Here is a 111,053-nt window from a genome sequence, read left to right as displayed (position 1 = left end):
ACCGTCGTGCCGCTGACGCTGCGGGCGGGGGAGTCGGTCGACCTCACCGTCACGATGCGCACGGGCGACGGGCAGACGGACGACCCCGTGCTCACGAGCACGCCCGGCATCCGTGCCGAGCCGAACGACGTCCGCGTGCGCTCGGCCTGCGGCTGACGCCGACCGCGCCGTCGCACGTCGCGGCGACGGTCAGCCGATCTGGCGCTCGTCGGCGAGCCGGTCGTCGGGGTACTTGCGCAGGTAGGCGTCCATGCGGTCGTTGCGCAGGGCGTCGAACAGCTCCGCGCACTTGGCCTGGTCGAGCACGACGACGTCGCCGTACGTCGGGTCCAGCTCGGTCCCGGCGACGGGTGCGGTCAGGAAGGTGACGTCGTCGGAGCGGACTCCGCGCAGCGACAGCGCGAGCGCACGCATGTCGCCCGGGTCCCAGTCGGCGTCGACCGTGAGGTTCTTCGTGACGGCGGTGAGGGTGCGGGTGAGCTTGATCGGGTTGCTGAGCGTGTCGCGCGCCAGCATCTTCTTCATCAGCGAGCGCAGGAAGTTCTGCTGCCGGGCGATGCGGTCGAAGTCGCCGCGGACGAGGCCGTAGCGGGTGCGCACGTAGGCGAGCGCCTTCTTGCCCTCGAGGGTCTGCTGGCCCGCCTGCCACTGCACCTCCTGCTTCGGGTCGTAGAAGGCGCGCGGGATGAACACGGGCACGCCGCCGACCGCCGACGAGAGCGACTCGAAGCCGTCCCAGTCGATGATCGCCAGGTGCCGCATGCGCAGGTTCGTGAGGTTCTCGACGGTCGAGATCGCCCCGTCGGGCCCGTACTCGGAGAACGCGTCGTTGATCTTCTGCTTCGAGCGCACCGCGCCGGTCTGGTCGTGGATGTCGGTGAACGTGTCGCGCGGGATCGAGACGAGGTAGACCTTGCGCCGGTCCGACGTGATGTGGGCGATCATCAGCGTGTCGCTGCGGTACTTGCCCGCCGGCCAGCGCGACGCCGCAGCGTCCTCCGCGAGGGTGGTGTCGCGCGCTCCCGGCTCCTCCTTGCCCTTGTCCGAGCCGAGCAGCAGGATGTTCAGCGCCCTGCCACGGTCGGGGTCGGGTCGGTCCTTCTCCTTGAGCTGGGTGTCGACACGGCCGACGTTGTCGAGCTGGGAGTTGAGGTAGTAGGCGTAGCCGCTGGCGGTGCCGAGCACGACCACGAGCACGCCGACCACGCCGACCAGCAGCCTGCGGTGGCGACGGTGCCAGGGTGTCCCGCCCATGCGGCGCTTGCCCGCGACGGCACGACGCTCACGCTTGAGGCGTCGCGACATGGACACGTCCGTTCGGTGGGGGGCGGGGCGCCGGCCGCACCGCACCACGGTCGACCACGCGTGATCCTACGCGGCCCACCTGAAAGGACGGTCAGAACGCCGGACCCGCAGCGACCGCGACAGCGTCGTTCACAGCTCCAGCAGGATCGTGACGGGTCCGTCGTTGACCGACGCGACCTGCATGTCGGCGCCGAAGCGCCCGGTGGGCACGTCGGTGCCCAGGGCGCGCAGCGCGGCGCAGAACTCCTCGTACAGCGGCTCGGCGACGGCGCCGGGGGCGGCTGCCGTCCAGCTCGGACGGCGACCCTTGCGGGCGTCGCCGTAGAGCGTGAACTGGCTGACCACCAGCACCGAGCCGCCGGTGTCGGCGACCGACCGCTCCTCGCGCAGCACCCGCAGCCCGTGCACCTTGCGCGCCAGCGACTCGGCCTTCTGCACGGTGTCGTCGTGGGTGACCCCGAGCAGGACGAGGAGGTGGCCCCCGTCCTCCTCTCCGCCGCCCACGGACCCGACGACCTCGCCCTCGACGACGACGGACGCCTGGGTCACCCGCTGCACCACTGCACGCACGGCGGCAGGCTAGCGCGCCGTCGATACGATGGGCAGCATGGCCTTCGAGATCCCGGCAGACCTGCACCCCGACGTGGCCCCGCTCGCATGGCTGCTCGGCACGTGGCACGGCAACGGGCGGGGTGAGTACCCGACGATCGAGCCCTACGCGTTCGAGCAGGACGTCGTGTTCGCGCACGACACGCGGCCGTTCCTGCACTACTTCAGCCGCTCCTGGACGACCGACGAGGAGGGCAACCGCACCGGTCCCGGCGACCTCGAGACCGGTTTCCTGCGGCCCGCCGGACTGGTCGAGGGCGGCAAGGGCATCAACGTCGAGCTCGTGCTCGCCCACCCCACCGGCTACGCCGAGGTCTGGTACGGCGTGGCGGAGGGCCCGCGGATCACGCTGGCCACCGACATCGTCGCGCGGACCGCGACCGCCGTCGAGTACACCGCCGGGCAGCGCATGTACGGCCTCGTCGAGGGTGCGCTCATGTACGCCGTCGACAAGGCGGCCGAGGGCCAGAGCATGCAGTCGCACCTGTGGGGGAAGCTCGCCCGTGTCTGAGCACCTGGTTCCTCCCGCCGGCGACGCCGACGCCGTCGCGCCGGGCCGGCGCAGCCCGCTGCTCGGCCTCGACGGTGCCGTCGAGGCCGACGCGCCCGACTCCGGCGTCGCCGCCCACTACGGCGAGCTGACCGTCGAGCAGCGCCGGCTCGAGCGTGGCGAGGGCTTCGTCGACCTGTCGCACCGCGACGTGCTGACGGTCACCGGCCCCGACCGGCTCACGTGGCTGCACTCGCTGACCACCCAGCACCTCGAGTCGCTCCCGCCGGGCGTGCGCACGGAGGTGCTCGTGCTCACGCCGCAGGGCCGCATCGAGCACGCCTTCGAGGGCGTCGACGACGGCACCACCTTCTGGGCCCACACGGAGCCCGGGGCCGGCGCCGCTCTCGTGACGTTCCTCGACCGGATGCGCTTCATGATGCGCGTCGAGGTCGCCGACGTGAGCGACGCCCACGCGGTCCTCGGCCGGGTCGAGCCCGGCAGCGACGGGGCGCCCGGTCGAGCGGTCTGGGCGATCGAGCCGCGCGCCGACGTCGCGTCGTGGCCGGAGCGTCACGGCCGCCCCGCAGGGACGTGGGCGTGGGAGGCGCTGCGCATCGCGTCCGGCACCCCGCGTCTCGGCCTCGACACCGACGACCGGACCATCCCGAACGAGGTGGGTCTGCTCGAGCGCGCCGTGCACCTCGACAAGGGCTGCTACCGCGGGCAGGAGACGGTGGCGCGCGTGCACAACCTCGGCCGTCCCCCGCGCCGGCTCACGCTGCTGCACCTCGACGGCTCCGCCGACCGGCTGCCGGCTCCCGGCTCACCGGTCGAGCGCGCGGACGCACCCGGCCAGGCGGTCGGTGTGCTCGGCTCGCGCGGCCTGCACCACGAGCTCGGCCCGATCGGGCTCGCGCTGCTGAAGCGCTCGGTGCCCACCGACGCGACGCTGGTCGTCGACGGGGTCGCCGCCGCGCAGGAGCTCGTCGTCGACCCCGAGGTGGGTCTGCACGTGCGCCCCCGGTCCGGTGGCTGAGGTGGGTGCGCGGCCCGAGCCGGCCCGCTGGAGCATCCTCACCGTCTGCACGGCCAACGTCTGCCGCTCGCCGCTGATGGAGCTGCTGCTGCGCGAGCGGCTGGACCCCGCGCGGTTCGAGATCGCGAGCGCCGGCGTGATGGGCTGGCGCGACGCTCCCGTCGACAGCATGGTGCGTCTCGAGCTGGCCCGCCTGGGCGTCGACGGGTCGGACTTCCGGTCGCGACCCCTGCACCCCGCGCACGTGAAGGCGGCCGACGTCGTGCTCACCGCCACGAAGGAGCACCGCGCCTCCGTGCTCGAGCTCGACCCCGGTGCGCTGCGGAAGACGTTCACCCTGCTCGAGCTCGCCGCCCTCGTCGAGGACCGGACGGCCGACAGCCTGCCCGAGCTCGTGGCCGACGCCGCCCGGCGGCGCAGCACCGCGCCCAGCCTGCTCGACGTGCCCGACCCGTTCCGCCGCGCGCCGGAGGTGCACCGCAGCACCGCCGACCTGATCGACGACGCGACCGAGCGGCTCGCGCGGACCTTCGGCACCCTGGCCTGAGCGACTCCGGGACGGCGAGCGGTCAGCGACCGCGGCGCGGGCGACGTCGCGACGACTGCGTCGCGTACTCGTACCCGTAGCCGAAGCGTCCTGCGGCGCGGCGTGGCGACATCGAGAGCACCGTGCCGAAGAGCGTCGCGCCCACCGTTTGCAGCCGCTCGACGGCAGCGCGCACCTGGTCGTGGCCGGTGCGGCCGTGGCGCACGACGAGCAGGGCGCCGTCGGACAACAGGGCCAGGATCGTCGCGTCGGTGACGGGCAGCAGTGGAGGTGCGTCGATGAGCACGATGTCGTAGGCGCGGCGCAGGTCGGCGACCAGCTGCTCCATGGCGCCGGTCTGCACGATCTCCGCCGGGTTCGGCGGCCGGGCGCCGCTCGTGAGCACGTCGAGGCCGGGGATCTCGGTCTCCTGCATCGCCTCGTCGAGCTCGACCCGGCCGACGAGGACCGTGGTCAGGCCGACCGTGCTCTCGAGCCCGAACTGCTCGGCGAGCTGAGGACGGCGCAGGTCGCCCTCCACGAGCGCGACCCGCAGGCCCGACTGTGCGAGCGCGATGGCCAGGTTGCAGGCCGTCGACGTCTTGCCCTCGGCCTCCACCGCGCTCGTGACGGTGATGACGGTGCGGTCGTGGTCGACGTCGACGAACTGCAGGTTCGTGCGCAGGATGCGGATGGACTCCGCGCGCGGGTGCTGCGGCGACAGCGAGGTGAGGAGCGGCGCGTCCTGGACGCTGCGGTCGTAGGCGATGGCGCCGAGCAGGGGCGCCTCGGTGGTCGCCTCGAGCTCGTCCGCCGACGCGACCCCGCGGTCGGCGAGCTGGCGCCAGCGCGCGACGCCGAGGCCGAGCAGCAGCCCGACGAGCAGACCGCCGAGGAGGTAGGGCCAGCGTCGGGGCGAGACGGGACCGGTCGAGCCGGTGCCGGGGTCGATGACCAGACCCGTGACCTGCTGGTTCGGGCGCAGCGCCTGCTGGCTGTCCTCGAGCCAGGCGGTGAACGCCTCGGCGATCGCGCCTGCCCGCTCGCGCGCCACGTCGAGGCTGTCGTCGCGGACCGTCACGCGCAGGACGTCGCTGTCGCCGACCACGCCGGAACGCACGGAGTCGGCGGGCAGCGACGACTCGTCGAGCGCCCGTGCGGCGCGGTCGAGGAGGTAGGGCTGGGAGAGCAGGCGGCCGTAGGACTCGACCGTGCGAGCGGTGACGGCGCGGGCCGAGCCGTCGACGCTCGCCGGCGGGGAGGAGACGAGGACCTCGGCCGAGGCCTCGTAGCGCGGTGTGAGGCCCGACACGACGAGCTGCCCCGCCAGCGCGCCCAGCAGCCCCAGCAGCACCACGAGGAGCCAGCGTGATCCGAGCGTTCGACGGGGGGTCGGGCTCGGCATCGGGCACCGTCTCCTTCGGTCTCGGGCCACACGGGGGAGGGAGGCCGGGCTCGCCGAGGTTGGTCTCGGGGCCGTCGGTACGGAAGACTAGCGGTTGCACCCTGCGTCACGACGGGGTTCCCCCGTCTCGCAGTCAGCACCAGGAGCTTCATGACCGACGACCGTCCCGCGTCCGACCTGTCCGACCAGACCCCCGAGCAGGAGGCGTCGACCGTCCCGGAGGCGGCCGCACCCGGCGCCCGGTTCGCCGCGCTGGGCCTGGGCGACGAGCTGGTGGAGGTGCTCGGCGGGCTCGGCTACGAGGCACCGACGCCCATCCAGGAGGCGGCGGTGCCGGCCCTCCTCGCCGGCCGCGACGTCGTCGGTCTCGCGCAGACGGGCACCGGCAAGACGGCTGCGTTCGCGCTGCCGATCCTCGAGAAGATCGACCCCGACCGCGCCTCCACGCAGGCGCTCGTGCTCGCGCCCACCCGCGAGCTGGCCCTGCAGGTCTGCGAGGCGATGACGTCGTACACGCCGCGGTCGCGTCGCATCCGCGTGCTCCCCGTCTACGGCGGGCAGGGCTACGGCGCCCAGCTGGCCGGGCTCGAGCGCGGTGCCCACGTCGTCGTCGGCACGCCGGGTCGCGTCATGGACCACCTCGACCGCGGCAGCCTCGACCTCTCCGGGCTCGACCACCTCGTGCTCGACGAGGCCGACGAGATGCTCGCGATGGGGTTCGCGGAGGACGTCGAGCGGATCCTCGCCGACACCCCCGAGTACAAGCAGGTCGCGCTGTTCTCGGCCACGATGCCGCCGGCCATCCGCCGCCTCGCGAAGCGCTACCTGCACGACCCCGCCGACATCGCGACGCCGCAGGCCCGCTCGTCGACGAGCACGGTGCGTCAGCGCTGGATCCCCGTCTCGCACCACGCGAAGCTCGACGCGCTCACGCGTCTGCTCGAGGTGGAGAGCGGCGACGCCATGATCATCTTCGTCCGCACGAAGTCGGCCACCGAGGAGCTCGCGGAGCGACTGCGCTCGCGCGGGTTCTCCGCGGCCGCCATCAACGGCGACCTCGTCCAGGCGCAGCGCGAGCGGACCGTGACGGCGCTGAAGAACGGCTCGCTCGACATCCTCGTCGCCACCGACGTGGCCGCGCGCGGTCTCGACGTCGACCGCATCACCCACGTCGTCAACTACGACATCCCCCACGACCCCGAGGCGTACGTGCACCGGGTCGGCCGCACGGGCCGTGCCGGGCGCAGCGGCGAGGCGATCCTGTTCGTCACCCCGCGCGAGCGTCGGCTCCTGTCGGCGATCGAGAAGGTGTCGGGACGCCCGGTCGAGGAGACCGGCGTGCCCAGCGTCGACGAGGTCAACGCGCGCCGTACCGCCAAGTTCGCGCAGGCGATCACCGACAGCATGGGCTCCGCCCAGTTCCACGCCTTCCGGGGCCTCGTGGAGGACTACGTGCGCGAGCACGACGTCGAGATGCTCGACGTGGCCGCGGCGCTCGCGGTGATGAGCACGGACGACAAGGAGTTCTTCCTGCGTCCGGACCCGCCGAAGAAGGAGCGGCGTGAGCGCCCGGAGCGGCAGGACCGGCCGGCGCGCGACGCCGGTGACCGCCCTGCGCGCCCGTCGAAGGACGGCTGGGCGCCGTACCGGATCGCCGTCGGCAAGCGGCACAAGGTGACGCCGTCGATGATCGTCGGCGCGCTCGCCAACGAGGGCGGTCTGCGTCGCGCCGACTTCGGCAAGATCACCCTCGGCATCGACCACGCCGTCGTCGAGCTCCCGCAGGACCTGCCCCCGGCGGTGTTCGAGGCGCTCGCCGACACGCGGATCTCCGGACGTCGCATCGACCTGCAGGCCGACCGTGGCGCCCGGGGTGGACGCTCCTCGCGCGACGACCGGCCGACCGCGCACCGCAAGGGCTCGGGCGCACCGGGCGGCAAGGGCAAGGGCGGTCAGCGCGGCAGCTGGTCGAAGGACGGCGAGTCGCCCCGCAAGCCCCGCCACCCCAAGGGTCACTGACGGCCGTCGGCCGAGGAGAGGACGAGATGCGACGACTGGACAACCCCGACCGCGACTACGACTGGGGCTCTCCTGACGCCATCCCGCGCTTCCTCGGCCGCACGCCCGACGGTGCTCCGGTGGCCGAGATCTGGATGGGCACCCACCCGCTGAACCCCTCGACGGTGCAGGGCGCCGACGGTCCGGTCTCGCTGCGAGAGGTGGCCGGCGAGCTGCCGTTCATGCTCAAGATCCTGGCCGCCGACCGACCGCTGTCGATCCAGGTGCACCCGAACGCCGTCCTCGCGCAGGAGGGGTTCGAGGCCGAGGAGGCCGCCGGCGTGCCGCTGGACGCCCCGCACCGCGTGTACAAGGACCCGCACCCGAAGCCGGAGATGGTGTACGCGTTGACCGCGTTCGACACGCTCGTCGGCTTCCGTCCGACGGCCGAGATCCTGCGCGTGCTCGCCGCGATCGACGTGCCGCGCGTGCACCAGCTCGTCGAGAACCTGCGTCGTCAGCCCGGGTTCCTCGGCATCGTGCGCATCGTCGAGGACCTGCTCACGGACCGTCCGTCCCCCGAGGAGGTGGCGGCGGTCGTGGCCGCCTGCCGCGCGGGTGTGGACCGCGGCATCGACATCAAGCGCGCGTACGCGACGGCCGTGCTCGTCGACGAGCACCACCCGGGCGACGTCGGCGTCGTCATGTCGCTGCTGCTCAACCGCTTGACGCTGCAGCCCGGCGAGGCCGCCTACCTCGGCGCCGGCATCATCCACGCCCACCTCAGCGGCCTGTGCGTCGAGGTCATGGTGTCCTCCGACAACGTGCTGCGCGGCGGACTGACGGGCAAGCACCTCGACCCGCAGGGTCTCGTCCGCTGCCTCGACCGCGGCATGTCGCGACTGGCGCGCGTCGACGCCGACCAGTTCGGCTTCTCCACCGACGTCTACAGCCCGGGCCTGCACGAGTTCGCCCTCTCGGTGACGCAGTGCTCGTCGGCCGAGCCCGACGGCGCCCGCCTCCCCGACGACGGCCGTCGCATCGTCGTCTGCCTCGGCGGCGAGGTCGAGGTCGTGAACGAGGCCGGCGAGCGCGAGCACCTCGCCCGCGGCGAGGCGGTGTTCGCCGACGAGTCCGACGGTGTCCTTCACGCCGTCGGCACCGGCGAGGTCGCGCAGGCCTACACCCCCGCCCCCGACCTGCCGCCCACCGAGCTCACCGACCTCGTCTGACGGCTGGGGTCTCGTCCTCCGGTGCGGTGGGTGAGCGGTAGGTGACACGCGCTACTGGGGCCTGATGACGCGTGCTACCTACCGCTGCACCCTCTGGCGCGGTAGGTGGGATGCGGAATGTGGGTGAGCGGTAGGTGACACGCGCTACTGGGTGCTGATGACGCGTGCTACCTACCGCCAGGGGGGAGCATCCCGCGTCCTGCGCAGGCCGCAGCCGGCGGACCCGGGCCGGCGCGGTCGCCAGCCGCCCGGTCCAGGCCCTTTCGAAGACCACCCCCAGCGCCAGCCGAGGCAGCGCACCAGCAAGCCGAGGCCCCTGCGGCAGCGCAGCAGCAAGCCGAGCCCCCGCGGCAGCGGACCGACAGGACCGGACGACGACGCCCCGCCGACCGTCAGACCAGGTCGGTCCGGCCCGACGCGGCGAGGGCGGCGGGGACCTCCTTGACGCGCTGCGCGTGTTCGACGGTGGTGACGAGGAGGGCGTCGTCGGTCTGCACGACGACGGCACCGGGGATGCCGACGACGGCGACGGTGACGCCACCGGTGGTGCGGACGAGGCCGTCGGCGTCGACCCAGACGACGCCGGTGTCGCCGCTGACGCCCAGCTCGTGGAGGGCGGCGAAGTCGCCGATGTCGTCCCAGCCGAAGCGGCCGGGCACGGTCGCGATGCCGCCGGTGAGCGACACCGGCTCCGCGACGGCGTGGTCGATGGCGATGCGGGTGAGCGACGGCCAGACGGCCTCGAGCACGGTCTGCGCATCCGGGCCGTCCCAGGCTGCGGCGATGCGCTGCAGACCCGCGTGCAGGGTCGGCTGGAGCCGGGCGAGGTGGCCGAGGAGGACGTCGGCGCGGGTGACGAACATGCCCGCGTTCCAGCTGAAGGTGCCGGCCCGCAGGTAGGCGCGCGCGGTCTCCTCGTCGGGCTTCTCGACGAAGCGCACGACGGTCCGCGCGCTCGGCGCGCCGTCGACCGCGAGCGGCGCGCCCGACTCGACGTACCCGAACGCCGTGGAGGGGGAGCGGGGCGAGATGCCGATGGTGGTCACGGCCCCCGTGCGCGCGGTCCGGACGGCCTGCGCGACGGCGTCGGCGAAGCGGTCCTCGCCGGTGATGACGTGGTCGGCGGCGAACGACGCGACGACGGCCTCGGGGTGCCGGGCGAGCACGACGGCGGTCGCGAGCCCGATGGCCGGCATCGAGTCGCGCGGCGACGGCTCGACGAAGACGCTGGTCAGCCCGGGCAGCTGCGCGCGCACGGCGTCGGCGTGCCGCGGCCCGGTGACGACGTGCACCCGCTCGGGCGGTACGAGCTTCGTCACGCGGTCCCACGTCTGCTGCAGCAAGGTGCGGCCCGAGCCGGTCAGGTCGAGCAGGAACTTCGGGCGGCCGGCACGCGACAGCGGCCACAGCCGGGTGCCCGCGCCGCCGGCCGGGATGATGACGTGCAGGTCGTCGAGGTCCGAGGGTGCAGTACTCATCAGTGGGGGCTCATCGTGGGGGCTCGCGATCGTCGGTCGGCAGGGGCGGCGCGTCACCGTGATGACGCGGCGAGTCTAGCGGCGCGCGACGCCGTCCCGGGGCGCTTCGGCGTCGCGGGATGGACCTAGGCTGGGGCGATGGACGTCGTCGCCGAGGTCGTGCGGTCAGGGCTCGTGGAGAGCCGTCATCGGGGGATGGCCGTGCGGGTCGACCCGGACGGGCAGACCGTGTGGTCGATCGGCGACCCCGGCACCGTCGTGTTCCCCCGGTCGACGAACAAACCGTTCCAGGCCGCTGGTCTCGTGCGGGAGGGTCTCGACCTGGAGCCGCGACTGCTGGCCCTGGCCGCCGCGAGCCACTCCGCCGAGCCGTTCCACCTCGAGGGCGTCCGCGAGATCCTGGCGCGCGGCGACCTCGACGAGTCGGCGCTGCAGACCCCGCCGTCCTACCCGGTCGACCCGCACGAGCACGCCGCCGTGCTGCGGGCCGGGGAGGGCCGCCTGCCGATCCGGATGGACTGCTCGGGCAAGCACGCGGCGATGCTGCTGACCTGCGTCCAGCGCGGTTGGTCCACCCACGACTACCTCGACCCCGACCACCCGGTGCAGCGGGCCATCACGGCCACGTTCACCGAGCTCGTCGGTCCGCCCGACGTGGTCGGCGTCGACGGCTGCGGCGCGCCCCTGCTGGCGACGTCGCTCGAGCGGCTGGCCCGCGGGGTCGGCCGGCTCATGAGGGCCGAGCCGGGCAGCGCCGAGCGCCGGGTGGCCGACGCGATGGTCGCGCACCCCGAGCAGGTCAGCGGCACGCGACGCCCCGACCTCGCCCTGGCGCGGGCCGTGCCGGGCTCGCTCGTGAAGTCCGGCGCCGAGAGCGTCGTCGTCGCGGGCCTCGCCGACGGTTCCGCTCTCGCGGTGAAGATCGAGGACGGCGGCGAGCGGCCGCTGTTCGTCGTGCTGCACCGCGCCTTGGAGCTGGCGGGGGTCGATGCCGACCTGCTCCGCGAGCGTCCGGTCGTCCTGGGCGGTGGACGTCCCGTCGGCGAGGTGCGCCCCGTCCTCTGACCTGACCGGACCGTGGGCGACGGCGTGTGAGACGTCTCGCATGCAACCCTGCTTGCAGATGCTTGCATTTGCAAGCAGACTGGAGACATGGCCAAGCTGCACGTGGGAGGAGCCGTCGAGACCCTCGGCGACTACCTGCGCGAGCAGCGACGCCAGGCACAGATGTCCCTGCGACAGCTGGCGGAGAAGTCCGAGGTCTCGAACCCGTACCTCAGCCAGATCGAGCGGGGCGTGCGCCGACCCTCGGCGGAGGTCCTCCAGCAGATCGCGAAGGCACTGCGCATCTCGGCCGAGTCGCTCTACGTACGAGCGGGGCTCATCGACGTCGACGAGTCCGGCGCGCGCATGGTCGAGGACGCCATCGCCCTCGACCCGCGCCTGACCGAGCGGCAGAAGACGGCACTGCTGGACATCTACCGCTCGTTCGTCGGCGCCGACGTGGCGACCGACGAGACGCTGGCCGAGACGGTCACCGAAGCCAACTCCGACACTTCATCCGAGGAGACACCCCCATGAGCATCACCGACCAGATCAACGCCCAGGTCAAGACTCTCGTCGACGAGGTCAAGAACCTCACCGAGACCCTCCGCAAGGTCGAGCTCGACGACCTCCGCTCGCAGGCCACCGGCCTCGTCGGCTCCGCCCGCGCCGAGGTCCAGGAGGGCTACGCCGAGCTCGTGCAGAAGGGCGAGGAGTTCGTCGCCCAGGCGCGCGCCCTGAAGCTCGAGGACGTCCAGAAGCGCGGCGAGAAGCTGCTCGACGCGCTGCGCAAGGACGCCAAGAAGAACATCAAGGAGGCCCGCAAGGCCGCCGAGGACGTCGCCGAGGACGTGCAGAAGCGCGCCGAGGACATCGTCGCCGACGCCCAGGCCACGGTCGCCAAGGTGACGAAGAAGGCCCCGACCACCAAGGAGCAGGCCAAGAAGGCTCCGGCCAAGACGTCGGCCGCCGCACGCTCCACCGCCACGAAGGCCACCGAGACCGCCAAGAAGGCGCCCGCGAAGACGACCTCGACCGCGAGCACCGCCAAGAAGACCGCCGCCAAGAAGACGTCGACGGCCAAGAAGACCACCGCCGCGAAGACGTCGGCCGCGAAGAAGACGACCCCGGCGAAGAAGACCTCGACCGCGGCCAAGAAGACCAGCTCGACGGCCAAGAAGACCACGTCGACGCCGGCGAAGAAGACGTCGACGGCCGCCAAGAAGACCACGTCGACGGCCAAGAAGGCGCCCGCGAAGAAGGCGCCCGCCAAGAAGACGACGGCCAGCAGCACCGGCTCCAGCGACAGCAGCACGCAGTCCTGATCGGCCACCAGCACCACCCGCGACGGCGGGCTCCCGGCGACGGGGGCCCGCCGTTCGGCGTCTGGCGGTAGGGTCCAGACGTGTTCGAGGTCCAGTCCAGCCTGATGCTCCTGCTGTCGCTCGTGCTGTTCGCCGTCAAGGCGTTCGCGCTCGTCGACTGCGTGCTGCGCGACGCCGGACGCTTCAGCGTCGCCGACTCCCTGCCCAAGAACACCTGGCTCGTGATCCTGGGCCTCGCCGTCGTCGCGCACGCCGTCTTCTGGGCGCCGCTCTCGCTGCTCAACCTCGCCGGGACGGTCGCTGCGCTCGTCTACCTCGCGCAGCTGCGCGGCAGCCACGTCTGACGCCTGGCGTCACCAGCCCGTCGGGGCGTGACGCCCGCCACGAGGCGCGGCGCAGGTTCGCCATCGCGCGTCGTCCTCGGTATGGTCGAAAGGTTTTCCCACGCACCTACCCGTGCGGGGCGACCGGACGAACGTACGACGACCGAGCTGACGACGACTTCACCGAGGGAAGAGGTGGTGCCTCATGAGTACCCGCACCGAGCACGAGCATGCGCCGCAGGCGCGATGGCGGACCAGGATCGACCCCGTGGTCTTCGGGGTGACGGGCGCGGTCGCGATCGCCTTCGTCGTGTGGGGCCTGGTGAGCACCGACGGGCTCAAGGCGGCCTCCGACGCCTCCCGCTCCTGGGTGATCGTCAACACCGGCTGGTTCTTCGTGCTGGTCGCGTCGTTCTTCGTCCTCTTCGTGCTGTGGCTCGCCGCCTCGAAGTACGGCCGGGTCCCGCTCGGCGAGGACGACGAGAAGCCGGAGTTCCGCACGGTCTCCTGGATCGCCATGATGTTCAGCGCCGGCATGGGCATCGGCCTGATGTTCTGGGGCGTCGCCGAGCCGTTGTCGCACTTCGCTTCGCCGCCGCCGGGCACCGGTGAGCCGCAGAGCGAGGAGGCGCTGCAGAGCGCCATGGCCTCGACGATGTTCCACTGGGGCCTGCACCCCTGGGCCATCTACGCGGTGGTGGGCATCGCCATCGCCTACGGCACCTTCCGCAAGGGCCGCTCGCAGCTCATCTCCTCGGCGTTCCGCCCGCTGATCGGGCGCCGTGCCGAGGGTCCCGCCGGGCGCGTCATCGACATCCTGGCCATCTTCGCGACCCTCTTCGGCTCCGCCGCGAGCCTCGGCCTCGGCGCCCTGCAGATCGGCGCCGGCCTGCAGTTCAACGGCTGGATCGACCAGCCCGGCAAGATCGCCCTCGTCGCCATCATCGCCGTGCTGACGGTGCTGTTCATCCTGTCGGCCGTCTCCGGCATCGAGCGCGGCATCCAGTGGCTGTCCAACACCAACATGGTGCTGGCGCTCGCCCTCGCCGTGTTCGTGTTCGTCGTCGGACCGACGCTGTTCATCCTCAACATGCTGCCGACCACGTTGGGCGACTACGCCTCCCAGATGACGGAGATGGCGTCGCGCACGGCCGCCAGCGGCGACCAGGCGATGGAGGCCTGGCTGTCGAGCTGGACGATCTTCTACTGGGCCTGGTGGGTCTCGTGGACGCCGTTCGTCGGCATGTTCATCGCCCGCATCAGCCGCGGCCGCACGATCCGCGAGTTCGTGACCGGCGTGCTCCTCGTGCCCACGCTCGTGAGCCTCGTCTGGTTCGCCGTCTTCGGCGGGTCCGCCATCTTCGAGCAGCGCGCCAGCGGCGGCCTCATCGGCTCCGACGGCTCCGTCGCCTCGGACTTCGCGCTCTTCCAGCTGCTGGAGAAGTACCCCGCGGCGGGCATCACGTCGGTGCTCGTCATGGTCCTCGTCGGAATCTTCTTCGTCTCCGGCGCCGACGCCGCCTCGATCGTCATGGGCACGCTCAGCGAGCGCGGCGCCACGGAGCCGAGCCGCGTCTCGGTCATCTTCTGGGGTGCGCTGACGGGTGCCGTGGCCGCGATCATGCTCGTGATCGGCGGGTCCGACGCGTTGACCGGCCTGCAGAACATCACCATCGTCGCGTCGGTGCCGTTCGTGTTCGTCATGGTCGCGCTCTGCGTCTCGCTGTGGAAGGACCTGCAGAGCGACCCCGTCGTCGTGCGGCACCGCCTCGGCCAGGAGGCGGTCGAGGGCGCGGTGGTCGTCGGCGTCGAGGAGCACGACGGCGACTTCGCGCTCGTCGTCGAGCCGACCGACAGCAGTGCCGAGCCGGCCTCGGACGAGAAGCAGCAGTGACCGCGTGACGACGTCCCGGACCGACGGGTCCGGGACGTCGACGCCGAGCCCGGGCGGGCTGGTAGACCTCAGGCGCCGAAGGTCGGCGGCGCCTGGTCGAGACGTCCGGGGTGCAGCCAGCGGGTGATGATGACCCGCAGGGTGCTCAGGGCGTCGTCGGCACGACGCTCTCCGGCGTCCTGCACGTCGGCGTGCGTCCGCAGCAGCGCGGCGAGCCAGAGGCCCGCCTCGCCGGGGTCGAGCTCGCGGTCGGCGGTGCCGTCGCGCATGGCCCCGAGGAGCAGCTCGGTGAGCTCGGACTGCACCTCGGCGTCGACGGGGGCGCGCGTGTCGACGATCTCGTCGACGCGGTCCAGCAGGGCGTCCCAGGCGCTCATGGGAGCAGCCTAGTGGGCTCCGCGCAGCGGATCGGACCCCGTCGTGCGCGTCGCACCTAGAACATCTGTTCGAACCAGCCTATCCTGCTGGGGTGTGGTTCCAGGGTTCGCTGCTCGACGTCGGCGACGAGGCGGTCGTCGGCTCGTTGGGTGCTGCGGTGCAGCGTCGCGAGCTGACGCACGGTGCCTGGGTCGACGTCCGTCCCGGCTGGGTGCAGGGCGCCGACCCGCTGTTCCTCTCCTTGCAGACGGAGGTGCGCTGGCGGGCCGAGCGTCGCCAGATGTACGACGAGACGGTCGACGTCCCGCGTCTGCTCGCGCACTTCGGCGCCGCCGACACCCTCCCGCACCCGGCGCTCGACGCCGCCCGCGCCGCCCTGAACGCGCACTACGCTGACGAGCTCGGCGAGGAGTTCGTCACCGCCGGCCTCTGCTACTACCGCGACGGCCGCGACAGCGTCGCCTGGCACGGCGACCGCATCGGTCGAGGTCGGGCCGAGGACACCATGGTCGCCATCCTGTCCCTCGGTGCGCCCCGCCGCCTCAGCCTGCGCCCCGTCGACCACGGCGCCGGCGACACCATCGGCTTCGTCGTCGGCCACGGCGACCTCCTCGTCATGGGCGGCTCCTGCCAACGGACCTGGGAGCACGCCGTCCTCAAGACCGCCAAGCCCGTCGGTCCCCGCATCAGCGTCCAGTTCAGGCCGCGGGGGGTGTTGTAGAGGCTGGGGGCTGCGTGGCTGCGGCTGCGCTGCTCTGGGGGGTCTGGACCTGCTGGTGCGCTGGCGTAGGGGATCTGGGCTAGGTGGTGCGCTGCCTCAACTGGCGCTGGGTGTGGGCTCCGCAAGGGCCTCGACCGGGCGGCTGGCGACCGCGCTGGTCTGGGATCTCGGGCTGTGGGTTGCGCTCGGGGTGGACGCAGGATTCTGCGTTCGTGTGCGGAAGGCCAAGGAGTCTGCGTTTGCTACGGGATCCCGTCGTGAACGCAGAAGTGTTCGGGCTCGGGCGCGTGGATGAAGAATCGTGGGTGCCCTTTGCGTTGGGGGGACGCGAGATTCTTCCTTCTCGTGGCACGGTCCACGAGAAGGGAGAAGCACTGCCACGTCTGACCCCCTCGGCGGCGGATCTGCCACCTGTACAGCGCTCAGAAGGTGGCAGACCCGCCGCCGACGGCGATTCGGTGGCAGACCTACCGTTCGACTCTCAAGACCAACCCACAGCCCGAGACCTCAGACCAGCGCGCCACCCAACCGCCCGGTCGAGGCGCTTTCGAAGAGCAGGTCCAGGAGAAGCCGCGCCGGCGCAGCCCCACCCGAGCGAGAACCCGCACCGACGCAGCCGCAGGCCGAGTCGAAGCCGCCCCCTCGCACCCGCAAGGACCCCCAACGCCACGAGCCCCCGACCACACGGTCGGGGGCTCGTCGCGACGGGCTCAGCGGGCGCGGCGCTGGAGGCGTTCGAGGTCGAGGATGACGACGGAGCGGGGCTCGAGGCGCAGCCAGCCGCGGGACGCGAAGTCGGCGAGCGCCTTGTTGACGGTCTCGCGGGAGGCGCCGACGAGCTGGGCCAGCTCCTCCTGGGTGAGGTCGTGGTTGACGTGCACGCCGTCCTCGGCCTTCCGCCCGAAGCGGCTCGCGAGGTCCAGGAGGGCCTTGGCGACGCGACCGGGAACGTCGGAGAACACCAGGTCGCCGACGACCTCGTTGGTGCGACGCAGGCGACCGGCGAGCTGGTTGAGCAGCGCCAGGGCGACCTCGGCGTGGCTGGACAGCACCGGCGTGAGGGCCTCGTGGCTCAGGCTCTGGACGGTGACGTCGGTGACCGACGTCGCGGTGGCCGAGCGGGGTCCGGGGTCGAAGAACGACAGCTCGCCGAACATCTGGCCGGGGCCGAGGATGGCGAGCAGGTTCTCGCGACCGTCGGGCGCCGTGCGTCCGAGCTTGATCTTGCCCTCGGTGACGACGTACAGCTGGTTGCCGTCGTCACCCTCGTTGAAGAGGACCTCGCCACGCTTCAGGCTCAGCGGGGACATCGAGGCCTCGAGGGCTCCTGCGGCGTCGTCGTCGAGACCAGAGAAGAGCGGCGCTTGGCGCAGCACGTCGTCGTTCACGGGCATCCTTTTCGGCTGTTGATTCGGTCACAGTCTGTCCTACCAGGAGCTCGAACGCCACACGCCGGGCCGGTGTCGGCGCCGCCACGTACCCTGACGGCGTGCCACCTGCCGCCCCCGAGGCTCCCGTGAAGCCGCCGACGAGTCTCGTGCGCCGGGCGCGCAAGATCCACCGGGTGCTCGCCGAGACCTATCCGGAGGCCGGCTGCGAGCTCGACTTCCGCACTCCCTTCGAGCTGCTCGTGGCCACCGTACTCTCCGCCCAGACCACCGATCGACGGGTCAACGCCGTCACCCCCGCCCTGTTCGCCGCCTACCCCGACGCCGCGGCGCTCGCGGCGGCCGATCGCACGGCCGTCGAGGAGATCATCCGCTCCACCGGCTTCTACCGGGCGAAGACCGACAGCGTGCTCGGTCTGTCCGCCGCGCTCGTCGAGCGGTACGACGGCGAGGTGCCGGCCCGGCTGCGCGACCTCGTCACGCTGCCGGGCGTCGGCCGCAAGACGGCCAACGTGGTGCTGGGCAACGCCTTCGACGTGCCCGGCCTCACCGTCGACACGCACTTCGCCCGGCTCGTGCGCCGCTTCGAGTGGGTCGACGACGACGTCGCGAAGGACCCGGTCAAGACCGAGCACGCGGTCGGGGCGCTGTTCCCGCGACGCGACTGGACGATGCTCAGCCACCGGCTGATCTGGCACGGCCGACGCCGCTGCCACGCGCGCAAGCCCGCCTGCGGTGCGTGCCCGGTGGCGCACTGGTGCCCGGCGTACGGCACCGGCCCCACCGATCCCGTCGAGGCGGCGCGGCTCGTCACCACGCAGGGTCGCGCATGAGACGCCTCGCCGTCGCGGTCGCCGTGCTCGCGCTGCTCCTGGCCGGCTGCTCCGACGTCGACACGAGCAGCGGCAAGCCGACGTTCGGCGGCGGCTCGCTCGACGGCGGCGACCCGCAGTCGGCGTCGGTCCGCAGCGGCGTGCAGGACGCCGGCGTGCGTCCGTGCAGCGACCTCCCGCTCGCCGACGCGGGCGCCGAGGGCGACGGTGCGCTGCCGGCGCTCGAGCTGCCGTGCCTGGGCGGCGACGGCAGCGTCGACCTCTCCCGGCTGCGGGGTCCCGCGGTCGTCAACTTCTGGGCGAGCAACTGCAAGCCGTGCCGCGAGGAGCTGCCCCTGCTCGCACGGCTCGACCGCGACACCGGCGACCGGCTGACGGTCGTCGGCCTCGACGTGCGCGACGCCGACCCCGACGCCGCGGTCGCGCTCGCCCGACGCTCGCGCGTCACCTACCCGCAGCTGTCCGACCCGACGTTCCGCACCCGCGGTGCCTTCCGGGTGCTCGGCCTGCCGCAGACGGTCTTCGTCGACGCGCAGGGCAGGATGGTCGCCACCGAGCGGGTGCCGTACACCTCCTACGCCGACCTGACCGGTGCCGTCCGCCGACACCTGGAGGTGCAGCCGTGAGTCCTGAGTCCTCCGCCGGCTCGCCGACGTCCGGTGGCGTGGCCGACGGCCTGCCCGAGTGGCTGCGCCCGCTCGCCGAGCTGGCCGGCTCCGTGCAGGCCGAGCAGCTCGCGCCGCGCTTCCCGCACCCGCCGGCCGACGCCCGTCCGGCCGCGGTCCTCATCTGCTTCGCCGACGGCCCCGACGGGCCCGAGCTGCTGCTCACCGAGCGGGCCCCGACGCTGCGCAACCACGCCGGCCAGATCTCGTTCCCGGGCGGCGCGTGCGACCCCGGCGACGTCGACGCGGCAGCCACGGCGCTGCGCGAGGCCGACGAGGAGGTCGGGCTCGACCCGGCCGAGGTGACGGTGTTCGGCACCCTGCCGACGCTCTGGCTGCCGCCCAGCAACTTCGCGGTCACCCCCGTGCTCGGCTACTGGCGCAGGCCCCGACAGCTGGCCGCCGTCTCGACGGCCGAGGTGGGACGCGTCCTGCACCACCCGCTGCACCTGCTGGTCGACCCCGAGCGGCGGTTCAGCGTCGAGCACCCGTCCGGGTGGCGCGGGCCGGCCTTCGAGATCGGCACCGAGATGCCGCTGTGGGGCTTCACGGCCGGCATCATCTCCCGTCTGTTCGAGCGGCTCGGCTGGGCCCAGCCCTGGGACGAGTCGGTCGTCCACCCGCTGCCCACCCCACCCCAGGAGCGCCCGTGAGCTCGCTCGACCTCGTCATCGCCGTCGTCGTGGTGGCGTACGCCGTCTCCGGCTACCTGCAGGGCTTCGTGGTCAACCTGGTCGCCACCGCCGGTCTCGTCCTCGGCGGGCTCGGCGCCATCTGGGTCGTGCCGCACCTGCTCGACCGGCAGAACGGCACCCTGACGACGTCGCTGCTGGCGCTCGGGCTGGTCATCGGTGCCGCCGCGATCGGCCAGGCCATCGGCACCTACATCGGCACCGACCTGCGCGGGGGGCTCACCGCGGGCCCGCTGCGCACGGTCGACGCCGTCGGCGGGGCCGCCCTGAGCGTCGTCGGCGTGCTCATCGCGTCGTGGGCGCTCGGCTACGCGGTCAGCGGCACCTCGATCCCGTGGCTGGCGAAGGCCGCACGCGACTCGACCGTGCTCGCGAAGGTCAACGACGTCATGCCGTCGACCGCCACCGACACGCTGCGCGCGTTCAGCCGCACGCTCGACGCCAACCTCTTCCCGCGCTACATCGACCCGTTCGCCGACGAGGAGATCGCCGCCGTCGGCCCGCCCGACGCCGCCACCCTGTCCCAGCCGGGCGTGCAGCAGGCCTCGCGCAGCGTCGTGAAGATCGTGGGCTCCGCCGAGTGCGGCCGGGGGATCGAGGGGTCGGGCTTCGTCTACGCGCCGGGCCGGGTCATGACGAACGCGCACGTCGTCGCGGGTGTCGACCAGCCGGTGGTCACCGTGGAGGGCGAGCGTCGCCTCGACGGGCGGGTCGTCGTCTTCGACCCCGAGCTCGACCTCGCCGTCATCGCCACCGACGACCTCGGCGTACCGGCGCTGCGCTTCGACACGCAAGGGACGGCAGGCCAGGAGGCGGCCGTGCTCGGCTACCCCGAGAACGGGCCGTTCGACGCGCGGGCGGCGCGTATCCGCTCCCAGCTCACGCTGCGCAGCCCCGACATCTACGACCGGGGGCAGGTGCTGCGCGAGGCGTTCTCCGTGCGCAGCCTCGTCCGGTCCGGCAACTCCGGCGGCCCGCTGGTCTCGACCGAGGGCACCGTGCTGGGCGTCATCTTCGCGGCGTCGATCTCCGACAGCTCCACCGGCTACGCGGTCACCGCGGAGCAGGCGCAGGACGACGCGCGCGCCGGCCGCTCGGCGACCCAGCAGGTCGACACCGGACGGTGCGCCTGATGCGCGGGTTCCTGGCGGCCGTGTCGGGGCTCGTGGCGGTCGTCGCGCTCGCGGTGGCGCTCCCGGCCGCGTGGGTGGCGGCGTCGGTGGCCGACGAGGACGGGTTCGTCTCGCTGTCGCGCGACGTGGTCACCGACGGTGCGGTGCAGGACGCCGCCTCGGACCTGCTGACCACGCGGCTCGAGCGCGAGGCCGGCCTGCCGGCGCAGCTGGCCGAGACCGGGCGCCGGCTGCTCGAGCGGGCCACCGACCGCGTGTTCGACGACCCGCAGCTGTCGGGTGCGTGGGCGCAGACGCTGCGCCGCACCCATGCCGCGCTGCTCGACGACCCCGCCGCGGCCTCGGGGCAGGTGCCCGTCCCCCTCGACCTCGCGCCGCTGGCGCGGCTCGCGGCCGAGCGCACCGACGGTCTCGTCGACGCCCCCGACCGGCTCGTGGTCGAGCTGCCCGGCGGACCCGACGCGCGGGCGCTGCGTCTGGTCGATGAGTCCCCGGGGCTCGCGCTGGCCGCGGGTCTCGTCGCGGCGGTCGGTGCACTGGTGGCGCTGCTCGTGGCCCGGCGCCGTGGTGTGGCGCTGGTGTGGCTCGGGGTGGGCGCCGTGGCGGCCGCCGGCCTCGACGCGGGGCTCGCCCGCCTGGCCCGCGAGCGGACGGTCGACGCCTCCACCGGCGACGGCCTGCAGACCGCGCTGGTGCGCGCGCTCGCCGACGTCGGCGTCACCTCGTTCGACGGCTGGCTCGTGTGGACGGCGCTCAGCGGCGCGGTCCTCGCCGTGCTGGGCGTGGTCGTCGCCCTCGTCGGGCGCCGCACAGCCTGACCTGCGGGCGCAGATTCCCAGGTGGACCTGGGAATCTCCACCGAGCGTGGGAATCTCACGCAGGCACGGAGAGCTTTCCGGGTATCCCTGGGATTCCCGTGCCTCGTAACCGGTTCCGGCCCCCGGGTGAGGGGGACCAGCGGTCAGCGCCGGGGAGCGGCGTGCTGGCCCTTCAGGGCGCCGGGGATCTTCTTGGCCGTGTCGATGGTCTTCTGCGGGGCACGGATCTTCTTGATGAGCCGCACGCCGACGAGCACGAGCACGACGGCCAGCAGCACGTAGACGCCGGCGACGATGAGGAAGCACCACGCGGGGTGCAGACCGGTCATGCTCAGGAAGTAGGCGAACGCGATCGAGACGAAGATCAGGACGAGCAGGCCGAGGAAGCCGGCCACGGCGAACAGAGCCGCGCCCACGCCGCCGGCCTTCGCGCTCACCACGAGCTCGCTCTTGGCGAGGGCGACCTCGGCCTGGACGAGGGCGGAGATGTCGCGACTGGCGTCGGCGACCAGCCGGCCGACGGTCGGCTCGTCCTGCTCGGGCAGCATCGGTCGCACGGGCTCGCGGTTCGCTCGCTGACGGTCGCTCATGAGGCCGAGCCTACAAGCGGGAGCCGGTGGTGCGCGCGGCCACCGGGGCCGGCGACGCCGAGGGCGGTCAGGCGCCGAGCAGACGCAGGAGCACGCCGGCCACGGAGGCGCCGGCGATGACGGAGGCGGAGAACACGAGGTCGAGGCGGGTGGTGGTGTCCATGGCTCCAGCGTGTCGGGGCCTGGTGAGAGGACGCTGAACGGAACCTGGCCGTCACCTGTCGGTCCGAGGACACCTGGAGGACACCCCCACGCGACGCCTGCACGCACGACGCCCCGCGACCCGGGGGTCGCGGGGCGTCGGGAGGCCTGCCTCAGTCCTCGTCGGCCTTCGCACCGCTCATGCCGGCGGTGATGAGGTCCACGACGGAGGAGTCGGCCAGCGTCGTCGCGTCGCCGACCTCGCGGTTCTCGGCGACGTCGCGCAGCAGGCGGCGCATGATCTTGCCCGAGCGGGTCTTGGGCAGCTCGGGCACGACCATGACCTGGCGCGGCTTGGCGATCGGGCCGATCTCCTTGCCGACGTGGTTGCGCAGCTCGGCCACGACGTCCTCTCCACCGTCCCCTGCGGACTCGCGCAGGATGACGAACGCGCACACGGCCTGGCCGGTGGTCTCGTCGGCCGCGCCCACGACGGCCGCCTCGGCCACCTTCGGGTGCGAGACGAGCGCCGACTCGATCTCGGTCGTCGACAGTCGGTGGCCCGAGACGTTCATGACGTCGTCGACGCGTCCGAGCAGCCAGATGGCGCCGTCGTCGTCCTTCTTCGCCCCGTCGCCGGCGAAGTAGTAGCCCTGGGCCTTGAACCGCGACCAGTAGGTCTCGACGTAGCGGTCGTCGTCGCCCCAGATGGTGCGCAGCATCGACGGCCACGGCTCGGTGATCACGAGGTAGCCGCCCTCGCCGTTGCCCACGGGAGTGCCGGCGTCGTCGACGACCTCGGCGGTGACGCCCGGGAACGCCGTCATGGCCGATCCGGGCTTGGCGGCGGTGACGCCGGGCAGCGGGGTGATCATGTGGGCGCCGGTCTCGGTCTGCCACCAGGTGTCGACGATCGGGGCGCTGCCGCCGCCGATGTTCTCGCGGTACCAGACGTAGGCCTCGGGGTTGATGGACTCGCCCACCGTGCCCAGCACGCGCAGGCTCGACAGGTCGTGCTCGGCGGGGATCTGCTCGCCCCACTTCATGCACGTGCGGATGGCGGTGGGCGCCGTGTAGAACAGCGAGACTTTCTTGTCGGCGATGATCTCCCACCAGCGACCCTTGTGCGGGGTGTCGGGCGTGCCCTCGTAGAGCACCTGCGTCGCGCCGTTGGCCGTCGGACCGTAGGTGATGTAGGAGTGGCCGGTGATCCAGCCGACGTCGGCCGTGCACCAGTAGACGTCGTCGTCCTTGTGGTCGAAGGTCGCCCAGAACGTGTACGCCGCCTGGGTCAGGTAGCCCGCCGACGTGTGCAGGATGCCCTTCGGCTTGCCGGTGGTGCCGGAGGTGTACATGACGAACAGCGGGTGCTCGCTGTCGAACTCGGTGAACCGGTGGTCGGTCGAGGACTCGTCGACCACCTCGTGCCACCAGACGTCGACGTCGCCGTTCCACGGCACGTCCTCGCCGGTGCGGCGCACCACGAGCACGTTCTCGACGGGCGAGGCGTCGCCGAGCTTCGCCAGGGCCTCGTCGACGGCCGGCTTGAGCGACGACGGCTTGCCGCGGCGGTAGCCGCCGTCGGCGGTGATGACGAGCTTGGCCTCGCAGTCCTCGACCCGGCTGGCGAGCGCGTCGGAGGAGAACCCGCCGAACACGACGGTGTGCACGGCGCCCACACGGGCCGACGCGAGCATGGCGATCACGGCCTCGGGGATCATCGGCATGTAGATGGCGATGCGGTCGCCGGACTCGACGCCGAGCTCCTCGATCGCGTTCGCCGCCTTCGAGACCTCGTCCTTGAGCTCGGCGTAGGTGAGGTCGCGGGTGTCGCCGGGCTCGCCGACGAAGTGGATCGCGACCTTGTCGCCGTGGCCGGCCTCGACGTGGCGGTCGACGCAGTTGTAGGCGACGTTGAGCTTGCCGCCGACGAACCACTGCGCGAACGGCGGGCTGCTCCAGTCGAGCACCTCGTCGAAGTCGGTGCCCCACGTCAGGCGGCGCGCGGCGTCGGCCCAGAAGCCGAGCCGGTCCTGCGCGGCGCGGTCGTAGACGTCGGCGGTGACGTTGGCCTGCGCGGCCAGCTCGGCCGGCGGCTCGAAGACGCGGTCCTCGCGGGACAGGTTGCTGATGCCGTGCTCGCTCACTAGTTCTCCTCGGGTGGGGGATACCTCTGCATCGTTGCGCACGTCACAGGGTCGTTCAACTGGGGTTGCGGGGAGGTTGGTCCCGCGAGGCGCCGGACGCTCGACGGCGGCCGACACCGGCACCGGGAGCGCTGGTGCGTCCCGGGCCGGCGTCGGCCCGCGCCTCAGGGTCGGCGGCTCACTTCTCGGCGCCCGCGCCGGTCAGCGAGCGCACCTGCAGCTCCGCGAAGCGGGCCTCGCTCTCGGTCTCCTTCGACGTGACGGTGCCCAGCCAGCCCATGAGGAAGCCGAAGGGGATCGAGACGATGCCGGGGTTCTGCAGCGGGAACCACGCGAAGTCGACGTCCGTCAACAGGGCGGTCTCCGAGCCCGACACGACGGGGCTGAAGATCACCAGGCCGACGGCCGAGACGAGGCCGCCGTAGATGCTCCACGTGGCGCCGCGCGTGTTGAAGCGCTTCCAGAACAGGTTGTAGAGCAGGGCCGGCAGGTTCGCCGACGCGGCCACCGCGAACGCGAGCGCCACGAGGAACGCGACGTTCAGGCTCTGCCCCGGGATGGCCAGGGCGATGGCGACACCGCCGATGACGAACGCCGCGATGCGGGCCACCTTGACCTCCTGCTCGCCCGTGACGTCGCCCTTCTTGATCACGCTGGCGTAGAGGTCGTGCGCCACCGACGAGGCGGACGTGAGCGTGAGCCCGGCGACCACGGCGAGGATCGTCGCGAACGCCACGGCGGAGATCAGCGCGAGCAGGATCGCACCCCCGGTCGTGCCCGACCCGCCGCCCACGGCCTCGGCCAGCAGCGGGGAGGCCAGGTTGCCGCCCGACTCGACGACGCGCTCCTTGGCGTCTCCCGTGACGAGGGCCGCGGCGCCGAAGCCGAGGATGAGCGTCAGCAGGTAGAACGTGCCGATGATGCCGATGGCCCACAGCACCGACACGCGGGCCTGCTTGGCCGTCGGGACGGTGTAGAAGCGCACGAGGATGTGCGGCAGGCCGGCGGTGCCCAGCACGAGGGCGATGCCGAGCGAGACGAAGTCGATCTTGCTCGTGAGGCTCACGCCGTACTTGAGACCGGGCTCGAGGAAGGCGCTGCCCTGGCCGCTGTTCTCGGCGGCCGTCCCGAGCAGGTCGGAGAGGTTGAAGTCGAACTTCGCCAGGACGAGCGCGGAGATGAGGATCGTGCCGAACATCAGCAGCACGGCCTTGACGATCTGCACCCATGTGGTGCCCTTCATGCCGCCGAAGACGACGTACACGATCATCAGCACGCCGACGCCGGCGATCGTCAGGTTCTTCGCCGCGGCGGAGTCGACGCCGAGCAGCAGGGCCACGAGGGCACCCGCGCCGACCATCTGCGCCAGCAGGTAGAAGATCGAGACCACGATGGTCGACGTCGCGGCGGCGGTGCGCACGGGCGTCTGGCGCATGCGGTAGGCGAGCTGGTCGGCCATCGTGAACCGTCCGGAGTTGCGCAGCAGCTCGGCGATGAGCAGCAGGGCCACCAGCCAGGCCACGAGGAACCCGATCGAGTACAGGAAGCCGTCGTAGCCGGACAGCGCGATCGCGCCGGAGATGCCGAGGAACGACGCCGCCGACATGTAGTCGCCGCCGATGGCGAAGCCGTTCTGGAAGCCGCTGAACGAGCGGCCGCCCGCGTAGTAGTCGGCGGCTGTCTTGGTGTTGCGGCTCGCCCAGAAGGTGATGCCGACGGTCAGGAGCACGACGAGGACGAACAGCGTGCCGGTGAGGGCCTGGTGGTTGCCGGAGTCGGAGGCCGCGAGGAGCGCGTCGGGTCGGTTCATCGTCCGACCTCCCGCTCGAAGTCGTCGAGGAGGTCGGCGGCGATCGGGTCCATCGCCCGCGCGGAGTAGCGCGCGTAGACCCAGGCGATGCCGAAGGTCGTGACGAACTGCAGCAGGCCGAACAGCAGGGCCACGTTGATCGTCCCGAACACCTGGGTGCCCATCAGGCCGGGCGCCCAGTTCGAGCACACGACGTACAGGAGGTACCAGAGCATGAAGCCGACCGTCATCGGGACGACGAACCTCAGGTAGTTGTTGCGGAGCTGTGTGAACTCCTCGGAGTCGTGGATGCGCTCGTAGGCCGCATGGACCTCGGGCGTGAGCTTCTCGGCCACGGGGGACACCTCGCTTCTCGGGACCGGCGCGCACCGGGTGTGACGCGCGTCCCACCGCAGGACGCTAGGAGTGGCGCGCACTGTGCGCCAGGTCACAGCGTTGGTGGTGCGCCCGAGGCGCTGCTGGCTGCGCCGTGCGGCAGCCCGCCCTCGACGAACGGTCGGTGCGGCGCGACGAGCGGCACCGTGGTCAACCGTCAGCGGCGGACGTCGACGTGCTCGGGGGTGTGCAGGCGCACCATCGTCCGCGCCACCGTGGTGGGGACGCGCGAGCGGGTCAGCAGGGAGACGCCCACCATGAGCCCGAAGCCGAGGGGCACGCTCCACAGCGCGGGCTGGCCGACGAGGGTGCCGACCCAGCCGCCGGGACGGTCGGAGATGGCGACCACCGTGGCGAGCAGCGCGGCGAGCCCGCCGCCGGCCATGCCCGCCAGGGCTCCTGGTGCGGTGAGGCCGCGCCACCAGATGCCCAGCACCAGCAACGGGCAGAACGTCGACGCCGCGAGCGCGAACGCGAAGGTCACGGAGCTCGCCACGGGGATCGGCTCGGCGGCGAGCGCCAGGCCCAGCGGGACGAGGACGCAGCCGGCTGCCGCGAGCCGCAGCGAGGAGATGGGGGAGAGGCGCCCCGCGAGCGGACCGGCTGAGAGGCTCTGGCCGACGACGCCCGCGATCGCCATGGTGAGGCCCGACGACGTCGACAGGAAGGCCGCGAACGCGCCGGCGGTGACGAGGGCGGAGAGCACGTCGCCCAGCCCGCCGCCGAGCACCCGCGCCGGCAGCTCGAGCACCACGGTGTCGGCGCGGCCGGCCGCCACCAGGTCGGAGGCGTACACCCGACCGAGGACGCCGTAGACCGTCGGCAGGAGGTAGAACCCGCCGATGAGGCCCAGAACGATGAGCGTCGTGCGGCGTGCGGCGTGGCCGTCGGGGTTGGTGTAGAACCGCACCACCACGTGCGGGAGCCCCATCGTGCCGAGGAAGGTGGCCACGAGCACCGAGTAGGTCGTGTAGAGGCCCTGCGCGTCGGTCGTGCTCCAGGGCGCGAACCACGCGTCGGGCGCCACCGGCGAGGGCGTGCCGTCGAGCGCCCACGCCCGCAGCAGGAAGACGGCGGGCACGAGCAGCGCGGTGAGCTTGAGCCAGTACTGGAACGCCTGCACGAAGGTGATGCTGCGCATGCCGCCGGCGACCACGTTCACGACGACGATGCCGGCCACGAGCACCATGCCGACCCAGCCGGGGCTGCCCGAGACCGTCCGCAGCGTCAGGCCGGCGCCCTGGAACTGCGGCATGAGGTAGAGCCACCCGACCCCGACGACGAGCAGCGTGGCCGCCCGCCGAACCGCTACCGACTGGAGCCGCACCTGGGCGAAGTCGGGGATCGTGTAGGCACCCGAGCGACGCAGGGGTGCCGCGACGAGCACGAGCAGCAGCAGGTAGCCGGCCGTCCACCCGATCGGGTACCAGAGCACGTCGGGTCCGGAGGTGAGCACGAGCCCCGCCACGCCGAGGAACGAGGCGGCTGACAGGTACTCACCGCCGATCGCCGAGCTGTTGAGCGACGGCGACACCGACCGCGAGGCCACGTAGAAGTCGCTGGTCGTGCGGCTCACCCGCAACCCGAAGGCGCCGATGCCGAGCGTGGCGAGCGAGACCAGCGCGACGGCCACGGCGGCGTGCGTCGTGCTCACCGGGGCACGTCCTCGACCGACCCGGGGTCGACCAGGTCGGTGAAGTCGGCCTCCGCGCGCTCGGAGCGTCGGACGTACACCCAGCCCAGCGCGAGCAGCGCCGGGTACACGACGACGCCGAGCAGGAGCCACGGCAGCGGGACCGGTCCGAGGCGGGCGTCGGCGACGTCGGGCACGAGGGCGAAGACGAGCGGCAGGCTCCCGAGGCCGAGCGCGAGGGCGGCGACCACCGCGAGCGCCGACCGCAGCTGGGTGGACACGAGCGAGCGCACGTAGACGTCGCCGACGCCGGTCTCCTCGTCGATCTCCTGCCGGGCGCTGCGTCGCCCGTGCGGCGCGGCGGCCGACGTCAGCGGGCTCGTGACCCGGACGCGACCGCCGGGCCCGTCTACGCGCTCCGGCACGTCACCGGCTCCGCTCGTGGATCAGGTCGCGCAGGGTCGGCGTGTGGCGGCGCGAGACCTGCAGCTCGACGACGCCGTCGCCGTGCGGCACCACCACGCTGCAGCGGCCCGCCTGCATGCGCACCTCGCGCACGTGCGCGAGGTTCACGGCGCTGCTGCGGTGGATCCGCACGAAGCCGACGTCCTCCCAGTCGGAGACGAGGCCGGTGAGCGGCGTGCGGACCAGGTGCCCGGCGCCGTCCGCGGTGTGCAGCCGGACGTAGTCGCCCTGGGCCTCCACGTGGGTCACCGTGGACCGCCGGACGAAGCGGGTGACGCCGCCGAGCTCGACGGCGATCGTCTCGTCCGCCTCCGGAGCGGGGTCGCCCTGGTCGACCGCGCGCCGGATGCTCTCGCGCAGCCGCTCCTCCCGGATGGGCTTGAGCAGGTAGTCGAGGGCGCCCAGCTCGAACGCCTCGAGCGCATGACCCTCGTGCGCGGTGACGAAGACGACGCGCGGCGGGGTGCGGAACTGCCCGACGACGCGGGCGATGTCGATGCCCGAGAGCCCGGGCATGGCGATGTCGAGGAAGAGGAGGTCGACGGCGCCGCCCTCCAGTCGGCGCAGCGCCTCGGCGCCGGAGCGGGCGGTGTGCACCGCACCGACCCGCGGGTCGCGCTCGAGGAGGTAGACGAGCTCGTCGAGCACCGGCTGCTCGTCGTCGACGACGAGGGTCCGCAGCGCGGCAGCGGGCTCGGGCGCGACGTCGTCCATGCGGGGGAGTGTAGGCCCCGTCCCTCCCCGCGTTCTGTGGACCTGACGACGGTCTCGGCGCCGGATTCCGTCACCAGGTCCACGAAACGCGGGGAGGGGAGGGGGACGCGGAGGGAGGGGAAGGGCGGGGGTCAGTCGGGGTCGCCGAGGCCGCGGGCGGCGAGGGCGTCGCCGACGGCGTGCGCGTGGGCGACCGTGCGCACCGCGAAGGGGGTCAAGGTCGCGCGCGGGCTGCGCTCGAGGCCGCGGGCCTTGGCCGCCTCGCGCGTCTGCGTGAACAGCGTCGTCACCACGGGGATCGAGGAGATCGCGAGGGAGAAGGTCAGCGCGACACGCTCGGGGTCGACGCCGAAGGGCCGCAGCACGCGGGCGGCCCGCACGACGGCGTCGAGCAGGTCGTCGGTCGGGGTCGTCGCGGTGAACGTCGTGGCGAGCACGACCAACGTGAGGGTGGTGGCCACGACCTCGACCGCCACCGGCCAGCCCCGCTGCCACGTCTGCAGCGCCGCCACGACCCCCAGCAGCACGAGCAGGGGTCGGACGCCGAGCGCCAGGCTGCGCGCAGGCACGCCGGCGTGCAGCGCGACGCCCAGGGCGGCCGCGAGGGCGAGCAGCGGGAGCCACGGGCCCTGCAGGGCGACGACCCCGACGCCGAGCAGCACGAGGCCCAGCAGCTTGCGACCGGTGGGCAGGCGGTGCCAGACGGTGTCGCCGGGGACCTGCAGGCCGAGCGGCAGGCTCCTCACCGTGCGCGCCTCACGACAGTGCACTCTCGACGTAGTGCGCGACCGCGCGCTCGGGGTCGTCGTCGCACGTCACGCGGCCGTCCTCGACGACCAGCGCCCGGTCGCAGCGCCGCGCCAGGTCGAGGTCGTGCGTGACGAGCAGCAGCTGCTGCTCCATCGACAGCAGGCGCTCCTGCACCGCGCGCGCGTTGCGCAGGTCGAGCAGGGTGGTCGGCTCGTCGGCGACCACGACCGTGGGCTCGCAGGCGAGCACGCCCGCGATCGCCAGCAGCTGCTGCTGGCCGCCGGAGAGGGCGTGCACGGAGGTGTCGGCGCGGTCGGCGAGCCCGATGTCGGCCAGAACCGCCCGGGCGCGAGCCTCCCGCTCGCGCTTGTCCTTCACGTGCCGACGCAGCGACAGGGCGACGTCCTCCAGCACGGTCGGCATGACGAGCTGGGCCGCCGGCTGGGTGAACACGAACCCGACCCGGCGGCGCACCGCGGGGCCGTCGGTCGCGACGTCGAGGCCGTCCACGCGGACCGTGCCCGACGCTGCCGAGACGAGCCCGTTGACCAGCCGGGCGAGCGTCGACTTGCCCGAGCCGTTGGCGCCCACGACGACGACGCGGCGCTCCGTCAGGCGCGCCGTGACGTCGCGCAGGAGCACGACCTCGCCGTCCGCCGTCGGGGCGGTGACGGTGACGTCGTCGAGCTCGATGGTCGCCATGACGCCAGTCTCGCCCACCTGCGGGCGGGGCCGCTCAGCGACGGGCCAGCAGCTGCGGGAACGCGCGGTGCACGGCAGCCGCGACCACGGCGGCGAGCACCAGCTTGACGAGGTCGGCCGGGACGTAGACGGCGGTCGCCTTGACGGTGGGCAGGTAGGGCGTGTCGCTGTAGAGGGCGATGCCGAGGGCGCCGACCAGCCAGCACACGACCTCGCCCACGAGCCCGCCGACCAGCACGACCGCCGTCGTCACGGCGAGTCCCGCGGCGCGGGCGCGCTGCACCGCGAGCCCCACGACGAGGGCGACGAGGGGGAAGGAGACGAGGTATCCGGCCGTCGGTCCGGCGAACGGTGCGAGGCCGCCCACCGGTCCGGCGAAGACGGGCACCCCAACCGCCCCGACGGCGAGGTAGAGGGCGACGGCGAGGAAGCCGCGCACGGGTCCGAGCACGGCGCCGGCGAGGAAGACGCCGAAGAGCTGCAGCGTGACGGGCACCCCGTTGACGCCGAAGGGCAGCGCCGCGACGACGGAGCACACCGCGACGAGCGCGGCGAAGACGGCGACGAGGGCGAGGTCGGTGGTGGTGAGGCTGCGGCGGCGCGCGGTCGTGGTGCTGCTCATGGCGGGACGGTCCTTCGTTCCTGAACGACGTTCAGGTGAACGTCGTTCGGTAGTGTGGCACACCGGTCGACCGAGCGGGAGGGGCAACCACGTGGCGAACAGCCTGGACGACGTCGTGTCCGGCGCGCTGCGGGTGCTCGACGCCTACGGCCTGGAGTACTGCACGATGCGCCGCGTGGCCGGCGAGCTCGGCGTGCAGCCCAGCGCGCTGTACCACCACGTCGCCGACAAGCAGACCCTGCTCGGCCTCATGGCCGACCGCGTCGTGGCGCCGGTCGAGGTCGACGCCGACCTCGCGGCGACGTCGCAGCGGCTGCGCACCGCCATGCTCGCCGTCCGCGACGGCGCCGAGGTCGTGGCCACGACGGCCGCGTTCCGGCTCGGGCAGTTCGCGCTCGAGACCGCGCTGGCCGACCACAGCGACCGCGACGTGGCCCGCACGCTGCTGCTCTACGTCGTCGGGCACACGCAGGCCACCCAGCTGCACCGCCAGGCCGCCGCCGTCGGGATCGTCGAGGCCGACCCCGACCTCGACGCCTCCTTCGAGCGCGGCCTCGCGATCATCCTGCGCTGAGCGCGCGGCACCTCCGGGGGAGGAGCGACGTCACCAGGAGCGGTGCAGCGGGCGTCCCTCGTCGTACCCGGCGGTGCTCTGCAGGCCGACGACGGCCCGCTCGGCGAACTCGGCCAGGCTGCGGGCGCCGGCGTAGGTGAAGCTCGAGCGCACCCCGGCGGTGATGCCGTCGACGAGGTCCTCCACGCCGGGACGCTCCGGGTCGAGGTACATGCGCGACGTCGAGATGCCCTCCTCGAACAGCGCCATGCGCGCCTTCTCGAAGCCGGCGGCGTCGCGGGTGCGGTTCGCGACGGCGCGCGAGCTGGCCATGCCGAAGGACTCCTTGTAGGCGCGTCCGTCGGCGTCGTGGCGCAGGTCGCCCGGGCTCTCGTGCGTGCCCGCGAACCAGGAGCCGATCATGACGCTCGCGGCGCCGGCCGCCAGCGCGAGCGCGACGTCGCGCGGGTAGCGCACACCGCCGTCGGCCCACACGTGGGCGCCGACCTCGGTCGCGGCCGCGGCGCACTCGAGCACGGCCGAGAGCTGCGGGCGTCCGACGCCGGTCATCATCCGGGTGGTGCACATGGCGCCCGGGCCGACGCCGACCTTGAGGATGTCGGCACCGGCCGCCGCCAGGTCGCGCACGCCGTCGGCCGAGACGACGTTGCCGGCCGCGATCGGGATGCGTCGTCCGGTGGCGGCCTCGTGCGCGTCGCGGGCGGCCCGGACGAGGGGCAGGGCGTCGAGCATCTTCTGCTGGTGGCCGTGCGCGGTGTCGACGACGAGCACGTCGACGCCCGTCGCGAGCAGCGCGTCGGTCTTGGCGCGCACGTCGCCGTTGATGCCGACGGCCGCGCCGACGACGAGACGTCCGTCCGGGTCGACGGCCGGCGTGTAGATGGTGGAGCGCAGCGCGCCCTTGCGCGTGACGACGCCGACGAGCTCGCCGCCGTCGAGCACGGGTGCCAGCGAGAGGTGGTTGCCGGCGAGCACGTCGAAGTACTCGCGCGCCTCGAGCCCGGCCTCGACCGTGCGGACGTCGGTCGACATGATCTCGTGCACCTGCGCGAACCGGTCGACCTCGGCGCCGTCGCGCTCGGTGACCACGCCGAGCGGCTTGCCGTCCTCGACCACGACCACCGCGCCGTGCGAGCGCTTCGGCAGCAGGCTCAGCGCCTCGCCGACGGTGGTGCTCGGCGGGACCGTGACCGGCGTGTCGTACAGCGTGTGGGCGGCCTTGACCCGCGCGACGGTCGACGCGACGACGTCGGCGGGGATGTCCTGCGGGATGATCGCGATGCCGCCGCGGCGCGCGATCGTCTCGGCCATGCGCCGCCCGGACACGGCGGTCATGTTCGCCACGACGAGCGGGACGGTCGTGCCGGTGCCGTCGCTCGTCGAGAGGTCGACGTCGAAGCGCGAGGTGACCGCCGAGTGCCGCGGCACCATGAACACGTCGTTGTACGTCAGGTCGTGCGTCGGCTGCAGGCCGTTCAGGAACTCCACTCCCCGAAGTGTACGGCCGGGCTCGCGGGCGGTTCGCCGCTCAGGTCCAGTCGACGTCCGACCGCACCACGCGAGCCGGGGAGCCGGCGACCATCGACCGCGGCTCCTCGACCGAACGGGTGACGACGGCACCGCCCGCGACGATGCAGCCGTCGGCGATGGTCACGCCCTTGAAGATCATCGCGCGGCTGCCGACCCACACGTGGTCGCCGATCGTGATCGGGGCGGAGGAGGGGCCGTCGGGCACGTGGCCGCCGCTGCCGTGACGGTGGAAGTCGTCGTCGACGATCTGCACGCCCCAGCCGATCGCGCAGTCGGCCCCGATGCTCACGCCCTGGGTGGAGACGACCGTGCAGTCGGGGGAGACGTAGGTGCGCGGCCCGACCGTGACGACCGCGTCGGGTCCGACGTCCCAGCGGTTGCCCGCGGCGATCGCGGCGTTGCCCTCGAACGTCAGGCGGCCGCGCAGTCGCAGGACCGACCTCTCCCGACCGTGCAGGAAGCCGTAGAAGCCGGCACCCAGGAACACGCGGGAGCCGCGCCGGACGGTGAGCCGCGAGGCGCCGACGATGCGGAAGCGACCTCCGACGACGACGGGGGTGCGGTGACGCAGCGTCGCGCGCAGCGTGCGGACCAGGGACGCGCGGAAGGGGCCGACGAGCAGGCCGAGGACGGTGGAGCGGATGGCGGACGTCCTTCCGGTGGCCCGGGCGGGCGGGGGTCTGGCCCGCCCACCCTAGGACATCGGCGTGGAGGGCGGAGGTGGATCCGCCGACGGCGCCGCACCGTCGTATCCTCGGGCGCGACCCCAGGATCGGAGCAGCGATGGCGAGCACGGCCCCCGTCCGCATTCACGGTCCGCTGCCCCCGCCCGTGACCGGCGCGGCACGGGTCACGGACCTGATGGCCGCAGAGCTGCGCTCCCGCGGCGCCCGGCTGGAGCTGAACGACTCCAACGACGCGGTCGGCCCGCTGCGTCGCGTCGGTCGGCTGGTGCGGGGCCTGCTGCGCCTCTGCGTGGCGCGGCGTGGGTCGGTCTACGTCGGCGGCGCCGGCGGGGAGCTGCTGCACTACCAGGCCCTGGTGGTGGGGCTGGCCCGTCGGCGAGGGTTGCGCGTCGTCTTCCACCACCACAACTCCAGCTACCTGGACACGCCGGTGCCGGCGATGCAGAGGCTGGTGCGCTGGGGTGGCTCGTCGGTGCGTCACGTCGTGCTCGGCGACGTCATGGCCGACCGGCTGCGCCGCACCTACCCGCTCGCGCAGGACGTCGTGGTCTGCTCCAACGCCGCGCTCCTCGCCCCGGTCGACCGGTCGCCGCACCCGCCGCACGGCAGGGTCGTGCTCGGCCACCTGAGCAACCTCACGCTCGAGAAGGGGCTGCAGGACGTCGTCGACGCGGCGGTCCGCGCGCGCGACGCGGGGCTCGACTGCACCCTCGTCCTCGCCGGTCCGTGCGCGGACGAGGCGGCCGCTGCGGTGGTCGCGACCGCACGGGAGAGCCTCGGCGACGCCCTCGTGGTCACGGGACCCCTCGACCACGAGGGCGTCGAGCGCTTCTACGCCGACGTCGACCTGTTCGTGTTCCCCAGCCGCTACCGCAACGAGGCCGAGCCGCTCGTCGTGCTCGACGCGATGCGCCACGGCGTGCCGTCGGTGGCTGTCGACGTCGGCTGCCTCGCCGAGCTCGTCCCGGCGCCGCTCCTGGTCCCGCTCGACGGCGACGTCGGGGCCGTGGTGCTGGACGTGCTGCGGCAGGGGCTGCCCGACGGTGCCGACGCCCAGCAGCGGTTCACCGCCAGGCGGGAGCGTGCCCTCGAGGCGCGCACCGCCGTCGTGGAGCACCTGCTCGGCGGTTCCTGAGGGTCCTGCGGGGCCCGTTCAGCCGGCGAGCGCACGGTGGCGCCGCTGGAGCTCCTCGTGCAGGTTCACGGCCCAGCCCCGCGAGCTCGTGCGCATCCCGAGGCCGACGCTCACGGCCGACATCTGCCCGAGCCGCTCCGGGTCGAGCGAGGCCACCTGCAGCATCCGCTCCGCCAGGGCCTCCGCGTCGCCCCCGGGCACGGTCCAGCCGTTCTGCCCGTCCTGCACGAACGGCGGCGCCGCCCCCACGAAGTAGGTGGTGATGATCGGCAGCCCGCTGAGCGCGCCCTCGTGCAGCGTGACCCCGTACGGCTCCTCCCGCGACGGCACGACCAGGCACGACGAGGCACGCATGCGCTCGGCCACCTCGGCGGGCTGCTGGAAGCCCAGCATGGTGACGCCCTCGAGCCCGTCGAACGCGCCGGCGAGGGGTCCGATGCCGGCGACGTCGAGGTCCCACGGGTCCGTCGAGCGACTGCGGTAGAGGCGGTACGCCTCCGCGAGCACGTCGGCGCCCTTGTGGTGCACCAGGCGCAGGGCGGCCAGGAAGCGTCGACGTCCGGCGACCTCCTCGCCCGCGCGGGCGGGCGAGCCGAAGACGGTGGTGTCCGCGCTGAGCGACCCGCGGATCACGTCGCCCTCGCCGAAGCCGAGCCGGCGGGCGAAGAACTCGGTGCGGTCGCTGGGCACCATCACGCAGTCGAAGAGGGAGCGCACCCACCACGGCGCGACCGCGCGCCCGAGCCACTGCTTGGGGATGTTGCGCCAGACGTTGTCCATCCAGAGCACCCGCAGCGTGCCGGGCGGCAGGGCCTTGACCGCCTCGCGGTAGGGGCCGTAGTGCCAGGAGTGCATGAGCACGGCGTCGGGGGCGAAGGCGCGCACCACGTCGCGCACCTCCCCGTCGGCCGGGGCCTCGTGCCACAGGTGGACCTGGGCGTACTCGCGGAAGCGGTGCGACGTGTACGCGGTGTCCGACGTCTCGCTCTCGGTGACCACCAGCAGCTCGACCCCGCGGGCGGCGAGCTCGCGGCAGGCGGCGTCGTTGAAGCCGGCCCAGCCGGTCGCGAGGATGGCGACGCGCATCGACGTCAGCGCACGGCCTCGACGGCCATCTGCGCGCCACCCTCGGCGGCGCGCAGGTCGAGGCCGGCGAGGTGCGGCACGGGGCTCTCGTTCAGCTCGCGCCGGTGCACCTCGGTGAAGCCCGCGCGGCGCAGCTCGGCCTCGAGCGTCTCGAAGTCGTAGACGTAGCCGAGGTGGTGCTCGAAGGAGGCGATCGGGATCTGCACCCAGTCGACCGGGTGCTCGACCACGAGGCCGCAGTCCTCGTAGACCTTCGCCTCGGGGTCGCCCTTCGGGGCCGTGCCGGTCAGGTACCGCTCGACGTGCGCGCGCAGGTCGGGCGTCACGAACCGGATCACGCCACCGGGCTGCAGGCACCGGTACGCCTCGGCGAAGAGGGTGCGGGCCGGGTGGAGCGGGATGTGCTCGATGACGTTGTCGGAGTAGATCGCCTCGACCTCGCCGTCGCCGAGCGGCCAGGGTTCCGTCGCGTCCATGTACAGGCGGGTGGTGGGGCCGACGTTGGTCACGACCCAGCCCGCGCGCGGTGCGTTGCCGCCCAGCTCGAGTCGCAGGGGCCGCGGCGCGGCCGCCAGCTCCTTGAGGGCGCGACGGCGTGCGACGGGGGTGTTGGCGGCGAGGACCGCGGGTCGGATCGCGGCCTTCAGACGACGGTTCACGTCACGCCTCTCGGGGCTGGGGCTCGGGGAGGAGGAGCGGGGAAGGGCTGGTCAGGTGCCACAACGACCGGACGGTGGTGCGGGTCACGGCCTGAGGAAGACTCCGTCGGCCTGGAGGACGGCCCCGCCCGGGTCGGTGAAGCCCTGGTCGAGCCCGACCAGCACGAACCCGTGGTCGTAGGCCCACGAGATGGCCTCGTCCGCGAGCATCCCGCCCTCGTAGAGCGTGACGAACGAGAGCTCGAGCTGGAGGCCGACGAGGCGCGGCACGGTGGTCTCGGCACCCTCGAGGACGGCGCGCTCGAAGCCCTGCGTATCGATCTTGAGGAACGGCGTGCGGGCCTCGCCCAGCACGTCAGCGGCGACGTCGTCGAGCCGGCTGACCTCGATCGTCTCGGTGCCGACCATCTGGATGTCCGGGCTCGAGGCGCGGTGCTGGTCGGCCATGGGCAGCAGGGAGCTGCTGTCGCTGTTGGAGGCGACGTGGATCTCCTGGCGGCCGGTGGTGTCGCCGAGCGCCGTGTGCCGGGTCTCCCACCGCGGGTCGGACGCCGCGGCGCGGACCAGGTCGGCGTGCGCGGCCGCGAGGGGCTCGAAGGACACGATGCGGCCGGTGTACCCGAACTCGCGCAGCTCGGTGGCGTAGCCGCCGCGTGCCGCTCCCACGTCGAGCACGAGGTCGACGCCGCGGTCGACGAGCAGACGCTGCCGCCGGGCCGCGGGGTGGCGGCGCACGACGAGTCCCCGGCGCGCCAGCTGGCGCATCACCACGTGGCTGATCCCTGACACGGGGGAACCGTACCGCGGCCGGGAACGGCTCGGGGACGGTTCCGCGCGTGGCGCGTGACCTAGGCTGGCGCTCGTCGTTTCCCCGATGGACGGCACGGTGGACGGACCGGTGGTCAGGCGGCGCGCGACGGGAGTGATGCACGGTGGGCGAGCGCTCCACGACGTTGCTGGTCGACCCGAGCAGCGATGGGCACCACCTGCAGTCGGTGTCGTGGCTGACCCGTCACCTGGCCCCCTCGGGACCGGTCGTCCTGCTGACCCGGCGCGGCGCGTCCGAGGACCCTGCCTACGCCGAGTACCTGGGCGACGACCTCGCGGCCGGCCGGCTCGCCGTCGCGGAGGTCTTCGACGGCTCGAGCCCGAGCACGGCCGACCTCGTCCGCGAGGTCGAGGCGCGCTGCCGCGCCGAGCAGACCGTCCCGGTGCGCACCGTCGTGCACCTCGACGGCGACCAGGCGCTCAAGCGCTGGTGGTACGCCGCGCCTCGCGCGCTGCGCCGCCTGCCCGTCCGGCCGCGCGTGGTGTTCATGCTGACGCGCTACCCGGCGCGCGTGCCGCTGCTCGACCGCACGGGCTGGCGGCTGCGCGTCTCCAAGGCGCTGCTCGTGGTGGCCGGCCGGCTCACGGGCGCCCTGCAGCGCGTCGTCGGCTACAAGGGCCGTGGCGACACCCAGCGCGGCTGGGTCGTCACCCGGGTCAACGACCCGGAGTTCTGCACGGCGCACGCGCGCGACCGCGACCGCTGGCGCGAGCAGCACGACCTGCCCCGCGACGAGGCGCTCGTGGGCGTGTTCGGCCTCATCTCCGAGCGACGCAACGCCCCGATGGTGCTGGAGGCACTCGAGGCCGGACGGATCGACGCCCGGCTGGTCGTGGCCGGCGCGTTCTCGCCCGCGGTGCGGACGTGGGTCGACGGGCTGGAGCCCGAGCGTCGCGCGCGGGTGGTCGCGCGCGACACCTACCTCGACAACGACACGCTCGACCAGCTCGTCGCCGCCGTCGACGTCATCCCCGTGCCCCTGACCAACAACGGTCCGAGCGGCATCATGGGCAAGGCGGAGGCCGCCGGCGTCGCGGTCGTGACCGCCGGCTCGACCGTGCGGGCGCGGGAGGTGGAGGCGCTCGGCGGTGGTCTGGCGTGCGACCTGACCGTGCCCGCGCTCGCCGAGGCGATGCGCGCGGTCCTCGCGGGCGAGGTCGAGCTGAGGACGGGCACGGCCGACCGCTGGGACGCCGTCGACCGGTACTGCCGGACGCTGCTCGGAGAGCGCCCGTGACCCAGCGCATCGCGGCCCTGTTCGTCGTCGGCGGCGGGTTCGTCGTCCAGGGCCTGCTGACGATCACGGGGATCATCTCGGCACGGCTGCTCGGCGTCGAGGGACGCGGCGAGCTGGCGCTCGTGGTGGCGCTGTCGGCGATGGCCGCGCAGCTCACGCTCGGCGGCAGCCTGCCGAACGCGCTCACCGCGCGGCTCGCGGCCCGCGGGCTCACGACGCGCGGCGGTGTCGGGCACCTCGTCCGCCCGTGGACCGTGCTCGCCGTGGCGGTGGCGCTGCCGTTCGGGGTCCTCTTCGCGGTGCTGCACGGAGAGGTCGGCGATCCGGGCGTCTGGTGGCTCGGTGCCGCGGTCGTGGCCCTCGCCCTGCTGAACATGGGTTACCGCCTCGTCCTCGCGGGGCTGCTCGGCGAGGGCGCGCCGATGCCCCGCATCGCCCTCGCGACCCTCCTGCCGCAGACCCTCGTGACGTTCGTGGTGGCGGGGATGTTCGTCGTCGTCGACCGCACCACGCCGCTCGTGCTGTCCGCCGTGATGATCGGGGCGTTCAGCGTCGGCATGGTCGTGTCGCTGGGGCTGCTGGCGGCGCGCCCCGCCGACGCCGACGAGCGGCTCGACGGGCCGGACCTGTGGCGCCTGACGCGCGCCACCTACGTGGGCAGCATCGGACCGATCGACGGCCTGGCGCTCGACCGCACGCTCGTCGGCGCCATCATGGGCACGGTGGCCCTCGGGCTGTACTCGGCCGCCGCGGCGCTCGCGTCGCTGCCCGGGATGATGGGCACCGGCATCGCCGCCGTGCTCCTGCCGCGCATCGCCGCCGCCCAGGCCGACCCGGCCCGGGAGCGGGCGCTCGTCCGCCGATGGGTCGCCGGCGCGACGGCCGTCCTCGGCGCCCTCACCGTCGTGCTCGTGCTCAGCGCCGACTGGATCATCGTCCTGGCGTTCGGGCGCGCGTTCGAGTCGGCCGTGCCGGTGGCGCACTGGCTCGTGGCCGCCAGCGGGCTGCTCGGCCTGCGGCGGGTGCTCGTGGCCGTGCTGCAGGGCCGCGACCGCGGGGCGGTGGCGTCGCGCATCGAGCTCGCCCTGACCCCCGTGCTGGTCGTCGCGATCGTGCTGGCCGCGCGCGCCGACGCGGTCGAGGCGGTCGGCGTGGCCATGCTCGTGACGGCGGTCGCGAGCGTCACGGCGCTCACGGTGGCCCTACGGCTGACCTCGCCGACCCGGCGCCGCGACGTCAGCCGCGCAGGTGTGGCTGCGTAGCGGCCCACTCCTCGATCCGCGCGGCGAGCAGCTCGCCCACGCGTCGGTGGAAGGCCTCGGTGTAGTGCGCCCCGTCGGGGCGCGGATCCTCGCCGCGCGCGTCCCAGGCGGCTCCCTCGTCCCACAGGTCGAGGTACAGCAGCCGGGGTGAGTCGCGTCGGGCCACCATCGCGCGGAGGGCGCGGTCGATGACCTCGGTCCGGAGCACCGAGCCGGGGAACCAGTCGGCGTAGACGCGACCGGTGGGCAGCAGACCCATCACCACGACGAGGGGGCTCGACAGCCGGTCGATGCACGAGAGGTACTGCTCCAGGTGGGCGACGGTGCGGCGGGCGCGACGTCGGGCGAGGCCGCGGGCGAGCGGACCGGGCATGGCGCCGTCGATGCGCTGCTGCAGGACAGCCAGACCCTTCCAGAGCGGGCGCACCAGGACCCTGCGGTACCGCTGGCGCACCGGGCCGGGCCGCTCCCGGTTGGCCCGCGCGTGACGCTCGATGAAGCGGGGGATCACCGCGTGCACGGTCTCCATGTGGCCGTGGTGGAGCACGACGACGTCGGGGAACTCGCTGGTCGCCTGCCGCTCCCACCGGTCCATCAGGTCGTAGACGCGTTGCGCCGACATGGCGTCGACCCTGGTGTCGACGTCGTGCCCCCGCGCGCGCAGGTGCTGCTCCACCACACGGGGGTACGGCAGCAGCCCCGGAGCCCTGCGGTCGCCGTGCGACTGCCACATGACGGTCGACGCGCCCTTGTAGAGGATGCGGACGGGCAGTGTCTCGGTGCTCACGGGAACCTCCTGCTCGGGACTACGATGCGGTGCGTGCCCTCCGACAGTCGCGCCACCTTCTCGACGCTCGTGTCCTCGGACCTCGCCCGGTACGTCGGGCGCGAGGCGCCCTGGTGGACGGCACTGCCGCGAGGCCTCAGCCGTCCGGGTCTCTGGGCGACGCTGGTCGTGCGCGCCCAGCAGCGGCTGCACGCACGCGGGCACCGCCGGGCGGCGGCGCTGCTGCGCGGGGTCGGTGTCGTGACGGTCGGCATCGACGTCGACGCGGGTGCGCAGATCGGGCCCGGCGTCTGGTTCGAGCACCCGGTCGGCGTGGTCATCGGCAACGGCGTGGTGGTGGGCTCGGGCGCGACCCTGGCGCAGGGCGTGACCCTCGGCGTGCGCCAGTCGCTCGCGACGTCGGCGGCGGACTTCCCCGTGCTCGGCGACGACGTGTTCGTCGGCGCCAGGGCGTCGGTGCTCGGTGCCGTGACGGTCGGCGACGGCGCCGTGGTCGCGGCCCACTCGCTCGTGCTGGACGACGTGACTCCCGGCGCCACCGTGGTGGGCGTGCCCGCCCGTCCCGTCGGCTGAACCACGTCAGGCTCCCCGTCCGGGCAGCCCAGCGCCGTGGAGGGTGGCGGCGACCAGGTGCCGGGTCCCGGGCCAGAGCTCGTCGTCGGCGAGGTCCGCGAGGTCGTGGCGGAACCAGCGCAGCTCCGAGCCCTCGCCGCCCTGGCGGGCGGAGACCTCAGGGCCGAGCGGCAGGGCCCAGCACAGGCTGACGGCGTGCTTGCGCGGGTCGCGACCGTACGTGTCACCCGTGCGCACGTCCGGAGGGAACCACTGCACCACGTGGTGGGGCTGCGGGTCGGTGGGCAGCTCCAGCTCGGCACCCACGAGCGTGTCGTGCACGTGGCGGACGAGCGCCTCGTCGGTCGTCTCGCCGTGACGGACGCGCCCGCCGAGGTGGCACCACACGGGGGCGCCGGTGTCCGCGAACCGCCGACGGATCAGCCCGACCTGGTGGCCGTCGCCCTCGCCCCGCACCGGGACGACGTCGACGCAGAGCACCGGCACCGACGCCTGCACCGTGGCCCAGAGGTCGTCGGGCAGGGAGGAGGTCATGAGCGGAGGTGGTCGGCGTTCTGGAGGTACCAGGTGTAGGTGGCGGCGAGGCCGTCGCGCAGGCTGGTGCGGGCGGTCCAGCCGGTGTGGGCGAGCTGGGTGACGTCGAGGAGCTTCTGGGGGGTGCCGTCGGGCTTGGTGGTGTCCCAGGTGGTGGTGCCGGTGTAGCCGGTGACCTCGGCGACGGTGGCGGCGATCTCGGCGATGGTGACGTCGGTGCCGGTGCCGACGTTGACCTGCTGGGGTCCGTCGTGGTGCTCCAGGAGGTGCAGGACGGCGTCGGCGAGGTCGTCGACGTGCAGGAGCTCGCGGCGGGGGGTGCCGGTGCCCCAGTTGGTGACCTCGGTGGCGCCGTCGCGGGTGGCTTCGTGGTAGCGGCGGATGAGGGCGGGCAGGACGTGGGAGCCGGTGGGGGAGAAGTTGTCGTTCGGTCCGTAGAGGTTGGTGGGCATCGCGGAGATCCAGGGCAGGCCGTGCTGGCGGCGCACGGACTGCACGTGCAGGATGCCGGCGATCTTGGCGATGGCGTAGGCGTCGTTGGTGGGTTCGAGGTGGCCGGTGAGCAGGGCGTCCTCGGTGATGGGTTGGGGGGCGTGCTTGGGGTAGATGCAGGAGGAGCCGAGGAAGACCAGGCGCTGGACGCCGGTGGCGAGCGCGGCGTCCATGACGTTGACCTGGATCTGCAGGTTCACGCTGAGGAAGTCGACGGGGTAGGTGTCGTTGGCGAGGATCCCGCCGACCTTGGCTGCGGCGAGGGCGACGTAGGTGGGGCGGGTGGTCTCGAAGAACGCGTGGACGGCGTCGCGGTCGGTGAGGTCGAGCTCGGCGGAGGTGCGTCCGACGACGTCGGTGAACCCTGCGGCGTGGAGTCGTCGTACGAGGGCCGAGCCGACCATGCCGGCGTGCCCGGCGACGTAGAAGGTGGCGTCGCGGTCCAGGGGGCCGGGGGTGTAGTCGACGTCGTCGCTGGTGCGCAGGCTCATGCGGTGCCCCAGGAGGCGAGGCGGACCTCGTCGTGCCAGGGGGTGCCCTCGTGGGTGAGGGCCTCGACGTCGGCCTCGACCATGAGGCGGGCGAGCTCGCGGCCGTCGACGGTGGGGACCCAGTCGAGCTTCTTGGCGGCCTTGGCGGGGTCGCCGATGAGCGCGTCGACCTCGGTGGGGCGCAGGTAGCGCTCGTCGAAGCGGACGTGCTTCTCCCAGTCCAGGCCGGCGTGCTCGAAGGAGATCTGCAGGAAGTCGCGCACGGTGATCCCGACGCCGGTGGCCAGGACGAAGTCCTCGGGCTCGTCGGCCTGCAGCATGCGCCACATGCCCTCGACGTACTCCGCGGCGTAGCCCCAGTCGCGCACGGCGTCGAGGTTGCCCATGTAGAGCAGGTCCTGCTTGCCGGCCTTGATCGCGGCGACGGCGCGGGTGATCTTGCGGGTCACGAACGTCTCGCCGCGGCGGGGCGACTCGTGGTTGAACAAGATCCCGTTGACCGCGAACATGTCGTAGGCCTCGCGGTAGTTCTTGGTGATCCAGTAGGAGTACAGCTTCGCCGCCGCGTACGGCGAGCGCGGGTAGAAGGGCGTGTCCTCGTCCTGCGGCGGCGGGGTCGCGCCGTACAGCTCGCTGGAGGAGGCCTGGTAGAACCGCGGGCGGATACCGGCCGCGCGGACCGCCTCCAGCAGCCGCACCGTGCCCGTGCCGGTCGTGTCGGCGGTGTGCTCGGGCTCGTCGAAGGAGACCCGCACGTGCGACTGCGCCGCGAGGTTGTAGACCTCATCGGGCGCGATCTCGTACATCAACGACACCAGCCGCGCCCCGTCGGACTGGTCGCCGTAGTGCAGGAACAGCTTCGTGCCGTCCACGTGCGGGTCCTGGTACAGGTGGTCGATGCGCGACGTGTTGAACGTCGACGCCCGACGGATCAGACCATGGACCTCATAACCCTTGCCCAACAGCAGCTCGGCCAGGTACGAACCGTCCTGACCGGTGATGCCGGTGATCAGCGCGCGCTTCGTCACGGGGTGCCTCTCTCCGGGGACCGAGGGTGCTCGGTCCCATCCTGCCCGGCGTCGGTGCGACCCGGGACCTCCTGTCCGTCGGCGTCCTGCGCCAGCAGGTGCTCGAGCTCCTCCAGCACCACGGCGGCGGGGAGGTCGACGTCGTCCTGCACGCCCTGCATGGCGCGCTCGGACCGCAGCCGGTCGACCGGCTCCGCCACGACGTAGCGGTAGCGCGAGTCGGGGACGTTGTCGACGATCGCCCAGTAGCCGGGGTTGAGGTAGCGCGGCGCGAACAGCTCGAGCACGCGGACCCCGGGCGGGGCGAACGTCAGGTTCACGAGCCCGGCGCCGTGCGGGGCGACGACGACCTCGGCGGCGGCGAAGTGGTCGATCTGCTCCTGCACGCTCATCGTGCCGGGGTCGACCCGCACGAAGCCCTGGCGCTCGAGGTGCGGCAGCAGCGCGTCCTCCTGCACGTAGCGGCGGGTGTTCGGGCGGTCGCCGCGCGTGACGTACAGCCGACGCGGCTTGTCGCGGACGTCGCGGGCCGGCAGGTGGGTGCGCAGCCACGCGCTGACCCACGGGGGCGCGAGCGTGGTCTGGTTGTCGATCGCCGGCACGAGGAGCCGGTCGGCGCGCAGGTGCAGGGCGTGGGTGGGCTCCACGAGCGGCAGCGCGTCGAGCCCGACCATGGCCACGAGCTGACGGTCCCAGCGGGTCGTGTGGCCGACGACGACGCGGTCGGGGCGCACGTCGGGGAACAGCTCCTGCAGGAGCCCCCACCGCGGCAGCGCGTCCATCAGCGAGTGGTAGTAGTTGCGCGCCGAGGCGTGCGACGCGAGCGAGACGACCGTGCCGGCGACGTGCTCCGGCTCGGGGTAGCGCAGCCGCAGGTGCACCGGGTGCTCGGTGGGGCGCCGGATGCCGAAGTACGGGCTGGTCTCGCGGTCCAGCGTGCCTGCGGGCGTGATGGTCGCCGCGGCCTCGCCGACCAGACGTCCGCCCTCGACCTCGAGGACCGATCGCGGGGGCCGGCGCAGGACGCGCACGTCGTCCCAGAAGCGCAGGCCTCCCGGCCGGCCGGCAGGGAGGGGGCGCAGCAGGTCCAGCGGGGGACCGACGGGGTGCAGACGGACGTGGTCGGGCTCGGCCGCGGCCGTGGCGCGCGACGTCGGGCTGACCCGTACGGGCACCGACCGCGGACCACCGTCGCCGACGGCACGGGCCGCCAGGCCCACGGTGCGGGTCGCGGCACGGTGGGCCCGCTTGGCCACGGGCCACAGCGGCATCAGGGCCGGGGGGAGCCGGGTCATGCGGCGCGGGCGAACCAGGCGTTCCCGAGGCCGGGCTTGTCCGGCGACGGCTCGTCCCGCACGAGGTCGAGCCCGACGCCCGCGAGGTAGGTGACGAGGTCGGCCAGGGCGTACCCCTCGACGGGGTGGTACTCCATGACGACCCGCTGCACGTCGGCCCAGAGAGCGGGGTCGCTGCCGAGGATGTAGCCGTACTCGGCCCCTTCGGCGTCGCTCTTGAGCAGGTCGACCCGTCCGCCGGCCGCGGCGTGTGCGTCGGCGAAGGTCACGCACGGCACCTCGACCTCGCCCCCGAGCCCGTCGGGCGCGGTCATGCCGTTGTGGGCGCTGGCCTCGCCGTTGTCGACGAAGCGCAGCGTGCCGCGGTGGTCGGAGACGGCCTCGGCGTGCACGTGCAGCCGGTCGGCGAAGCCGTTGGCCTCGGCGTTGCGGCGCGTCCAGGCCGCCGTCGAGGGCGACGCCTCGTACGCGTGCACGGTCGCGCGGGGCGCGCGGGCGCAGACCGCCGTCGAGAAGCTGCCGATGTGGGCGCCGACGTCGATCGCGACGAAGTCGGGACGCAGCCCGGCCAGCAGCTCGTCGACGCGGTACACGTCGTCGGCCGTGATCTCGTAGACGGGGAACCGGGCGCCGGGGGAGTTCGGCGTGTGGATCGTGAGGCCCGAGCGGGTCCGGAACGTCACCTCGCCGCCCCGGGCCATCGCCAGCAGCAGCTGGGGCCCGTTGCGGAAGTGCGTGAACGACTGACGCACCCGCCTGACCGCGTACCCCGCACCGCGCACTGCCATGTTGCTCCTCCCACGTGGACCTTCGCCCCCATCAACCGTCGTGGACGCCGAAGGTCACGGGGGTGCGAACTTGGGGATCCGCAACGTGACCTTCGTGCCCAGCCCCGGGGCGGTCTCGACCACGATGCCCCGGTCGTTGCCGTAGACCGTGCGCAGCCGCTCGTCGACGTTCGCCAGGCCCACGGACGCCGACGACGTGTCGCCCGACAGCACGGCCCGGACCGTCTCGGGGTCGCTGCCCACGCCGTCGTCCTCGATGGAGATGACGCAGTCGGCGCCCTCGTCGAGGGCCACGAGGGTGACGGTGCCGGCCCCCTGCTGCCCCTCCAGGCCGTGCCGCACGGCGTTCTCGACCAGCGGCTGGACGGCCAGGAACGGGAGCCGGACGTTGAGCACCTCCGGCGCCACCCGGGTGACCACGCGCAGACGGTCGCCGAAGCGTGCCTTCTCGAGCACCAGGTAGCGCTCGATCGAGCGCAGCTCCTCGGCCAGGGTCGTGAAGTCGCCGTGCTGGCGGAAGGAGTAGCGCGTGAAGTCGGCGAACTCGAGCAGGAGCTCGCGCGCCCGCTCGGGGTCGGTGCGCACGAACGACGCGATCGCACCGAGGGAGTTGTAGACGAAGTGCGGCGAGATCTGCGCGCGCAGCGCCCGCAGCTCGGCCGCCATGAGCGCGGTGCGGGACTTGTCGAGCTCGGCCAGCTCGAGCTGGCCCGACATCCACGCGGCGACCTCGGCGGTCGCCCGCAGCAGCCCGGCCGACGGCTGCTCGGCCACCACCACGAGTGCGCCGATGACCCGTTCGTCGACCACGAGAGGAGCGGCGACGGCCGGCCCGGCGGCCTGGGTGCGGCCGGTGCGCAACGTCGCCGCGACGACGTCGGCCAGACCCGGGTCGGTCGGGTCGTCGGGCCCGTCCCAGGCGAGGTGCGCGGTCGTGTCGGTCAGGCCCACGGTCGGCGTGCCGAGCAGGGCACGTACGTGGGGCAGGGTCTCCAGCGCGCTGGAGCGGTCGAGCCCCTGGCGCAGGGCAGGTGCGGCGAGCGCCGTGCGGTGCAGCGCCTCGTAGGTGGCGCGTTCCTCGGGCGACCCGAGCGGGGTGCCGCGCAGGCGGCGTCGACGCAGCACGGCGTGGCCGAGCCCGCCCAGCAGGACGCCGAGCAGCGCTGCCAGGAGGGGGCTCACCGCAGCTCGAGCAGCAGCGTGTCCGGCGGCTGGGGTCCCTGCGAGCGCGGCTCCTTGCGCACGCGCGCCCGGGTGCCGCGCAGCAGGTGACGCAGCCGCAGGCTGCCGCTCTGCGCGGTGTTCTGGTCGAACAGCTCCCGCACGCGCGACAGCGTCGCGTCCTCGACGGGCTGGCGTCCGGTCTCGCGGGCGTACTGCAGCAGCGCGGGGAGGTCGAGCTCCTCCCACGTGGCGTGCTCGGTCGTCTCGAGGGGGTGGAAGAGCCCGGAGGCCTCGACCGTGCCGGTGGCCGGGGCGGGTGGCGCCGGGCGACGTCCCGCGACCTCGCGCAGGCGTCGGACCCACGGCAGCGTCTCGTCGTGGTCGCGCGCGAGGCTCGAGAGCACCCCGCCGGCGCGCAGCACGCGGGCCTGCTCGGCGAGCACGGTCTGGTCGTCGTGCAGCTGTGGCGTGACCACCGCGTCGAACGCGTCGGCCACGAACGGCAGGCGGGGACCGACGGTGCGCACGTAGAGCACGTCGGGCGAGCGGACGGTGCGCACGTCCTCGCCCGCGACCACGACCTCGTGCCCCTGCTCGGCGAGCCGGAAGGCGAGCGAGGAGTCCTCGAGCAGCAGCACGCACGCGAGGCGGTCGCCCACCAGCCACTTGACGAGGCGGTCGTGCGCCTCGTCGGTGCCGGGGGCGGACCGTGCCGCCTGGTCGAACAGCTCGCTCACACCCGCAGGCTACCGGTCCGCGGACGTCCGCTCGGTACGCTTCGGGGCGTGTCAGAGCCCGTCGACCCGTTCCTGCCCGCGGCGTCCCTCGAGGGGGTGCCCTCGGCGTTCGCGGCGACGCGCGACGGCATCGACGCCCTGCTGCGCGACCGTGGCCTGCGCCGCACGACGCCGGAGGACACGGCCCGCTCGCTCCTGCTCGGTGCGGTCGCCACGGCGCGGCTGGAGGGCAGCGAGCTGCCGCCGGTCACCGACGACGGCGAGGACCCCGCGGTGGAGCTGCTCGCCGGCGGGGGAGGCGACGTCGTGGCGCGCTCGGCGGTGCGGCTGAACGTCGAGCTGCTGGGTCTTGTTCCGGTCTGGGGCCGGTCGCCGCTGCAGGCGCTCGCCCGCCTGCACGCGCTGGCCGCGTCGGGCAGCGTGCCGGACGACGAGCTGGGCCGCCCCGCCGACGCCGGCGGCGCGGCGCGGCTGGCGGAGCTGGCGCGGCTCGCCGCCCGCCCCACGGAGGCCCCGGGGCTCGTCGTCGCCGCCCTCGTGCACGCCGAGGTGGCCACGTCGGGCGCGTTCGCCGCGCACGGCGGCATGGTCGCCCGCGCGGCCGAGCGTCTCGTGCTCGTCGTGAAGGGCGTCGACCCCGCCTCCGTCGTCGTCCCCGAGGCCGGCCACGCCGCCGAGCCCGCCGGCTACGCCGCCGCCCTCACCGCTTACGCCCGCGGCGACGCCACCGGCATCCAGCAGTGGCTCCAGTACGCCTCCCAGGCCCAGGCGCGCGGCGCCGAGGCGTCCCCCGTCGCGCAGGGTCGGCGCTGAGGCTGCTTGTCCTGCGGCTGCGTCGGCGCGGGTCCTTGGTGTCCTTCGGCTGCGTCGGCGCGGCTCTTTGCACGGGTGGGGCTGCGCTGGCGCGGCTTCGACTCGTCCTGCGCTCCGCAAGGGCCTCGACCGGGCGGCTGGGAGCGGCGGCGGCTCGGGTTCTCGGGCTGTGGCTCGCGTTGGACGCAAGAATCTGCGTTTGCGCGTGCCATCGGTGGATCTGCAACCGTAGGAGCGCCTCTGCGGTTGATCATCCACCGCCGATGGGGTCAGGCGGGGCAACGATGCTTCCTTCTCGTGGACCGTGCCACGAGAAGGGAGAAGCGCTGCCCACCCCACCCCCAAGGGCCCCCACGATTCTTCATTCGCGCGCCTGAGGTCGAACGCTTCTGCGTTGGTGACGGGATCCCGTAGGAAACGCAGAAGCGTTGCAGTCCTACGCACCAACGCAGATTCTTGGGTCCCACGCGAGCCACAGCCCGAGACCCCGGACCAGCGCGCCGCCCAGCCGCCCGGTCGAGGCCCTTTCGGAGACCACACCCACACTGAGCCGCGCGGACGCAGCCCCACCCGAGCGCGAAGCCGCGCGGACGCAGCCCCACCCGAGCAGCAAGCCGCGCCGACGCAGCCCCACCCGAGCAGCAAGCCGCGCCGACGCAGCCCCACCCGAACGAGAACCGCGCCAGCGCAGCCGCAGGTCGACGAGGACCCCCGCCAGCGCACCCGCAGGTCGACGAGAAGCCCGTCAGACCCGCGGAGCCAGCTGGTCGTAGATCCAGGCGTACGTCTTCTCCAGGCCGTCGCGCAGGGAGATCGACGGCTCCCAGCCGTACAGCTCGTGGAACATCGTGTTGTCGCTGTTGCGACCGCGGACGCCCTGCGGGGCGCTCAGGTCGTGCTGCTTCTGCACGGTGATGCCGGCGATGTCCTCGAGGATGCCGATCATCTGGTTGATGGTGACGAGCTCGGAGGAGCCCAGGTTGACCGGCTCCACGTTGTCGCCCTTCAGGATCTCCTGGGTGCCGCGGACGCAGTCGTCGATGTACATGAAGCTGCGGCTCTGCTCGCCGTCGCCCCACACGTCGATCGTGTGCTCGCCGGTGAGCTTGGCCCACGCGATCTTGCGCGACAGTGCCGCGGGGGCCTTCTCGCGGCCGCCCTCGAACGTGCCCTCGGGGCCGTAGACGTTGTGGTAGCGGGCGACGCGGGTGTGCAGGCCGAAGTCCTCGCGGAAGTGGCGCGCCATGCGCTCGCTGAACAGCTTCTCCCAGCCGTAGCCGTCCTCCGGGTCCGCCGGGTAGGCGTCGGACTCCTTGAGGGCGGTGACGTCGGGGTCGGTCTGCTTGGTGCCGTTGTAGACGCAGGCCGAGCTGCTGTAGAAGAACTGCTCCGTGCCGGCGTCGCGCGCGGCGACGAGCATGTTGGTGCTGGTCAGCACCGACAGCATGCACTCGGCCTTGTTGTTCTCGATGAAGCCCATGCCGCCCATGTCGGCGGCGAGGTTGTAGATCGCCTGCGTGCCCACGGCCATCTTGTGCGCGTCGCCCATGTCGGAGCAGTCGGCGACGACGTTCTCGGCGTCGGCGTGGACCTGGTACCACTCCTCGACCGGCTTCTTGTCGACCGCGCGGACCTGCAGGCCCTGTGCCAGCAGGTCGGCGGCGAGATGTCCGCCGATGAAGCCGCCCGCACCCGTCACCAGAACCGTCATGCCTCGTCCGCCCTCCGTGGGAAGTCGCCCGCGACGTCGGCCGCGGCGTGTGTCCGTACGCCTGTACAACGACCGGGCGCGAGGACGTTACGGGTGGGTGCGTGACGAACGCCGCAGACACGTACCCCGACCTGTACGTCACCCGGGCCGCCACCTGTGCCGTGACCCGGACGCCGCCGCGTCGTTGGAACGCGAGAAGGGCCGAGGGAGAGATGGTCGCTGGCCTAGACTTCGCATCGACCCGCCGAGGGCGGGAGCAGGAGGGAGAGCCGTGGACCTGCGGCAGTTCGTCGGCGCCCTGCGCGCGCGCTGGATCTTCAGCACCGTCACTTTCGTGGTGGGGGCGATCATCACGGTCGCCGTGGTGCTGCTGTCCTCGCCGCAGTACGGCTCGTCCGTGAAGGTCTTCATCTCGACGCCGTCGGGCGGCTCGGCGGAGTACGCGGCCTCGTTCATCGTCACCCAGCGCGTCGCGTCGTACGCCGAGCTCGCGACCGACCCGTCGCTGCTGCAGCGCGTCGTCGACGACCTGAACCTCGACGAGTCGGTCGAGGACCTCGAGAAGCACGTGTCGGCGACGGTCATCACCAACACCCAGACCATCGACCTGCAGGTCACGGCCGACACGCCCGAGGGTGCGCAGCGCATCGCCGGTGCCACGGCCGACCAGCTCGTCGACCTCGTCGAGCAGCTGGAGCGTCCGTCGATCCGCGACGAGGCGCCCGCCATCGCCGCCCGCATCGCCGCCGAGCCGAGCATCAGCGACGTCCCCGTGTCGCCGAACATCCCGCTCAACATCGGCATCGGCCTGCTCGTGAGCCTGTTCCTGGCGATCGTCGGGGCCCTGCTGCGCGACCTCTTCGACCGCACGGTCAAGTCGCGGCAGGACGTCGAGCGGATCAGCGAGCAGGCCGTCCTTGCGACGCTGCCCTTCGACCCGCTCGTCAAGCGCACGCCGCTCATGACGGAGACCGGCGGCAGCCTGGCCGAGGCGTTCCGCGTGCTGCGCACGAACCTGCAGTTCTCCGACATCGACGGCGAGAGCCACGCGATCCTCGTCTCCAGCGCGCTGCCGAACGAGGGCAAGACGCTGGTCGCCACGAACCTGGCGCTGTCGATGGCGCAGTCGGGCCGCTCGGTGCTGCTCATCGACGCCGACATGCGCAACCCCAACGTCGCCGAGCTGCTGGGGCTCGAGAACTCCGTCGGCGTCGTCACGGTCCTCGTCGGCCGCACGTCGCTGGAGGAGGCGACGCAGCCGCACGTCAGCGGCATCAGCTTCATGGGCACCGGCCCCGCCCCGCCGAACCCGGCGGAGGTGCTCGACACGCAGGCCATGCGCGACCTCCTCACGCGGGTCCGTGAGCAGTACGACGCGGTCATCATCGACGCGCCGCCGATGCTGCCGGTCGCCGACGCCTCGATCCTGCTGCCCGAGGTCGACGGTGTGCTGCTGCTGGTCCGCCACGGCTCCACGACCCGCGAGCAGCTGCGCCTCGCCGTCGGCCGCATCCAGACGATCGGTGGTCGTCTCTTCGGCACGGTCCTGAACCGCACCCCGCGCCGTTCGGGCGACGCGGACGGCTACGGCTACGGGTACGGCCACGGCTACGGGTACGGCTACTCCCCGCAGGCGGAGCCCGAGCCGGAGCCGCGCGCCGCCGTGGTCGAGGAGAAGCTCCGCGGCCTCACGACGCGCGGACGACGCGTCCGGCGGTGAGCAGGGTGGGCACCCAGGCATGAGCGGCGTGACGCGGCAGCGGTCGAACGGGACGCTGCGCCCCGAGTGGGTGGAGCAGGTCCGCTCGGCGGTGCCCGCCATCGTCACGGGCCTCGCCGTCGTGCTGCTCGTGCCGCGGGCGGCGTCGTCCGTGGTGGTCGGCGTCGTGCTCCTGCTCGTCCTCACCGGCGTGGCGGTGCTCGCCGTCGTGGGCTTCGAGGGCGCCGCCATCGGCTTCCTGGTGCTCGGCACGGCGCTGTCGCCGCTCGACAACCTGCGCCCCGTCGCGGCCCTGGCGTTCGCGTCGACGTCCGACATCATCCTGCTGCTCGGCGTGTTCGCGCTCGTGCCGGTGCTCATCGGTCGGCGGCTGGTCATCGACCCGCTCTTCCTCGGGGCCGGGGCGGCCTTCGTCGTGGTGAGCCTGTTCACGTCGGCCCTGGCGGCCGACCCGGGGACCAGCCTGAACAACCTGCTGCGCCTGGTGGTCGGGGCGCTGCTGCTCCCCATCTTCTACATGGCATGGCGGCCGCCGCGCGCCGTGGTCGTCTCGCTCGCGCTGGCCTACGTCGCCGGGAACGTCGCGAACGTCGTGGCCGCCTACACGGTCGGCGGCGTCGGCGACGGTGGTCGTCGCATCGGGTACTCGACGCACCCGAACGTCATGGGCCTGTGCGCGATGCTCGCGATCGCCCTGCTGCCGTTCCTGCTAGCCGCTGTGCCACGCGGATGGCGACCGGCGGTCGTGGCCGCGACGGCGGTCTGCGCATGGGGCGTGTGGATCAGCGGGAGCCGTGCGGCACTCGTGGCGGCGGGAGCGGTGCTCGTGCTCTGGGTGCTGGTCAGCCGCTCGGTCACCGTCGCGCTGACCCTCTTCGGGCTGGGCCTGGTGCCGCTGTACTACGTCGGCGTGAACATCTCGAACCTGGCCGCCAGCGACAACGCCCTGGGGCGTCTGCTCGGCGGCGGGTCCTCGCAGGGCTCCAACGCCGAGCGCGAGGTGATCGCCCGCGAGGCGTGGGAGGTCTTCCTCAGCCACCCGATCCTCGGCAACGGCCTGTCCGACGTGCTCAAGGCGCACAACATCTACCTGCAGGTCGCGGCCGCCGTCGGCATCGTCGGCTTCGCGTTCTTCGTGGTCATGCTGGGCTCGACGGTGGTCCGCTCGCTCAGCCTCGACCGCGTCGGCGGGCTCCTCGTCCTGCCCTGCCTGGGCTACCTGATGATCGGCTTCATGACGACGATCCTCTGGGACCGCTACGTCTGGGCGGTCCTCGCCCTCCCGTTCCTCGCGTCGGCGGCGTTCGCCGTCGACCGGGCCAGCGCCGACGCGGACGTCGCGTCGGACGACCCCCTCCCCATCCCGACATCACCGGAGGCCCCATGACCGTCCTCGACCGCGCCACCTGGGTGGCCCGCCGCACCCGTCAGACGGTCTCGGTGTTCGACAACGGCTGGACGGTGCTGCGCCACATGGCGACCGGCGCCGACGAGCTGGCCTTCGAGGTCGACGGCCTGACCATCCACTGCCCCAACGCCCCCGGCGCCCGGGTGCCCGTCTACGAGGTGTTCGCCGAGGACGAGTACTCGCTCGACTGGTTCGCGCAGGGTCTGCCCGACGACGTGCACGTGGTCGACATCGGCGCGCACATCGGCTGCTTCTCCACCGACCTGGTGCGACGGTTCCCGGGTGCGTCGGTGCACTCCTACGAGCCGACCCCCTCCACGGGCGCCTACACGGTCCGCAACGTCGAGTCCAACCGTCTCGGCGACCGGATCACGGTCCACCGCGCCGCCGTGGGGGCGCGGGCGGGCACGCTCGTCATGGCCGACAACGGACCCGGCAGCGGCCACAACGGCGTCCTGCACCTGGGGGAGTCGGGCGCCACCGAGATCGAGGTGGCCTGCGAGAGCATCGCCGACGCCTTCGCGGCCTCCGGCGGACGCGTCGACCTGATCAAGATGGACGCCGAGGGCGCCGAGTACGGCATCGTGCTCGAGTCCGACCCGGCGCTCTGGTCCGGGGTGCGGCGCGTCGTCATGGAGTACCACCACTCCGACGACCACGACTTCGGCGAGCTGCGGACCTTCCTCGAGGCCGCCGGGCTCGCCCTCGTGCGTCACGAGACCGGCGGACCGGGATTCGGACTCGCGTGGTTCTCGCGCGACCCGCTGCCCGCCGCCGGCTGAGCCGACGTCCGCGCTGACTCAGGAGGACGGCGCAGGGGGACGGCGCCACCGGGGTAGGTGGCGCCGTCCAGGGGGTCCAGCATCGCATCAGCTACCAGGCGTGCAGTTCCGTATCGTCGGCCCGGGTCCGCCGGCGGTGACGGATGTCCCGGAGGCTCGACAACCCAGTGGGACGGGTGATCGCCGCGTGGGTACTGGGTGCTGGGCCGTCTGTGGAGTTGTCCTGCTGCGTCCTTTTCCACGCCTGCCGACGGGACGACGGAACCCCTACGCGGACGTAACCTCACGTGCCCCGGTTCACGAGCGCACGAGCGGGCGCCGACCGGGCCTGCGGCGGGTGCGCAGACCCCGCTGCACCAGCAGTGCGGTGCCCGCAGCGGCGCCGGCACCGACCAGCGCCCAGAACGCGCGGCCCGTCGTGCTGTGCAGGCCCAGACGGCTGCGCAGCGCCACCGGACGGTCGAACACCAGCACCGGCCACTCGCGCTCGGCCGCGATCCGCCGCAGCGCCTTGTCGGGGTTGACGGCGAACGGGTGGCCGACGGCCTCGAGCATCGGCACGTCGGTCTCGGAGTCGGAGTACGCGAAGCAGGCGTCGAGGTCGTAGCCGCGCTCCTCGGCGAGCCGGCGCATGGCCGTCGCCTTGTGCGGGCCGTAGGCGTAGAAGTCGACCTCGCCGGTGTAGCGACCGTCGCGCTCGACCAACCGGGTGGCGATGACGTCGTGCACGCCCAGCAGCTCGCCGACCGGACCGACGACCTCCGAGCCCGACGCGGAGACGATGACGACGTCGCGCCCGGCCCGCTGGTGGTGCTGGACGAGGTCGACGGCCTCGGCGTACACGATGGGGTCGATGACGTCGCGGAGCGTGCGGCGCACGGCGTCGCGCACGACCTCCACGTCCCACCCGGCGATGAGCGACGTCATCTGCTGGCGCATCTTCTCCAGCTGGTCGTGGTCGGCGCCGTTGAGGCCGAACATGAAGTTCGCGTAGGCGCTGCGGAGCACGGCGCGCCGGGTCAGCAGCCCGCCCTCGAAGAACGGCTTGCTGAAGGCCAGGGCGCTGGACCGGGCGATGATCGTCTTGTCCAGGTCGAAGAACGCGGCCGAACGGGGGCTCACCCGGCCAGGATAGGCCCGCTCGCGCAAGCGTCGTCCACAGGTGCGCACGCCGGTGCGTCGTGCGGCGTCCGTCCGTCCACAGGCAGGGCGGGGCAGGCTTCCGCCGGCCGGCGCCCGCTGGTTGCGTGGACGTCATGGACACCGCGCCCCTGCTCGTGGCCACGGCCGACCCCGACGCGCTGGACGACGCGCTGCGCTGGTGCGCGGCCGTGGGCGTCACCCCCGAGGTCGCGTCGGACGCCGTGGCGGCGCGGAGGTCCTGGTCGGCGGCCCGGGCGGTGCTCGTGGCCGCCGACCTCGCCGGCCCGCTCGCCGGCACGGCGCCCCCGCGTCGTGAGGGCGTGCTGCTGGTGGATCCGGGGACGGCCGAGGGGTCGGTGTGGCGCCACGCGGTGGCGCTCGGCGCGGAGGCCGTCCTCGACGCGCGCGACGAGCCGGTCGTGCTCGACCGGCTCGGTGCGCTGCTCGACGGCGACGGCGAGGCAGCCAGCCTCGCCGTCGTCGGAGCGGTGGGCGGAGCGGGTGCGTCGACGCTGGCCACCGCAGTCGCGCTCGAGGCGGCACGTCGTGGTCATCGGCCGGTGCTGGTCGACGCCGACACCAGGGGAGCCGGCGTCGACCTCGTCCTCGGCGCCGAACGGGTCGAGGGCGTGCGCTGGTCCGCCCTGGGTGGCGCCGACGGGCACGTCGGCGCCACCCGCCTCTCTCGGCTGCTGCCCGAGCACCGCGGGGTCGCGGTGCTGGCCTGCCCGCGCGACGGTGCCGCGGTGCCCGCCGACGTCGCGCCCGACGTGCTCGCCGCCGCGGCCCGTGCCTACGACGTCGTCGTCGCTGACGTGCCCCGACACCTCGACGGGCTCGGCACCGCGGCGCTGCAGCGTTGCGAGGGCGCGGTGCTGGTGGTGCCCGAGGACGTGCGCTGCGTGGCTGCCGGTCGCATCGCGCTGACCCGGGTCCGGGCGCACGTGCCGCGGGTCCTGCTCGTGACCGTCCGCCGGCCCGGCGGGCTCGGCTCCGGCCCGGTGGCGGAGGCGCTGCGGCTCCCGGTGGTCGCGCGGCTCGGCCACGACCGGCGGCTGCGCGGCGACGTCGACCACGGGCGAGGCCCGGGCCGTTCCCGGACCCTGCGTCGCGCGTCGGGCCAGGTGCTCGACCTGCTCGGGCTGGGAACGGTGGCATGACCGACGTCGACGCCGCTCTCGTCGCACGGGTGCGCGCGCGGCTGGCCGTCGAGGTCCGCGAACCCACGCCGCAGGCCGTGGCGGAGGCGCTGGGCCTCGAGGCGGGGCTGCGGGGCAGCGCCACCGTGCTCGGTGTCGTCGACGCCTTGCAGCGCGAGCGTCGCGGGGCCGGTGAGCTCCAGCCGCTGCTCGACGACCCGCAGGTCACCGACGTCGTCGTCAACGGGCCGCACGCGGTGCACGTCGACCGCGGCCACGGTCTCGAGCGCGTCGACCTCGACTTCGCCGACGACGTCGCGGTCCAGCGGCTGGCCCGACGTCTCGCGACCCAGGCCGGCCGGCGGCTCGACGACGCCAGTCCCTGGGTCGACGCCCGGCTGCCCGACGGCACCCGGCTGCACGCCGTGCTCGCTCCTCTGGTGCGGCCGGGGACGAGCATCAGCCTGCGCGTCCCGGCCCGCCGCTCCTTCACGCTCGAGGCGCTCGTGGCTGCGGGCGGGGTGCATCCCGAGGCGGCGGAGGTCCTGCGCCGCCTCGTCGCGGCACGGGCGGCCTTCGTCGTCAGCGGCGGCACCGGGACCGGCAAGACGACGCTGCTGTCGACGCTCCTCGGCCTGGTCCCGCGGCAGGAGCGGCTCGTGCTCGTCGAGGACGCGGCCGAGCTGGTGCCGGAGCACCCGCACGTCGTGGCGCTCGAGGCGCGTCCGGCCAACGTCGAGGGTGCGGGTCGCGTGACGTTGCGCGACCTCGTGCGCCAGGCGCTGCGGATGCGGCCGGACCGCCTGGTGGTGGGCGAGGTGCGCGGCGGTGAGGTCGTCGACCTGCTGGCCGCGCTGAACACCGGCCACGAGGGCGGCTGCGGCACGCTGCACGCCAACTCCGCGGCCGACGTGCCGGCCCGGTTCGAGGCCTTGGGTGTCGCCGGCGGGCTGGCCCGCGACGCGGTGCACAGCCAGCTGGCGGCCGGGGTGCAGGCCGTCGTGCACCTGAGGCGAGGGCGCGACGGCGTGCGTCGGGTCCACGAGGTCGGCGTCCTCCTCGCGGACGGTGCGTCCGGGCGGGTGGGCTGCGTGCGCGCGGCCGGCCTCGTCGACGGACGCTGGGTCGCGGGCCCCGCGCACGAGCGCTGGGTCGGCCTCGTCGAGGGCGAGGCGTGACCCTGACGACCGGCCTGCCGTTGCTGAGCGCCGGGTGCGCCGCCGGAGCGGTGCTGCTCTGGTGGCCGCCCGCGCGATGGGTGCTGGCCGCACGCCTCGGACCGGATGCGGTCGTCGACGGCGACACGGTGCGCCGGCTCGCCGCGGGGGCCGGGCGTCGGCTGCGCTCGGGCTGGGGCGGCTGGCTCCCCGTCGTGCTCGCCGGCGCGGTGGCGCCCTGGGTCGCGACGTCGCCCGTGCCCGCCGTCCTCCTCGCGACCGCGGCCGGCTGCGCCCTCGCCGGGTGGCGGCTCGTCGCGCAGGCCCGCGGACGTCGCGTCGCGGCCGAGCTGGGCACGCGCGTGGCGGCGACGCTCGAGCTGCTCGCCGCCGAGCTCCGCGCCGGCGTCCTGCCCGTCGAGGCCTTGCGGAACGCCGGCGACGACCTGCCCGAGCTCCGGCGCGTCGCCGACGCTGCACGGCGCGGTGGCGACGTGGCGGCCGCGCTCGACATCGTCGCGCGGCGTCCCGGGGCTGACGACCTCGTGCAGGTCGCGGCGGCCTGGCGCGTGGCGGAGCGGTCCGGTGCGCCCGTCGCCGACGTCCTCGACCGCGTGGTCGACGCGGTGCGCTCCGAGCGCGACCTCGGCCGCGAGGTGCGGGCCGAGGTCGCCTCGTCGCGGGCGACAGCCCGTCTGCTCGCGGTGCTCCCCGTGCTCGGACTGGGGCTGGGGTCGGGGCTCGGCGGCGACCCGGTGCACGTGCTCACGGCGACCTTGCCCGGCGCGACCTGTCTTGCCGCCGGCTGCGCCCTGGCGCTTCTCGGGCTCGCCTGGGTCGAGCGGATCGTCGCCACCGCCGAGGCCCGGACGTGAACCTTGCCGCGTGCCTGTGCGCCGCAGCGGCCATGTGGCTGGTGCTGCCCGCACCTGCGCTGGACCGGCACCGCGCGCTGATCGGTGCTCCGCCGTCGCGACGACGACCGTCGCCTCGGCTGGCGGTCACGGTCCTCGTGCCCGTTGCCAGCCTCGTCGTGCTCGGTCCCGCGCCGGGCGCGGTCGTCGCGCTCGTGGCGACCCCGGTCGCGCGCGCCGCGGTCGCCACCCGGGTGTCCGCAGCCGAGCGTCGTCGTCGCGAGCTGGCGGCGTTGCAGCTGCCCGCTGCGCTCGACCTCCTCGTGGCGGTGCTGGCGTCGGGCCGGCCGGTCGTGGTCGCGCTCGACGTGGTGGCCGGTGCCGTCCCCACGCCGTTGCAGCAGGAGCTCCAGGAGGTGGTGGGTCGGCTGCGCTCCGGCGCCGACGCCGGCGCCGTGTGGGACGTGCTGCTCGGCCACGCCACGCTCGGCGTGCTGGCCCGGGCGTTCCGCCGCGCCGAGCAGTCGGGCGCCCCCGTGGCTGCCGTCCTGGCTGCCACGGCGGCCGACGTGCGCCGCGACGCGGCGGCGAGGTCGCGCGAGCGGGCCCGCGCGGTGGCGGTCCGGACCGCCGCCCCGCTGGGCCTCTGCTTCCTGCCCGCGTTCCTCCTCGTCGGCATCGTGCCCTCGCTGCTGGGCGTGGCGTCGGGTCTCGACCTCCTCGCGGGCTGAGGCCCCGTCGCCGTCCACAAGCAGCCCTGCTGCCCGGTCGGGCGAGTCCCTGCGTCCACATCGCGCGGACAGGTGGGCGTCCGGCCCGCCGCCGACGCCATCTCCTCGGTGTCAGCCCGTTCCACGAAAGGACAACCATGCACCTCTCCACCTCCCGTCCCGCCTCGTCTCGTCGCTCCTCCTCCCGGACGGACCCCTCCACGACCCGCCCGCGGGGCGCCTCGCTCGTCAGCCGCGCGTCCCGCCGCGGCCGGCGGCAGGACGGCATGACCACGGCGGAGTACGCCGTCGGCACGCTCGGGGCCTGCACCGTCGGCGGCGTGCTCGTGAAGATCGGCCAGTCGGAGTGGTTCGGCGACCTGGTCAAGGACGTCATCGACAACATCCCGAACGTCCTGCCGAACCTGTTCTGACCACGAGCTGGCTCGCGGGCGGACGCTCGGTCCCGCCCGCGAGCCGGCCTCCGACCCGACCGAGGAGGTCACCGTGCCGCGCCCGTCCCGTCCTGACGTCCCCACCGCCGCTCCGCCGGCCTGCCGGCGGCGTGTCCGTCCCCCTGACGACCACGGCGCCACGACCGCGGAGTACGCCGTCGGCACGCTCGGTGCCGTCACGTGCGCCGTCGTGCTCCTGCGGCTCGGCACCGACAGCTGGTTCCTCGACCACGTCGCCGCGCTGCTGCGCCAGGCGCTGGAGCCCCGCTCGCTCCTGGAGCTCCTGTGGCACGGCCACCCGTTCGCGCCCCTGCGATGAGACGACGCGGCGAGCGGGGTACGGCCACCGCCGAGCTGGCCGTCCTCGCACCGTTCGCGCTCGTGCTGGTCGTGCTGCTCCTCTGGGTCGCGTCGCTCGGCCTGACGCAGGTGCGGCTCGTCGACGCGGCGCGGGAGGGGGCTCGCCTGGTCGCCCGCGGCGAGCCAGAGGCCGACGCGGTCGAGGCCGTGCGGCGACTGGCACCGGCCGGATCCACGGTCGACGTCGCCGAGGGCGCCGACGGGACCGTCGCGGTCACGGTGCGGGTGCGTGCGCGGGCGCCACTCGGCTTCGCGTCCACCGTGGGCTCCGTCGGGCTCGACGCGAGTGCGGTGGCGGCCGTGGAGGCACCGTGAGCAGGCCACCGGACGAGCGCGGCTCGGTCACGGTGCACGCCCTCTGGGTGGGCGCCGCCCTCGTGACCGTCGTCGCCCTCGGGCTCCAGGTGACCGCGCTCGTCGCCCTGCGCCACCGCGTGTCGGCCGCGGCCGACCTGGCTGCCCTGGCCGGCAGCCGCGCGGCCACGGAGGGTGGCGACCCGTGCACCGCCGCTCGGCAGGTCGCGCGCCGCAACGACGCCGCGCTCGAGCGGTGCCGTGCCGACCTCGACGTCGTCACGGTCACGGCCACCGCGGCCACCAGGCCGTGGTGGGGCGGCACCTGGAGGGCTCGCGTGCAGGCGCGTGCCGCGCCGGCCTGGTACGAGCGGTGAGCGGCGGCTCAGGCGTCGGGCGCGCCGTCGAGCAGTGCGTCGAGCAGCCGCACCGCGCCGGCCTTGTCGAGCGGTTCGTTGAAGTTCCCGCACTTCGGCGAGACCACGCACGAGGGGCACCCGTCGCGGCACTCGCAGTCGTCGATCGTGGCGCGGGTGACCCGCAGCCACCGCTCGACCACCTCGTAGCCGCGCTCGGCGAAGCCAGCCCCGCCCGGGTGCCCGTCGTGCACGAAGATCGTCAGCGTCCCCGTGTCGGCGTGGACGGCGGTGGACAGCCCGCCGAGGTCCCAGCGGTCGCACGTGGCGAGCAGCGGCAGCAGGCCGATCGCGGCGTGCTCCGCCGCGTGCGCCGCCCCGGGCACGTCGGTGCGCTCCAGCACCCGCTCCACCACGTCCGGCGGGAGGGTCCACCAGGTCGCGACGGTGCGCAGCGTGCGCGACGGCAGGTCGAGCGGCTCTTCGCCGACGAGGCTTCCGTCGTGGCGTCGACGGGAGAACGAGACCACCTGGCTCGTCACGTCGACCTCGCCGAGGTGGACGGTCGTGGCACCCCAGCGTCGTGTCCGCCGCGTCGAGACGATCGAGACCTCCGTGGTCGAGCGCGCCGACGTGGACCAGCCGGGGTCCTCGGCGTGCACCACCGCCACGCCCTCCTCCACGTCGTACTCGTCGACCACGTGCACCTGACCTTGGTGCACGTACACCGCGCCCTCGTGCACCTCGCCGTCGGCGGACCCGGCATCGACGGTGCCCACCAGCCGGCCGGTCGGACCGTCGACGATCTGCACGGGCGCGCCACCGCTGCCGCGCAGGTCGGCGAGCGCGGCAGCGCGGTCGCGGCGGGTCCAGAACCAGCCCGCGGTCCTGCGACGCAGCCAGCCCGCCGCCTCCAGCGCGTCGACCCCCTCGCGGGCGCGCGGCCCGAACAGCGCCAGGTCGGCCTCGGTCAGCGGAAGCTCCTGCGCCGCGGCGGCCAGGTGCGGACCCAGCACGTACGGGTTGTCCGGGTCGAAGACGGTCGCCTCGACCGGCGCGCCGAGCCAGGCGTCGGGGTGGTGCACGAGGAAGGTGTCGATCGGCTCGTCGCGAGCCACGAGCACGCCGAGCGACGGCTGCCCGTCGCGACCGGCTCGTCCCACCTGCTGCCAGAACGCCGCCCGCGTGCCGGGGAAGCCCACGCTGACGACGGCGTCGAGCCCGCTGACGTCGACGCCCAGCTCGAGCGCGTTGGTGGCGGCCAGGCCGAGCAGGTCGCCCGAGCGGAGCCGGTCCTCCAGGGCCCGCCGTTCCTCGGGCAGGTACCCGCCGCGGTAGGTGGCCACCCGGGCGGGCAGCTCGGGGGCGACCTCGCCGAGGCGCTCCTGCGCGCCTCGGGCGATGGACTCTGCCCCTCGCCTGGACCGCGAGAAGACGAGGGTGCGGGTGCGGTCCAGCACCAGGTCGGTGAGCACGTCGGCCGCCTCGCGGCCCGCGGACCGCCGGCTCGGCGGCTGCGACGGGTGCGCGGCGCCGACCAGGGGCGGCTCCCAGAGCGCGATCGTGCGCGGGCCGTGCGGCGAGGCGTCGTCGGTCACGGCCACCACGTCGAGCCCGGTGAGCCGCCGCGCCGACGCCTCCGGCTCGCTCACCGTGGCCGACGAGAGCACCACGACGGGCTGCGACCCGTGGTGCGCGCACACGCGCAGCAGCCGGCGCAGCACGTGCGCGACGTGCGCACCGAACACGCCCCGGTAGTGGTGGCACTCGTCCACGACGACGATCCGCAGTCCTGCGAACAGCCGTGCCCAGCGCTCGTGGCCGGGCAGGAGCGTGTGGTGCACCGTGTCCGGGTTGGTGAGCACGAGCTGCGCGTGGTCGCGCGCCCACGACCTCTCGTCGAGCGAGCTGTCGCCGTCGACGGTGGTCGCCCGGACGAGCGGTGCGCCGTCCTCGTCGCGGGGCAGACGGCGCAGCTGGTCGGCGGCGAGCGCCTTCGTGGGCGCCAGGTAGAGCGCGGTGGGGGCGCGGTGCCCACGGATCGCGTCGCCCGCCCGACCCCGGACGAGCGCGTCGAGCGCAGGGACCTGGTAGGTCAGCGACTTCCCCGAGGCCGTGCCCGTGGACACGACGACGTGCCGACCCGCGTGCACGTGCGCGAGCGCCTCGGCCTGGTGCGCCCAGAGGTGGGTGACGCCCTGCGCCGCGAAGGCCGTGCGCACGCGCGGGTCCACCCACTCCGGCCAGGGCTCCACGACGGCGTCGCGGGCGGGGACCTCGTGCAGGTGCAGGATCCGGTCGGCGTAGCGCGTCAGCACTCGGTCCGGTTCCACGGTGCCATCATCCCAGGGCCCCCGTCGCGGGCGCGGACGACGGGGCGTCGAGGCGTCCGGCGTGGTTGACTTGGCGTACCTCCGAGGAAGGATGTTGATGGAGCTCCTGCTGACCACCCGCACCGACGAGCCCTTCGAGATCATCGAGGTCGGCGGCGAGATCGACGTGTACACCGCCCCGCGGCTGCGGGAGGCGATCGTGGAGGCGATCGACGCCGGTCACCTGCGCCTCGTCGTCGACGTGCAGCGCGTCGACTTCCTCGACTCGACCGGTCTGGGCGTCCTCGTCGGCGCCCTCAAGAAGGTCCGGGCGGGCGGGGGCTCGCTCGACATCGTCTGCACGCACCCGCGGCTGCTCAAGATCTTCGAGATCACGGGCCTCGACAAGGTCTTCGGCCTGCACGACTCCGTCGAGGCGGCGCGCGCCGCGCACGACACCGCCGGCCTCGCCTGACGCCGGCCCGACGTCGGCGTGACACGCTGACGACATGGAACGACTACGCGCCCGCCTGACCGACGTCGGCTTCACCGTCGAGCGGGTGCAGGCCCTGCTGGGGCCCGAGGCCCAGGGCGCGCTGCTGCGCAACGAGACGACCCCGGCGGAGCGCGCGACCCGCGACGGCTCGCCCCTCTCGACCCTGGTGCGGCTCTTCTCCCTGCAGCGACCCGAGCCCGCGGCGGCGGTCGAGGCCGCGCTGCCGGGGCAGGTGGACGACCTCGTGGGCCGGGGTGTGCTCGCCCGGGACGGTGACGCGGTGCGAGCCGTGGTCGACGTCCGCCCGTACGGCGACGAGACGCACGACTGGTGGGTGGTCTGCGACCTGACGCCCGGGCTCGACACGCGCCCGATCGAGGTCGGGCCCGAGCACGTCCTCGGCATCAGCGAGGCGTCCTCCTCGCTCGCCCAGCTCACCGTCCCCTCCTCACGCCTCCTGCCCGGCGGCGGGTCGACGCGCGCGCTCGACCTCGGGACGGGGTGCGGCGTGCAGGCCCTGCACCTCGCACAGGGGCACGACCGCGTCGTCGCGACCGACGTCAACCCCCGTGCCCTCTGGGCGGCACGGCTCACGGCGGAGCTCAACGGCGTCGACGTCGACGTGCGCGACGGCTCCTTCTGGGACCCGGTCGCGGGCGAGCGCTTCGACACCATCGCCACGAACCCGCCGTTCGTCGTCTCCCCGCCCACCGGCGACCGGCTCGTCTACCGCGAGGGGTCCCTCGAGACCGACGGCGTCGTCCGCACCGTCGTGGCCGGCGCGGCCGACCACCTCGTGCCCGGCGGGTGGTGCCAGGTGCTCGGCAGCTGGGTGCACACCGACGAGCCGTGGCAGGACCGCCTGGGCGGGTGGGTCGGCGCCACCGGGCTCGACGCGTGGGTGGTCCAGCGCGAGGTCGTCGACCTGTCGGCGTACGTCGAGATGTGGCTCGCCGACGCGGGCGTCCGGCACCGGCCCGACTACACGGCCCGCTACGACGCCTGGCTCGACTGGTTCGACGACCAGGGCGTCCAGGCCATGGCGTTCGGCTGGATCAGCCTGCGTGCGGCGCACCGCGACGTGCCGGTGCTGCGGCTGGAGGAGTGGCGCCACGAGGTCGTGCCGCCCGTCGGCGCGGCGGTCCTGTCCTGGGGCGAGCGCGTCGACGCCCTGGCCGCGGCCGACGACGTGCTGGACGTCCGCTGGCGCCAGGCGCCCACGCTGACGCAGGAGACGTTCGGCCGGGCCGGCGAGGAGGACCCGGAGGCCATCGTGCTGCGCCTGGGGGAGGGTCTGCGCCGGGCCGCCCAGGTCGACACCGTCCAGGCGGGGCTGGTCGGTGCGCTCGACGGCGACCTGACGGCCGGGGAGGTGCTCGACGCGCTCGCGCAGCTCCTCGAGCGCGATCCCGAGGTCCTGCGCGAGCAGTACCGTCCGGTCGTCCACGAGCTCGTCGCCGACGGCCTGCTCGTTCCCTGACCGCCTCGCGCGGGCCCTGTGGCGCGCGCCACCTGCGGCCCCGGGGCACGATGTTCCTTGACAAGGCGCGTTAGCGTATGCCGCGTCCGGCCCGCTGTCCGTGCGCCCGGACCGTCCACGAGGGAGTAACACCGTGACCACGCTCGTCATCGTCGAGTCGCCGAACAAGGTGCGCAGCATCCAGTCGTACCTGGGTGACGGCTACGTCGTCGACTCCAGCGTGGGCCACATCCGCGACCTCCCGAAGGGTGCCGACCAGGTGCCCGCCAAGTACAAGGGCCTGCCCTGGGCGCGCCTCGGCGTCGACATCGAGAACGGCTTCGACCCCGTCTACGTCGTCGCCGCCGAGAAGAAGCCGCAGATCACCAAGCTCAAGAAGCTCCTCAAGGAGGCCGACGAGCTCGTGCTCGCGACCGATGAGGACCGCGAGGGCGAGGCCATCGCCTGGCACCTCTTCGACGAGCTGAAGCCGAAGGTCCCGGTCAAGCGGATCGTCTTCAACGAGATCACCAAGGAAGCGATCACGCGGGCCGTCGAGAACCCGCGCGACATCGACATGGACCTCGTCGACGCGCAGGAGACCCGCCGCATCCTCGACCGTCTGTACGGCTACGAGGTCAGCCCCGTGCTGTGGAAGAAGGTCATGTCCGGCCTGTCCGCGGGTCGCGTGCAGTCGGTCGCGACCCGCCTCGTGGTCGAGCGCGAGCGGGAGCGCATGGCGTTCCGCTCCGCCTCCTACTGGGACCTCGACGCCACCTTCGACGCCGGCGAGCAGCACGAGGACGCGCGCTTGTTCCCGGCCCGTCTGGTGACGGTCGGCGGCAAGCGCGTGGCGAACGGTTCGGCCTTCGCCGACGACGGCACCCTCAAGAACGCCGACGTCGCGCACCTCGACGAGGCACGCGTGACCGCCCTCGCGGCGGGTCTGCGCGACGAGACGTTCACGGTCGCCGGTGTCGACGCGAAGCCCTACACCCGCAAGCCGTACGCCCCGTTCCGCACCACGACCATGCAGCAGGAGGCGTCGCGCAAGTTCGGCTTCGGCGCCGCCCGCACGATGCAGGTCGCGCAGCGGCTGTACGAGGGCGGGCACATCACCTACATGCGCACCGACTCGATCACGCTGTCGCAGACCGCGCTCAACGCCTCGCGCGCCCAGGTCAAGGAGCTGTACGGCGCGGAGTACCTGCCCGACAAGCCCCGCACCTACGCCGGCAAGGTGAAGAACGCCCAGGAGGCGCACGAGGCGATCCGGCCCGCGGGGGAGCGGTTCAAGACCCCGCAGGCCACGGGGCTGCGCGGTGACGAGCTCCGGCTGTACGAGCTGATCTGGAAGCGCACGCTCGCGTCGCAGATGAAGGACGCCCGCGGCGAGCAGGTCTCGATCCGCCTGACCGCGACCGCCTCCGACGCTGCGGGCGCCGACGCGGGAGCGCCGGTCGAGCTGACCGCGTCGGGCCGCACCATCACGTTCCACGGCTTCCTGAAGGCGTACGTGGAGTCCCGCGAGGACAACGGCCAGGGCGACGACCAGCAGACGAAGCTCCCGGCGCTCGCCCAGGGTGACACGGTGACCGCGCACGAGCTGACGCCCGCCGGCCACGAGACGAAGCCGCCCGCCCGCTACACCGAGGCCTCGCTCATCAAGGAGCTGGAGGACCGGGAGATCGGTCGCCCGTCGACGTACGCGTCGATCATCGGCACCATCCAGAACCGTGGGTACGTGTTCAAGAAGGGCACCGCGCTCGTCCCGGCATGGATCGCGTTCAGCGTCGTCCGGCTGATGGAGCAGCACTTCCCCCGCCTCGTCGACTACTCCTTCACGGCCGAGCTCGAGGACGTCCTCGACCAGGTGTCGCACGGACGCGAGGAGCGTCAGCGCGTGCTCGAGGGGTTCTGGGCCGGCAGCGGCGAGAAGGACACCGGGCTCAAGCGGCTCATCGAGAACCTCCCCGACATCGACGCCCGCGGTCTGGCCACGTTCGAGCTCGGCGACGGCGTCGCGGTGCGCGTCGGGCGCTACGGGCCGTACGTCGAGGGCCCGCCGATGGTCCCCGGCAAGGACGGTGTCGACGTGCCAACGCGCGGCAACGTGCCCGAGGACCTGCCACCGGACGAGCTGACGCTCGAGAAGGCCAAGGAGCTGCTGGCGAACCCGGCCGGTGCCGAGAAGATGCTCGGCACCCACCCGGAGACGGGGCTCGACCTCGTCGTGAAGAACGGTCGCTTCGGTCCCTACGTGCAGGAGCTGCTGCCCGAGGACGCCCCGAAGGGCGAGAAGCCGCGCACCGCGAGCCTGTTCCGCACGATGAGCATGGACGCGATCGGCATCGACGACGCCGTCCGGCTCCTTACCCTCCCGCGCGTCGTCGGCACCGACGTCGACGGCACCGAGATCACCGCGCAGAACGGTCGCTACGGGCCGTACCTCAAGAAGGGCACCGACTCGCGCTCGCTCGAGTCGGAGGACCAGCTGTTCACGCTCACCGAGGAGCAGGCGCGCGCCATCTACGCGCAGCCGAAGACCTACGGCCGCCGCGGCACCGCCAAGCCCCCGCTGAAGGAGCTCGGCGTCGACCCGGTCAGCGAGAGGCCGATCGTCGCGAAGGACGGCCGGTTCGGCGTCTACGTGACCGACGGCGAGACCAACGCCTCGCTGCGCAAGGACGACGACCTCGAGACCCTCACCGAGGAGCGCGCCCAGGAGCTCCTCGCTGAGCGCCGCGCCCGCGGTCCGGTCAAGAAGACGGCGAAGAAGAGCGCCAAGAAGGCCACGACCAAGAAGACCGCTGCGAAGAAGACGGCCACCAAGAAGACGGCGGCGAAGAAGACGGCGGCGAAGAAGACCGCGGCGAAGAAGACCGCTGCGAAGAAGACGACGGTCAAGAAGACGACGACGGCCAAGACGGCGACGAAGTCGTCGGCGGCGAAGAAGAGCTGAATCCTCTCGGCTTCCTGGTCGTGACCTTGCTGGTGCGCTGCCGTAGGGGACAGCGTCGTGCTGGTGCGCTGGCGCAGGGGGTCTGTGCTTGCCGGTGCGCTGCCTCGGCTCGCGGCGGGGGTGGTCTCCGAAAGGGCCTCGACCGGGCGGTTGGCGGCGGCGCTGGTCTGGGGTCTCGGGCTGTGGGTTGGTGCTGAGGGTGGGCTCAAGATTCTGCGTTGGTGCACTGGCGGCCAACGCTTCTGCGTTTGCGACGGGATCCCGTCGTGAACGCAGAATCCTTCCGCCGCTCAGCCCTCCATCGGTGGATCGGCAACCGCAGGAGCGCTCCTGCGGTTGCTGATCCACCGATAGGCCGCGCGAACGCAGAACCTTGGCCCGAGAACGCTGAAACGACGAATCGTGCGTCACCCACAGGCCGAAGCCAGACCCCGAGACCCAGACCACCCTCAGGCCCGCTGCCGGTCGAGGCCCTTTCGGAGACCAGACACAGCGCCGGCCGAGGCAGCGCACCATCAAGGTCAGACTCCCCGCGGCAGCGCAGCGGCAAGACCAAGCCCCCTGCGCCAGCGCAGCGGCAACCACACGACGACCGCAGCCAGCGCAGCAGCAAGGTCACGACGACCGCAACCAGCACCCCACCCCGTCGTACCCGCCCCCTAGGATCGGCCCCATGCAGCCGCGCTACACCGACTCGGGCGTCTTCGTCGCGCTGGAGGGCGGTGAGGGGGCGGGAAGTCGACGCAGGCGCGGCTCCTCGCCGACTGGCTCGGCGCCGCCGGTCACGAGGTGCTGCTCACGCGCGAGCCGGGTGGCACGGAGGTGGGGCGCGGTTGCGGGGCATCGTGCTCGATCCCGCCACGGGGCACCTGTCGCCGCGCACGGAGGCGCTGGTCTACGCCGCCGACAAGGCCGAGCACGTCGACGCCGTCGTGCTCCCGGCGCTGGCGCGGGGCGAGGTGGTCGTCACCGACCGCTACGTCGACTCGACGCTGGCCTACCAGGGTGCCGGACGTGCCCTCGACGCCGCCGAGCTGGAGCACGTGGCGCGGTGGGCGACGGCCGACCTTCGCCCGCACCTGACCGTCGTGCTCGACCTCGACCCCGTCGTCGGGCTCGCGCGGGCGGGGGAGCCCGACCGCATCGAGGCCGAGCCGCTCGACTTCCACCAGCGGGTCCGCAGCCACTTCCTGGCGCTGGCCGCCGCCGACCCGGCGCACTACCTCGTCGTCGACGCCGACCAGTCGCCGGACGTCGTCCACGCCGCCGTGCGGGCGGCGGTCGAGCCGTGGCTGGGGCAGGCGCGGTGACCAGCGTCTGGGACGAGCTCGTCGGGCAGGCCCCGGTCGTCGACACGCTGTCGGCCGCGGTCCGCTCGGCCGGTGGCGACGGTCGCTCGATGACCCACGCCTGGCTGTTCACGGGCCCGCCCGGATCGGGACGCTCGAACGCGGCGAAGGCGTTCGCTGCGGCGCTGCAGTGCGAGCGCGGCGGCTGCGGCGAGTGCCGCTCCTGCACCACGGCGGCGGCGGGCAGCCACCCCGACATCACGCTCATCCGTACCGACGGTCTCTCGATCGGCACCGACGTCGCCCGCGAGTACGTCCGCAAGTCCGCGCTCAGCCCGGCCCTCGGGCGCTGGCAGGTGCTGGTCGTCGAGGACGCCGACCGGCTCACCGAGCAGGCGGCCAACGCCCTCCTCAAGGCGGTGGAGGAGCCGTCGCCGTTCACCGTGTGGATGCTCTGCGCGCCCGCCACGGAGGACGTGATCGTCACGATCCGCTCGCGCTGCCGGCCGGTGCTGCTGCGCACGCCGCCGGTCGACGCCATCGCCCGCCTGCTCGTCGAGCGCGACGGGGTCGAGCCGCAGCTGGCGCACGAGGTGGCGGCCGCCTCCCAGGGCCACATCGGCCGGGCTCGCGGCCTCGCGCGCGACCCCCAGGCGCGGGAGCGGCGCCGGGAGATCCTGTCGCTGCCGACGTCGCTGCGCTCCCTCGGCGACTGCCTGGTGGCGGCGCAGCGCATCAACGACGAGGCCACCGCCCGTGCCGCCGCGATCGCCGACGTCGCCGACGAGCGCGAGAGCGCCGACCTCAAGCAGTCGTGGGGCGTGGAGGACCGCGGCCGTCGCCCCGCCGGCTACGCCGGGGCGGTCTCCTCGCTCGAGAAGGACCAGAAGCGACGTCGTACCCGGCTGGCGCGCGACTCCATCGACGGGGTGCTGCTCGACCTGCTGTCGTTCTGCCGCGACGTCGTCGCCGTGCAGACCGCCCCCGGCGCACCGCTCGTGAACGCCGACGTCGCCGACGCGGTGCGCGAGGCGGCCCGTCTGTGGACGCCCGAGTCGACGCTGAGCCGGATCGGTGCGATCGTCGAGGCGCGCGAGGCGCTCACCGCGAACGCAGCACCGCTGCTCACCCTCGAACGCATGATGATGGGATTCCGGAGCCGATGAAACGACCGCTGATCGTCCTGATCGCCCTCGCCGCGGTGGCTGCGGTCGTCGCGGGCGTCCTGCTCGTGGTCCGCGACGGCGACGGCGCGTCCGACGACTCGCCCGCCGCCCAGGCGATCCAGCCCACCGGCGAGCAGGCTCCCGACGGCCTGCAGCGCTTCTACGACCAGAAGCTGACCTGGAAGGGCTGCGGCGGTGACTCCGAGTGCGCCACGATCACCGTCCCCATCGACTACGACGAGCCCGACGGCGCGACCACGACGCTCAAGGCCGCGCGCTACCTCAGCACCGGCGACGGCACGCGCGTGCTGTTCGTCAACCCCGGCGGACCCGGCGGGTCGGCGATCGACTTCGCCGCGAGCCTGGCGGGCAGCATGGCGCCGACGGTGCGCGACGCCTTCACGATCGTCGGCATCGACCCCCGCGGCGTCGGCGAGAGCTCGCCCCTGGAGTGCCTGCCCGACGCCCAGTTCGACGCCTACGCGGCCAGCGACCCCGACCCGAGCACGTCGGCCGAGGTGCGCGAGCTGCGCGCCGGCGTCCGCAAGCTGGGCGAGGCGTGCGCCAAGAACTCCGGCGAGCTCGCCGGACACGTCTCCACCGAGGAGGCCGCCCGCGACATGGACGTCGCGCGCGCCGCGATGGGGCAGCAGAAGCTCGACTGGTTCGGCGCGTCGTACGGGACGCAGCTCGGCGCCACCTACGCGACGCTGTTCCCGCAGAAGGTCGGCGCCATGGTGCTCGACGGCGCCGTCGACCCCGCCCAGGACGTGTTCGGGTCCGCCTTCGGGCAGGCCACCGGGTTCCAGCGCGCGCTCGACGCCTATCTCGACGCGTGCGCGAAGCTCGAGTCGTGCCCGCTCGGCCAGGACCCCAACGCCGCCAACCGGGCGCTGGCCACCTTCATGTCCCGGCTGGAGGACCAGCCGCTGCCCACTGGGACCGACCGCGAGCTGACGAAGGGCCGGGCGTTCTACGGCGTGGCCGTCACCCTCTACGACAAGGCGGCGTGGCCCGTCCTGTCGCAGGCGCTCACGGCAGCGCTGCGGGGCGACGGGTCGTTGCTGCTGCGCCTCAACGACCTCTACTTCTCCCGGCAGAGCGACGGCAGCTACGACGGCAACATCGGGTGGGCCAACATCGCAGTCAACTGCCTCGACAACCGCGAGCGGCCGAGCGTCGCCGAGGTGGAGGCCGAGCTGCCCCGCTTCGAGAAGGTCTCGCCGGTCTTCGGTGCCGCGCTCGGCTGGGGCACCCTCGGCTGCACTGACTGGCCCGAGCCCGCCGAGCGACCGCAGGTGGAGATCGACGCCGAGGGCTCGTCGCCGATCGTCGTCATCGGCACCACCCGCGACCCTGCGACGCCGTACGAGAACGCCAAGGCGCTGGCCGACCAGCTGGGCGACCGCGAGGGCGTGCTGCTCACCCGTGAGGGCGACGGCCACACGGCCTACAGCTCCGGCAACCGCTGCATCGTCAAGGCTGTCGACGCCTACCTCGTCGACGGCACCGTCCCGCGCGACGGCACGACCTGCCCCGACGAGTAGTCCGGCCGCAGTCCGGCCTCGCACCGCCCGGCGGTGCCGCGGCGACGGGGGCGGGCTCAGGCCGAGCGGATGGCCTCGTGGTGGCGGATGACCTCGTCGATGATGAAGGTCAGGAACTTCTCGGCGAACGCGGGGTCGAGGTCGGACTCGACGGCGAGCGAGCGGAGCCGCTCGATCTGGCGTGCCTCGCGGTCGGGGTCGGAGGCCGGCAGGTCGTGCGTGGCCTTCAGCCGGCCCACCCGCTGGGTGCACTTGAACCGCTCCGCCAGCAGGTGCACGAGGGCGGCGTCGATGTTGTCGATGCTGGAGCGCATGTCGTCCAGCTCGGCCCGCACGTCCTCTGTCCCGGTCACGGGGTCGAGTGTAGGGGGGCCCGTGTGTCCCGCTGGAGGGGCAGGGGTAGGCTGTACGAGGTTCTGCGGGCGATCCTCGCGGGACCTTCGCCGCCTTAGCTCAGTCGGTAGAGCGTTTCACTCGTAATGAAAAGGTCGTCGGTTCGATTCCGACAGGCGGCTCCACCAGGCCCGGTCACGCAGCAGCGGACCGGGCCTTCGTCGTGCTCGCAGCTGTCGCACTCGATGGGCATGTCCACCCGGCTTCTCGCTCAGCTGCAGAGGTCCTCGTCGGCGTGTCGCGAGGTGGTCTCGACGGCGGGGGTGTCGCGGACCTGCAGGCCCGTGGCGTCGGAGGCGCCCAGGACGAGGCGCACTCCCGCGACGTCGGGGTCGACCTGCGGCTCCACGTCGAGCCCGAAGGAGCGGGCGACGGCGGCTGCGGTGCGCTTCGCGCGGTCCGAGCCGTCGACGACGAGGATCGTCCGCTCGGCCGGCTCCTGCGCGTCGCCCACGGCGACGACGGTGTGACCGAGCGACTCGAGCTGGCCGGCGGCCGACGCGGCGAGGCCAGGGACCCGCGCCCCGTTGAGCACCTCGATCGGTGCGTGCTTCGGCGAGGGAGCCGGTCGGTCCGACGCGAGGCGCACCGGCTCGTCGGCGTCGATGGCGGAGAAGACGGTGCGGGCGTCGTCGGTGGCGACCACGCGGTTGGGGTCCTGTGGGGCAGCCGCCGTGGGCATCGCCATGAAGGTGATGCGAGCAGGGTCCACCGATCGCACCCGCTGTGCGAGGCGGCCGAGGGCTCTGGTGCTGGCGAGGTCGTCGTCGACGGTCATCGACTGCGTGGCTGCGTCGAGGAACCTCACGAGCCGGTCGGGGCGGGTCAGCACCTCGGCCGAGCGCACCTCGTGGATGATCGCCGACATCACCACCTGCTGGTGGCCGATGCGGCTGAGGTCGCTGCCGTCGCCGATCGCGTGACGGGTGCGGGCCAGCGCCAGCGCGTCGGTGCCGTCGACGCGCTGCTTCCCGGCCGGCAGGTCGAGGTGCGCGTCGTCGTCGCGCAGCGCCTCGGGCAGGCACACGTCGACTCCACCGAGCGCGTCGACCATGTCGGCGAAGCCGTCGAAGTCGAGCTCGACGAAGTGGTGCACGTGCACGTCGCTGAGTGCCTCGACGGCACGCACGCTGCAGGCGGGACCGTGCTGCAGCGCCGCGTTGATCATGCCTGGACCCCCGGCGTGCGACGTCCCGTCGGCGTCGTCGCACGAGGGCAGGTCGAGGAGCGTGTCGCGCGGGATCTGCACGGCGTCGATGCGGCTGTTGTCGGCGGCGACGTGAGCCAGCACGAGGGCGTCGCTGCGTCGGCTGCCGTCGCCGTTGCCGTGCTTCGAGGTCCGGAGGTCGCGCGAGTCCGAGCCGATGAACAGGACGTTGAGGGCACCGGTGTCGGTGTCGTCCTCGACGAGGTGGTCGCCCACGGTCGCCGTGCTGAGGTTCGCGGACAGACGCCACTGCAGCACGCCGAGCGCCACGCCGGCCACCAGCGCGAGGCTGACGACACCGACGAGCACGACGCGCACGGTGCGGCGTCGCCGCTGGAGCATGCGTCGTCGGGCCCGCGTGGGAGGGGCGGTCGCGGTGGGGGTGCGCTCCTGCTCCACGAGCTACTCCGCCGTCCGGGCCGGTTCCTCCTCCGAGCTCGGGGGTTCCTCGCGCATCTCCTGCCTGAAGATGCGCAGCGCCTGGCCCGAGCCGCGGGCCAGCTCCGGGAGCTTGCGGCCGCCGAACAGGAGCACCGCGACCCCCAGCACCATCAACAGCTCCGTCGCACCGATCTGCCTCAGCATGCTTCTCCCTCGTGTCGCCGGTTGCTCGCCGTCTGGTTGCGCGCCGCGACGACCCGTCGACGCTAACAACTCTCGCCTGAGAGACGCCTGAACCGCGTCACGGCCCTTCGGGCTCGAGGCGGGCTCGACCCCAGGTGGTGCGGTTCGTGCTCCGATACGGTTCGCTGCATGCCGCGTGCGTACCGCTCCCCGACCCGCGACGCCGTCGCCGCGGCCACGCGCCGCAGGATCGTCGAGGCGGCGGGGACGCTCTTCGTGCGCGACGGCTACGCGGCGACGTCGATGCAGGCGATCGCGGCCGAGGCGGGCACGTCGGTGCAGACCGTGCACGCGCACGGTCCCAAGCACGCACTGCTCGTCGCGGCGCACGAGCTGACGCTGGCCGGTGACGAAGGTCGACATCCGCTCGCCGAGCGTCCGGAGCTGGTCGACATCATGGCCGAGCCCGACACGGGCGTGGCGATCGAGCGGTACGTCGACTTCCTCGTCGAGGCGAACCTGCGGTCCGCGGCGCTCCTGCACGCCATGGTGTCCGCCGCGGACGTCGACGCGAGAGTCCGCTCGGCGGTGCAGGACCTGGAGGAGCGCCGGCACCGCGACATGACCATCGCCGCCGGGTGGTTCGTCGCGCGCGGACGGCTCCGCGCCGACCAGGCGTCCGAGGCGGCCGACCTGCTCGGGCTGGTCGTCGGCCCCGAGCCGTGGATCCACCTCGTCCGCGAGAGAGGGTGGACGCCGACGCGCTACGGCGTGTGGCTGCGTCGCCAGCTGGACGAGCTGGGGGCGGCGCTCGACGGGTGACCCATATTGGGGTTAGTCTCACTCTAGTCAATTGAGGGAGACGCCCATGAGCCGCAGCGCGGTGCTGTGCAGCATGCCGGCGACCGGACACGTCGGACCGCTGTCCGTGGTGGCCGGCGAGCTCGTCCGCCGCGGATGGCGGGTGAGGATGCTCACGGGAGCTGGCTACGAGGCTCCCGTGCGCGCGAGCGGAGCGGAGTTCGTGGCGCTGCCGGCCGAGGCCGACACGCTCGACTCCATCGGGGCGGGGGAGCGCACCCGTGGCCTCGCCACCATCAACCACGGCGTGGAACAGGCCTTCGTCGCCCCAGCTGCGCCGGCCGGACAGGCACTCGAGCAGATGCTCGCCGACGAGCCCGCCGACGTCGTCCTCCACGACATGACCTTCCTGGGTGTGCAGACGCTCTTCTCGCGCCCCCGTGACCAGCGTCCCGCGACCGTGCTGTGCGGGATCGGTCCGGCCGGGTTCAGCAGCGTCGACACCGCGCCCTACGGACTCGGACTCGTGCCGTGGCGACGGACGGTGCCGAACCGGCTCCGCAACCGCCTGCTGTACCGCACGTCGCGCGTGGTGCTCCGGCCCGTCCACCGCAGCCTCGACCGCTTCCTCGCCGACGTCGGCGCGCCGGGGCTCGACGGCGCCTTCTTCATGGACGTGCTCGACCGCAGCGACCTGCTCGCCCAGTTCACCGTCCCCGAGTTCGAGTACGCGCGCTCCGACGCGCCGGCAGGCCTGCGCTTCTACGGCCCGATGGTCCCGCCGGCAGCCGAGGTCGCCGACGTCGCGACACCCGCTTGGTTCGACGACCTCGACCCGCACCTCCCGCTCGTGCACGTGACCCAAGGGACGGTCGCCAACACCGACTTCACCGAGGTCGTCGGGCCGACCGTCGAGGCCCTGGCGGACCTTGACGTGCAGGTCGCCGTGACGACCGGCGGTCGCCCGACGTCCGCGCTGGACGACCTCGGCCCGCTGCCCGCGAACGTCTTCGTCGCCAGCTACCTGCCCTACGACGAGCTGCTGGCCCGCACCGACGTGCTCGTCACGAACGGTGGCTACGGCGGGCTGCACCACGCGATGCGCCACGGTGTCCCGATCGTCATCGCCGGGGACTCCGAGGACAAGGTCGAGACGTCGACCCGCGTGCAGCACGCCGGGGTCGGCATCAACCTGCGGACCGGCCGCCCGACCCCGGCCGCCGTGGGGCGTGCCGTGCGGGCGGTGCTCGACGACGGTGCGTACGCCCGCCGAGCGCACGAGGTCGGCGTCGCGATCGCCCGGTCCAGCGGGGTGGTCGGGCTGGTCGACGACGTGGAGGCGCTGGTCCAGGAGTCCTCCTACCCGCCCCTCACGAAGGAGTCATGAGATGTCGAGCCACGAGGTCGTCCGGCGTCACGTCGACGCGTTCAACGCCCGCGACGAGGCCGCCGAGCCCTGGTCCAAGGACGCGGAGATCATCGCCCCCGGTGCGTCGGCCTCGGGTCGGGAGGCCGTGCTCGCCTTCCTGCGGGTCTTCCACGACGGCTTCCCGGACGGGCGCCTCGAGCTGGTCTCCGTGCTCGGGAGCGGGTCACGCGTCGCGGCGGAGGGCCGCTTCGTCGGCACGCACACCGGCACCCTGCGCGGTGCGGGCGGCAGTCTCGCGCCGACCGGGCGCGAGGTGTCGTTCCGGTGGGCCGCCGTCTACGAGGTCGACGGCAGCCGACTGCGGTCGGAGCACCTGTACTTCGACCAGGTCGAGCTGCTGTCGCAGGTCGGCGCACTCGGCGACTGAGCTCCCGCGCCCCGCCCGCTCACGCCGCCGGGCGCCGGGACGAACTGGTGCGCTCAGCCAGCCGAGCGCTCGCGCCGGGCGAGCGTCGACGTGGCGCCACCCACGGCACACCAGACGGCGAGCACCGCCCACGGGCGCCAGAGCGCGCCGGCCGTGCCGCCGGTGAGCTGCTGCAGGATCTCGATGCCGGCCGCGTGCGGCAGTAGCGTCGTGACCTCGCGCCACACGACCGGCTGCATCCAGGTGCCCGTGCCGGCGAGGTCGGGGAGCGCCGTGAGGACGAGGAGGGTGACGGCGAGCCCCCAGCCCCACGCGTCCATCAGGTGCTCGAGCGCCTGCGACACGAGCGCGCCGGTCAGCACCAGCAGGGAGAGCGCCGGCCACCACAGGAGCACCGGTCCCGTCGCGAGCAGTGCGCCGACCAGGCCGCCGACGCCGCCAACCAGCACCGCCACTGCCCCGATCACGCGCAGACGTCGCAGGGCGCCCGGCCACGTCCGCGGCAGCCGGCCGGAGCGGACCGTGAGCACCCCCGACGTGAGGATGCCCGCGCCGACGGCCAGCACCGGGAGCCAGGTGACGGCGGCGCGTCCGCCCGCCGACAGCGACGGCCCGACCAGCTCGACCTCCACGCCCCGACCCAGCCGCGCCGACGTGACCCGGACGGCTGCCTCGACCGCCGCCCGCTGGTCCGGCGAGGCCCGCCGTGGCAGGAGCAGGACGTCGTCGGAGCGAGCGAGGTCGACCACCGCAGCGCCCACCAGCGTGCCGTCGTCGACGAGCCCACGGGCTGCTGCGGCCGACGGCGGTCGCACGACCGTGAACGGGCTGTCGGGATCGGCGGCAGCGCGGTCGGCGAGCGTCTGGCCGACCACGGCCGGCGCGACCACGCCGAGCGGCGCCTCGTGCAGGTCGTCGCCCGCGACCCAGGCGAAGACCGCGACCACGCCGGCCAGCTGCACGGCGACGGCGACCACCAGCGGCACCCAGACGCGACCCCTCACGCGCCGACTGTAGGTCACGCCAGGGCCCGCCCCGTCGCCGTGACATCGTGGTGCCGTGGGAGTGCAGCGCGTGCCGTGGCGGATCCGGGTGGCGGCCGTCACCGGGCCGGCGCTCCTGCTCATGCTGTCCCTCGTCGCCTTCTCGGGCCGGGCCGACCCGCCGTCGGCGCCGACGGTGCCCGAGGCGAGCGAGACCCGCTGCCTGCCGATCGAGCCGATCCGCTCGGTACCCGACCTGAACCGGCTCGTCACGCAGGTCCGTGGCTCGGGTGCGTTCCAGGGCGCCGACGTCGGCGCCGACGTGACCCTGCAGGACGGGCGGCGGCTCTGGCTCTTCGGCGACACCCTCCGGTCGGCCGACTTCGACGGCCAGCGCTTCGTGCGCAACTCGATGCTCGTCTTCGAGCCAGGTTGCGCACAGGTGGTGCTGCCCGCCGACCACGGCGCGCTCATCCCCGACCGGGCCGACGGCGTCGGCTACTGGCCGATGTCGGTCGCGAAGATCGAGCGGCCGGGCTACGACCTGGTGGGTGTGTCGGCGCAGCGCGTCAAGGGCGCCGACGCGCCCGACGGCCCGCTCGCGTTCGACAACCTGGGGCCCGCGGTCGCGCTGTTCGTCGTGGAGCGCGGGCGGACGCCCCAGCTGCTCGGGGTGCGCGACGTCGGCCCGGACGACGACGACCCCCGTCGTCCGACGTGGGGCGCCGCGACGGCCGTGTCCGACGGCTGGGTCTACCTCTACGGGACGGCGCGTCCCGGTCGCGGCCTGGTGTTCGGGTTCAGCCTGCACGTGGCGCGGGTGCGGCCCGACGACGTGTTGCGCCCCGACCGCTACCGCTACTGGAACGGTCGGGCGTGGACCCGCGACGCCTCCGACCTGGCCACCCTGGTCCCGGCCGAGGGCGGGGTCTCGCAGACGCTCAGCGTCTTCGAGCGAGGCGGACGCTGGTACGCGGTGAGCAAGCGCGACGAGTTCCTCGGCAAGGACCTCGTCGTGTGGTCGGCGTCGCGACCGACCGGGCCGTTCACCCCGAGCGCCCCGGTCGCCCAGATCCCCAGCGAGCCCGACGGTCGCCTGCGGTACATGCCGCTGGCCCACCCCGACCTGCTGCCCGAGCGAGGGTCGGTCGTCGTCTCCTACAGCCAGAACGACACCGACCTCGCGGAGGTCGCGCGCGACCCGTTCGTCTACCGCCCGCGGTTCCTGCGGATCCCGCTGCCGCGCTGACGTCCGCCCCGCTAGTGCTCGAGCGCGTCGAGGTCGAGGTCGGCGGGGAGCAGCCGGTGCACGAGCCACGCTGCCGCGAGCATGACGAGCCCGGCGGCGAGGCCGACCCAGCCGAACGCCTCGGCGTAGGAGGCCTGGGCGGCTGCGGCGACCGGCGTGTCGAGCGCGAGGGCGAGCGACTCGCGGGTCGCGTCGGTGGCGTCGCCGGGCAGCCCGCTGCGGTAGAGCGCGGCGACGAGGCCGCCGAGCACGCTGATGCTGATGACCGCGCCGAACTCGTAGCAGATCTCCTCGACGGCGGACGCCGAGCCGACCTGGTCGCGTGGTGCGCTGCCGATGATGAGGGCCGAGGCTAGCGCGAGCGCACCCGTCCCCACGCCGACCACGAGCAGTGCCGGGCCGACCACGACGTAGGAGAGCGGTTGCGGCGCCGCGAAGATGAGGAGCGGTCCTGCGCCGAGCAGGACCATGCCCAGCACCACCGCCCGTCGGGCGCCGATGCGGGCGGCGATCCGCGGGGCGAGCGGGGAGGCGACCAGGCCGCCGACGGCGAGCGGCAGCAGCGCGACGCCCGCCAGGAGCGGACCGTGGCCCTCCACGAGCTGGAGCCACTGCGAGCCGACGAAGAGCAGCGCCATCATGGCGATGCTGCTCGCCAGCGCGGCGACCACCCCGCCGCGGAAGATGCGACTGCGGAACAGCGAGACCGCGAGCATGGGGGCGTCCTGGCGCAGGCTGCGTCGCACGAAGAGGGCCAGCATCGTCATGCCCGCGACGACGCAGACCAGGGTGACTCCACTGAACCCGTCCTTGCCGAGCTCCTTGACGCCGTAGACCATCGTGACCATGCCGGCGACCGTGAGGACCACGCCGAACGGGTCGATGCGGCCGGGTCGCGCCGAGCGGCTCTCCGGCAGCAGCCACACGCCGAACGCGACGCCGAGGACCATGACGGGCACGTTCACGAGGAAGGCCGCGTGCCAGCTCCACGCCTGGAGCAGCGCGCCTCCGACGACCGGGCCGACGGCCGCTCCCAGGGAGGCCATCGCGGCCCAGATGCCGAGCGCGTAGGCGCGTTCGCGCGGGTCGGTGAAGAGCGTGCGGATGAGCGACAGGGTCGACGGCATGATCATGGCGCCGCCCAGGCCGAGGGCCACACGCAGCGCGATGACGGCCGATGCGTCGTCGACCCAGAGCACGGCCGTGGAGGCGACGGCGAAGATCGTGAAGCCGGTGAGCAGCATGCGCTTGCGACCGACGCGGTCGGCAAGGGCGGTGACGGGCACGAGGAGGCCGGCCAGGACGAGGGCGTACGCGTCGACGATCCACAGCTGCTGCAGAGCGCTGGCGCCGGTCTCGGCGGCCAGGTCCGGCAGCGCGACGTTGAGGATCGTCATGTCCATGACCACCACGAGGAGGCTGGCGGCGAGCACGGCCAGACCGGCCCAGCGGCGCGGGTGGTCGACGGCGGGGGTCGTGGGGGAGGGAGAGGTGGTCACGGTGTCACCGAGGCTTTCCCGAAGCCGGAGGCTTCGTGGTGGCGGAGTGCGGAGGCTTCGTGGTGGGGAGTGCGGAGCCTCAGTCGTGCTGACGGGCAGAGGCTCCGTCGAGGAAGAAGGAGGAGACGAGGGCGCCAAGGCCGCGTCGCGGCACGTCGCCGACCCGGATGGCCTCGCGCGCGGCGACGAGAAGGCCGTAGCCGGCGGTCGACAGCCAGGCGGCGCTGACGTCGTCGCGCAGCACGCCCGCCCGTTGTCCGGCGGCGAAGAGCACGACCTCGCGCCGGTGGAGGGCCTCGGCGCGGGCGGCGAGTCCCGGCTCGACGGTCAGGAAGTGGTCGGTGAGGGCGAAGCCGAAGTCGTCGGAGTCGTCGGTGAAGCGCTCGAGCAGCTGCTCGACGGTGCTCCGGATGAGGCCGCCGTCGCCGCCGGCGGCCACGTCCTCGACCGCTGCCTCGTCGAGACGCTGCTCCCAGCGGTCGAGGGAGCGAGTGCCGATCTCGAGGAGCAGCTCGTCGCGTCCGGCGAAGTAGCGGTGCAGCGTCGCGCGGCCGATGTGGGCGGCTCGGGCGATGTCGGCCATCGACGACGTGGGGTCGGCGTTGAGCTGCCGTTGGGCGACAGCCAGGATCTCGTCGGGTGTCATCGCACTCCCCGGGTCGTCGTGAGACAGTAGTGTCTCACATGAGACCACAATGTCTCACCCCGCGGGGGCGGCCGGGTGCGAGGGTCGGCCGTCCCGTGACGGTTCGTCTCGCACGGGGCGGGTACGTCGGGAGGGAGCCGGCGTGACGTCGGCTCCCTCGACCGATGGAGTCCCCGTGCCCCTCACCGCCCTCGCACTGAACTGCACCCTCAAGCCCGGCGACGCGCCGTCGAGCAGCGCCCTGATGGCGCAGCAGTACCTCGACGCCCTCGCCGAGCACGACGTCGTCGGCACCGCCGTGCGGGTCGTCGACCTCGACGTCAAGCCCGGCGTCGAGACCGACATGGGCGACGGCGACGAGTGGCCGGCGATCCGTCGGCAGCTGCTCGACGCCGACGTGATCGTCGTGGTCACACCGACGTGGGTGGGGCAGATGTCGAGCGTCGCGAACCGCGTGCTGGAGCGGCTCGACGCCGAGCTGTCCGAGACGCGCGACGACGGGAACCCGATCCTCTACGGGAAGGTCGCGCTCGTGGGGGTCGTCGGCAACGAGGACGGCGCGCACAAGATCACGGCCGACCTGTACCAGGCGCTCGACGACTGCGGCCTGACGATCCCCGCGCAGGGCGGCACGTACTGGAACGGCGAGGCCATGCACACAGTCGACTACAACGACCTCGACGAGACCCCCGAGGCCACGCTCAGCACGCTGCGCACGGCGGCCGCGAACGCCGTGCACCTCGCCCGGCTGCTCTCCCGCGAGCCGTACCCCGCCTGACCTTCTGCCGCGGTCAGCGGCGCGCGGTGGCCAGCCGGTCGATCCGCACGAGCGCCGCGGCCAGCACGGGCAGGTATGCCGGCGCCCACAGCGGGGCACCCATCGACAGCCGGCAGCCGTCGACCTCCGGACGCACGGCGTGCGTCGTCGCGGGCACACCGGCGACCGACCAGCCCCAGGCGCGCCCCGGCTCGAACGACGTGATCGCGAAGGGGAGCGAGAGACCGACGGCCGTGCGGACGTGGCCGGTGCTGCCGAGGCCGAGCGGCGCCTCGTCGTCGAGGCTCGCGTGCTGCACCGACGGGCCCCAGCGAGGCCACGCGTCGAGGTCGACGAGCAGCGACCACACGATGTCGGGCTCGGCGTCGACGTGGCGGTGCACGGTCAGCTGTCTCACGCGTCGCCCACCTCGTCCTCGTCGAGCGGCTCCGCCAGGTGCGGGTCGCCGTGGGTGACGTCGCTGACGTGCACGTGCTGGGTGACGTCGTCGGCGCCCGGTGCCGGCCCCGTCCCGAGCGTCTGGGTCAGGACGCGCCGGGTCACGGCGTGCGTCGCCTCGGTGGACTCCGGCACCGACGTCCCGTAGCGCGCCACGAGCTCCACGTGCACGGCGTGCAGGCGGCCGCGGTCGCGGACGTCGAGCCGGATGCGTCGCACGGCCGCGTCGGCGACCGCGTCGGCGAGTGCCGAGCGCAGCAGCGCCACGAGCGCGACCGAGGAGACCTGCAGCAGCGGGTCGGCGGTCTCGATCGTGGTCGCACGACGGGGAGCGGCGAGGGCCCGGGCGAGGACGCGGCCGGCCGCCTGCGCGACCTGCGGGCTCGCCGGTTGGTCGCGGAGCTGGTCGGTCGCCACGTCGAGGGCACGCTCGCCGCTCGAGCGGTCGAGGTCGGGCACGTCGGGGTTCGTCATCGCCACTGCTCCATCCGGATCGCGAGACTTCGTCGGGCGCGGTGCAGCTGTCCGCGGACCACGGTCGGAGTCGTGTCGAGCACCTGGGCGATCTCCGCGTAGGAGAAGCCCTCCAGCTCACGGAGGGTCCATGCCGCGCGCTGGGTCCACGGTAGCTCCCCGAGGGCCAGGTCCAGCGTGCGCCAGAGGTCGCCGAGCTCAGCCTCCTGCTCGGGGTCGAGGCGACGCGCGGCGCCGAGCCGGTCGGCGTCGTCGCGGCCGAGGGGCTCGAGGATGCGGTCGTCGACCGCCAGGGGGCGGGTGCGACGGCGGCGCCGGTAGACCTCGCGCTGCACGATCGTGAACATCCACGTCTGCACCTTCGAGCGGCCCTCGAAGTCCGGCAGCGCGCGCCACGCGGTGATCCACGCGTCCTGCACGGCGTCCTCCGCGGACCGCTCGTCGCCGTCGAGCAGACGGGTCGCGTAGCGCAGCGTCGCGGGGAAGAGGCGGGCGAAGAGCTCCTCGAACGCCGCCCGGTCGCCGAGGCCGGCGCGGCGGGCGAGGGCGTTGTCGGACGGACGGGCGCTCCCGTCGTCGGTGCCCGGCACCCGCTCGTCGTCCGTCCCCCTGGTCATCGCTCCGACCGTCCCACCGCGTGGGGAGGGGCGCACCTCGAACGGACTCACACCGTGACGTCGGTCACATCACCGTGACGTTCGGCGTGCGGGGTGACTCTCACGGTTGTTCGATCGATCCACCCCACCACACAGAACAGGACTGATGACGTGAGCGAGAAGGCCGTCGCCAAGACCACCACCTCCAGCGACCTGGACAGCACGCAGGGTCGTACCTCCATCGCCGACACCGTCGTGTCGAAGATCGCCGGCATCGCGACCCGCGAGGTCTCCGGCGTGTACGCGCTGGGTGGCAACACCGCCCGCGCCGTCGGCGCCATCCGTGAGCGCATCCCGGGCTCCTCCACCAACCACTCGCAGGGCATCTCCGTCGAGGTGGGCGAGAAGGAGGCCGCCATCGACATCCAGCTCGTCGCGGAGTACGGCGTCTCCATCGCCGACCTCGCCAACGGCATCCGCACCAACGTGATCAACGCGGTCGAGCGCATGGTCGGCCTCAACGTCGTCGAGGTCAACATCGAGGTGCAGGACATCCACATCGAGTCCGACGAGGGCGCCGACGACACCGCCGGCGAGCCGCGCGTCCAGTGACCACCCCGGCCGACACGCCCGAGCCCGCCGACACCGGAGCGACGGTGGCCGAGCAGGTGGCGTCCGCGACCCTGGGCGTGCCCGGGGTCGCGGGGCTGCACGCCGGCTCGTTCGGCGAGGTGGCGACCTACCTGCCCGGTCGTCGCGTCACCGGGGTCCGGCTGCGCGACGGCGACACCGAGGTGCACGTCGTCGCGACGATGGGCACCCGGCTGCGCGACCTGGCCGACGCCGTTCGCTCGGTCGTGTCGCCGCTCGTCGACACACCCGTGCGCGTGGTCGTCGAGGACGTCGTCCCGGACGGCACGACCGCGTCGTGAGCGGCAGCACCGGGGCGCGACCGACCGGACACCGTTTCGCGGGTCCGGCCGACGCCGCACTGCGCGAGCAGTGGCGTCGCGACCGTCGCGCCCTGGTGCGTCGCCATCACCCCGACGCCGGAGGTGACGCCGAGCAGCTGCAGGTCCGGCTGGCGGCGCTCGACCGGCGCTACGCGTTCCTCGAACGGTCGGGCCCCGAAGCTCTGGCCCCGAGCCGTCCGACCCGAGGCCCCTGCCTCGAGTGCTCCACACCCTCCGGGCGGCCCTGCGCCGCCCGACGCGGCGGCTGCGTCGCCGCCGCTACATCGACCTCTGACCCCTCGCACGACCCCCATCCCGGCACCAAGGAGACACCCCATGACCACCTCCACCGTCGGCCTCATCGCCGGCCTCCTGCTCGCCATCGCCATCGCGACCGGCGGCTTCCTCGGCTTCCTGCTCGCCCTCGTCCTGGGCGGCGCGGGCTACCTCGTCGGCGGCCACGTCGACGGGGAGGTCGACCTCTCCGGCCTGCTCGGACGGCGCGACCGTGGCTGACACGGCCACCCTCGCCCCCGTCGCGCAGGAGCGGGCACCGCTGCCCGCCCCCGAGGACCGCGGCCGCACGACCATCGCCGACGGCGTCGTGAGCCGGGTCGCGTCGATCGCGGCCTCGGAGATCGAGGCCGTCGTCGACACCCGCAAGGGCTGGACCAAGCTCGTCCGCAAGGGCCTGCCGCACGCCGAGGCCACGGTCGCCGGCGAGACGTCGTCGATCACGGTCGAGGTCGCGGCGACCTGGCCGACGCCGCTCGCCCCGCTCGTCGAGCGGGTCCGCGCGCACGTCACCGAGCGCGTCGACACCCTCGTCGGCGTCACCGTGAGCCGTGTCGACGTCACGGTCGCCGACGTCGTGCACCTCGACGCCCCCGCCCGCCGCGTCGTCTGACCTCTCCCACCCGACCGAAGGACCCCGCATGACCTCCGAGACCTCCTCCCCGACGGGTACCCGCCCGCTCGCGGCGGCGAAGTCGCCCGCCGGCACAGGCGCGTCGCCCCTCGTCGCCCAGCTGATCGCCCTCGCGCTCGTCGGCCTGGCCGTCGTCGCGGTCCAGCACCTGCTCGTGCAGCTCGGCTCGGTGTCGGGCAGCTCGTGGCTGCTGACGGTCGTCGACGCGGCCGACGGGATCGACGGTCGCACCTCCGCGGTGCTCGCCGGCGCGGTCGTCGCGCTCGTCGTCGCCGTGCTGCTGCTGCCGGTGGCGCTCAAGCCCCGACCGCGCCGCACCCTGGCGCTGCGCGCCAGCAGCGGCGTGCACCTGCGTCGCCAGGACCTCGTGCGGGTCGTCCGCGCCGCGATCGACGGCACCGACGGCGTCACCGACGCCGACGTCTCGGTCCGGCGCCGTCGCGTGAAGGTCGTGGCGCGGTCCGTCGCCACCAGCGACCGCGAGAGCGAGCTCGAGGGCGCCGTCCGTGCCCGCGCGGAGCGCGTCTGCTCCGCCGTCGACCCCGCCCCGCGGGTCGACGTCACCATCCGACCCGAGAAGGGCTGAGCACCATGGTCAGTCGCACCACGCTCCTCATCGACCGGCTCGCCACCCTCGTGCTCGTCGCGCTGCTGGCCGCCGCTGGGCTCGCCGGCCTGTGGTGGTGGTCCGGCCGCGAGGTCTCCGGCAGCACGCTCCCCGCGACCAGCAGCACCACGCGCATCGCCGACGCGCTCGAGAACCCCGCCGTGGCGTGGGGGGCGGCGGCCGTCGCGGTCGTCGTCGCGCTCGTGGCGCTGCGCTGGATCCTCGCCCACCTGACCCGCCCCACCGTCTCGCGGCTCCGGCTGGAGGGCAGCGGCGACGACGGACGCAGCGAGGCTCTGGCCGGCAAGGTGCTCTCCGCCGCCGCCGACGCGTTCGCCGCGACGGAGGGTGTGCGCTCCGCACGCGGGTCCGTCGTCCGCGACCGCGGCGAGCTCGTGGCCCGGATCGACGCCACCATCGAGCCGGAGGCCGACCTGACGCACGTGGCGCAGCGCGCCGACGAGGTGTCGGCGCAGCTGCACGACGTGCTCGGTCGCGACGACCTGCGCGCTGCCGTCCGACTCCGGGTCGCGGCCCGCGGACGCAGCCTGTCACGCGTGCACTGAGCGCTCAGCCCTCCAGGGTGCAGGGCATCGACGGCGCCGTCGCAGGTGCCGCACGGGCTGCGCGCAGGTCGTGGGCGACGCCGCGCGGCGTCCGTCCCTCGGTCCGGGCCGAGGTCAGCACCGGCTCGACGACCGTGCGGACGACGCGGTCGGTCGCGGCGTCCAGGCGGGTGACGAGGTCGAGGTCCTCGTGGGCCGGCACGGCCGCGAAGCCGCCGACCTGCAGGTAGAGGCTGCCGCGGACCGCCAGGTTGGCGCCGTGGACATGGACGTGCGGGGTCCTGCTCAGCCCGCCCAGGTAGCGCCGCCACCACGTCGTGTGGTGGTCCAACTCCGCGTCGTCGAGACGGATCGTCCCGACCACCGCGTCCGCGCCGTCGGCCGCCAGGGCGAGGTGGTGGGCCAGCCAGCCCGGCGGCACCACGGAGTCGGCGTCGGTCGTCGCCAGCCACGTGCGGGCGGCGTCGCGGCCCTCGAGCAGCCTCGACGCCCCCGCGGCGCGGGCAGCGCCCACCCCGGGCAGCGGGAGCTCGACGACGATGGCACCCGCGGCCCGTGCGACGTCGGCGCTGCGGTCCCGCGTCGCGTTGACCGCCACGACGATCTCCACGGGGACGGCGACCGCGCCGGCGGCCCGGTCCAGCGCGGCCAGGCACCGCGCCAACGAGTCCTCCTCGTCGCGCGCCGGGACGACCACCCCCACGCCGTCGACCCCCACGCCGTCGACTTCCGGGTCACGCACGTTCGAGCACCTCGAGCCGGACGTCGTCGTCGAGGTAGCCGGACACCGGGCGCAGCGCCGAGGTATGCAGGTCGACGTGCGCCTCGTCGGGCACCGACGCCGCCTCGGTGAAGGAGTGGCGCCAGTGGACGGCGACGACGTGGCCGTCGGGACGCAGGCTGGCGACGGTCAGCTCCGCGCACCGGGCGCGCTGCTCGGCGGTCAGGAAGTAGAGCACCTCCGACAGGACGACGAGGTCGAAGGTCCCGGCGGGCCAGTCGTCGGGGATCGTGCCGCGCCGCACGCTCACCCCGGCAAGGTCGCGCCCGCGCACCCGCTCCAGCGCCGCCTCGACCGGGTCGAGCGCGACGAGCTCGTCGCACCGCTCGGCCAGCAGGGCGGTGATCTGGCCGCGTGCGCACGCAGGCTCGAAGGCGCGGGCGTAGCGAGGGCGGGGCAGGCTCGCGAGCGTCAGGGCACGCTTGCGCTCCTCGTACGGGGCGGTGTCGAGCCGCCAGGGGTCCGGGTCGGTCCGGTAGAGGTCCTCGAAGTAGGCCGGGTCGGTCACGTGAGCACCACCTCCGGGGCCGTGAGCGCGTGCTCGAGCAGCGCCGGCGTGACGACGACCTGGTCGGCGGGATGGTCCGACCACGGCTCCAGCTGCGACCGGAAGGCGCGCAGGGCGGCTGCCTTCTGCTGCGCCGCACCGGCCGACGAGGGCAGCAGGGCGGCACCCTGCAGCCAGTCCGGGCCGACGTCGGGCGTGCTGCGCGTCCACCGCCAGACCGGGTAGCGCCACAGCGTCGTCCCCGCAGGGACCAGCTCGCGTGCCACCGCACCCAGCACGTCGTGGTCGCCGTGGCCGTCGTGCTCGTACGGCGCGAGCACGACGGCCGCGTCCTGCAGCAGCGGCTGCAGGAGGCGGGTGAGCGGCTCGCGGTCGTCGGGCAGGGCGGCGTCGCGCAGCCCGAGGTGGGTCGTGCGCACGTGCGGGTGTCCCAGGACCGCGAATGCCTCGGCCAGCTCCCGGCGCCGCACGGTGCGCAGCTGGTCCGGCGTGACGGTCGGGCTCCCGGGGTGCGACTGCTCGCCGTCGGTCGCGACGACGAGGTGCAGGCGGCGGCCGACCTGTCCGGCGAGCCACGCCCCGACGCCGAGGACCTCGTCGTCCGGGTGCGCCGAGAGCACGACGACGGGACCGCCCGGGTCGTCGACCGTGGGCAGCGCCGCCTCGCGCAGGGTGGCGTCCCAGCGGACTGGTGACGCGGGGGACGTCATGGCGCCCCGAGCGAGCCGAGCCGGGCGAGGTCTCGCTCGGCGTGGTGCTGACGCACGAAGACCTGCAGGTCGGCGACGTGCTGCGCGTGCGCCGCGTCGAACGCCAGGGGTCCCGGACCGGTCGCGCGCCCCACGTGGGCGACGACGTCGTCGACGGCGCGGGCCGCCGCGGCGCGCACGACGAGGGCGCGGTGCTCGTCGCGACGTCCTGGCTCGGCGTCGAACGCCGTCGCCGCCTCCGCGAGGAGGGCGCTCACGCCGGCAAGCGCCACGCGGACCTCGCCCCGGTGGGTCAGGCCGTGCTCGTCGAGCCGTGACGACCGCTCGAGCGTCTCGGCGACGCGGTCGGCACCCCCGGCCCAGACCGCGGCGACGCCGACGGCGCCGTGCCAGAAGCCGGGGCGGTCCACGTAGGCGCCCGGCTCGCCGACCGGCTCGGCCTCGACGTCGTCGAGCCGCAGCGTCACGGTGCGGGCCCGCGCCATCCCCGGGCCCACCCACGCAGGGCCGTCCGGGTCGGGGGAGAGGCCGGGCTGGTCGAGGTCGACCGCGAACAGCCTCGGGCGCCCGTCGTCGTCCGCGGTCACGAGGACGTGCGTCACGAGGTCGGCGCCGGAGCAGAAGGCCTTGCGACCCTGCAGCCGCCAGCGTGGACCGTCCGCGACGGCTCGCACCTGGGCGAACGGCGGCTCCGCGGCCCAGACGGCCCACACGCCGTCGGGGTCCGCGGCGTGGTCGAGCTCCGCGGCGATCGCGAGCGCGTCGTGGTGCGGCTCGACGAGCTTGGCCAGGGCGAGGTCCTCGCGGCCCAGCCCACGCAGGGCGTCGAACCGTTCCTGCGTCCGACCGGACCCAGGCAGCGGCAGCGACTCGCGGGTCCGCTCGCGCAGCACGTCGGCCGTGAGGTGCATCGCCGTCCTCGGGTCGGGCGTCGCGACCGGGTGGCCGCCGGGGGGCCCGTACCCCGTCGCGACCTCGCCAAACGTCCGCTCGCGCGCGGTGGACGGCGGGTGGTCTCAGGAGCCGGCGACGACGCGTCCGCGCACCTCGCCGAGCGGCACCCGCCGGCCGGCCGGGCCGGGTGCCGTCGCGCTGACGGTCACCTCGTCGCCGTCGTGCAGGAACGCGCGGGTCGAGCCGTCGCCCAGCACGATCGGCTCGGCGCCGTTCGCGGTGAGCTCGATGAGCGCGCCGCCCTCCCCGCGTGCCGGGCCGCTCACGGTGCCCGACGCGAACAGGTCGCCCGGGCGCACCGCCGCACCGTTGACGCACGAGTGCGCGAGCATCTGCGCCGGGGTCCAGTACATCGCGCGGTACGGCGGCCGCGACACGACCTCGTCGCCGATCCGCACCTCGAGCGCGAGGTCGAGCGCACCTGCCGGCGCCGACGTGTCGTCGAGGTAGGGCAGCAACGGGACGTCGCGCGGTGGCGGCGCCGTCCGGGCGTGCCGCAGCGCGTCCATCGGGACGACCCAGGCCGAGACCGACGTCGCGAACGACTTGCCGAGGAACGGCCCGAGCGGCACGTACTCCCACGCCTGCAGGTCGCGCGCCGACCAGTCGTTCACCAGCACCACGCCGAACAGCCGGTCCTCGGCCTCGGCCAGCGTGAGCGGGCCACGGGTGGCCGGCCCGCCGACGACGAACCCGACCTCGGCCTCGAGGTCGAGCCGTGTCGAGGGACCGAACGTCACCGCGCCGTCGGGCTCGCGACGTTGGCCGCCCGGCCGGCGGACGTCGGTGCCCGAGACGACGACGCTGCCCGCACGTCCGTGGTAGCCGATCGGCAGGTGCTTCCAGGCCGCCGGCAGCGGGTCGGTGCCGGGGCGGAACAGCCGGCCGACGGCGGCGGCGTGGTGCTCGGAGGCGTAGAAGTCGACGTAGTCGCGCACCGTCCACGGCAGGTACAGCGTCACGTCGTCCGCTGGCACGAGCGGAAGGTCGTCGGTCTGCGTGCCCACCAGGTCGGCGACCGCCCGACGCACCTGGTCGCGGCGGTCGGGGCCGTGCGCCAGCAGCGCGTCGAGCGTCCCGTCGGCCACCTCGTCGGCGAGCCACGGGAGCGCCGCGCCGGCGTCGAGCACCGAGCGTCCCACGCCGACCCCGACCCGGCGCGGGCCGTCGTCGACGCTGAACGAGCACCAGGGCAGCGTCGTCGTGCCCCAGTCCGGTGCCGCCGACGTCATCGCGACCAGGAGCGGTGGTAGACGCCGTCGTCGACCGCGCGCCCGCCCTCGCCCAGCTCGAGCGGGCGGAACGTGTCGACCATGACGGCCAGCTCGTCGAAGGACTCCGCGCCGAGGCTCGCCTCGATCGCCGCAGGGACCGGACCGTGGGAGTGCCCACCCGGGTGCACGCTGACCGAGCCCTTGCCGATGCCGGAGCCCTTGCGTGCCTCGTAGTCGCCGTCGACGTAGAACATGATCTCGTCGCTGTCGACGTTCGCGTGGTAATACGGCACGGGGATCGCGAGCGGGTGGTAGTCGACCTTGCGGGGCACGAAGTTGCAGACCACGAAGCTGTTCCCCTCGAAGACCTGGTGCACCGGCGGAGGCTGGTGGATGCGGCCCGTGATCGGCTCGAAGTCGTGCACGCTGAGCGCGTAGGGGTACAGGCACCCGTCCCAGCCGACGACGTCGAACGGGTGCTCCGGCACCACGTGCACGGTGCCCGCGAGGCCTCCGGGCCCCCTGCCGCGGTGCTTCACGAGCACCTCGACCTCGGTCTCCTCGCGGACCTCGGGCTCGCCCGGGCCGCGCAGGTCGCGCTCGCAGTAGGGCGCGTGCTCCAGCAGCTGGCCGTAGCGCGACAGGTACCGCTTCGGTGGCGCCACGTGGCCGTTCGCCTCGATGCAGTAGAGACGGGTCGGGGTCCCCACGACGTAGCGGTGCGTCGTCGCCCGCGGGACCACGAGGTAGTCACCGGGGCCGTAGGGGAGGTGGCCGAAGACGGTCTCGAGCACGCCCGTGCCGGCCTCGACGAACACGATCTCGTCGCCCGTGGCGTTGCGGTACAGCGGCGACGTCGCGCCCGCCACCACGTAGGAGATCCGCACGTCCCCGTTGGCCAGCACCAGGCGTCGGTGCTCGACCGGGTTCGACTCCTTCGCCGCCCACGGCCCGGCACCCCCGCCGGCGGTGCCGGCCGGGTCGTCGGTGAAGAGGTCGTGCAGACGCAGGTGCCGGGGGAGCAGCGGCTCGTTGGGCGTCGTCGCCTGGTCGGGCAGCTCCCACCGGCGCGCCTCGAGCACCGCCGACGGCACGCCCACGTGGTAGAGCAGCGAGGAGTCGGAGCTGAAGCCCTCCTCGCCCATCAGCTCCTCGCGGTAGAGCCGGCCGTCGGGGTCGCGGTGCTGGGTGTGCCGCTTCGGCGGCACCGACCCGGCACGCCGGTAGTGGGCCATCAGAAGTTCCCGCGCTTGGCCTGCTCGCGCTCGATCGCCTCGAACAGCGCCTGGAAGTTGCCCTTGCCGAAGCCGAGCGAGCCATGCCGCTCGATCAGCTCGAAGAACACGGTCGGCCGGTCGCCTACGGGCTTCGTGAAGATCTGCAGCAGGTAGCCGTCCTCGTCGCGGTCGACCAGGATGCCGCGACGCTGCAGCTCCTCGATCGGCACCCGCACCTCGCCGATGCGGGCCCGCAGCTCCGGGTCGGTGTAGTAGCTGTCGGGCGTCGCCAGGAACTCCACGCCACGCTCGCGCAGCGCGTCGACGGCGGCCAGGATGTCGGCCGTCGCGAGCGCGAGGTGCTGCGCGCCGGGCCCGCGGTAGAACTCGAGGTACTCGTCGATCTGCGACCTCTTCTTCGCGATCGCCGGCTCGTTGAGCGGGAACTTCACCCGGTGGTTGCCGCTCGCCACGACCTTGCTCATCAGCGCCGAGTAGTCGGTGGCGATGTCGTCGCCGATGAACTCGGCCATGTTCGTGAAGCCCATGACGCGGTGGTAGAAGTCGACCCACTCGTCCATGTGACCCAGCTCGACGTTGCCGACGACGTGGTCGAGCGCCTGGAACACGGAGCTGTACTGCCGCCCACGGCCCGGCACCCCCGCCGTGCCCTCCTGCCGCCCACGGCCCGAGGCGCTGGTACGGCGCTCGACGAAGCCGGGCAGGTACGGACCGGAGTACCGGCTGCGGTCGACGAGCGTGTGCCGCGTGTCGCCGTAGGTGGCGATCGCTGCGCGCCGGACGATGCCGTGCTCGTCGGACACGTCGTGCGGCTCCTCGAGCACCGTGGCGCCCTGCGACCGCGCGTGCTCGACGCAACGGTCGACGTCGGGGACCTCGAGGGCGATGTCGACGACGCCGTCGCCGTGCACGCGGTGGTGGTCGGCGATCGCCGAGTCGGGGTCGACCGCACCGCACAGCACGAACCGGACGGCGCCGCCCTGCAGCACGTAGGCGTGGTGGTCGCGGTTGCCGGTCTCGGGGCCGGAGTAGGCGACGACCTCCATGCCGTAGACGTTCTCGTAGTAGCCGGCGGCCTGCGTGGCGTTGCCGACGGCCCACACGACGGCGTCCCAGCCGGTGACGGGGAACGGGTCGTGCGAGGCGTCGTACTCGACCAGGCCCACGAGCTGGCGGAGCTGGTCGAGGTCGAGCTCGGCGAGCCGCTCGCTGCCGGTCAGGGCGGTCGTCTGGTCGGTCGTCGGGGCGTGCGTCGGCGTCGTCGTCATGTGCCCCAGGTCACCTGCTGGGCCGCGTCTTGGCAACCTGCCCGTCTCGTCCTGGTCAGGTCGGCCACCTCTGCCGAGTAGGGTGGCAGTGAACTAGTCGATCTGCCCAGGAGTCGCCGTGGATGCTCTCGACCTCGCCCTCGTCGAAGCGCTGCGTGATCACCCGCGCGCCGGTGACCTCGAGCTGTCGCGGGTCGTCGGCGTCGCCCGTGCGACGGTGCAGTCACGGCTGGCGAAGATGGAGGCGTCGGGCGTCATCACGGGCTACGGCCCCGACGTCGACCTCGCCGCCGCCGGCCACACCGTCCTCGCCTTCGCGACGCTGGAGATCGCGCAGGGCCGCCTCGACGACGTGCGCGCCGAGCTCGAGTCGCTGCCGAACGTGCTCGAGGCCTACGTCACGAGCGGCACCGCCGACGTGGTCTGCAAGATCGCCGCGTCGTCGCACGCCGACCTGCAGGACGTGCTCCTCCACATGAGCACCTCGGGCTCGATCGTCCGCTCCACGAGCATCGTCGTGCTCAGCGAGCTCGTCGCCCCCCGCGTCCTCCCCGTCCTCGCCCGCGACGTCCAGACCGGCGGCCGCGCCCCCCGCTACCGCTGACCGCCCGGCGCGGTTTACCACGGTCCCGTGGTAGACCCCGTCCCCCCGAGGCAAGCTTCCCGAGGGAGGACGACGTTTACCACGGGACCGTGGTAAACCGTCAGGCGCGCAGCGACCCGAGCCGACGCACGGCCTCGTCGATCACGTCGGCACGCTTGCAGAACGCCCACCGCACGTAGGGGCGGCCGGGGTTGTCCTCGAGCGGGGTGTCGGGGTCGTGGAAGACCTGGTGGGGGACGGCAACGACACCGGCGAGCTCGGGCAGCCGCAGGCAGAAGTCGAGGCCGTCCTCGAAGCCGAGCGGGCGGATGTCGGTGGACGCGAAGTACGTGCCGTCGGGCACGACGACGCCCAGCCCGACGTCGGCCAACCCCGCGCAGAGCCGGTCGCGACGTTCGCGCATCCCCGCGCGGAAGTCCGCGAAGTAGTCGTCGTCGAGCCGCAGGGCCGCGGCGACGGCAGGCTGCAGCGGCGAGCCCGACGTGAAGGTCAGGAACTGCTTGGCGCCGAGCACCGACGCGACGAGGGCCGCCGGTCCGCTCGCCCACCCGACCTTCCAGCCCGTGAAGGAGAACGTCTTGCCGCCGCTGGAGATCGTGAGCGTCCGCTCCCACATGCCCGGCAGCGTCGCGATCGGCACGTGCGGGACGTCGAAGGTCAGGTGCTCGTACACCTCGTCGCTGATGACGACGAGGTCGTGCTCGCGGGCCACCTGCGCGACGGCCGCGAGCTCGTCGGCGGTCAGCACGGTGCCGGTCGGGTTGTGCGGCGTGTTCAGCAGGATCGCCGTCGTCCGCGGCGTCACCGCGGCGCGCAGCTCGTCGAGCGGGAGCCGGAAGTCGGGGGCGCGCAGCGTCACGGGTCGACGCACCGCGCCGGCCATCTGGAGCACCGCCACGTAGGAGTCGTAGTACGGCTCGAGGACGATGACCTCGTCGCCCGGCTCGACGATGCCCAGCACCGCGGCCGCGATCGCCTCGGTGGCGCCCGTCGTCACGACGACCTCGGTGTCGGGATCGACGTCGAGGCCGTACCAGCGGCGCTGGTGCTCGGCCACCGCCTCGCGCAGGACGGGCACGCCGACCCCCGGCGCGTACTGGTTCGCGCCGCCGCGCAGTGCCTCGACCGCCGCCTCGCGCACGACGTCGGGCCCGTCGGAGTCGGGGAAGCCCTGACCCAGGTTCACGGCGCCCGTCGCAGCGGCGAGCGCGCTCATCCGCGCGAAGATCGTGGTGCCCAGGCCGTCGATCCGGCTGCTCTGCGTCCTCATCCCTCGCGACCCTACGCGCCCGCGGGACGGCGAGCCCGGCACCACTTGACGCGTTTCCCTGACGGCCTGGGACTTTGGTCCCATGATGGTGGGTGGGTCGAGGGAGCGGCCCGCGGACCGGGGGGAGCCGGTCCGGGCCGGACGTCCTCGACGTCCGCGGGAGAGGGGGACCATGGCCACGCGCATCTCGGCGTCGGTGCGGCCGTACACGCTGACCGAGCGCGACCGTCACCTCGTGACGCGCTTCTCCTTCGGCGTCGACGAGCAGCTCACCGCCGCCGTACGCGCGGTCGGGGGCGCCGAGCGGTGGTTCGCGACGCAGCTGACCCCGACGTCGGTCGCCGACCCGTCCGCCACCGTGCACACCTGGTGGCCGCGGCTCGGGCACACGCCCGCGAGGGCATGGGCGGAGGTCAAGTCCGGACGGTCGGGCGCCTGGCAGTACGGCTTCGACCTCGCGCAGTACTCGATGGTGCAGAAGATCCTCACGCGCCGTCAGCTGCAGGAGGTGCTGCACGACGTGTGGTCGAACCTGCTGTACGTGCCGGTCGGCCACGACCGCAGCTTCCCGTGGCGCTTCCACTACGACCAGACCCTGCGCGGCCTCGCCCTGACGAGCTACCGGCAGCTGCTGCGCGCGGCGGTCGTGCACCCGGCCATGTCGGGCTGGCTCAACAACGACCTCAACACCAAGCGGGGCATCAACGAGAACCTCGGCCGCGAGCTCCTCGAGCTGTACACGGTCGGGCGCGCGTCGGGCTACACCGAGGACGACGTCAAGGACTCCGCCCGTCTGCTCACGGGTCACAAGGTCAAGGTGTTCGACACCTTCGCGGCCTCGTACGCGCCCGAGGACCACTGGACGGGTCGCGTGCGCGTGCTCGGCTTCACCCACGCGAACGCCGCCGCCGACGGTCGACCGGCGCTGGCGGCCTACCTCGACCACCTGGCGCTGCACCCCGCCACCGCCGAGCGGGTGGCACGCCGGCTGTGCGTGCGGCTCGTCGGCGACGACCCGTCGCCGTCGCTCGTGCGCAGCGTGACGGCCGCCTACCGCTCCTCGCGCAGCGACGTCCGCGCGACGCTCAAGGCGCTGCGGACCCATCCGGAGTTCCTCGCGGCCCGGCGCCGCACGCTGCGGGCGCCGGTCGAGGACGTCGTGGCGTCGGTGCGGGCGCTCGGCATCCGGCCGGTGCGCTTCCGGGGCACGGACGCGTTCCCCGCCAACCTCGTGTGGGCCGCGGGCCGCCTCGGCCAGGAGCCCTACGGGTGGCCGCGCCCCGACGGCTACCCGGAGGGGTCCACGACGTGGGCGTCGCCGTCGCGCATGCTCGGCGCCTGGAACCAGCACTACAGCCTGGCGGGGCGCTGGAACTCCGCCGACGGGCAGGCGTTCCCCGCTCCCGCGTCGGTGCTCCCGACCGCCTTCCCGCGCACGCTCGCCGAGATCGTCGACCACCAGTCGCTGCTGCTGGTGGGGCGGCCCGCCGACGCCACCACCCAGGCCGCGGTCGCGACCATGCTCAACCGCGCCTCGGGGTCGGTCTACAAGACCGTGGCCGACGTGTCGGGCTGGCACCTCACGCTCATCCGCGGCACCGTGCTCAACACCCCGGAGGGGATGCTGCGATGACCGGCACCGACGACTGCGGGTGCGCCGACTACGGCCTCACCCGACGCTCGCTGCTCGCCTCCGGCGCGGCCCTCGGGCTCGGCGGGGTCGTCACGTCGATGGTCGGCGACGTCCTGACGTCGGCCGTCTACGGCGCCACGGGCGGGAACGTCCTCGTCGTCCTGTCGCTGCGCGGCGGGGCGGACGGCCTGTCGATGGTGGTGCCGCACGCGGAGGCGGCCTACCACGCCGCCCGCCCGACCACGGCGCTCAAGGCCACCGAGCTGCTGCACGCCGACGCCACGTTCGGCCTGCACCCGAAGTTCGCGCCGGTGTCGCGCTGGTGGCAGGCCGGCAGCCTCGCCGCGGTGCACGCCGTCGGGCTCCCGGCCCCCAACCGCAGCCACTTCGAGGCCATGGAGGAGCTCGAGGACGCCGACCCCGGCAGCAGCGCACGCGTCGGCTGGATCAACCGCATGATCACCGGGCTCGGCGCGCAGCCCGACGTGCTCGACGCGATGCAGCTCGGCAGCACGACCATGCCGACGTCGCTGCTCGGTCCCGCGCCGGCCGTCGCCACCGAGACGGTCGACGACCTCGGCCTGCCGTTCGCCGACGACGCTCGGCTCAGTGGCGCGCTGGGCAGCTTCCTGCAGACGACCTACGGCCGCCGTGGCGGCGTCGTCGGCTCCGCCGGCCTCGACGCGTACGCCCTGTCCCGACGCACCCGCAGCATCGCCGACGCCGCCCGCAGACCGCCCGCCAACGGTGCGCGCTACGCCTCCGGCGACACGGGCCGCGCCATGGCGCACGCCGCCGGCCTCGTCACGTCGGGCCTCGGCGTGCGCGCCATCGCCATCGACGCCGGCGGGTGGGACCACCACATCGGCCTGCGCTGGAACGTGGCCTCCCGCATCGAGGAGCTCGCCACGAACCTCGCCGCGTTCTTCACCGACCTCGGTCCGGCGGCCGACCGCGTCACGCTCCTGACGATGAGCGAGTTCGGACGTCGGCTGCGCGAGAACGGCGCCAACGGCGTCGACCACGGGTACGGCAGCTGCGTCCTGCTCATGGGCGCGGGCGTCAAGGGCGGTCGGGTGCACGCCCGGTGGCCGGGTCTCGGCACGGAGCAGCAGGTCGACGGCGACCTCGCCGTCACCACCGACTACCGCGACGTCGTGGCCGAGGTGCTGCGCTCGCGCTTCCCGGAGGTCGACGTCTCCGGCGTGTTCCCGGGGCTCGTGCAGCGTCCGCTCGGCGTCATGGCCTGAGCATGAAACTGCCCCGCCGTTCTCGGGGGGTGAAACGGCGGGGCAGCGACTTCACTATAGGCACGCGTCCGGAGCGTCTCCACCGGAACGGCCAGAAATCTCCGGACGCAGGCTGAGATGTGGGTCACATCGACGATCGGGCGGGAGCTCAGGACGGGGATGACACAATCTCCGACATGAGCTCCGCGGCCGCGTCCCACTCCGCCCCTGGCGGTGGACGTCGGGGTCCGCGGCGCCGGTTCTCGGTCGTCGGGGCGATCGGCCTCGTCCTCGTGCTCGCCGGGCTGAGCGTGCTCGGCTACGTCGCCTGGCAGTACTGGGGCACCAACATCGTCTCCAAGCAGCAGCAGGCCCAGGTGCGCGAGGCGATCTCCGAGGACTGGAAGAACGGCACCGACGGCAAGAACATCGGTCTGCTGCGCGTGCCCCGCTTCGGCAAGGACTACGAGGTCCCCATCGTCAAGGGCTTCGACCCCGGCTCGCTCGCCAAGGGCGTCGGCTTCTACCCCAAGGGCGACCTGCCGGGCGAGCTCGGCAACTTCGCGATCGCCGGCCACCGGGTCACGCACGGCGAGCCGTTCCGCGACTTCCTCAAGCTGCGCAAGGGCGACAAGGTGTACGTCGAGACGCGCACGGCCGTCTTCACCTACGTCCTGCGCAACGCGGGCGACTCGATCACGGTCGACTTCACCGAGGGCTGGCCGCTGCAGCAGGTGCCCGACCCTGCGTTGCGCGGCGAGCCGCCCACCAAGAGCGTCCTCACCATGCTCACCTGCTCGGAGCTGTTCCACACCGACAACCGCAACGTCGTGGTCGGCGACCTCGTCCGCATCGTCGACAAGTCGGACCCGGAGCGAAAGATCCCCCTCCCCAGCGCCTAGGAGCCCCTGCCCCGATGCACGACTACCAGCGCGCGTTCGTCGAGTTCGCGATCGGTCACGACGTCCTGCGCTTCGGCTCGTTCACGCTGAAGTCGGGCCGCACGTCGCCCTACTTCTTCAACGCGGGCGGCTTCGACACTGGCGCCCGCCTCGCCGGCCTCGGCCGCTTCTACGCCGCGGCGATCACCGAGCGGGCCCCCGCGTTCGACGTCCTGCTCGGCCCCGCCTACAAGGGCATCCCGATCGCGGCGGCCACCGCCGTGCAGCTCGCCGAGGCGCACGACCGCGACGTCCCCTGGAGCTTCAACCGCAAGGAGGCGAAGGACCACGGCGAGGGCGGTGTCGTGGTCGGCGCCCCGCTGCGCGGCCGGGTGCTGCTCGTCGACGACGTCATCACCTCGGGCAAGGCGATCCGCGAGGTCGTGCCGATCGTGGAGGACGCCGGCGCCGAGCTGGCCGGCATCGTCGTCGCCGTCGACCGCCAGGAGCGCGGCACCGGCGAGCTGTCGGCGGTCGATGAGGTGCGCCGCGACCTCGGCGTCCCGGTCGAGGCGATCGTGACCTTCGACCACGTCATCGAGTACCTCGAGGAGTCCGGCCGGCACGACGAGCACCTGCAGGCGGCCCGGGCGTACCGCGACCAGTACGGCGCGTGAGCGAGCAGCGCGAGCGCACCGACGAGGTCGGCGTCGGCCCCTGGGTCGGGCCCGTCCCCGACGACCCCCGTCTCGACCCCGCGCTGCTCGCCGACGGCGACCGCCGCAACGTCGTCGACCGCTACCGGTACTGGACGGTCGACGCGATCGTCGCCGACCTGGACACCCGACGTCACCCGCTGCACGTGGCCGTCGAGAACTGGCAGCACGACTTCAACATCGGCTCCGTCGTGCGCACCGCGAACGCGTTCAACGTCGCGGCCGTCCACGTCGTCGGCCGGCGTCGGTGGAACCGCCGGGGCGCGATGGTCACCGACCGCTACCTCCACGTCGAGCACCACGCCGACGCCGCCGCCCTCGCCGCCTGGGCGGCGACGCGTGGTCTGCCGCTGCTCGGCGTCGACAACCTGCCCGGAGCGGTGCCGCTCGAGACGACCTCGCTGCCGCGCGCCTGCGTCCTGCTCTTCGGCCAGGAGGGCCCCGGGCTGAGCGACGCTGCCCGCGAGGCCTGCGCCACCACCCTCTCCATCGCCCAGTTCGGCTCGACCCGCTCGATCAACGCCGGAGCGGCCGCCGCCATCGCCATGCACGCCTGGATCCGAGAGCACGCCGAGGAGTCGCCGTGACCGCCCCCACCGTCTCGTCCGTCCGTCTCGACGCCGTCGACCCCGACGACCCGCGCGCCCACGCCGCGCTCACGTCGTACCTGGGCGAGGTCGACGCCACCCTCGCGGACGGCTACGCGCCGGGGCCCGACGACCTCGACCCCTACCGCGCGCCGACGGGCGTCTTCCTGCTCGCCACGGCCGGAGGCGGGGCGCTCGACGGCGAGGTGCTCGGCTGCGGGGCGCTGCGCGACCTCGGCGATGGGTCGGCCGAGGTGAAGCGCATGTGGGTCGACGCGCGGGCGCGCGGCACCGGCCTGGGTCGTCGCCTGCTGGCCGCCCTCGAGGAGCATGCCCGCGGCCTCGGCTACCAGCGGGTGCGGCTCGACACCAACGACCAGCTCGTCGCCGCGCTCGCGCTGTACCGCTCCGCCGGGTACGCGGAGGTCGAGCGCTACAACGACAACCCGCACGCCCGCCACTGGTTCGAGAAGGCGTTCGAGACTGCGGACCGCGACGAGCGACCTTAGGCTCGAGCCATGAGTCGCGTCGTCGTCGTCGGGGGTGACGCGGCCGGGATGACCAGCGCGTCGGCCGTCCACCGCCTCCTCCCCGACGTGGAGGTCGTGGTCCTCGAGCGCGGCCACCACACCTCCTACTCCGCGTGCGGCGTGCCGTACTGGGTCGCCGGCGAGATCGACGGCCCGGACGGCCTCGTGGCCCGCTCGCCCGAGGAGCACCGCGAGCGCGGCATCGACGTGCGCCTCGGCAGCGAGGTGCTCGCCGTCGACGTCGACGCCCACGAGGTGCGCTACCGCGACCTGGCGGGGGAGCACACGCTCGGCTACGACCGGCTCGTCGTCGCCACGGGGGCCGGCTCGATCCGGCCGGACCTGCCCGGCGTCCACGCGCCCGGCGTGATGAGCGTCAAGGACCTCGTCGACGGCCAGCAGGTCATCGACCGCATCCACGCCGGCGCCCGACGCGCCGTCGTCGTCGGCAGCGGCTACATCGGCATCGAGATGGCCGAGGCCTGCCTGGCACGCGGACTCGACGTGACGGTCGTCGAGCGCGAGTCGACGCCGCTGCCCATCGTCGAGGACGAGATCGGCGAGGTCATCGCCGACGCCATGCGCGAGAAGGGTGCGCACATGGTCACCGAGGCCGCGGTCACCGGCTTCGACGTCGGCGACGACGGTGCCGTGACCGCCGTCCGCACCGACGAGGACACGTTCCCGGCCGACCTGGTGGTGGCGGCCTTCGGCGTCGTGCCCCGCAGCGAGCTGCTCGCCGACGTCGCCGACCTCGGCGTGAAGGACGGCATCGTCACCGACGACCAGCAGCGGGTGCTCGCGCCCGACGGCTCGCTCGTCGCCGACGTGTGGTCGGCGGGCGACTGCGTCGTCACCCACGACCGGCTCACGTCGACCCGGATCCACCTGCCGCTCGGCACGCACGCGAACAAGCAGGGCATGGTCGCGGGCGAGTCGGTCGCGGCGTCGCTCGGCGCCGCGTGGTCGGGGCGGGTCTTCCCGGGCGTCGTGCAGACCGCGATCACGAAGTTCTGCGACCTCGAGATTGCCCGCGCCGGCCTCGGTCGCGCGCAGGCCGACGACGCCGGGCTCGACACGGTGAGTGCCGACGTCGAGACGACGACCGTCGCCGGCTACTACCCCGGCGCGGAGCCGATGACCCTCTGGGGCCTCGCCGAGCGCGGCACCCGTCGGCTGCTCGGCGTGCAGCTCGTCGGTCGCGGGGGAGCGGTGCGCATCGACACCGCCGCCATGGCCCTGTGGTCGGGGATGACCGTCGACGAGCTGGTGATGACCGACCTGTCGTACGCGCCGCCGTTCTCGTCGGTGTGGAGCCAGGTGCAGGTCCTCGCCCGTGCGCTCGTGAAGCAGCTCGACCAGTAGGCTGGGCGCACCGCCGTCCGGCCGCCCTGCAAGGAGACTCCATGCCCGTCGCCACCCCCGAGACCTACGCCGCGATGCTCGACAAGGCCAAGAGCGAGTCGTTCGCCTTCCCGGCCATCAACGTGTCGTCGTCGCAGACGCTCAACGCCGCCCTCGCCGGCTTCGCCGAGGCCGAGTCCGACGGCATCATCCAGGTCTCCACCGGCGGCGCCGACTACTTCTCGGGCCCCACCGTCAAGAACATGGTGTCCGGCTCGCTCGGGTTCGCCGCGTTCGCGCACGAGGTCGCCAAGAAGTACCCGATCAACGTCGCCCTGCACACCGACCACTGCCCGAAGGACAAGCTCGACGGCTTCGTCCGCCCGCTCATCGAGGCCTCCACCGAGCGCGTCAAGGGAGGCGGCCTGCCGTACTTCCAGTCGCACATGTGGGACGGCTCGGCCGTGCCGCTCGAGGAGAACCTCGTCATCGCGCAGGAGCTGCTCGCGAAGGCCGCCGCCGCGCACATCATCCTCGAGGTCGAGATCGGCGTCGTCGGCGGCGAGGAGGACGGCGTCGAGGGCGGCATGGGCGAGCACCTCTACACGACCCCCGAGGACGCACTGGCCACGGTCGAGGCGCTCGGTCTGGGCGAGAAGGGCCGCTACCTGACCGCGCTCACGTTCGGCAACGTGCACGGCGTGTACAAGCCGGGCAACGTCAAGCTGCGCCCCGAGGTGCTGAAGGCCGCGCAGGAGGCCGTCGCCGCCAAGTACGGCAAGGAGGACGCGTTCGACTTCGTCTTCCACGGCGGCTCCGGCTCCCTGCCCGAGGAGATCTCCGCCGCCGTCGACTACGGCGTCGTCAAGATGAACGTCGACACCGACACCCAGTACGCGTTCACCCGCCCCGTCGTCGACCACATGTTCAGCAACTACGACGGCGTGCTCAAGGTCGACGGCGAGGTCGGCAACAAGAAGGCCTACGACCCCCGCGCCTGGGGCAAGGCCGCCGAGGCCGGCATGTCCGCCCGCGTCGTCGAGGCCTGCCAGAACCTCCGCTCCGCCGGCACCACCCTCTGACGCAGCGCGCCCGCCGCAGCCCCGACCTCGCCGAGGTCGGGGCTGCGGTGCGTCGGGGGTCGGTGGTGCTGGTGCGTTGCCTGCGGGGTCGTGACCTTGCTGGTGCGCTGCCTGCGGGGGTCTCGTCGTGCTGGTGCGCTGCCTCGGCTTGCGCTGGGGGTGGTCTCCGCAAGGGCCTCGACCGGGCGGTTGGCGGCGGCGCTGGTCTGGGGTCTCGGGCTGTGGCCCGCGTGGGACGCAGGGATCTGCGTTGGTGGGTTGGAGTCCAAGGCTTCTGCGTTTGCTACGGGATCCCGTCGTGAACGCAGAAGTGTTCGTCCTTCGTCGCACGAAGGAAGAATCGTGGGTGCACTTTGGGGTGGGGAGGGCAGCGCTTCTCCCTTCTCGTGGCACGGTCCACGAGAAGGGAGAAGCGTTGCCACGTCTGACCCCGCCGGCGGTGGATCTACCACCTGTAGAGCGCTGACAAGGTGGCAGATCCACCGATGGCCCGCGCAAACGCAGAATCTTGCGTCCAACGCGGGCCACAGCCCGAGAACCCGACCCTCCGTCGCACCCAGCCGTCCGGTCGAGGCCCTTTCGCAGCGCAGGTCCACGAGAAGCCGCGCCGACGCAGCCCCACTCGAGCGAGAAGCCGCGCCAGCGCAGCCGCAGGTCGAGCGAGGAGCCCCCCGACGCACCCCCAGCCCGAGCCCACCAGCACGACGACCGCGACCGCGCACCCCGGAATTTGCCCGGGCTGGTGCCGGGAGGTACTGTTGAGTGCTGTGCCTGGATTGTCCAGGACGCTGCGCGCATCCCGCCACCTCGCACCAGTTCCGGCGGCGAGTGCAGCACGACTCAGAGTCCTTCTCGCCTGAAGAAAGAAGTTCGTAGTGCCCACGATCAACCAGTTGGTCCGCAAGGGTCGCCAGAGCAAGGTGACCAAGACCAGCACGCCGGCCCTCAAGGGCTCGCCGCAGCGCCGCGGTGTGTGCACCCGCGTGTACACCACCACGCCGAAGAAGCCGAACTCCGCGCTGCGCAAGGTTGCTCGCGTGCGCCTGTCCTCGGGCACCGAGGTCACGGCCTACATCCCCGGTGAGGGTCACAACCTCCAGGAGCACTCGATCGTGCTCGTGCGTGGTGGTCGTGTGAAGGACCTCCCGGGTGTGCGCTACAAGATCGTCCGCGGCTCCCTCGACACCCAGGGTGTCAAGGGTCGCAAGCAGGCTCGCAGCCGTTACGGCGCGAAGAAGGAGAAGAGCTGATGCCTCGCAAGGGCCCCGCGCCGAAGCGGATTCCCGAGACCGACCCGGTCTACAACAACCAGCTCGTCACGCAGCTGATCAACAAGATCCTCGTGGACGGCAAGAAGCAGACCGCGCAGCGCATCGTCTACACGGCGCTCGAGGGCACCCGCGACAAGTCCGGCACCGACCCGGTCGTCACGCTCAAGCGTGCGCTCGACAACGTCAAGCCGGCCCTGGAGGTCAAGTCCCGTCGTGTCGGCGGTGCGACCTACCAGGTCCCGATCGAGGTGCGCCCCGCGCGTCAGACCACTCTCGCGCTGCGCTGGCTGGTCAAGTACGCCGGCGAGCGTCGCGAGAAGACCATGGCCGAGCGCCTCATGAACGAGCTCCTCGACGCCAGCAACGGCCTCGGCGGCAGCGTCAAGAAGCGCGAGGACACGCACAAGATGGCCGAGGCCAACCGCGCCTTCGCCCACTACCGCTGGTGACCCCAGCAGCATCCATCTTCGACGTAAGGAACTGGTAGCTCACCGTGGCAACCGACATCACGACGGACCTCACCCGCGTCCGCAACATCGGCATCATGGCGCACATCGATGCCGGCAAGACCACCACCACCGAGCGGATCCTCTTCTACACGGGGATCACGTACAAGATCGGTGAGGTCCACGACGGTGGCGCCACCATGGACTGGATGGAGCAGGAGCAGGAGCGCGGCATCACGATCACGTCCGCCGCCACCACCTGCTGGTGGAAGGACCACCAGATCAACATCATCGACACCCCCGGGCACGTCGACTTCACGGTCGAGGTCGAGCGCTCGCTGCGCGTCCTCGACGGTGCCGTCGCCGTCTTCGACGGTGTCGCCGGTGTCGAGCCCCAGTCCGAGACCGTGTGGCGTCAGGCCGACAAGTACGGCGTGCCGCGCATGTGCTTCGTCAACAAGCTCGACCGCACGGGCGCCTCGTTCGACTTCTGCGTCAAGACCATCCGCGAGCGCCTCGGCGCCACGCCGCTGGTGCTGCAGATCCCGATCGGCGCCGAGAGCGACTTCCTCGGTGTCGTCGACCTCGTCGGCATGCGCGCGCTCACCTGGCGCGGCGAGACCACGATCGGTGAGGACTACACCGTCGAGGACATCCCCGCCGACCTGGCCGACGCCGCCGCCGAGGGTCGCGAGGCCCTGCTGGAGACGCTGTCCGACGTCGACGACGAGATCGCCGAGAAGTACCTCGAGGGCGAGGACATCTCCGTCGAGGAGCTGAAGGCGGCCATCCGTCGCGCGACGCTCGCGGCGCAGCTCAACCCGGTCCTGTGCGGCACGGCGTTCAAGAACAAGGGCGTCCAGCCCCTGCTCGACGCCGTCGTCGACTTCCTGCCGTCGCCGATCGACGTCGGTGACGTCAAGGGTCACGACGCGAAGGACGAGTCGGTCGAGGCCACCCGTCCGCCGTCGGAGGACGCGCCGTTCGCCGGTCTGGCGTTCAAGATCGCGACCGACCCGCACCTGGGCAAGCTGACCTTCGTGCGCGTCTACTCCGGTCGTCTGGAGGCGGGCACCCAGGTGCTCAACGTCACCAAGGGCCGCAAGGAGCGGATCGGCAAGGTCTACCAGATGCACGCCAACAAGCGTGAGGAGATCGCGTCGGTCGGCGCCGGCCAGATCGTGGCCGTCATGGGCCTCAAGGACACCACCACGGGCGAGACCCTGGCGGACTCGGCGAGCCCGATCGTCCTCGAGTCGATGACGTTCCCCGACCCGGTCATCCAGGTCGCCATCGAGCCGAAGACGAAGAGCGACCAGGAGAAGCTCGGCGTCGCGATCCAGAAGCTCGCCGAGGAGGACCCGACGTTCCAGGTCCACACCGACGAGGAGACCGGTCAGACGATCATCGCCGGCATGGGCGAGCTGCACCTCGACATCCTGGTCGACCGCATGAAGCGCGAGTTCAAGGTCGAGGCCAACGTCGGCAAGCCGCAGGTCGCGTACCGCGAGACCATCAAGCGCGCCGTCACCGGTCACAGCTACACGCACAAGAAGCAGACCGGTGGTTCGGGGCAGTTCGCCAAGGTCGTCATCGGCGTGGCCCCCAACGGCCCCGACGCCGGTGGCGAGGGCGGCTACGAGTTCGTCAACGAGGTCACCGGTGGCCGCGTGCCGAAGGAGTACATCCCCTCGGTCGACGCCGGTGGACAGGCGGCCATGGAGTTCGGCGTCCTCGCCGGCTACCCGATGGTCGACGTCAAGTTCACCCTCGAGGACGGCGCCTACCACGACGTCGACTCCAGCGAGCTGGCGTTCAAGCTGGCCGGCAACATGGCCTTCAAGGAGGCCGCGCGCAAGGCCGACCCGGCCCTGCTCGAGCCGATGTTCGCCGTCGAGGTCACGACGCCCGAGGACTACATGGGCGACGTGATCGGCGACCTCAACTCCCGCCGTGGACAGGTCCAGGCGATGGAGGAGGGCTACGGCGGAGCCAAGGTCATCAAGGCCCTGGTCCCGCTCTCGGAGATGTTCGGCTACGTGGGTGACCTGAGGTCCAAGACCTCCGGCCGTGCCTCGTACTCGATGCAGTTCGACTCCTACGCCGAGGTCCCCAAGGCCGTCGCGGAGGAGATCATCAAGAAGGCCCGCGGCGAGTAACCAACGGCGTCATCGGTAAGGTGGCCTAGGTCTCCCAGCGGGACCCGACGGCTTTCAGACCCAGCACCACATCAGACAGCGCAACACTCAACCCAGGAGGAGCCCACAGTGGCTAAGGCGAAGTTCGAGCGGACCAAGCCGCACATGAACATCGGCACCATCGGTCACATCGACCACGGTAAGACGACGCTGACCGCGGCGATCACCAAGGTGCTGCACGACAAGTACCCCGACCTGAACGAGGCCTCGGCCTTCGACCAGATCGACAAGGCTCCTGAGGAGCGTCAGCGCGGCATCACGATCTCGATCGCGCACGTGGAGTACCAGACGGAGAACCGTCACTACGCCCACGTCGACTGCCCCGGCCACGCCGACTACGTGAAGAACATGATCACGGGTGCGGCGCAGATGGACGGCGCGATCCTCGTGGTCGCCGCCACCGACGGCCCCATGCCGCAGACGCGTGAGCACGTCCTCCTGGCCCGCCAGGTCGGCGTCCCGGCCATGGTCGTCGCGCTCAACAAGTGCGACATGGTCGACGACGAGGAGATCCTGGAGCTCGTCGAGCTCGAGGTCCGTGAGCTCCTGTCGGACCAGGAGTTCGACGGCGACAACGTGCCCGTCGTCAAGGTCGCGGCCCACCCCGCGCTGCAGGGTGACGCCAAGTGGGGCGAGTCGATCCTCGAGCTCATGAACGCGGTCGACGAGTACATCCCGCTGCCCCCGCGTGAGACGGACAAGCCGTTCCTCATGCCGGTCGAGGACGTCTTCACGATCACCGGTCGTGGCACCGTCATCACCGGTCGTATCGAGCGCGGCATCATCAAGGTCAACGAGACCGTCGACATCGTCGGCATCCGTGAGACCAAGCAGACCACGACGGTCACCGGCATCGAGATGTTCCGCAAGCTCCTCGACGAGGGCCAGGCGGGCGAGAACGTCGGCCTCCTGCTCCGTGGTACGAAGCGCGAGGACGTCGAGCGCGGCATGGTCATCATCGCCCCCGGCTCGACCACCCCGCACACGGAGTTCGAGGGCCAGGTCTACATCCTGTCCAAGGAGGAGGGTGGCCGTCACACGCCGTTCTTCAACAACTACCGTCCGCAGTTCTACTTCCGGACCACGGACGTCACCGGCGTCGTCACGCTGCCCGAGGGCACCGAGATGGTCATGCCCGGCGACAACACCGAGATGAGCGTCCAGCTCATCCAGCCGATCGCCATGGAGGAGGGCCTGCGCTTCGCCATCCGCGAGGGCGGCCGTACCGTCGGCGCCGGCCGTGTCACCAAGATCAACAAGTGATCTGACGACACACCAGCACTGCTGAGCGAAGCCCCTCGGACCTTCGGGTCCGGGGGGCTTCGTCGTGCTGGCGAGGCAGTACGGCCCGCCCGTCCCCGGCGGGTCCGAGCCGCGGACGTCAGGTCAGGGAGTCGCCGTGGCCGATCAGCAAGGTGCGCAGCAGCGAGGCCAGCTGTCGTCGCTGGTCGACGTCCAGGGGGGCGAGGAGCGAGTCCTCGTTCTCGACGTGCGCGGGGAGCGCGGCGTCGACGAGGTCCCGACCGGCCGGGGTGAGCTGGACGTTGACGCTGCGTCGATTGGTCGGTTCGGTCGATCGCTGGATCAGACCCCGATCCTCGAGCCGGTTGAGTCGGTGCGAGACCGCGCCGGAGGTCACCATCGTGTGCGACGTGAGGCGACCGACCGGCAGTCGGTGGGGCGCCCCCGACCGGAGCAGGGTGGCCAGGACGTCGAACTCCCCGGGCTGGAGGTCGAACGTCGCCAGCCGCTTGGCGATGCGCCGGTCCAGGAGGGCTGCAGCACGACTCACCCTGCCGACCACCTGCATGGGGCTGACGTCGATCTCCGGCCGCTCGAGGCCCCACTGCTCCACCACGTCGTCCACGAGATCTCCCACGTCACGAGACTAACACTTGCTGTTCACTTCAATAGTTGAGCATTGAAAGGATGAGCGCTAAGGTATCCGGCGGGGGTGAGAGCCATGACCCGATCCACGCTCACGACACCACGCGCTGCACTGGCGATCCGGCGATCCGACGACCTGAAGGTCCCGATCCGTCTCGGAGAGGAGGTACGCGCGGCGCTGGACGACGGACGGCCGGTCGTCGCGCTCGAGACGAATGTGACCGCCAACGGCCTCCCGGGGCCTCGACGGGTCGCCGCAGGTCTGGAGTGCGAGCGTCGCGTCCGCGCTTCAGGAGCCGTGCCGGCGAGCCTGGCCGTCCTCGACGGAACGGTCGTGGTCGGGCTGGTCCAGCACGAGCACGAACGGCTCGCGGAGGGGGCGCGCAAGATCGGGAGCCGTGAGCTCGCCGCCACCGTGGCGAGCAGGGGGTCAGGCGCCACGACGATCTCCGCGGCCATGGCCGTAGCGGAGCTGACGGGCATCGACGTCGTTGCCTCCGCGGGACTCGGCGGAGTGCACCGGGACTACGGCGACACCATGGACGTGTCCGCCGACCTGCACCAGCTCGCGCGGTCGCGTGTCGTGGTCGTCTCGGCCGGGGTGAAGTCGGTGCTCGACATCGCGCGAACCCTGGAGTTCCTCGAGACCAGGGGCGTGCCCGTCATCGGGTACCGCTGCGACGACTTTCCTGCGTTCCTCTGCCGGTCCAGCGGTCTGCCCAACCCCCAGCGCATCGACGATCCGCAGGTGCTGGCCGACGCGATCCGTCTGCACCGGACGCTGCCGGGTACGGGCTCGGTCCTCGTGACCCATCCCATCGCGGTGGACGACGCGCTCGACGAGCAGGAGGTCGGTGCGGCCATCGAACGCGCGCTCGTTCGGGCCGCCGCCGAGGGCGTCCGGGGCGCGGCAGTGACGAACTTCCTCACCCGGGAGGTCGCCGCCGCGACCGTTGGTCGGTCCTCCGTCGCGAACGAGGCCGTCGTGCTGCAGGTCGCCGCCGTCGGCGCCGAGGTGGCCGCGGCACTCGCCGTGACCCCGCCGCGGCAGGCGCGATGACCACGCCGGCGCGCGCCTCGCTGACCGCGTCGGGCCACGTGGAGTGCGTGCTCTTCGACCTCGACGGCACGCTGCTCGACACGCCGCGAGCCATCGCCAGCGAGCTGGCGGCGGCCGTGGGCAACGCCACGGGGACTGCACTTTCTGAAGAGGCAGCGCGCCGCCTCATCGGCCTGCCGCTCGACGTGATGGTCGCTCGGCTCGCTCCCGGCGCGACGCTGCCGGAGCGTGCCGAGGCGGTCGCGGAGTACCGGCGCCGGTTCCGTGAGCGGATCGTGCCCGCGGCCGCGAGCCTGCTCTACCCGGGCGTCCTCGACGGCGTCGCGCAGTTGAAGGACGCCGGCCTGTCGCTGGCCGTCGTGACGAGCAAGTACCACGACAGCGCCGTCGCGATCCTCGACGCCGCCGGGATCTGCGATGCCTTCTCCGTCGTGGTCGGTGCGGACGACGTGCAGCACCCGAAGCCGCATGCTGAGCACGCCCTCCAGGCTCTCCGTGCCCTCGGCCGTGATGCCGACGTCAGTGTCGTGGTGGGCGACACCGCACACGACGTCCAGATGGCTCGGGCTGCGGGAATGCACTGCGTGGGCCTCGACCACGGAGTCGACCCGGCCGAGACCCTGTGGGCGGCGGGAGCTCACGACGTGCTGTCGCACCTCGACGCGCTGACCCTTCTCCTGCTCGACCACGCCCCGACGAGGACCTGACATGACCGTGGACCACCTGATCGCCCAGTCGACCCCCCACCCGCCCGCGGCTCTCGCCGGGACCCTCGTCGGATCGGCGGCCGTGCCCGACGCCGTCGCGGCGCTCCCGTTGCGACTTACCTGCTTGTCGCGGACTGCCGGCCTGGTGCACCTGCACGCGTCGGCCCGCGACCACACGGCCGAGCAGTCCGG

116 protein-coding genes, 1 tRNA gene and 1 pseudogene (2 of these 118 cut by a window edge) are annotated in these 111,053 nt (G+C 73.1%); 68 read left to right on the top strand and 50 right to left on the bottom strand.

The annotated features are described in order from the left end of the window. Positions 1–156, top strand: the end of a protein-coding gene (locus tag Aeryth_RS14255; protein ID WP_144433803.1) for a DUF4012 domain-containing protein. It extends 1,629 nt beyond the left edge of the window; the window shows 156 of its 1,785 coding nt (coding positions 1,630–1,785); its start codon lies off the left edge, out of view; the stop codon is at positions 154–156. Between the two features lie 33 nt (positions 157–189). Here Aeryth_RS14255 and Aeryth_RS14250 read toward each other — a convergent pair whose 3' ends face one another. Together Aeryth_RS14250 and dtd are read right to left on the bottom strand one after the other, a co-directional pair. Continuing rightward, positions 190–1,305, bottom strand: coding sequence for an LCP family protein (locus Aeryth_RS14250; RefSeq protein WP_067860103.1), 1,116 nt, complete (start codon positions 1,303–1,305; stop codon positions 190–192). Between the two features lie 129 nt (positions 1,306–1,434). Then, entirely contained in the window at positions 1,435–1,875 is a 441-nt protein-coding gene (gene dtd, locus Aeryth_RS14245; RefSeq protein ID WP_083516468.1) for a D-aminoacyl-tRNA deacylase, read from the bottom strand. A 37-nt stretch (positions 1,876–1,912) separates the two neighbouring features. On the opposite strand from dtd, the gene Aeryth_RS14240 reads away from it, so the two are divergent. From Aeryth_RS14240 to Aeryth_RS14230, 3 genes are read left to right on the top strand one after another with little or no spacing between them, the layout of a single operon-like run. After that, a complete protein-coding gene (locus Aeryth_RS14240) occupies positions 1,913–2,425 on the top strand; it encodes a heme-binding beta-barrel domain-containing protein (protein ID WP_067861830.1) in 513 nt (170 codons plus the stop codon). Continuing rightward, complete coding sequence (gene ygfZ, locus Aeryth_RS14235) at positions 2,418–3,443, top strand: CAF17-like 4Fe-4S cluster assembly/insertion protein YgfZ (protein ID WP_236749748.1); 1,026 nt, start codon at positions 2,418–2,420, stop codon at positions 3,441–3,443. Before Aeryth_RS14240 ends, ygfZ begins: the two co-directional genes overlap by 8 nt. Position 3,444: 1 nt before the next feature. Next, entirely contained in the window at positions 3,445–3,990 is a 546-nt protein-coding gene (locus Aeryth_RS14230) for an arsenate reductase/protein-tyrosine-phosphatase family protein (RefSeq protein ID WP_067860099.1), read from the top strand. A gap of 22 nt (positions 3,991–4,012) precedes the next feature. On the opposite strand, the gene Aeryth_RS14225 is transcribed toward Aeryth_RS14230, so the two are convergent. After that, the gene (locus Aeryth_RS14225) at positions 4,013–5,326 is read right to left on the bottom strand and encodes a tyrosine-protein kinase domain-containing protein (protein ID WP_158509215.1); all 1,314 of its coding nucleotides are present in this window, start codon (positions 5,324–5,326) and stop codon (positions 4,013–4,015) included. A gap of 198 nt (positions 5,327–5,524) precedes the next feature. Here Aeryth_RS14225 and Aeryth_RS14220 point away from each other — a divergent pair, with 198 nt between their 5' ends. Together Aeryth_RS14220 and manA are read left to right on the top strand one after the other, a co-directional pair. After that, on the top strand, positions 5,525–7,393 hold the full coding sequence (locus tag Aeryth_RS14220; RefSeq protein ID WP_083516467.1) for a DEAD/DEAH box helicase: 1,869 nt from the start codon (positions 5,525–5,527) through the stop codon (positions 7,391–7,393). A gap of 26 nt (positions 7,394–7,419) precedes the next feature. Continuing rightward, positions 7,420–8,604, top strand: coding sequence for a mannose-6-phosphate isomerase, class I (manA, locus tag Aeryth_RS14215; RefSeq protein ID WP_067860094.1), 1,185 nt, complete (start codon positions 7,420–7,422; stop codon positions 8,602–8,604). Positions 8,605–8,996: 392 nt separating this feature from the next. Here manA and Aeryth_RS14210 read toward each other — a convergent pair whose 3' ends face one another. After that, positions 8,997–10,082 (bottom strand): mannose-1-phosphate guanylyltransferase, encoded by a 1,086-nt coding sequence (locus Aeryth_RS14210; protein WP_067860092.1) that lies wholly within the window; start codon positions 10,080–10,082, stop codon positions 8,997–8,999. A 138-nt stretch (positions 10,083–10,220) separates the two neighbouring features. On the opposite strand from Aeryth_RS14210, the gene Aeryth_RS14205 reads away from it, so the two are divergent. The 5 genes from Aeryth_RS14205 to Aeryth_RS14185 all read left to right on the top strand — a co-directional run bounded on the left by Aeryth_RS14205 (position 10,221) and on the right by Aeryth_RS14185 (position 14,668). Then, on the top strand, positions 10,221–11,147 hold the full coding sequence (locus Aeryth_RS14205; RefSeq protein WP_067860089.1) for an asparaginase: 927 nt from the start codon (positions 10,221–10,223) through the stop codon (positions 11,145–11,147). Between the two features lie 87 nt (positions 11,148–11,234). After that, positions 11,235–11,663, top strand: a complete 429-nt coding sequence (locus Aeryth_RS14200; RefSeq protein ID WP_067860087.1) for a helix-turn-helix domain-containing protein — start codon at positions 11,235–11,237, stop codon at positions 11,661–11,663. Continuing rightward, positions 11,660–12,451, top strand: a complete 792-nt coding sequence (locus Aeryth_RS18135; protein WP_067860085.1) for a hypothetical protein — start codon at positions 11,660–11,662, stop codon at positions 12,449–12,451. Before Aeryth_RS14200 ends, Aeryth_RS18135 begins: the two co-directional genes overlap by 4 nt. Positions 12,452–12,531: 80 nt before the next feature. Then, a complete protein-coding gene (locus Aeryth_RS14190) occupies positions 12,532–12,795 on the top strand; it encodes a DUF2516 family protein (protein WP_067860083.1) in 264 nt (87 codons plus the stop codon). Between the two features lie 184 nt (positions 12,796–12,979). Further along, complete coding sequence (locus tag Aeryth_RS14185; protein ID WP_067860081.1) at positions 12,980–14,668, top strand: BCCT family transporter; 1,689 nt, start codon at positions 12,980–12,982, stop codon at positions 14,666–14,668. Positions 14,669–14,736: 68 nt separating this feature from the next. Here the strand turns inward: Aeryth_RS14185 and Aeryth_RS14180 are convergent, their stop codons facing one another. Further along, a complete protein-coding gene (locus Aeryth_RS14180; RefSeq protein ID WP_067860079.1) occupies positions 14,737–15,045 on the bottom strand; it encodes a hypothetical protein in 309 nt (102 codons plus the stop codon). A 92-nt stretch (positions 15,046–15,137) separates the two neighbouring features. Here Aeryth_RS14180 and Aeryth_RS14175 point away from each other — a divergent pair, with 92 nt between their 5' ends. Then, positions 15,138–15,767: an alpha-ketoglutarate-dependent dioxygenase AlkB gene (locus Aeryth_RS14175; RefSeq protein ID WP_067860077.1), complete on the top strand. Its 630-nt coding sequence runs from the start codon at positions 15,138–15,140 to the stop codon at positions 15,765–15,767. A 710-nt stretch (positions 15,768–16,477) separates the two neighbouring features. On the opposite strand, the gene Aeryth_RS14170 is transcribed toward Aeryth_RS14175, so the two are convergent. Next, on the bottom strand, positions 16,478–17,155 hold the full coding sequence (locus tag Aeryth_RS14170; protein WP_067860075.1) for a Crp/Fnr family transcriptional regulator: 678 nt from the start codon (positions 17,153–17,155) through the stop codon (positions 16,478–16,480). Between the two features lie 101 nt (positions 17,156–17,256). Here Aeryth_RS14170 and nth point away from each other — a divergent pair, with 101 nt between their 5' ends. From nth to Aeryth_RS14145, 5 genes are read left to right on the top strand one after another with little or no spacing between them, the layout of a single operon-like run. Continuing rightward, positions 17,257–17,988 carry an endonuclease III gene (nth, locus tag Aeryth_RS14165; protein WP_067860073.1) on the top strand — a complete coding sequence of 244 codons (732 nt, stop codon included), beginning with the start codon at positions 17,257–17,259 and terminating at the stop codon, positions 17,986–17,988. Then, complete coding sequence (locus Aeryth_RS14160; protein WP_067860071.1) at positions 17,985–18,614, top strand: TlpA family protein disulfide reductase; 630 nt, start codon at positions 17,985–17,987, stop codon at positions 18,612–18,614. The genes nth and Aeryth_RS14160 overlap by 4 nt, the downstream gene beginning before the upstream one ends. Beyond that, on the top strand, positions 18,611–19,306 hold the full coding sequence (locus Aeryth_RS14155) for an NUDIX hydrolase (RefSeq protein ID WP_236749747.1): 696 nt from the start codon (positions 18,611–18,613) through the stop codon (positions 19,304–19,306). The genes Aeryth_RS14160 and Aeryth_RS14155 overlap by 4 nt, the downstream gene beginning before the upstream one ends. Next, positions 19,303–20,478, top strand: coding sequence for a MarP family serine protease (locus tag Aeryth_RS14150; RefSeq protein WP_067860066.1), 1,176 nt, complete (start codon positions 19,303–19,305; stop codon positions 20,476–20,478). Before Aeryth_RS14155 ends, Aeryth_RS14150 begins: the two co-directional genes overlap by 4 nt. Next, positions 20,478–21,296 (top strand): hypothetical protein, encoded by an 819-nt coding sequence (locus Aeryth_RS14145; RefSeq protein ID WP_144433802.1) that lies wholly within the window; start codon positions 20,478–20,480, stop codon positions 21,294–21,296. The genes Aeryth_RS14150 and Aeryth_RS14145 overlap by 1 nt, the downstream gene beginning before the upstream one ends. Positions 21,297–21,439: 143 nt before the next feature. Here Aeryth_RS14145 and Aeryth_RS14140 read toward each other — a convergent pair whose 3' ends face one another. The 10 genes from Aeryth_RS14140 to Aeryth_RS14095 all read right to left on the bottom strand — a co-directional run bounded on the left by Aeryth_RS14140 (position 21,440) and on the right by Aeryth_RS14095 (position 31,245). Next, complete coding sequence (locus Aeryth_RS14140; protein WP_236749746.1) at positions 21,440–21,886, bottom strand: phage holin family protein; 447 nt, start codon at positions 21,884–21,886, stop codon at positions 21,440–21,442. Between the two features lie 314 nt (positions 21,887–22,200). Then, on the bottom strand, positions 22,201–24,174 hold the full coding sequence (gene acs, locus Aeryth_RS14135; RefSeq protein ID WP_067860062.1) for an acetate--CoA ligase: 1,974 nt from the start codon (positions 24,172–24,174) through the stop codon (positions 22,201–22,203). A gap of 178 nt (positions 24,175–24,352) precedes the next feature. Further along, positions 24,353–25,984, bottom strand: a complete 1,632-nt coding sequence (locus Aeryth_RS14130; RefSeq protein ID WP_067860060.1) for a solute symporter family protein — start codon at positions 25,982–25,984, stop codon at positions 24,353–24,355. Then, on the bottom strand, positions 25,981–26,319 hold the full coding sequence (locus tag Aeryth_RS14125) for a DUF485 domain-containing protein (protein WP_067860058.1): 339 nt from the start codon (positions 26,317–26,319) through the stop codon (positions 25,981–25,983). The genes Aeryth_RS14130 and Aeryth_RS14125 overlap by 4 nt, the downstream gene beginning before the upstream one ends. 197 nt (positions 26,320–26,516) lie before the next feature. Then, positions 26,517–28,013: a sodium/solute symporter gene (locus Aeryth_RS14120; RefSeq protein WP_067860055.1), complete on the bottom strand. Its 1,497-nt coding sequence runs from the start codon at positions 28,011–28,013 to the stop codon at positions 26,517–26,519. Further along, a complete protein-coding gene (locus Aeryth_RS14115; RefSeq protein ID WP_067860051.1) occupies positions 28,010–28,417 on the bottom strand; it encodes a hypothetical protein in 408 nt (135 codons plus the stop codon). Before Aeryth_RS14115 ends, Aeryth_RS14120 begins: the two co-directional genes overlap by 4 nt. Position 28,418: 1 nt before the next feature. Further along, positions 28,419–29,171 carry a LytR/AlgR family response regulator transcription factor gene (locus tag Aeryth_RS14110; RefSeq protein ID WP_067860048.1) on the bottom strand — a complete coding sequence of 251 codons (753 nt, stop codon included), beginning with the start codon at positions 29,169–29,171 and terminating at the stop codon, positions 28,419–28,421. A 131-nt stretch (positions 29,172–29,302) separates the two neighbouring features. Then, positions 29,303–29,917, bottom strand: coding sequence for a CbiQ family ECF transporter T component (locus tag Aeryth_RS14105; RefSeq protein ID WP_144433800.1), 615 nt, complete (start codon positions 29,915–29,917; stop codon positions 29,303–29,305). Positions 29,918–29,927: 10 nt separating this feature from the next. Then, the gene (locus Aeryth_RS14100; protein ID WP_067860042.1) at positions 29,928–30,623 is read right to left on the bottom strand and encodes an energy-coupling factor ABC transporter ATP-binding protein; all 696 of its coding nucleotides are present in this window, start codon (positions 30,621–30,623) and stop codon (positions 29,928–29,930) included. 34 nt (positions 30,624–30,657) lie between these two features. Further along, entirely contained in the window at positions 30,658–31,245 is a 588-nt protein-coding gene (locus Aeryth_RS14095; protein WP_067860039.1) for a biotin transporter BioY, read from the bottom strand. A gap of 91 nt (positions 31,246–31,336) precedes the next feature. On the opposite strand from Aeryth_RS14095, the gene Aeryth_RS14090 reads away from it, so the two are divergent. Further along, positions 31,337–31,819: a TetR family transcriptional regulator gene (locus Aeryth_RS14090; RefSeq protein WP_067860036.1), complete on the top strand. Its 483-nt coding sequence runs from the start codon at positions 31,337–31,339 to the stop codon at positions 31,817–31,819. A gap of 30 nt (positions 31,820–31,849) precedes the next feature. On the opposite strand, the gene Aeryth_RS14085 is transcribed toward Aeryth_RS14090, so the two are convergent. Both Aeryth_RS14085 and Aeryth_RS14080 read right to left on the bottom strand, forming a co-directional pair. Beyond that, entirely contained in the window at positions 31,850–33,307 is a 1,458-nt protein-coding gene (locus tag Aeryth_RS14085; protein ID WP_067860033.1) for a GuaB1 family IMP dehydrogenase-related protein, read from the bottom strand. Positions 33,308–33,347: 40 nt separating this feature from the next. Then, entirely contained in the window at positions 33,348–33,836 is a 489-nt protein-coding gene (locus tag Aeryth_RS14080) for an acyltransferase (protein ID WP_067860030.1), read from the bottom strand. Positions 33,837–34,132: 296 nt separating this feature from the next. Here Aeryth_RS14080 and Aeryth_RS14075 point away from each other — a divergent pair, with 296 nt between their 5' ends. Beyond that, positions 34,133–35,170, top strand: a complete 1,038-nt coding sequence (locus tag Aeryth_RS14075) for a glycosyltransferase family 4 protein (protein WP_067860027.1) — start codon at positions 34,133–34,135, stop codon at positions 35,168–35,170. A gap of 18 nt (positions 35,171–35,188) precedes the next feature. Here Aeryth_RS14075 and Aeryth_RS14070 read toward each other — a convergent pair whose 3' ends face one another. From Aeryth_RS14070 to Aeryth_RS14060, 3 genes are all read right to left on the bottom strand, one after another. Beyond that, on the bottom strand, positions 35,189–36,256 hold the full coding sequence (locus Aeryth_RS14070; RefSeq protein WP_067860024.1) for a glycosyltransferase family 4 protein: 1,068 nt from the start codon (positions 36,254–36,256) through the stop codon (positions 35,189–35,191). Positions 36,257–36,261: 5 nt separating this feature from the next. Continuing rightward, a complete protein-coding gene (locus Aeryth_RS14065) occupies positions 36,262–36,915 on the bottom strand; it encodes a class I SAM-dependent methyltransferase (RefSeq protein ID WP_067860021.1) in 654 nt (217 codons plus the stop codon). An 84-nt stretch (positions 36,916–36,999) separates the two neighbouring features. Further along, a complete protein-coding gene (locus tag Aeryth_RS14060) occupies positions 37,000–37,704 on the bottom strand; it encodes an FkbM family methyltransferase (protein ID WP_067860018.1) in 705 nt (234 codons plus the stop codon). Positions 37,705–37,847: 143 nt separating this feature from the next. Here Aeryth_RS14060 and Aeryth_RS18000 point away from each other — a divergent pair, with 143 nt between their 5' ends. Both Aeryth_RS18000 and Aeryth_RS17995 read left to right on the top strand, forming a co-directional pair. Beyond that, the gene (locus tag Aeryth_RS18000) at positions 37,848–38,981 is read left to right on the top strand and encodes a glycosyltransferase family protein (protein WP_067860016.1); all 1,134 of its coding nucleotides are present in this window, start codon (positions 37,848–37,850) and stop codon (positions 38,979–38,981) included. After that, complete coding sequence (locus Aeryth_RS17995) at positions 38,978–40,243, top strand: lipopolysaccharide biosynthesis protein (RefSeq protein ID WP_067860013.1); 1,266 nt, start codon at positions 38,978–38,980, stop codon at positions 40,241–40,243. Before Aeryth_RS18000 ends, Aeryth_RS17995 begins: the two co-directional genes overlap by 4 nt. Here the strand turns inward: Aeryth_RS17995 and Aeryth_RS14045 are convergent. Continuing rightward, complete coding sequence (locus tag Aeryth_RS14045) at positions 40,218–41,030, bottom strand: SGNH/GDSL hydrolase family protein (protein WP_067860011.1); 813 nt, start codon at positions 41,028–41,030, stop codon at positions 40,218–40,220. The two genes, Aeryth_RS17995 and Aeryth_RS14045, sit on opposite strands and share 26 nt — an antisense overlap. Positions 41,031–41,063: 33 nt before the next feature. Here Aeryth_RS14045 and Aeryth_RS14040 point away from each other — a divergent pair, with 33 nt between their 5' ends. Next, complete coding sequence (locus Aeryth_RS14040) at positions 41,064–41,603, top strand: serine O-acetyltransferase (RefSeq protein WP_067860008.1); 540 nt, start codon at positions 41,064–41,066, stop codon at positions 41,601–41,603. 6 nt (positions 41,604–41,609) lie between these two features. Here Aeryth_RS14040 and Aeryth_RS14035 read toward each other — a convergent pair whose 3' ends face one another. The 7 genes from Aeryth_RS14035 to Aeryth_RS14005 are packed head-to-tail and all read right to left on the bottom strand — an operon-like array spanning position 41,610 to position 48,132. Then, a complete protein-coding gene (locus Aeryth_RS14035; protein WP_067860005.1) occupies positions 41,610–42,137 on the bottom strand; it encodes a DUF4916 domain-containing protein in 528 nt (175 codons plus the stop codon). Next, positions 42,134–43,120, bottom strand: coding sequence for a GDP-L-fucose synthase family protein (locus tag Aeryth_RS14030; RefSeq protein ID WP_067860002.1), 987 nt, complete (start codon positions 43,118–43,120; stop codon positions 42,134–42,136). The genes Aeryth_RS14035 and Aeryth_RS14030 overlap by 4 nt, the downstream gene beginning before the upstream one ends. Continuing rightward, the gene (gmd, locus tag Aeryth_RS14025) at positions 43,117–44,148 is read right to left on the bottom strand and encodes a GDP-mannose 4,6-dehydratase (protein ID WP_067859999.1); all 1,032 of its coding nucleotides are present in this window, start codon (positions 44,146–44,148) and stop codon (positions 43,117–43,119) included. Before gmd ends, Aeryth_RS14030 begins: the two co-directional genes overlap by 4 nt. After that, complete coding sequence (locus tag Aeryth_RS14020; protein WP_144433798.1) at positions 44,145–45,443, bottom strand: glycosyltransferase family 61 protein; 1,299 nt, start codon at positions 45,441–45,443, stop codon at positions 44,145–44,147. Before Aeryth_RS14020 ends, gmd begins: the two co-directional genes overlap by 4 nt. Continuing rightward, positions 45,440–46,231, bottom strand: a complete 792-nt coding sequence (locus Aeryth_RS14015; RefSeq protein ID WP_083516463.1) for an FkbM family methyltransferase — start codon at positions 46,229–46,231, stop codon at positions 45,440–45,442. Before Aeryth_RS14015 ends, Aeryth_RS14020 begins: the two co-directional genes overlap by 4 nt. Positions 46,232–46,285: 54 nt before the next feature. Further along, entirely contained in the window at positions 46,286–47,413 is a 1,128-nt protein-coding gene (locus Aeryth_RS14010; protein ID WP_083516462.1) for a sensor histidine kinase, read from the bottom strand. Then, positions 47,410–48,132 (bottom strand): class I SAM-dependent methyltransferase, encoded by a 723-nt coding sequence (locus tag Aeryth_RS14005; protein WP_067859990.1) that lies wholly within the window; start codon positions 48,130–48,132, stop codon positions 47,410–47,412. The genes Aeryth_RS14010 and Aeryth_RS14005 overlap by 4 nt, the downstream gene beginning before the upstream one ends. 48 nt (positions 48,133–48,180) lie before the next feature. On the opposite strand from Aeryth_RS14005, the gene Aeryth_RS14000 reads away from it, so the two are divergent. After that, positions 48,181–48,945, top strand: coding sequence for an oxidoreductase (locus Aeryth_RS14000; protein ID WP_067859987.1), 765 nt, complete (start codon positions 48,181–48,183; stop codon positions 48,943–48,945). A gap of 745 nt (positions 48,946–49,690) precedes the next feature. Here Aeryth_RS14000 and Aeryth_RS13995 read toward each other — a convergent pair. Next, positions 49,691–50,656 (bottom strand): NAD-dependent epimerase/dehydratase family protein, encoded by a 966-nt coding sequence (locus Aeryth_RS13995; RefSeq protein ID WP_067859985.1) that lies wholly within the window; start codon positions 50,654–50,656, stop codon positions 49,691–49,693. A gap of 271 nt (positions 50,657–50,927) precedes the next feature. Here Aeryth_RS13995 and Aeryth_RS13990 point away from each other — a divergent pair, with 271 nt between their 5' ends. The 3 genes from Aeryth_RS13990 to Aeryth_RS13980 are packed head-to-tail and all read left to right on the top strand — an operon-like array spanning position 50,928 to position 54,566. Beyond that, positions 50,928–52,376 carry a tyrosine-protein kinase domain-containing protein gene (locus tag Aeryth_RS13990; protein ID WP_067859982.1) on the top strand — a complete coding sequence of 483 codons (1,449 nt, stop codon included), beginning with the start codon at positions 50,928–50,930 and terminating at the stop codon, positions 52,374–52,376. A 19-nt stretch (positions 52,377–52,395) separates the two neighbouring features. Continuing rightward, positions 52,396–53,763 (top strand): O-antigen ligase family protein, encoded by a 1,368-nt coding sequence (locus tag Aeryth_RS13985; RefSeq protein ID WP_067859979.1) that lies wholly within the window; start codon positions 52,396–52,398, stop codon positions 53,761–53,763. After that, on the top strand, positions 53,760–54,566 hold the full coding sequence (locus Aeryth_RS13980) for an FkbM family methyltransferase (protein ID WP_067859976.1): 807 nt from the start codon (positions 53,760–53,762) through the stop codon (positions 54,564–54,566). The genes Aeryth_RS13985 and Aeryth_RS13980 overlap by 4 nt, the downstream gene beginning before the upstream one ends. A 297-nt stretch (positions 54,567–54,863) precedes the next feature. On the opposite strand, the gene Aeryth_RS13975 is transcribed toward Aeryth_RS13980, so the two are convergent. Then, positions 54,864–55,688 (bottom strand): HAD family hydrolase, encoded by an 825-nt coding sequence (locus Aeryth_RS13975; RefSeq protein WP_067859973.1) that lies wholly within the window; start codon positions 55,686–55,688, stop codon positions 54,864–54,866. 134 nt (positions 55,689–55,822) lie between these two features. Here Aeryth_RS13975 and ssd point away from each other — a divergent pair, with 134 nt between their 5' ends. The 8 genes from ssd (at position 55,823) to Aeryth_RS17980 (ending at position 61,055) form a co-directional block, all read left to right on the top strand. Next, positions 55,823–56,869 (top strand): septum site-determining protein Ssd, encoded by a 1,047-nt coding sequence (gene ssd, locus Aeryth_RS13970; protein ID WP_067859970.1) that lies wholly within the window; start codon positions 55,823–55,825, stop codon positions 56,867–56,869. Further along, positions 56,866–58,026, top strand: coding sequence for a TadA family conjugal transfer-associated ATPase (locus tag Aeryth_RS13965; RefSeq protein ID WP_193786270.1), 1,161 nt, complete (start codon positions 56,866–56,868; stop codon positions 58,024–58,026). Before ssd ends, Aeryth_RS13965 begins: the two co-directional genes overlap by 4 nt. After that, positions 58,023–58,880: a type II secretion system F family protein gene (locus tag Aeryth_RS18130; RefSeq protein ID WP_193786269.1), complete on the top strand. Its 858-nt coding sequence runs from the start codon at positions 58,023–58,025 to the stop codon at positions 58,878–58,880. Before Aeryth_RS13965 ends, Aeryth_RS18130 begins: the two co-directional genes overlap by 4 nt. Continuing rightward, the gene (locus Aeryth_RS13960; protein ID WP_144433797.1) at positions 58,877–59,590 is read left to right on the top strand and encodes a type II secretion system F family protein; all 714 of its coding nucleotides are present in this window, start codon (positions 58,877–58,879) and stop codon (positions 59,588–59,590) included. The genes Aeryth_RS18130 and Aeryth_RS13960 overlap by 4 nt, the downstream gene beginning before the upstream one ends. A gap of 137 nt (positions 59,591–59,727) precedes the next feature. Next, positions 59,728–60,003 (top strand): DUF4244 domain-containing protein, encoded by a 276-nt coding sequence (locus tag Aeryth_RS18485; RefSeq protein WP_067859964.1) that lies wholly within the window; start codon positions 59,728–59,730, stop codon positions 60,001–60,003. Positions 60,004–60,076: 73 nt separating this feature from the next. After that, on the top strand, positions 60,077–60,343 hold the full coding sequence (locus Aeryth_RS13950) for a DUF4244 domain-containing protein (protein ID WP_067859961.1): 267 nt from the start codon (positions 60,077–60,079) through the stop codon (positions 60,341–60,343). Then, a complete protein-coding gene (locus Aeryth_RS17985; protein WP_067859959.1) occupies positions 60,340–60,699 on the top strand; it encodes a TadE family type IV pilus minor pilin in 360 nt (119 codons plus the stop codon). The genes Aeryth_RS13950 and Aeryth_RS17985 overlap by 4 nt, the downstream gene beginning before the upstream one ends. Further along, positions 60,696–61,055, top strand: a complete 360-nt coding sequence (locus tag Aeryth_RS17980; protein ID WP_067859956.1) for an Rv3654c family TadE-like protein — start codon at positions 60,696–60,698, stop codon at positions 61,053–61,055. Before Aeryth_RS17985 ends, Aeryth_RS17980 begins: the two co-directional genes overlap by 4 nt. A gap of 8 nt (positions 61,056–61,063) precedes the next feature. On the opposite strand, the gene Aeryth_RS13935 is transcribed toward Aeryth_RS17980, so the two are convergent. Beyond that, the gene (locus Aeryth_RS13935; protein ID WP_067859953.1) at positions 61,064–63,367 is read right to left on the bottom strand and encodes a DEAD/DEAH box helicase; all 2,304 of its coding nucleotides are present in this window, start codon (positions 63,365–63,367) and stop codon (positions 61,064–61,066) included. 97 nt (positions 63,368–63,464) lie between these two features. Between Aeryth_RS13935 and Aeryth_RS13930 the strand changes: the two genes are divergently transcribed. The 6 genes and pseudogenes from Aeryth_RS13930 to Aeryth_RS13905 all read left to right on the top strand — a co-directional run bounded on the left by Aeryth_RS13930 (position 63,465) and on the right by Aeryth_RS13905 (position 72,265). After that, the gene (locus Aeryth_RS13930; protein ID WP_067859950.1) at positions 63,465–63,821 is read left to right on the top strand and encodes an STAS domain-containing protein; all 357 of its coding nucleotides are present in this window, start codon (positions 63,465–63,467) and stop codon (positions 63,819–63,821) included. Between the two features lie 34 nt (positions 63,822–63,855). Further along, the gene (locus Aeryth_RS13925) at positions 63,856–65,322 is read left to right on the top strand and encodes a DUF7059 domain-containing protein (RefSeq protein ID WP_067859947.1); all 1,467 of its coding nucleotides are present in this window, start codon (positions 63,856–63,858) and stop codon (positions 65,320–65,322) included. Positions 65,323–65,455: 133 nt separating this feature from the next. After that, the gene (gene topA, locus Aeryth_RS13920; RefSeq protein WP_067859944.1) at positions 65,456–68,263 is read left to right on the top strand and encodes a type I DNA topoisomerase; all 2,808 of its coding nucleotides are present in this window, start codon (positions 65,456–65,458) and stop codon (positions 68,261–68,263) included. Between the two features lie 786 nt (positions 68,264–69,049). Next, positions 69,050–69,573, top strand: a pseudogene (gene tmk / locus Aeryth_RS18370) (dTMP kinase); the annotation flags it as partial. Next, a complete protein-coding gene (locus tag Aeryth_RS18365; protein WP_067859940.1) occupies positions 69,570–70,718 on the top strand; it encodes a DNA polymerase III subunit delta' in 1,149 nt (382 codons plus the stop codon). The pseudogene tmk and the gene Aeryth_RS18365, both read left to right, overlap by 4 nt. Continuing rightward, entirely contained in the window at positions 70,715–72,265 is a 1,551-nt protein-coding gene (locus Aeryth_RS13905) for an alpha/beta hydrolase (protein ID WP_067859937.1), read from the top strand. Before Aeryth_RS18365 ends, Aeryth_RS13905 begins: the two co-directional genes overlap by 4 nt. Before the next feature lie 56 nt (positions 72,266–72,321). On the opposite strand, the gene Aeryth_RS13900 is transcribed toward Aeryth_RS13905, so the two are convergent. Then, entirely contained in the window at positions 72,322–72,618 is a 297-nt protein-coding gene (locus tag Aeryth_RS13900; RefSeq protein ID WP_083516457.1) for a chorismate mutase, read from the bottom strand. Between the two features lie 89 nt (positions 72,619–72,707). Here Aeryth_RS13900 and Aeryth_RS13895 point away from each other — a divergent pair. Next, positions 72,708–72,783 (top strand) — tRNA-Thr (locus tag Aeryth_RS13895). Between the two features lie 86 nt (positions 72,784–72,869). Here the strand turns inward: Aeryth_RS13895 and Aeryth_RS13890 are convergent. Both Aeryth_RS13890 and tatA read right to left on the bottom strand, forming a co-directional pair. Beyond that, positions 72,870–74,264, bottom strand: coding sequence for an LCP family protein (locus tag Aeryth_RS13890; protein ID WP_158509213.1), 1,395 nt, complete (start codon positions 74,262–74,264; stop codon positions 72,870–72,872). Positions 74,265–74,267: 3 nt separating this feature from the next. Then, complete coding sequence (gene tatA, locus Aeryth_RS13885) at positions 74,268–74,450, bottom strand: twin-arginine translocase TatA/TatE family subunit (RefSeq protein ID WP_067859934.1); 183 nt, start codon at positions 74,448–74,450, stop codon at positions 74,268–74,270. 168 nt (positions 74,451–74,618) lie between these two features. On the opposite strand from tatA, the gene Aeryth_RS13880 reads away from it, so the two are divergent. The 3 genes from Aeryth_RS13880 to Aeryth_RS13870 are packed head-to-tail and all read left to right on the top strand — an operon-like array spanning position 74,619 to position 77,026. Continuing rightward, positions 74,619–75,251 (top strand): TetR/AcrR family transcriptional regulator, encoded by a 633-nt coding sequence (locus Aeryth_RS13880; protein ID WP_067859931.1) that lies wholly within the window; start codon positions 74,619–74,621, stop codon positions 75,249–75,251. A gap of 46 nt (positions 75,252–75,297) precedes the next feature. Continuing rightward, a complete protein-coding gene (locus tag Aeryth_RS13875) occupies positions 75,298–76,617 on the top strand; it encodes a glycosyltransferase (protein WP_067859928.1) in 1,320 nt (439 codons plus the stop codon). Between the two features lies 1 nt (position 76,618). Next, on the top strand, positions 76,619–77,026 hold the full coding sequence (locus tag Aeryth_RS13870) for an ester cyclase (RefSeq protein WP_067859925.1): 408 nt from the start codon (positions 76,619–76,621) through the stop codon (positions 77,024–77,026). Between the two features lie 53 nt (positions 77,027–77,079). Here Aeryth_RS13870 and Aeryth_RS13865 read toward each other — a convergent pair whose 3' ends face one another. After that, entirely contained in the window at positions 77,080–78,030 is a 951-nt protein-coding gene (locus Aeryth_RS13865; protein ID WP_144433796.1) for a hypothetical protein, read from the bottom strand. Positions 78,031–78,085: 55 nt separating this feature from the next. Here Aeryth_RS13865 and Aeryth_RS13860 point away from each other — a divergent pair, with 55 nt between their 5' ends. After that, positions 78,086–79,258, top strand: a complete 1,173-nt coding sequence (locus tag Aeryth_RS13860) for a DUF4185 domain-containing protein (RefSeq protein ID WP_144433795.1) — start codon at positions 78,086–78,088, stop codon at positions 79,256–79,258. A gap of 11 nt (positions 79,259–79,269) precedes the next feature. On the opposite strand, the gene Aeryth_RS13855 is transcribed toward Aeryth_RS13860, so the two are convergent. Continuing rightward, a complete protein-coding gene (locus Aeryth_RS13855; RefSeq protein WP_067859917.1) occupies positions 79,270–80,757 on the bottom strand; it encodes an MFS transporter in 1,488 nt (495 codons plus the stop codon). Positions 80,758–80,836: 79 nt separating this feature from the next. Continuing rightward, a complete protein-coding gene (locus tag Aeryth_RS13850; RefSeq protein WP_067859913.1) occupies positions 80,837–81,403 on the bottom strand; it encodes a TetR/AcrR family transcriptional regulator in 567 nt (188 codons plus the stop codon). Between the two features lie 175 nt (positions 81,404–81,578). On the opposite strand from Aeryth_RS13850, the gene Aeryth_RS13845 reads away from it, so the two are divergent. Continuing rightward, positions 81,579–82,181, top strand: coding sequence for a flavodoxin family protein (locus tag Aeryth_RS13845; RefSeq protein WP_067859910.1), 603 nt, complete (start codon positions 81,579–81,581; stop codon positions 82,179–82,181). A 13-nt stretch (positions 82,182–82,194) separates the two neighbouring features. Here Aeryth_RS13845 and Aeryth_RS13840 read toward each other — a convergent pair whose 3' ends face one another. Genes Aeryth_RS13840 through Aeryth_RS13830 form a run of 3 tightly spaced genes read right to left on the bottom strand, consistent with a single transcriptional unit; the run spans position 82,195 to position 83,710 of the window. Further along, complete coding sequence (locus Aeryth_RS13840) at positions 82,195–82,578, bottom strand: SRPBCC family protein (protein WP_067859908.1); 384 nt, start codon at positions 82,576–82,578, stop codon at positions 82,195–82,197. Beyond that, positions 82,575–83,093, bottom strand: a complete 519-nt coding sequence (locus tag Aeryth_RS13835; RefSeq protein WP_144433794.1) for a hypothetical protein — start codon at positions 83,091–83,093, stop codon at positions 82,575–82,577. The genes Aeryth_RS13840 and Aeryth_RS13835 overlap by 4 nt, the downstream gene beginning before the upstream one ends. Continuing rightward, positions 83,090–83,710, bottom strand: coding sequence for an RNA polymerase sigma factor (locus tag Aeryth_RS13830; RefSeq protein ID WP_067859903.1), 621 nt, complete (start codon positions 83,708–83,710; stop codon positions 83,090–83,092). The genes Aeryth_RS13835 and Aeryth_RS13830 overlap by 4 nt, the downstream gene beginning before the upstream one ends. 150 nt (positions 83,711–83,860) lie before the next feature. Between Aeryth_RS13830 and Aeryth_RS13825 the strand changes: the two genes are divergently transcribed. The 6 genes from Aeryth_RS13825 (at position 83,861) to Aeryth_RS13800 (ending at position 86,743) form a co-directional block, all read left to right on the top strand. Continuing rightward, positions 83,861–84,301 carry an Asp23/Gls24 family envelope stress response protein gene (locus tag Aeryth_RS13825; RefSeq protein ID WP_067859900.1) on the top strand — a complete coding sequence of 147 codons (441 nt, stop codon included), beginning with the start codon at positions 83,861–83,863 and terminating at the stop codon, positions 84,299–84,301. Continuing rightward, a complete protein-coding gene (locus tag Aeryth_RS13820) occupies positions 84,298–84,621 on the top strand; it encodes an Asp23/Gls24 family envelope stress response protein (protein WP_067859897.1) in 324 nt (107 codons plus the stop codon). Before Aeryth_RS13825 ends, Aeryth_RS13820 begins: the two co-directional genes overlap by 4 nt. A 357-nt stretch (positions 84,622–84,978) precedes the next feature. Then, positions 84,979–85,158: a DUF2273 domain-containing protein gene (locus Aeryth_RS13815; protein WP_067859894.1), complete on the top strand. Its 180-nt coding sequence runs from the start codon at positions 84,979–84,981 to the stop codon at positions 85,156–85,158. Then, complete coding sequence (locus tag Aeryth_RS13810; protein WP_067859891.1) at positions 85,151–85,549, top strand: Asp23/Gls24 family envelope stress response protein; 399 nt, start codon at positions 85,151–85,153, stop codon at positions 85,547–85,549. Before Aeryth_RS13815 ends, Aeryth_RS13810 begins: the two co-directional genes overlap by 8 nt. Positions 85,550–85,577: 28 nt before the next feature. Continuing rightward, positions 85,578–86,156 (top strand): DUF6286 domain-containing protein, encoded by a 579-nt coding sequence (locus Aeryth_RS13805; protein ID WP_067859888.1) that lies wholly within the window; start codon positions 85,578–85,580, stop codon positions 86,154–86,156. Positions 86,157–86,161: 5 nt separating this feature from the next. Continuing rightward, positions 86,162–86,743 carry a hypothetical protein gene (locus tag Aeryth_RS13800; RefSeq protein WP_067859886.1) on the top strand — a complete coding sequence of 194 codons (582 nt, stop codon included), beginning with the start codon at positions 86,162–86,164 and terminating at the stop codon, positions 86,741–86,743. 4 nt (positions 86,744–86,747) lie between these two features. On the opposite strand, the gene Aeryth_RS13795 is transcribed toward Aeryth_RS13800, so the two are convergent. From Aeryth_RS13795 to hppD, 7 genes are all read right to left on the bottom strand, one after another. Then, a complete protein-coding gene (locus Aeryth_RS13795) occupies positions 86,748–87,485 on the bottom strand; it encodes a glycosyltransferase (RefSeq protein ID WP_067859883.1) in 738 nt (245 codons plus the stop codon). Then, a complete protein-coding gene (locus tag Aeryth_RS13790) occupies positions 87,478–88,032 on the bottom strand; it encodes an SAM-dependent methyltransferase (protein ID WP_067859881.1) in 555 nt (184 codons plus the stop codon). Before Aeryth_RS13790 ends, Aeryth_RS13795 begins: the two co-directional genes overlap by 8 nt. Then, a complete protein-coding gene (locus tag Aeryth_RS13785; protein WP_067859878.1) occupies positions 88,029–88,742 on the bottom strand; it encodes a PIG-L deacetylase family protein in 714 nt (237 codons plus the stop codon). Before Aeryth_RS13785 ends, Aeryth_RS13790 begins: the two co-directional genes overlap by 4 nt. Continuing rightward, complete coding sequence (locus Aeryth_RS13780; protein ID WP_067859874.1) at positions 88,739–89,653, bottom strand: acyl-CoA dehydrogenase family protein; 915 nt, start codon at positions 89,651–89,653, stop codon at positions 88,739–88,741. The genes Aeryth_RS13785 and Aeryth_RS13780 overlap by 4 nt, the downstream gene beginning before the upstream one ends. A 105-nt stretch (positions 89,654–89,758) precedes the next feature. Further along, complete coding sequence (locus Aeryth_RS13775) at positions 89,759–90,928, bottom strand: fumarylacetoacetate hydrolase family protein (protein ID WP_067859872.1); 1,170 nt, start codon at positions 90,926–90,928, stop codon at positions 89,759–89,761. Further along, positions 90,925–92,145 (bottom strand): homogentisate 1,2-dioxygenase, encoded by a 1,221-nt coding sequence (locus Aeryth_RS13770; protein ID WP_067859870.1) that lies wholly within the window; start codon positions 92,143–92,145, stop codon positions 90,925–90,927. Before Aeryth_RS13770 ends, Aeryth_RS13775 begins: the two co-directional genes overlap by 4 nt. Continuing rightward, positions 92,145–93,416 carry a 4-hydroxyphenylpyruvate dioxygenase gene (gene hppD, locus Aeryth_RS13765; RefSeq protein WP_067859867.1) on the bottom strand — a complete coding sequence of 424 codons (1,272 nt, stop codon included), beginning with the start codon at positions 93,414–93,416 and terminating at the stop codon, positions 92,145–92,147. The genes Aeryth_RS13770 and hppD overlap by 1 nt, the downstream gene beginning before the upstream one ends. Before the next feature lie 118 nt (positions 93,417–93,534). Here hppD and Aeryth_RS13760 point away from each other — a divergent pair, with 118 nt between their 5' ends. Next, positions 93,535–94,020, top strand: a complete 486-nt coding sequence (locus Aeryth_RS13760; RefSeq protein WP_236749745.1) for an Lrp/AsnC family transcriptional regulator — start codon at positions 93,535–93,537, stop codon at positions 94,018–94,020. Between the two features lie 100 nt (positions 94,021–94,120). Here Aeryth_RS13760 and Aeryth_RS13755 read toward each other — a convergent pair whose 3' ends face one another. Then, on the bottom strand, positions 94,121–95,290 hold the full coding sequence (locus Aeryth_RS13755) for a pyridoxal phosphate-dependent aminotransferase (protein ID WP_067859863.1): 1,170 nt from the start codon (positions 95,288–95,290) through the stop codon (positions 94,121–94,123). 172 nt (positions 95,291–95,462) lie between these two features. On the opposite strand from Aeryth_RS13755, the gene Aeryth_RS13750 reads away from it, so the two are divergent. The 12 genes from Aeryth_RS13750 (at position 95,463) to tuf (ending at position 108,470) form a co-directional block, all read left to right on the top strand. Further along, positions 95,463–96,923 carry a DUF1800 domain-containing protein gene (locus Aeryth_RS13750; RefSeq protein WP_067859860.1) on the top strand — a complete coding sequence of 487 codons (1,461 nt, stop codon included), beginning with the start codon at positions 95,463–95,465 and terminating at the stop codon, positions 96,921–96,923. Continuing rightward, positions 96,920–98,173, top strand: coding sequence for a DUF1501 domain-containing protein (locus tag Aeryth_RS13745; RefSeq protein WP_067859858.1), 1,254 nt, complete (start codon positions 96,920–96,922; stop codon positions 98,171–98,173). The genes Aeryth_RS13750 and Aeryth_RS13745 overlap by 4 nt, the downstream gene beginning before the upstream one ends. 176 nt (positions 98,174–98,349) lie before the next feature. Continuing rightward, positions 98,350–99,054, top strand: a complete 705-nt coding sequence (locus Aeryth_RS13740) for a class E sortase (RefSeq protein ID WP_067859855.1) — start codon at positions 98,350–98,352, stop codon at positions 99,052–99,054. 14 nt (positions 99,055–99,068) lie between these two features. After that, positions 99,069–99,710: an orotate phosphoribosyltransferase gene (pyrE, locus tag Aeryth_RS13735; protein ID WP_067859852.1), complete on the top strand. Its 642-nt coding sequence runs from the start codon at positions 99,069–99,071 to the stop codon at positions 99,708–99,710. After that, the gene (locus Aeryth_RS13730; RefSeq protein ID WP_067859849.1) at positions 99,707–100,336 is read left to right on the top strand and encodes a TrmH family RNA methyltransferase; all 630 of its coding nucleotides are present in this window, start codon (positions 99,707–99,709) and stop codon (positions 100,334–100,336) included. The genes pyrE and Aeryth_RS13730 overlap by 4 nt, the downstream gene beginning before the upstream one ends. Further along, a complete protein-coding gene (locus Aeryth_RS13725) occupies positions 100,333–100,845 on the top strand; it encodes a GNAT family N-acetyltransferase (protein WP_067859846.1) in 513 nt (170 codons plus the stop codon). Before Aeryth_RS13730 ends, Aeryth_RS13725 begins: the two co-directional genes overlap by 4 nt. A 9-nt stretch (positions 100,846–100,854) precedes the next feature. Further along, positions 100,855–102,231: an FAD-dependent oxidoreductase gene (locus Aeryth_RS13720; protein WP_067859843.1), complete on the top strand. Its 1,377-nt coding sequence runs from the start codon at positions 100,855–100,857 to the stop codon at positions 102,229–102,231. 41 nt (positions 102,232–102,272) lie between these two features. Beyond that, positions 102,273–103,292, top strand: coding sequence for a class II fructose-bisphosphate aldolase (gene fbaA, locus Aeryth_RS13715; RefSeq protein ID WP_067859840.1), 1,020 nt, complete (start codon positions 102,273–102,275; stop codon positions 103,290–103,292). A gap of 875 nt (positions 103,293–104,167) precedes the next feature. Further along, a complete protein-coding gene (gene rpsL / locus Aeryth_RS13710; protein WP_067859838.1) occupies positions 104,168–104,542 on the top strand; it encodes a 30S ribosomal protein S12 in 375 nt (124 codons plus the stop codon). Next, positions 104,542–105,012, top strand: a complete 471-nt coding sequence (gene rpsG, locus Aeryth_RS13705) for a 30S ribosomal protein S7 (protein ID WP_067859836.1) — start codon at positions 104,542–104,544, stop codon at positions 105,010–105,012. Before rpsL ends, rpsG begins: the two co-directional genes overlap by 1 nt. Before the next feature lie 44 nt (positions 105,013–105,056). Then, a complete protein-coding gene (gene fusA / locus Aeryth_RS13700; protein WP_067859834.1) occupies positions 105,057–107,168 on the top strand; it encodes an elongation factor G in 2,112 nt (703 codons plus the stop codon). A 108-nt stretch (positions 107,169–107,276) separates the two neighbouring features. After that, the gene (gene tuf / locus Aeryth_RS13695) at positions 107,277–108,470 is read left to right on the top strand and encodes an elongation factor Tu (protein ID WP_067859832.1); all 1,194 of its coding nucleotides are present in this window, start codon (positions 107,277–107,279) and stop codon (positions 108,468–108,470) included. Between the two features lie 118 nt (positions 108,471–108,588). On the opposite strand, the gene Aeryth_RS13690 is transcribed toward tuf, so the two are convergent. Beyond that, positions 108,589–109,086 carry a MarR family winged helix-turn-helix transcriptional regulator gene (locus tag Aeryth_RS13690; RefSeq protein WP_067859830.1) on the bottom strand — a complete coding sequence of 166 codons (498 nt, stop codon included), beginning with the start codon at positions 109,084–109,086 and terminating at the stop codon, positions 108,589–108,591. 84 nt (positions 109,087–109,170) lie between these two features. Here Aeryth_RS13690 and Aeryth_RS13685 point away from each other — a divergent pair, with 84 nt between their 5' ends. The 3 genes in view from Aeryth_RS13685 to upp are tightly spaced (at most 1 nt apart) and all read left to right on the top strand, a layout consistent with a single transcriptional unit that may run on beyond the window. Beyond that, complete coding sequence (locus Aeryth_RS13685; RefSeq protein WP_083516453.1) at positions 109,171–110,154, top strand: pseudouridine-5'-phosphate glycosidase; 984 nt, start codon at positions 109,171–109,173, stop codon at positions 110,152–110,154. Further along, positions 110,151–110,861, top strand: a complete 711-nt coding sequence (locus Aeryth_RS13680) for an HAD family hydrolase (RefSeq protein ID WP_067859828.1) — start codon at positions 110,151–110,153, stop codon at positions 110,859–110,861. The genes Aeryth_RS13685 and Aeryth_RS13680 overlap by 4 nt, the downstream gene beginning before the upstream one ends. A 1-nt stretch (position 110,862) precedes the next feature. Beyond that, positions 110,863–111,053: the start of a uracil phosphoribosyltransferase gene (gene upp / locus Aeryth_RS13675; protein WP_067859826.1), read on the top strand. Its footprint extends 559 nt past the window's final position; the window shows 191 of its 750 coding nt (coding positions 1–191); the start codon lies at positions 110,863–110,865; its stop codon lies off the right edge, out of view.

The organism is Aeromicrobium erythreum (assembly GCF_001509405.1).
Taxonomy (GTDB): Bacteria; Actinomycetota; Actinomycetes; order Propionibacteriales; family Nocardioidaceae; genus Aeromicrobium; species Aeromicrobium erythreum.
The sequence above is the reverse complement of the archived record's forward strand: the minus strand, read 5'-3'. Positions and strand labels throughout refer to the sequence as shown.

Excerpts from the sequence above, each read along its gene's own strand:
- Aeryth_RS13815 (WP_067859894.1), top strand. The coding sequence starts at position 84,979 with ATGACCACCTCCACCGTCGGCCTCATCGCCGGCCTCCTGCTCGCCATC.
- Aeryth_RS14210 (WP_067860092.1), bottom strand. The coding sequence starts at position 10,082 with ATGAGTACTGCACCCTCGGACCTCGACGACCTGCACGTCATCATCCCG.
- Aeryth_RS13830 (WP_067859903.1), bottom strand. The coding sequence starts at position 83,710 with ATGACCAGGGGGACGGACGACGAGCGGGTGCCGGGCACCGACGACGGG.
- manA (WP_067860094.1), top strand. The coding sequence starts at position 7,420 with ATGCGACGACTGGACAACCCCGACCGCGACTACGACTGGGGCTCTCCT.
- Aeryth_RS13770 (WP_067859870.1), bottom strand. The coding sequence starts at position 92,145 with ATGGCCCACTACCGGCGTGCCGGGTCGGTGCCGCCGAAGCGGCACACC.
- pyrE (WP_067859852.1), top strand. The coding sequence starts at position 99,069 with ATGCACGACTACCAGCGCGCGTTCGTCGAGTTCGCGATCGGTCACGAC.
- Aeryth_RS14070 (WP_067860024.1), bottom strand. The coding sequence starts at position 36,256 with ATGCGCGTCGCCATCCTCGCGACCGGCTGGGCCGGCTTCAACGACGCC.
- ssd (WP_067859970.1), top strand. The coding sequence starts at position 55,823 with ATGGACACCGCGCCCCTGCTCGTGGCCACGGCCGACCCCGACGCGCTG.
- Aeryth_RS13785 (WP_067859878.1), bottom strand. The coding sequence starts at position 88,742 with ATGACGTCCCCCGCGTCACCAGTCCGCTGGGACGCCACCCTGCGCGAG.
- Aeryth_RS13740 (WP_067859855.1), top strand. The coding sequence starts at position 98,350 with ATGAGCTCCGCGGCCGCGTCCCACTCCGCCCCTGGCGGTGGACGTCGG.
- Aeryth_RS14110 (WP_067860048.1), bottom strand. The coding sequence starts at position 29,171 with ATGGACGACGTCGCGCCCGAGCCCGCTGCCGCGCTGCGGACCCTCGTC.
- Aeryth_RS13995 (WP_067859985.1), bottom strand. The coding sequence starts at position 50,656 with ATGACGGTTCTGGTGACGGGTGCGGGCGGCTTCATCGGCGGACATCTC.
- Aeryth_RS13750 (WP_067859860.1), top strand. The coding sequence starts at position 95,463 with ATGGCCACGCGCATCTCGGCGTCGGTGCGGCCGTACACGCTGACCGAG.
- Aeryth_RS13685 (WP_083516453.1), top strand. The coding sequence starts at position 109,171 with ATGACCCGATCCACGCTCACGACACCACGCGCTGCACTGGCGATCCGG.
- Aeryth_RS13780 (WP_067859874.1), bottom strand. The coding sequence starts at position 89,653 with ATGCACCTCACGGCCGACGTGCTGCGCGAGCGGACCCGCGAGTCGCTG.
- Aeryth_RS13930 (WP_067859950.1), top strand. The coding sequence starts at position 63,465 with ATGGAGCTCCTGCTGACCACCCGCACCGACGAGCCCTTCGAGATCATC.
- Aeryth_RS14130 (WP_067860060.1), bottom strand. The coding sequence starts at position 25,984 with ATGAACCGACCCGACGCGCTCCTCGCGGCCTCCGACTCCGGCAACCAC.
- Aeryth_RS13925 (WP_067859947.1), top strand. The coding sequence starts at position 63,856 with ATGGAACGACTACGCGCCCGCCTGACCGACGTCGGCTTCACCGTCGAG.
- Aeryth_RS13775 (WP_067859872.1), bottom strand. The coding sequence starts at position 90,928 with ATGACGTCGGCGGCACCGGACTGGGGCACGACGACGCTGCCCTGGTGC.
- Aeryth_RS13880 (WP_067859931.1), top strand. The coding sequence starts at position 74,619 with ATGCCGCGTGCGTACCGCTCCCCGACCCGCGACGCCGTCGCCGCGGCC.
- Aeryth_RS14075 (WP_067860027.1), top strand. The coding sequence starts at position 34,133 with ATGGCGAGCACGGCCCCCGTCCGCATTCACGGTCCGCTGCCCCCGCCC.
- Aeryth_RS14015 (WP_083516463.1), bottom strand. The coding sequence starts at position 46,231 with ATGGCAGTGCGCGGTGCGGGGTACGCGGTCAGGCGGGTGCGTCAGTCG.
- Aeryth_RS14205 (WP_067860089.1), top strand. The coding sequence starts at position 10,221 with ATGGACGTCGTCGCCGAGGTCGTGCGGTCAGGGCTCGTGGAGAGCCGT.
- Aeryth_RS14240 (WP_067861830.1), top strand. The coding sequence starts at position 1,913 with ATGGCCTTCGAGATCCCGGCAGACCTGCACCCCGACGTGGCCCCGCTC.
- Aeryth_RS14185 (WP_067860081.1), top strand. The coding sequence starts at position 12,980 with ATGAGTACCCGCACCGAGCACGAGCATGCGCCGCAGGCGCGATGGCGG.
- Aeryth_RS13980 (WP_067859976.1), top strand. The coding sequence starts at position 53,760 with ATGACCGTCCTCGACCGCGCCACCTGGGTGGCCCGCCGCACCCGTCAG.
- Aeryth_RS13870 (WP_067859925.1), top strand. The coding sequence starts at position 76,619 with ATGTCGAGCCACGAGGTCGTCCGGCGTCACGTCGACGCGTTCAACGCC.
- Aeryth_RS14095 (WP_067860039.1), bottom strand. The coding sequence starts at position 31,245 with ATGAGCAGCACCACGACCGCGCGCCGCCGCAGCCTCACCACCACCGAC.
- Aeryth_RS13875 (WP_067859928.1), top strand. The coding sequence starts at position 75,298 with ATGAGCCGCAGCGCGGTGCTGTGCAGCATGCCGGCGACCGGACACGTC.
- Aeryth_RS13745 (WP_067859858.1), top strand. The coding sequence starts at position 96,920 with ATGACCGGCACCGACGACTGCGGGTGCGCCGACTACGGCCTCACCCGA.
- Aeryth_RS14020 (WP_144433798.1), bottom strand. The coding sequence starts at position 45,443 with ATGACCCGGCTCCCCCCGGCCCTGATGCCGCTGTGGCCCGTGGCCAAG.
- fbaA (WP_067859840.1), top strand. The coding sequence starts at position 102,273 with ATGCCCGTCGCCACCCCCGAGACCTACGCCGCGATGCTCGACAAGGCC.
- Aeryth_RS14145 (WP_144433802.1), top strand. The coding sequence starts at position 20,478 with ATGCGCGGGTTCCTGGCGGCCGTGTCGGGGCTCGTGGCGGTCGTCGCG.
- Aeryth_RS14220 (WP_083516467.1), top strand. The coding sequence starts at position 5,525 with ATGACCGACGACCGTCCCGCGTCCGACCTGTCCGACCAGACCCCCGAG.
- Aeryth_RS13985 (WP_067859979.1), top strand. The coding sequence starts at position 52,396 with ATGAGCGGCGTGACGCGGCAGCGGTCGAACGGGACGCTGCGCCCCGAG.
- Aeryth_RS14250 (WP_067860103.1), bottom strand. The coding sequence starts at position 1,305 with ATGTCGCGACGCCTCAAGCGTGAGCGTCGTGCCGTCGCGGGCAAGCGC.
- Aeryth_RS13800 (WP_067859886.1), top strand. The coding sequence starts at position 86,162 with ATGGTCAGTCGCACCACGCTCCTCATCGACCGGCTCGCCACCCTCGTG.
- Aeryth_RS14200 (WP_067860087.1), top strand. The coding sequence starts at position 11,235 with ATGGCCAAGCTGCACGTGGGAGGAGCCGTCGAGACCCTCGGCGACTAC.
- Aeryth_RS18135 (WP_067860085.1), top strand. The coding sequence starts at position 11,660 with ATGAGCATCACCGACCAGATCAACGCCCAGGTCAAGACTCTCGTCGAC.
- hppD (WP_067859867.1), bottom strand. The coding sequence starts at position 93,416 with ATGACGACGACGCCGACGCACGCCCCGACGACCGACCAGACGACCGCC.
- Aeryth_RS13755 (WP_067859863.1), bottom strand. The coding sequence starts at position 95,290 with ATGAGGACGCAGAGCAGCCGGATCGACGGCCTGGGCACCACGATCTTC.
- Aeryth_RS13680 (WP_067859828.1), top strand. The coding sequence starts at position 110,151 with ATGACCACGCCGGCGCGCGCCTCGCTGACCGCGTCGGGCCACGTGGAG.
- Aeryth_RS13835 (WP_144433794.1), bottom strand. The coding sequence starts at position 83,093 with ATGACGAACCCCGACGTGCCCGACCTCGACCGCTCGAGCGGCGAGCGT.
- Aeryth_RS13720 (WP_067859843.1), top strand. The coding sequence starts at position 100,855 with ATGAGTCGCGTCGTCGTCGTCGGGGGTGACGCGGCCGGGATGACCAGC.
- rpsG (WP_067859836.1), top strand. The coding sequence starts at position 104,542 with ATGCCTCGCAAGGGCCCCGCGCCGAAGCGGATTCCCGAGACCGACCCG.
- Aeryth_RS17985 (WP_067859959.1), top strand. The coding sequence starts at position 60,340 with ATGAGACGACGCGGCGAGCGGGGTACGGCCACCGCCGAGCTGGCCGTC.
- Aeryth_RS13805 (WP_067859888.1), top strand. The coding sequence starts at position 85,578 with ATGACCTCCGAGACCTCCTCCCCGACGGGTACCCGCCCGCTCGCGGCG.
- Aeryth_RS14180 (WP_067860079.1), bottom strand. The coding sequence starts at position 15,045 with ATGAGCGCCTGGGACGCCCTGCTGGACCGCGTCGACGAGATCGTCGAC.
- Aeryth_RS14030 (WP_067860002.1), bottom strand. The coding sequence starts at position 43,120 with ATGAGCCTGCGCACCAGCGACGACGTCGACTACACCCCCGGCCCCCTG.
- Aeryth_RS13850 (WP_067859913.1), bottom strand. The coding sequence starts at position 81,403 with ATGACACCCGACGAGATCCTGGCTGTCGCCCAACGGCAGCTCAACGCC.
- Aeryth_RS13965 (WP_193786270.1), top strand. The coding sequence starts at position 56,866 with ATGACCGACGTCGACGCCGCTCTCGTCGCACGGGTGCGCGCGCGGCTG.
- Aeryth_RS14100 (WP_067860042.1), bottom strand. The coding sequence starts at position 30,623 with ATGGCGACCATCGAGCTCGACGACGTCACCGTCACCGCCCCGACGGCG.
- Aeryth_RS14140 (WP_236749746.1), bottom strand. The coding sequence starts at position 21,886 with ATGAGCGACCGTCAGCGAGCGAACCGCGAGCCCGTGCGACCGATGCTG.
- tatA (WP_067859934.1), bottom strand. The coding sequence starts at position 74,450 with ATGCTGAGGCAGATCGGTGCGACGGAGCTGTTGATGGTGCTGGGGGTC.
- Aeryth_RS13905 (WP_067859937.1), top strand. The coding sequence starts at position 70,715 with ATGAAACGACCGCTGATCGTCCTGATCGCCCTCGCCGCGGTGGCTGCG.
- Aeryth_RS14035 (WP_067860005.1), bottom strand. The coding sequence starts at position 42,137 with ATGACCTCCTCCCTGCCCGACGACCTCTGGGCCACGGTGCAGGCGTCG.
- Aeryth_RS14160 (WP_067860071.1), top strand. The coding sequence starts at position 17,985 with ATGAGACGCCTCGCCGTCGCGGTCGCCGTGCTCGCGCTGCTCCTGGCC.
- Aeryth_RS18485 (WP_067859964.1), top strand. The coding sequence starts at position 59,728 with ATGCACCTCTCCACCTCCCGTCCCGCCTCGTCTCGTCGCTCCTCCTCC.